Source organism: Heyndrickxia vini (assembly GCF_016772275.1).
Lineage (GTDB): Bacteria > Bacillota > Bacilli > Bacillales > Bacillaceae_C > Heyndrickxia > Heyndrickxia vini.
On sequence record NZ_CP065425.1, the window covers coordinates 115,343 to 230,685 of the forward strand.

Annotated in this window: 111 protein-coding genes, 8 tRNA genes, 3 rRNA genes, 4 pseudogenes and 1 other annotated feature (1 of these 127 cut by a window edge); of the genes and pseudogenes, 104 read left to right on the forward strand and 22 right to left on the reverse strand. The window is 36.0% G+C overall.

Annotated elements, in window-relative coordinates:
- The 47 genes and pseudogenes from rplA to rpsI all read left to right on the forward strand — a co-directional run.
- A protein-coding gene (gene rplA / locus I5776_RS00615) for a 50S ribosomal protein L1 (RefSeq protein ID WP_202778543.1) crosses the window boundary here: on the forward strand, positions 1-528 show its 3' portion. The gene continues 174 nt to the left of window position 1, outside the view; only the last 528 of its 702 coding nucleotides appear in the window; its start codon lies off the left edge, out of view; the stop codon is at positions 526-528.
- A gap of 44 nt (positions 529-572) precedes the next feature.
- Positions 573-719 (forward strand) — a sequence feature (ribosomal protein L10 leader region).
- A 62-nt stretch (positions 720-781) separates the two neighbouring features.
- Complete coding sequence (gene rplJ / locus I5776_RS00620; RefSeq protein WP_202778544.1) at positions 782-1,282, forward strand: 50S ribosomal protein L10; 501 nt, start codon at positions 782-784, stop codon at positions 1,280-1,282.
- Positions 1,283-1,365: 83 nt separating this feature from the next.
- Positions 1,366-1,728 carry a 50S ribosomal protein L7/L12 gene (gene rplL / locus I5776_RS00625; protein ID WP_202778545.1) on the forward strand — a complete coding sequence of 121 codons (363 nt, stop codon included), beginning with the start codon at positions 1,366-1,368 and terminating at the stop codon, positions 1,726-1,728.
- Positions 1,729-1,826: 98 nt separating this feature from the next.
- Entirely contained in the window at positions 1,827-2,435 is a 609-nt protein-coding gene (locus tag I5776_RS00630) for a class I SAM-dependent methyltransferase (RefSeq protein ID WP_202778546.1), read from the forward strand.
- A gap of 241 nt (positions 2,436-2,676) precedes the next feature.
- On the forward strand, positions 2,677-6,234 hold the full coding sequence (rpoB, locus tag I5776_RS00635; protein WP_202778547.1) for a DNA-directed RNA polymerase subunit beta: 3,558 nt from the start codon (positions 2,677-2,679) through the stop codon (positions 6,232-6,234).
- A 156-nt stretch (positions 6,235-6,390) separates the two neighbouring features.
- On the forward strand, positions 6,391-9,987 hold the full coding sequence (gene rpoC / locus I5776_RS00640; RefSeq protein WP_202778548.1) for a DNA-directed RNA polymerase subunit beta': 3,597 nt from the start codon (positions 6,391-6,393) through the stop codon (positions 9,985-9,987).
- A gap of 216 nt (positions 9,988-10,203) precedes the next feature.
- On the forward strand, positions 10,204-10,452 hold the full coding sequence (locus I5776_RS00645) for a 50S ribosomal protein L7ae-like protein (protein ID WP_202778549.1): 249 nt from the start codon (positions 10,204-10,206) through the stop codon (positions 10,450-10,452).
- A 100-nt stretch (positions 10,453-10,552) separates the two neighbouring features.
- Complete coding sequence (gene rpsL / locus I5776_RS00650) at positions 10,553-10,972, forward strand: 30S ribosomal protein S12 (protein ID WP_058005960.1); 420 nt, start codon at positions 10,553-10,555, stop codon at positions 10,970-10,972.
- A 40-nt stretch (positions 10,973-11,012) separates the two neighbouring features.
- The gene (gene rpsG / locus I5776_RS00655) at positions 11,013-11,483 is read left to right on the forward strand and encodes a 30S ribosomal protein S7 (protein WP_066226665.1); all 471 of its coding nucleotides are present in this window, start codon (positions 11,013-11,015) and stop codon (positions 11,481-11,483) included.
- A 53-nt stretch (positions 11,484-11,536) separates the two neighbouring features.
- Positions 11,537-13,615 (forward strand): elongation factor G, encoded by a 2,079-nt coding sequence (gene fusA / locus I5776_RS00660; protein ID WP_202778550.1) that lies wholly within the window; start codon positions 11,537-11,539, stop codon positions 13,613-13,615.
- 125 nt (positions 13,616-13,740) lie between these two features.
- Positions 13,741-14,928 carry an elongation factor Tu gene (gene tuf, locus I5776_RS00665; protein ID WP_202778551.1) on the forward strand — a complete coding sequence of 396 codons (1,188 nt, stop codon included), beginning with the start codon at positions 13,741-13,743 and terminating at the stop codon, positions 14,926-14,928.
- A 333-nt stretch (positions 14,929-15,261) separates the two neighbouring features.
- The gene (gene rpsJ, locus I5776_RS00670) at positions 15,262-15,570 is read left to right on the forward strand and encodes a 30S ribosomal protein S10 (protein WP_025729837.1); all 309 of its coding nucleotides are present in this window, start codon (positions 15,262-15,264) and stop codon (positions 15,568-15,570) included.
- A gap of 37 nt (positions 15,571-15,607) precedes the next feature.
- Entirely contained in the window at positions 15,608-16,237 is a 630-nt protein-coding gene (rplC, locus tag I5776_RS00675) for a 50S ribosomal protein L3 (RefSeq protein WP_202778552.1), read from the forward strand.
- Positions 16,238-16,266: 29 nt separating this feature from the next.
- Complete coding sequence (gene rplD / locus I5776_RS00680; protein WP_202778553.1) at positions 16,267-16,890, forward strand: 50S ribosomal protein L4; 624 nt, start codon at positions 16,267-16,269, stop codon at positions 16,888-16,890.
- Complete coding sequence (gene rplW / locus I5776_RS00685) at positions 16,890-17,174, forward strand: 50S ribosomal protein L23 (RefSeq protein WP_202778554.1); 285 nt, start codon at positions 16,890-16,892, stop codon at positions 17,172-17,174. The genes rplD and rplW overlap by 1 nt, the downstream gene beginning before the upstream one ends.
- Before the next feature lie 38 nt (positions 17,175-17,212).
- On the forward strand, positions 17,213-18,043 hold the full coding sequence (gene rplB / locus I5776_RS00690; RefSeq protein WP_202778555.1) for a 50S ribosomal protein L2: 831 nt from the start codon (positions 17,213-17,215) through the stop codon (positions 18,041-18,043).
- A gap of 60 nt (positions 18,044-18,103) precedes the next feature.
- Positions 18,104-18,382, forward strand: a complete 279-nt coding sequence (gene rpsS, locus I5776_RS00695; protein WP_202778556.1) for a 30S ribosomal protein S19 — start codon at positions 18,104-18,106, stop codon at positions 18,380-18,382.
- Between the two features lie 18 nt (positions 18,383-18,400).
- Positions 18,401-18,742 carry a 50S ribosomal protein L22 gene (gene rplV / locus I5776_RS00700; protein ID WP_066226682.1) on the forward strand — a complete coding sequence of 114 codons (342 nt, stop codon included), beginning with the start codon at positions 18,401-18,403 and terminating at the stop codon, positions 18,740-18,742.
- 3 nt (positions 18,743-18,745) lie between these two features.
- On the forward strand, positions 18,746-19,402 hold the full coding sequence (gene rpsC / locus I5776_RS00705; RefSeq protein WP_066226684.1) for a 30S ribosomal protein S3: 657 nt from the start codon (positions 18,746-18,748) through the stop codon (positions 19,400-19,402).
- A 2-nt stretch (positions 19,403-19,404) separates the two neighbouring features.
- On the forward strand, positions 19,405-19,839 hold the full coding sequence (gene rplP / locus I5776_RS00710; protein ID WP_066226686.1) for a 50S ribosomal protein L16: 435 nt from the start codon (positions 19,405-19,407) through the stop codon (positions 19,837-19,839).
- Positions 19,829-20,032: a 50S ribosomal protein L29 gene (gene rpmC / locus I5776_RS00715; RefSeq protein ID WP_003351417.1), complete on the forward strand. Its 204-nt coding sequence runs from the start codon at positions 19,829-19,831 to the stop codon at positions 20,030-20,032. Before rplP ends, rpmC begins: the two co-directional genes overlap by 11 nt.
- A gap of 20 nt (positions 20,033-20,052) precedes the next feature.
- Positions 20,053-20,316, forward strand: a complete 264-nt coding sequence (gene rpsQ, locus I5776_RS00720; protein WP_066226688.1) for a 30S ribosomal protein S17 — start codon at positions 20,053-20,055, stop codon at positions 20,314-20,316.
- Between the two features lie 43 nt (positions 20,317-20,359).
- Complete coding sequence (rplN, locus tag I5776_RS00725; RefSeq protein ID WP_066226690.1) at positions 20,360-20,728, forward strand: 50S ribosomal protein L14; 369 nt, start codon at positions 20,360-20,362, stop codon at positions 20,726-20,728.
- A gap of 37 nt (positions 20,729-20,765) precedes the next feature.
- On the forward strand, positions 20,766-21,077 hold the full coding sequence (rplX, locus tag I5776_RS00730) for a 50S ribosomal protein L24 (protein ID WP_202778557.1): 312 nt from the start codon (positions 20,766-20,768) through the stop codon (positions 21,075-21,077).
- Between the two features lie 26 nt (positions 21,078-21,103).
- Positions 21,104-21,643, forward strand: coding sequence for a 50S ribosomal protein L5 (gene rplE, locus I5776_RS00735; RefSeq protein WP_202778558.1), 540 nt, complete (start codon positions 21,104-21,106; stop codon positions 21,641-21,643).
- Positions 21,644-21,667: 24 nt separating this feature from the next.
- Positions 21,668-21,853, forward strand: a complete 186-nt coding sequence (locus tag I5776_RS00740) for a type Z 30S ribosomal protein S14 (RefSeq protein WP_055737812.1) — start codon at positions 21,668-21,670, stop codon at positions 21,851-21,853.
- Positions 21,854-21,882: 29 nt separating this feature from the next.
- Positions 21,883-22,281 (forward strand): 30S ribosomal protein S8, encoded by a 399-nt coding sequence (rpsH, locus tag I5776_RS00745; protein WP_066226694.1) that lies wholly within the window; start codon positions 21,883-21,885, stop codon positions 22,279-22,281.
- A gap of 29 nt (positions 22,282-22,310) precedes the next feature.
- Positions 22,311-22,847: a 50S ribosomal protein L6 gene (gene rplF, locus I5776_RS00750; RefSeq protein WP_202778559.1), complete on the forward strand. Its 537-nt coding sequence runs from the start codon at positions 22,311-22,313 to the stop codon at positions 22,845-22,847.
- Positions 22,848-22,882: 35 nt separating this feature from the next.
- The gene (gene rplR / locus I5776_RS00755) at positions 22,883-23,245 is read left to right on the forward strand and encodes a 50S ribosomal protein L18 (RefSeq protein ID WP_202778560.1); all 363 of its coding nucleotides are present in this window, start codon (positions 22,883-22,885) and stop codon (positions 23,243-23,245) included.
- 21 nt (positions 23,246-23,266) lie between these two features.
- A complete protein-coding gene (rpsE, locus tag I5776_RS00760; protein WP_066226700.1) occupies positions 23,267-23,767 on the forward strand; it encodes a 30S ribosomal protein S5 in 501 nt (166 codons plus the stop codon).
- Positions 23,768-23,780: 13 nt separating this feature from the next.
- Positions 23,781-23,963 carry a 50S ribosomal protein L30 gene (rpmD, locus tag I5776_RS00765; protein WP_066226703.1) on the forward strand — a complete coding sequence of 61 codons (183 nt, stop codon included), beginning with the start codon at positions 23,781-23,783 and terminating at the stop codon, positions 23,961-23,963.
- Between the two features lie 31 nt (positions 23,964-23,994).
- Positions 23,995-24,435, forward strand: coding sequence for a 50S ribosomal protein L15 (gene rplO, locus I5776_RS00770; RefSeq protein WP_202778561.1), 441 nt, complete (start codon positions 23,995-23,997; stop codon positions 24,433-24,435).
- The gene (gene secY / locus I5776_RS00775) at positions 24,435-25,727 is read left to right on the forward strand and encodes a preprotein translocase subunit SecY (RefSeq protein WP_202778562.1); all 1,293 of its coding nucleotides are present in this window, start codon (positions 24,435-24,437) and stop codon (positions 25,725-25,727) included. The genes rplO and secY overlap by 1 nt, the downstream gene beginning before the upstream one ends.
- A 65-nt stretch (positions 25,728-25,792) precedes the next feature.
- Entirely contained in the window at positions 25,793-26,446 is a 654-nt protein-coding gene (locus I5776_RS00780) for an adenylate kinase (RefSeq protein ID WP_202778563.1), read from the forward strand.
- A gap of 25 nt (positions 26,447-26,471) precedes the next feature.
- Positions 26,472-26,875 (forward strand): annotated as a pseudogene (locus tag I5776_RS21750) (M24 family metallopeptidase); the annotation flags it as partial.
- Positions 26,876-26,925: 50 nt separating this feature from the next.
- A complete protein-coding gene (gene infA / locus I5776_RS00790) occupies positions 26,926-27,144 on the forward strand; it encodes a translation initiation factor IF-1 (RefSeq protein ID WP_058005984.1) in 219 nt (72 codons plus the stop codon).
- Positions 27,145-27,178: 34 nt separating this feature from the next.
- Complete coding sequence (gene rpmJ, locus I5776_RS00795; RefSeq protein ID WP_058005985.1) at positions 27,179-27,292, forward strand: 50S ribosomal protein L36; 114 nt, start codon at positions 27,179-27,181, stop codon at positions 27,290-27,292.
- A gap of 25 nt (positions 27,293-27,317) precedes the next feature.
- Positions 27,318-27,683: a 30S ribosomal protein S13 gene (gene rpsM, locus I5776_RS00800; RefSeq protein ID WP_202778564.1), complete on the forward strand. Its 366-nt coding sequence runs from the start codon at positions 27,318-27,320 to the stop codon at positions 27,681-27,683.
- A 25-nt stretch (positions 27,684-27,708) separates the two neighbouring features.
- Positions 27,709-28,098, forward strand: a complete 390-nt coding sequence (gene rpsK / locus I5776_RS00805; RefSeq protein WP_066226714.1) for a 30S ribosomal protein S11 — start codon at positions 27,709-27,711, stop codon at positions 28,096-28,098.
- A 184-nt stretch (positions 28,099-28,282) separates the two neighbouring features.
- Positions 28,283-29,227: a DNA-directed RNA polymerase subunit alpha gene (locus I5776_RS00810; protein WP_066226716.1), complete on the forward strand. Its 945-nt coding sequence runs from the start codon at positions 28,283-28,285 to the stop codon at positions 29,225-29,227.
- A 47-nt stretch (positions 29,228-29,274) separates the two neighbouring features.
- Complete coding sequence (rplQ, locus tag I5776_RS00815) at positions 29,275-29,637, forward strand: 50S ribosomal protein L17 (protein ID WP_202778565.1); 363 nt, start codon at positions 29,275-29,277, stop codon at positions 29,635-29,637.
- A 357-nt stretch (positions 29,638-29,994) separates the two neighbouring features.
- The gene (locus I5776_RS00820; protein WP_202778566.1) at positions 29,995-30,834 is read left to right on the forward strand and encodes an energy-coupling factor ABC transporter ATP-binding protein; all 840 of its coding nucleotides are present in this window, start codon (positions 29,995-29,997) and stop codon (positions 30,832-30,834) included.
- Complete coding sequence (locus I5776_RS00825; RefSeq protein WP_202778567.1) at positions 30,810-31,679, forward strand: energy-coupling factor ABC transporter ATP-binding protein; 870 nt, start codon at positions 30,810-30,812, stop codon at positions 31,677-31,679. The genes I5776_RS00820 and I5776_RS00825 overlap by 25 nt, the downstream gene beginning before the upstream one ends.
- Positions 31,676-32,473 (forward strand): energy-coupling factor transporter transmembrane component T family protein, encoded by a 798-nt coding sequence (locus I5776_RS00830; protein WP_202778568.1) that lies wholly within the window; start codon positions 31,676-31,678, stop codon positions 32,471-32,473. The genes I5776_RS00825 and I5776_RS00830 overlap by 4 nt, the downstream gene beginning before the upstream one ends.
- A gap of 10 nt (positions 32,474-32,483) precedes the next feature.
- On the forward strand, positions 32,484-33,224 hold the full coding sequence (gene truA / locus I5776_RS00835) for a tRNA pseudouridine(38-40) synthase TruA (protein WP_202778569.1): 741 nt from the start codon (positions 32,484-32,486) through the stop codon (positions 33,222-33,224).
- Positions 33,225-33,431: 207 nt separating this feature from the next.
- Positions 33,432-33,869, forward strand: coding sequence for a 50S ribosomal protein L13 (rplM, locus tag I5776_RS00840; RefSeq protein ID WP_066226732.1), 438 nt, complete (start codon positions 33,432-33,434; stop codon positions 33,867-33,869).
- Positions 33,870-33,890: 21 nt separating this feature from the next.
- Positions 33,891-34,283: a 30S ribosomal protein S9 gene (gene rpsI / locus I5776_RS00845; RefSeq protein ID WP_202778570.1), complete on the forward strand. Its 393-nt coding sequence runs from the start codon at positions 33,891-33,893 to the stop codon at positions 34,281-34,283.
- A gap of 68 nt (positions 34,284-34,351) precedes the next feature.
- Here the strand turns inward: rpsI and I5776_RS00850 are convergent, their stop codons facing one another.
- From I5776_RS00850 to I5776_RS00875, 6 genes are all read right to left on the reverse strand, one after another.
- The gene (locus tag I5776_RS00850; RefSeq protein ID WP_246483866.1) at positions 34,352-35,266 is read right to left on the reverse strand and encodes a tyrosine-type recombinase/integrase; all 915 of its coding nucleotides are present in this window, start codon (positions 35,264-35,266) and stop codon (positions 34,352-34,354) included.
- Between the two features lie 134 nt (positions 35,267-35,400).
- Positions 35,401-36,737, reverse strand: a protein-coding gene (locus tag I5776_RS00855) for an IS3 family transposase (RefSeq protein WP_202778571.1) whose coding sequence is annotated in 2 segments (ribosomal slippage) — positions 35,401-36,350 and positions 36,350-36,737 — 1,338 coding nt in all. Because the reading frame shifts where the segments join, the coding sequence is not laid out codon by codon here.
- Between the two features lie 220 nt (positions 36,738-36,957).
- The gene (locus tag I5776_RS00860) at positions 36,958-37,155 is read right to left on the reverse strand and encodes a MerR family transcriptional regulator (protein WP_202778572.1); all 198 of its coding nucleotides are present in this window, start codon (positions 37,153-37,155) and stop codon (positions 36,958-36,960) included.
- A gap of 23 nt (positions 37,156-37,178) precedes the next feature.
- Positions 37,179-38,288, reverse strand: a complete 1,110-nt coding sequence (locus I5776_RS00865) for a replication initiation factor domain-containing protein (RefSeq protein ID WP_246483867.1) — start codon at positions 38,286-38,288, stop codon at positions 37,179-37,181.
- A 98-nt stretch (positions 38,289-38,386) separates the two neighbouring features.
- Complete coding sequence (locus I5776_RS00870; protein WP_202778573.1) at positions 38,387-39,298, reverse strand: FtsK/SpoIIIE domain-containing protein; 912 nt, start codon at positions 39,296-39,298, stop codon at positions 38,387-38,389.
- Between the two features lie 388 nt (positions 39,299-39,686).
- Complete coding sequence (locus I5776_RS00875; protein WP_202778574.1) at positions 39,687-40,073, reverse strand: hypothetical protein; 387 nt, start codon at positions 40,071-40,073, stop codon at positions 39,687-39,689.
- 213 nt (positions 40,074-40,286) lie between these two features.
- On the opposite strand from I5776_RS00875, the gene I5776_RS00880 reads away from it, so the two are divergent.
- From I5776_RS00880 to I5776_RS00895, 4 genes are all read left to right on the forward strand, one after another.
- On the forward strand, positions 40,287-41,324 hold the full coding sequence (locus I5776_RS00880) for a helix-turn-helix domain-containing protein (RefSeq protein ID WP_202778575.1): 1,038 nt from the start codon (positions 40,287-40,289) through the stop codon (positions 41,322-41,324).
- 378 nt (positions 41,325-41,702) lie between these two features.
- On the forward strand, positions 41,703-42,146 hold the full coding sequence (gene radC / locus I5776_RS00885) for a RadC family protein (protein WP_202778576.1): 444 nt from the start codon (positions 41,703-41,705) through the stop codon (positions 42,144-42,146).
- A gap of 144 nt (positions 42,147-42,290) precedes the next feature.
- Positions 42,291-44,171 (forward strand): site-specific DNA-methyltransferase, encoded by a 1,881-nt coding sequence (locus tag I5776_RS00890; RefSeq protein ID WP_202778577.1) that lies wholly within the window; start codon positions 42,291-42,293, stop codon positions 44,169-44,171.
- Positions 44,172-44,182: 11 nt separating this feature from the next.
- On the forward strand, positions 44,183-46,891 hold the full coding sequence (locus I5776_RS00895) for a DEAD/DEAH box helicase family protein (RefSeq protein ID WP_202778578.1): 2,709 nt from the start codon (positions 44,183-44,185) through the stop codon (positions 46,889-46,891).
- Positions 46,892-47,539: 648 nt separating this feature from the next.
- On the opposite strand, the gene I5776_RS00900 is transcribed toward I5776_RS00895, so the two are convergent.
- Positions 47,540-48,295, reverse strand: coding sequence for a polysaccharide deacetylase family protein (locus I5776_RS00900; RefSeq protein ID WP_202778579.1), 756 nt, complete (start codon positions 48,293-48,295; stop codon positions 47,540-47,542).
- Positions 48,296-48,465: 170 nt separating this feature from the next.
- Here I5776_RS00900 and I5776_RS00905 point away from each other — a divergent pair, with 170 nt between their 5' ends.
- The 3 genes from I5776_RS00905 (at position 48,466) to I5776_RS00915 (ending at position 50,880) form a co-directional block, all read left to right on the forward strand.
- A complete protein-coding gene (locus tag I5776_RS00905) occupies positions 48,466-48,909 on the forward strand; it encodes a YbaK family protein (RefSeq protein WP_202778580.1) in 444 nt (147 codons plus the stop codon).
- A gap of 81 nt (positions 48,910-48,990) precedes the next feature.
- Entirely contained in the window at positions 48,991-49,701 is a 711-nt protein-coding gene (cwlD, locus tag I5776_RS00910; protein WP_202778581.1) for an N-acetylmuramoyl-L-alanine amidase CwlD, read from the forward strand.
- 120 nt (positions 49,702-49,821) lie between these two features.
- Entirely contained in the window at positions 49,822-50,880 is a 1,059-nt protein-coding gene (locus I5776_RS00915; RefSeq protein WP_202778582.1) for an Mrp/NBP35 family ATP-binding protein, read from the forward strand.
- 71 nt (positions 50,881-50,951) lie between these two features.
- Here I5776_RS00915 and I5776_RS00920 read toward each other — a convergent pair.
- Together I5776_RS00920 and gerD are read right to left on the reverse strand one after the other, a co-directional pair.
- Positions 50,952-52,300, reverse strand: a protein-coding gene (locus I5776_RS00920; protein ID WP_202778511.1) for an IS3 family transposase whose coding sequence is annotated in 2 segments (ribosomal slippage) — positions 50,952-51,841 and positions 51,841-52,300 — 1,350 coding nt in all. Because the reading frame shifts where the segments join, the coding sequence is not laid out codon by codon here.
- 70 nt (positions 52,301-52,370) lie between these two features.
- On the reverse strand, positions 52,371-52,994 hold the full coding sequence (gerD, locus tag I5776_RS00925; protein WP_202778583.1) for a spore germination lipoprotein GerD: 624 nt from the start codon (positions 52,992-52,994) through the stop codon (positions 52,371-52,373).
- 166 nt (positions 52,995-53,160) lie between these two features.
- Here gerD and I5776_RS00930 point away from each other — a divergent pair, with 166 nt between their 5' ends.
- The gene (locus tag I5776_RS00930) at positions 53,161-53,829 is read left to right on the forward strand and encodes a KinB-signaling pathway activation protein (protein ID WP_202780623.1); all 669 of its coding nucleotides are present in this window, start codon (positions 53,161-53,163) and stop codon (positions 53,827-53,829) included.
- A gap of 55 nt (positions 53,830-53,884) precedes the next feature.
- On the opposite strand, the gene pdaB is transcribed toward I5776_RS00930, so the two are convergent.
- Positions 53,885-54,634 (reverse strand): polysaccharide deacetylase family sporulation protein PdaB, encoded by a 750-nt coding sequence (gene pdaB, locus I5776_RS00935; RefSeq protein WP_202778584.1) that lies wholly within the window; start codon positions 54,632-54,634, stop codon positions 53,885-53,887.
- Between the two features lie 218 nt (positions 54,635-54,852).
- Here pdaB and I5776_RS00940 point away from each other — a divergent pair, with 218 nt between their 5' ends.
- The 31 genes and pseudogenes from I5776_RS00940 (at position 54,853) to arsC (ending at position 84,088) form a co-directional block, all read left to right on the forward strand.
- Positions 54,853-55,080 carry a hypothetical protein gene (locus tag I5776_RS00940; RefSeq protein WP_202780624.1) on the forward strand — a complete coding sequence of 76 codons (228 nt, stop codon included), beginning with the start codon at positions 54,853-54,855 and terminating at the stop codon, positions 55,078-55,080.
- A gap of 240 nt (positions 55,081-55,320) precedes the next feature.
- A 16S ribosomal RNA gene (locus I5776_RS00945) occupies positions 55,321-56,868 on the forward strand.
- Positions 56,869-57,182: 314 nt separating this feature from the next.
- Positions 57,183-60,121, forward strand: a 23S ribosomal RNA gene (locus I5776_RS00950).
- Positions 60,122-60,266: 145 nt separating this feature from the next.
- Positions 60,267-60,383, forward strand: a 5S ribosomal RNA gene (gene rrf / locus I5776_RS00955).
- Together the 16S, 23S and 5S rRNA genes with 8 tRNA genes alongside form the textbook arrangement of a ribosomal RNA operon.
- Positions 60,384-60,392: 9 nt before the next feature.
- Positions 60,393-60,467: transfer RNA gene (locus I5776_RS00960), tRNA-Asn, on the forward strand.
- Between the two features lie 2 nt (positions 60,468-60,469).
- Positions 60,470-60,542 (forward strand) — tRNA-Thr (locus I5776_RS00965).
- Positions 60,543-60,572: 30 nt separating this feature from the next.
- Positions 60,573-60,647: transfer RNA gene (locus I5776_RS00970), tRNA-Glu, on the forward strand.
- A gap of 30 nt (positions 60,648-60,677) precedes the next feature.
- A tRNA-Val gene (locus I5776_RS00975) sits at positions 60,678-60,753 on the forward strand.
- A gap of 166 nt (positions 60,754-60,919) precedes the next feature.
- Positions 60,920-60,995, forward strand: a tRNA-Thr gene (locus I5776_RS00980).
- Between the two features lie 23 nt (positions 60,996-61,018).
- Positions 61,019-61,102, forward strand: a tRNA-Tyr gene (locus I5776_RS00985).
- Positions 61,103-61,161: 59 nt separating this feature from the next.
- Positions 61,162-61,236 (forward strand) — tRNA-Gln (locus tag I5776_RS00990).
- A 7-nt stretch (positions 61,237-61,243) separates the two neighbouring features.
- Positions 61,244-61,316: transfer RNA gene (locus tag I5776_RS00995), tRNA-Lys, on the forward strand.
- Between the two features lie 148 nt (positions 61,317-61,464).
- Positions 61,465-62,445, forward strand: a complete 981-nt coding sequence (locus I5776_RS01000) for a cation diffusion facilitator family transporter (RefSeq protein WP_202778585.1) — start codon at positions 61,465-61,467, stop codon at positions 62,443-62,445.
- A gap of 289 nt (positions 62,446-62,734) precedes the next feature.
- Positions 62,735-63,900 (forward strand): annotated as a pseudogene (locus I5776_RS01005) (IS256 family transposase).
- Positions 63,901-64,588: 688 nt separating this feature from the next.
- Entirely contained in the window at positions 64,589-65,488 is a 900-nt protein-coding gene (gene rocF, locus I5776_RS01010; RefSeq protein WP_202778586.1) for an arginase, read from the forward strand.
- Positions 65,489-65,704: 216 nt separating this feature from the next.
- Positions 65,705-66,268, forward strand: coding sequence for an RNA polymerase sigma factor SigW (sigW, locus tag I5776_RS01015; RefSeq protein ID WP_202778587.1), 564 nt, complete (start codon positions 65,705-65,707; stop codon positions 66,266-66,268).
- 5 nt (positions 66,269-66,273) lie between these two features.
- Positions 66,274-66,921 carry an anti-sigma factor family protein gene (locus I5776_RS01020; RefSeq protein ID WP_202778588.1) on the forward strand — a complete coding sequence of 216 codons (648 nt, stop codon included), beginning with the start codon at positions 66,274-66,276 and terminating at the stop codon, positions 66,919-66,921.
- Between the two features lie 130 nt (positions 66,922-67,051).
- Entirely contained in the window at positions 67,052-67,876 is an 825-nt protein-coding gene (cdaA, locus tag I5776_RS01025) for a diadenylate cyclase CdaA (RefSeq protein WP_202778589.1), read from the forward strand.
- On the forward strand, positions 67,869-69,107 hold the full coding sequence (locus I5776_RS01030) for a CdaR family protein (protein WP_202778590.1): 1,239 nt from the start codon (positions 67,869-67,871) through the stop codon (positions 69,105-69,107). The genes cdaA and I5776_RS01030 overlap by 8 nt, the downstream gene beginning before the upstream one ends.
- A 38-nt stretch (positions 69,108-69,145) precedes the next feature.
- Positions 69,146-70,498: a phosphoglucosamine mutase gene (glmM, locus tag I5776_RS01035; protein ID WP_202778591.1), complete on the forward strand. Its 1,353-nt coding sequence runs from the start codon at positions 69,146-69,148 to the stop codon at positions 70,496-70,498.
- A 459-nt stretch (positions 70,499-70,957) separates the two neighbouring features.
- Entirely contained in the window at positions 70,958-72,748 is a 1,791-nt protein-coding gene (glmS, locus tag I5776_RS01040) for a glutamine--fructose-6-phosphate transaminase (isomerizing) (protein ID WP_202778592.1), read from the forward strand.
- A 173-nt stretch (positions 72,749-72,921) separates the two neighbouring features.
- On the forward strand, positions 72,922-73,755 hold the full coding sequence (locus tag I5776_RS01045; RefSeq protein WP_202778593.1) for a TnsA endonuclease N-terminal domain-containing protein: 834 nt from the start codon (positions 72,922-72,924) through the stop codon (positions 73,753-73,755).
- The gene (locus I5776_RS01050; protein WP_202778594.1) at positions 73,736-75,883 is read left to right on the forward strand and encodes a Mu transposase C-terminal domain-containing protein; all 2,148 of its coding nucleotides are present in this window, start codon (positions 73,736-73,738) and stop codon (positions 75,881-75,883) included. The genes I5776_RS01045 and I5776_RS01050 overlap by 20 nt, the downstream gene beginning before the upstream one ends.
- Positions 75,880-77,517 carry an ATP-binding protein gene (locus tag I5776_RS01055; RefSeq protein ID WP_246483868.1) on the forward strand — a complete coding sequence of 546 codons (1,638 nt, stop codon included), beginning with the start codon at positions 75,880-75,882 and terminating at the stop codon, positions 77,515-77,517. Before I5776_RS01050 ends, I5776_RS01055 begins: the two co-directional genes overlap by 4 nt.
- Before the next feature lie 5 nt (positions 77,518-77,522).
- Positions 77,523-79,382, forward strand: coding sequence for a TnsD family Tn7-like transposition protein (locus I5776_RS01060; RefSeq protein WP_202778595.1), 1,860 nt, complete (start codon positions 77,523-77,525; stop codon positions 79,380-79,382).
- Between the two features lie 275 nt (positions 79,383-79,657).
- The gene (locus tag I5776_RS01065; protein WP_425490317.1) at positions 79,658-80,110 is read left to right on the forward strand and encodes a MarR family winged helix-turn-helix transcriptional regulator; all 453 of its coding nucleotides are present in this window, start codon (positions 79,658-79,660) and stop codon (positions 80,108-80,110) included.
- Between the two features lie 13 nt (positions 80,111-80,123).
- Entirely contained in the window at positions 80,124-80,621 is a 498-nt protein-coding gene (locus I5776_RS01070) for an arsinothricin resistance N-acetyltransferase ArsN1 family A (RefSeq protein ID WP_202778597.1), read from the forward strand.
- 11 nt (positions 80,622-80,632) lie between these two features.
- Positions 80,633-81,997 (forward strand): NAD(P)-binding domain-containing protein, encoded by a 1,365-nt coding sequence (locus tag I5776_RS01075; protein WP_202778598.1) that lies wholly within the window; start codon positions 80,633-80,635, stop codon positions 81,995-81,997.
- 216 nt (positions 81,998-82,213) lie between these two features.
- Positions 82,214-82,561: an ArsR/SmtB family transcription factor gene (locus I5776_RS01080; protein WP_202778599.1), complete on the forward strand. Its 348-nt coding sequence runs from the start codon at positions 82,214-82,216 to the stop codon at positions 82,559-82,561.
- Positions 82,562-82,582: 21 nt separating this feature from the next.
- Entirely contained in the window at positions 82,583-83,638 is a 1,056-nt protein-coding gene (arsB, locus tag I5776_RS01085; protein ID WP_202778600.1) for an ACR3 family arsenite efflux transporter, read from the forward strand.
- A gap of 27 nt (positions 83,639-83,665) precedes the next feature.
- A complete protein-coding gene (arsC, locus tag I5776_RS01090) occupies positions 83,666-84,088 on the forward strand; it encodes an arsenate reductase (thioredoxin) (RefSeq protein ID WP_202778601.1) in 423 nt (140 codons plus the stop codon).
- A 46-nt stretch (positions 84,089-84,134) separates the two neighbouring features.
- Here the strand turns inward: arsC and I5776_RS01095 are convergent, their stop codons facing one another.
- On the reverse strand, positions 84,135-85,745 hold the full coding sequence (locus I5776_RS01095) for a hypothetical protein (RefSeq protein ID WP_213085690.1): 1,611 nt from the start codon (positions 85,743-85,745) through the stop codon (positions 84,135-84,137).
- Between the two features lie 83 nt (positions 85,746-85,828).
- On the opposite strand from I5776_RS01095, the gene I5776_RS01100 reads away from it, so the two are divergent.
- The 6 genes from I5776_RS01100 (at position 85,829) to I5776_RS01120 (ending at position 91,795) form a co-directional block, all read left to right on the forward strand.
- On the forward strand, positions 85,829-86,521 hold the full coding sequence (locus I5776_RS01100) for a M28 family metallopeptidase (protein ID WP_202778603.1): 693 nt from the start codon (positions 85,829-85,831) through the stop codon (positions 86,519-86,521).
- A 217-nt stretch (positions 86,522-86,738) separates the two neighbouring features.
- Positions 86,739-87,497: an ABC-three component system protein gene (locus I5776_RS01105; RefSeq protein ID WP_202778604.1), complete on the forward strand. Its 759-nt coding sequence runs from the start codon at positions 86,739-86,741 to the stop codon at positions 87,495-87,497.
- The gene (locus I5776_RS01110; RefSeq protein ID WP_202778605.1) at positions 87,494-87,868 is read left to right on the forward strand and encodes an ABC-three component system middle component 6; all 375 of its coding nucleotides are present in this window, start codon (positions 87,494-87,496) and stop codon (positions 87,866-87,868) included. The genes I5776_RS01105 and I5776_RS01110 overlap by 4 nt, the downstream gene beginning before the upstream one ends.
- A gap of 28 nt (positions 87,869-87,896) precedes the next feature.
- Positions 87,897-88,088, forward strand: coding sequence for an ABC-three component system middle component 6 (locus I5776_RS21755; RefSeq protein ID WP_425490318.1), 192 nt, complete (start codon positions 87,897-87,899; stop codon positions 88,086-88,088).
- Positions 88,081-89,838, forward strand: a complete 1,758-nt coding sequence (locus tag I5776_RS01115) for a DUF2326 domain-containing protein (RefSeq protein WP_202778606.1) — start codon at positions 88,081-88,083, stop codon at positions 89,836-89,838. Before I5776_RS21755 ends, I5776_RS01115 begins: the two co-directional genes overlap by 8 nt.
- Before the next feature lie 49 nt (positions 89,839-89,887).
- On the forward strand, positions 89,888-91,795 hold the full coding sequence (locus I5776_RS01120; RefSeq protein WP_202778607.1) for a TnsD family Tn7-like transposition protein: 1,908 nt from the start codon (positions 89,888-89,890) through the stop codon (positions 91,793-91,795).
- Positions 91,796-92,201: 406 nt separating this feature from the next.
- Here I5776_RS01120 and tnpC read toward each other — a convergent pair.
- The 3 genes and pseudogenes from tnpC to I5776_RS01135 all read right to left on the reverse strand — a co-directional run bounded on the left by tnpC (position 92,202) and on the right by I5776_RS01135 (position 94,439).
- Positions 92,202-93,795: pseudogene (tnpC, locus tag I5776_RS01125) on the reverse strand (IS66 family transposase).
- Positions 93,796-93,894: 99 nt separating this feature from the next.
- Positions 93,895-94,248 (reverse strand): IS66 family insertion sequence element accessory protein TnpB, encoded by a 354-nt coding sequence (gene tnpB, locus I5776_RS01130; protein ID WP_202778608.1) that lies wholly within the window; start codon positions 94,246-94,248, stop codon positions 93,895-93,897.
- Positions 94,245-94,439: a hypothetical protein gene (locus tag I5776_RS01135; RefSeq protein ID WP_055740709.1), complete on the reverse strand. Its 195-nt coding sequence runs from the start codon at positions 94,437-94,439 to the stop codon at positions 94,245-94,247. The genes tnpB and I5776_RS01135 overlap by 4 nt, the downstream gene beginning before the upstream one ends.
- 240 nt (positions 94,440-94,679) lie before the next feature.
- Here I5776_RS01135 and I5776_RS01140 point away from each other — a divergent pair, with 240 nt between their 5' ends.
- The 9 genes from I5776_RS01140 (at position 94,680) to I5776_RS01180 (ending at position 105,932) form a co-directional block, all read left to right on the forward strand.
- On the forward strand, positions 94,680-95,264 hold the full coding sequence (locus I5776_RS01140; protein WP_055737866.1) for a hypothetical protein: 585 nt from the start codon (positions 94,680-94,682) through the stop codon (positions 95,262-95,264).
- Positions 95,265-95,572: 308 nt separating this feature from the next.
- Positions 95,573-96,625 (forward strand): endospore germination permease, encoded by a 1,053-nt coding sequence (locus I5776_RS01145; protein ID WP_108073209.1) that lies wholly within the window; start codon positions 95,573-95,575, stop codon positions 96,623-96,625.
- On the forward strand, positions 96,622-98,148 hold the full coding sequence (locus I5776_RS01150; protein ID WP_202778609.1) for a spore germination protein: 1,527 nt from the start codon (positions 96,622-96,624) through the stop codon (positions 98,146-98,148). The genes I5776_RS01145 and I5776_RS01150 overlap by 4 nt, the downstream gene beginning before the upstream one ends.
- Positions 98,126-99,313 (forward strand): Ger(x)C family spore germination protein, encoded by a 1,188-nt coding sequence (locus tag I5776_RS01155; RefSeq protein WP_055737869.1) that lies wholly within the window; start codon positions 98,126-98,128, stop codon positions 99,311-99,313. The genes I5776_RS01150 and I5776_RS01155 overlap by 23 nt, the downstream gene beginning before the upstream one ends.
- Positions 99,314-99,400: 87 nt before the next feature.
- Entirely contained in the window at positions 99,401-99,838 is a 438-nt protein-coding gene (locus I5776_RS01160; protein ID WP_202778610.1) for a hypothetical protein, read from the forward strand.
- Between the two features lie 699 nt (positions 99,839-100,537).
- The gene (locus I5776_RS01165; RefSeq protein WP_202778611.1) at positions 100,538-101,362 is read left to right on the forward strand and encodes an abortive infection family protein; all 825 of its coding nucleotides are present in this window, start codon (positions 100,538-100,540) and stop codon (positions 101,360-101,362) included.
- A gap of 147 nt (positions 101,363-101,509) precedes the next feature.
- Positions 101,510-103,519 (forward strand): STM2767 family DEAD/DEAH box helicase, encoded by a 2,010-nt coding sequence (locus tag I5776_RS01170; protein WP_202778612.1) that lies wholly within the window; start codon positions 101,510-101,512, stop codon positions 103,517-103,519.
- Between the two features lie 32 nt (positions 103,520-103,551).
- Positions 103,552-104,238: an STM2766 family helicase-associated protein gene (locus tag I5776_RS01175; RefSeq protein WP_202778613.1), complete on the forward strand. Its 687-nt coding sequence runs from the start codon at positions 103,552-103,554 to the stop codon at positions 104,236-104,238.
- A 455-nt stretch (positions 104,239-104,693) separates the two neighbouring features.
- Positions 104,694-105,932: an IS110 family RNA-guided transposase gene (locus tag I5776_RS01180; RefSeq protein WP_063441232.1), complete on the forward strand. Its 1,239-nt coding sequence runs from the start codon at positions 104,694-104,696 to the stop codon at positions 105,930-105,932.
- A 414-nt stretch (positions 105,933-106,346) separates the two neighbouring features.
- Here the strand turns inward: I5776_RS01180 and I5776_RS01185 are convergent, their stop codons facing one another.
- Positions 106,347-107,525 carry an AIPR family protein gene (locus I5776_RS01185; protein WP_202778614.1) on the reverse strand — a complete coding sequence of 393 codons (1,179 nt, stop codon included), beginning with the start codon at positions 107,523-107,525 and terminating at the stop codon, positions 106,347-106,349.
- Positions 107,526-107,651: 126 nt separating this feature from the next.
- Here I5776_RS01185 and I5776_RS01190 point away from each other — a divergent pair, with 126 nt between their 5' ends.
- Positions 107,652-107,954 (forward strand): helix-turn-helix domain-containing protein, encoded by a 303-nt coding sequence (locus I5776_RS01190; RefSeq protein WP_246483869.1) that lies wholly within the window; start codon positions 107,652-107,654, stop codon positions 107,952-107,954.
- A gap of 658 nt (positions 107,955-108,612) precedes the next feature.
- Here the strand turns inward: I5776_RS01190 and I5776_RS01195 are convergent.
- The 7 genes and pseudogenes from I5776_RS01195 to I5776_RS01225 form a co-directional block, all read right to left on the reverse strand.
- A complete protein-coding gene (locus I5776_RS01195) occupies positions 108,613-108,969 on the reverse strand; it encodes a VOC family protein (protein WP_202778615.1) in 357 nt (118 codons plus the stop codon).
- A 67-nt stretch (positions 108,970-109,036) separates the two neighbouring features.
- Positions 109,037-109,933, reverse strand: coding sequence for a DNA-3-methyladenine glycosylase family protein (locus I5776_RS01200; RefSeq protein ID WP_202778616.1), 897 nt, complete (start codon positions 109,931-109,933; stop codon positions 109,037-109,039).
- A gap of 75 nt (positions 109,934-110,008) precedes the next feature.
- Entirely contained in the window at positions 110,009-110,212 is a 204-nt protein-coding gene (locus I5776_RS01205) for a hypothetical protein (protein WP_202778617.1), read from the reverse strand.
- Between the two features lie 303 nt (positions 110,213-110,515).
- On the reverse strand, positions 110,516-111,463 hold the full coding sequence (locus I5776_RS01210) for a helix-turn-helix transcriptional regulator (RefSeq protein WP_202778618.1): 948 nt from the start codon (positions 111,461-111,463) through the stop codon (positions 110,516-110,518).
- A gap of 247 nt (positions 111,464-111,710) precedes the next feature.
- Positions 111,711-112,109, reverse strand: a pseudogene (locus tag I5776_RS01215) (arsenate reductase/protein-tyrosine-phosphatase family protein).
- A 28-nt stretch (positions 112,110-112,137) separates the two neighbouring features.
- Positions 112,138-113,124, reverse strand: coding sequence for an ACR3 family arsenite efflux transporter (arsB, locus tag I5776_RS01220; RefSeq protein WP_246483980.1), 987 nt, complete (start codon positions 113,122-113,124; stop codon positions 112,138-112,140).
- Positions 113,125-113,218: 94 nt separating this feature from the next.
- Positions 113,219-113,566, reverse strand: a complete 348-nt coding sequence (locus I5776_RS01225; RefSeq protein ID WP_202778620.1) for an ArsR/SmtB family transcription factor — start codon at positions 113,564-113,566, stop codon at positions 113,219-113,221.
- Between the two features lie 518 nt (positions 113,567-114,084).
- Here I5776_RS01225 and I5776_RS01230 point away from each other — a divergent pair.
- A complete protein-coding gene (locus tag I5776_RS01230; protein WP_202778621.1) occupies positions 114,085-114,603 on the forward strand; it encodes a YfiT family bacillithiol transferase in 519 nt (172 codons plus the stop codon).
- A 144-nt stretch (positions 114,604-114,747) separates the two neighbouring features.
- The gene (locus I5776_RS01235; RefSeq protein ID WP_202778622.1) at positions 114,748-115,317 is read left to right on the forward strand and encodes a dienelactone hydrolase family protein; all 570 of its coding nucleotides are present in this window, start codon (positions 114,748-114,750) and stop codon (positions 115,315-115,317) included.
- Positions 115,318-115,343 lie beyond the last annotated feature (26 nt).

A 115,343-nucleotide genomic window follows, 5' to 3' on the forward strand; every position in this document is an offset into this window, starting at 1 on the left:
ATTCGTGGTGCAGTTGTCCTTCCTAACGGAACTGGTAAAACACAACGCGTATTAGTATTTGCTAAAGGTGAAAAAGCGAAAGAAGCGGAAGCTGCTGGAGCGGACTATGTAGGCGATAGCGATTATATCAACAAAATCAACCAAGGTTGGTTCGAATTTGATGTTATTGTTGCAACACCTGATATGATGGGTGAAGTTGGTAAACTTGGTCGTGTTCTTGGACCTAAAGGTTTAATGCCAAACCCTAAAACTGGCACAGTTACATTTGATGTGACTAAAGCTATTAATGAAATCAAAGCTGGTAAAGTTGAATACCGTGTAGATAAATCTGGTAACGTTCATGTTCCAGTTGGTAAAGTATCATTTGATAACGAGAAACTAGTTGAAAACTTTACAACAATCTTTGATACATTATTAAAAGCAAAACCAGCAGCTGCAAAAGGAACTTACATGAAGAACATTTCTGTTACTTCAACAATGGGACCTGGTGTAAAGGTTGATGCTTCATCTTTCTCTGTAAAAAACTAAGTTGACATCAAGAAAAACCTTTGCTATAATTAGTGCTGTTGTTAAAAATAAATACATTTGTACCGTAGACAGTAGGTGCTATTAGTAGCTTAATTTCCTACCGAGGTAATGCGATATATATTATAGTTTAAAAGCTATATGCATTAAACCTCCATGTCTACTTTGAGATATGGAGGTTTTCATATTTCGGTATAAGTGGTTGTGATTTAAACCTTGATTTTAAATCATCTAGTAATTTTCAGGAGGTGTAAAGATGAGCAGTGCAGTTGATCAAAAGAAACTAATTGTAGACGAGATTGCTGATAAGTTAAAATCAAGCGTCTCTACAGTAATTGTAGATTATCGTGGGTTAAATGTTGCCCAAGTAACTGAATTACGTAAACAACTTCGTGATGCAGGCATTGAGTTCAAAGTTTATAAAAACACTTTAACTCGCCGTGCAGTAGAAGTGGCTGGATTAACTGGTTTAGAAGATTCTCTAACAGGCCCTAACGCAATTGCATTCAGTAATGAAGATGTAGTTGCACCAGCGAAAATTTTAAATGAATTTGCTAAAAAGAATGAAGCTCTAGAAATTAAAGCAGGTGTGATTGAAGGAAATACTGCATCAGTTGAAGAAATTAAAGCCCTTGCAGATCTACCATCTCGCGAAGGTTTACTTTCTATGTTGCTTAGCGTTCTTCAAGCACCAATCCGCAACTTGGCTCTTGCTACAAAAGCTGTTGCAGATCAAAAAGAAGAACAAGGCGCGTAAGTATATTAGTATTTTTGCGTAATGCCTATTGAAATTTAAAAAAGTAATGATAAATTTATATGAAAAATTAGGAGGATATTATAATGACTAAAGAACAAATCATTGAAGCTGTCAAAGAAATGACAGTTCTTGAACTAAATGACCTTGTTAAAGCTATTGAAGAAGAATTTGGTGTAACTGCTGCTGCTCCAGTTGCAGTTGTAGGTGCTGCTGGTGGCGAAGCTGCTGCAGAAAAAACTGAATTTGATGTAGTACTTGCTAGTGCAGGTTCACAAAAAATTAAAGTAATTAAAGTTGTTCGTGAAATCACAGGTCTTGGCCTTAAAGAAGCGAAAGAAGTTGTTGACAACGCTCCTAAGTCTCTTAAAGAAGGCGTTGCTAAAGAAGAAGCTGAAGAAATCAAAGCTAAACTTGAAGAAGTTGGAGCTAGCGTTGAAGTTAAGTAATCATTGTGATGAAAAAAAGCTCGCTGTATAAAGCGGGCTTTTTTTGTCTATTTTTGTAATATACCATAATTGAAGAATTTCTTTAGGGATGTGATGTGATGACTAATCATTATTATTCCCGTAATCCGGAAATAAAAAGTAATCCAGTATATTGGGAGTTTCGTCTTCGCGGACAAGTATTTCGATTTAAAACGGATCAAGGTGTTTTTTCGAAAAAGGAAGTAGATTTTGGTTCACGATTTTTAATTGATATGTTCAAAATGCCTGATATAAATGGTCCAATCCTTGATGTGGGATGTGGATACGGTCCAATTGGTTTAGCGATTGCGAAAATGTCAGTGGATCGCAGTGTTCATATGATTGATGTAAATCATCGTGCGCTTAACTTGGCAAAGGAAAATGCTGAGACTAATTCGATTACGAATGTAGCAATATACGAAAGTGATAGATATGAAAATGTGAAAGAAACTGAGTTTGCAGCAATTGTAACAAACCCGCCGATACGGACCGGGAAAAATGTGGTACATGATATTTTAACAAACAGCTTCAAACATCTAAAAGTAGGTGGAGAACTTTGGGTAGTCATCCAAAAGAAACAAGGTGCTCCATCAGCTAAAGCTAAATTAGAGGAAATCTTTGAAGAAGTTAAAGTTGTAGGTAAAAATAAAGGATATTATATATTAAAAGCGAAAAAGCTTGACGACTAGTTTGGCATGTGTTAGCATTAAAAAATGCCAATATGATATTTTCTATAATTATATCCAAATTCAATATGTCAAGTATATTTTTTGGCTATTATGGAAAATACTTATAAAATAATAGCTCGTCATGTGAAAATTGTGGTTTTTATAGAAAACCCTTTTTCTTTTTGTCTTATGTCAGTCTGGTTGTCCTGCCATTAGACATAATAGACGCAACCAAAACGCTTGATTTGAGGGGTGAATTTAGTTGACAGGTCAACTTGTTCAGTATGGACGACACCGCCAACGCAGAAGTTTTGCGCGTATTAGCGAAGTTCTAGAATTACCAAATCTTATTGAAATTCAAACCTCTTCGTATCAATGGTTTCTTGATGAGGGTTTGAGAGAAATGTTCCAAGACATTTCGCCTATTGAAGATTTCGCTGGAAATCTATCTTTAGAATTTATTGATTATAGTCTCGGGGAACCAAAATACTCTGTTGAAGAATGTAAAGAGCGTGATGTTACGTATTCTGCATCTCTTCGAGTAAAAGTTCGTCTTGTTAACAAAGAGACTGGTGAAGTAAAAGACCAAGATGTATTTATGGGTGATTTCCCGTTAATGACAGAAACAGGAACATTTATCATTAATGGAGCAGAACGGGTTATTGTATCACAACTTGTTCGTTCGCCAAGTGTGTATTTTAATGGAAAAATGGATAAAAACGGAAAGCAAGGGTTTGGTGCAACTGTTATTCCAAACCGTGGTGCTTGGCTCGAATACGAAACAGATGCAAAAGACGTAGTTTATGTACGTATTGATCGTACAAGAAAATTACCTGTAACTGTTCTTTTGCGTGCACTCGGGTTCGGCTCTGATCAAGAAATCATCGATCTATTAGGAGATAACGAGTACATTCGTAATACGCTTGAAAAGGATAATACGGAAAGTACAGAAAAGGCGTTATTAGAAATCTATGAACGTCTACGTCCGGGTGAACCTCCAACAGTAGAAAACGCAAAGAGTTTGTTAGTATCACGCTTTTTTGATCCAAAACGCTATGATTTAGCAAATGTTGGACGTTATAAAATTAATAAAAAGTTACATTTGAAAAACCGCCTATTTGGTCAGAGATTAGCAGAGACGCTAGCGGATCCTGAAACGGGTGAAATTATCGCAGAAGAGGGAACTACTCTTGACCGTCGTACATTAGATAAAATCTTACCGAATTTGGAAAACGGAACTGGTTTTAAAGTCTATCCACAAGTTGGTGGTGTGGTAGAGGATGATATCGTTCTTCAATCCATAAAAATCTATGCTCCGATTGACGACGGAGAAAAGATAATCAATGTAATCGGAAATGCTAACGTAGATGTGAGTGTAAAAAATATTACACCAGCAGATATTATTTCTTCCATTAGCTATTTCTTTAATTTATTGCATGGTGTTGGTATTACAGATGATATCGATCACTTAGGTAATCGTCGATTACGCTCTGTTGGTGAATTGTTGCAGAATCAATTCCGTATTGGGTTATCTCGTATGGAAAGAGTCGTACGTGAAAGAATGTCCATCCAGGATATTAACACAATCACACCGCAACAATTAATTAACATTCGTCCGGTTATCGCGGCTATTAAAGAATTCTTTGGTAGTTCACAGCTTTCGCAATTTATGGATCAAACCAATCCGTTAGCAGAATTAACACATAAACGTAGACTTTCCGCGTTAGGACCTGGTGGTTTAACTCGTGAACGTGCAGGCATGGAAGTACGTGACGTTCACTACTCCCATTATGGTCGTATGTGTCCAATTGAAACGCCTGAGGGACCAAACATTGGTTTGATTAACTCGCTTTCATCATATGCGAAAGTAAATCCATATGGATTTATCGAAACGCCTTACCGCCGCGTTGATCCTGAAACTGGAAAGTTAACAGATCACATTGATTATTTGACAGCGGATGAGGAAGACAATTACATTGTTGCACAGGCAAATTCCAGAATTGCGGATGATGGCTCATTTGTCGATGATGAAGTTATTGCTCGTTTTAGAGGTGAAAATACTGCTTTTAAACGTGACCGTATTGATTATATGGACGTATCACCTAAACAAGTAGTTTCTGCTGCGACTGCATGTATCCCATTCTTAGAAAATGACGATTCAAACCGTGCGTTAATGGGAGCGAACATGCAACGTCAAGCAGTGCCTCTAATGCAGCCAGAAGCTCCAATTGTTGGTACAGGTATGGAACATGTTTCTGCTAAAGACTCTGGTGCGGCTGTAATTTGTAAACATGATGGAATTGTTGAACATGTTGAAGCACGTGAAATTTGGGTACGTCAAGTTAAAGACGTTGATGGCCAAGAAGTTAAAGGTGATTTAAATAAATATCGCCTACAAAAATTTATTCGTTCAAACCAAGGAACATGCTACAACCAACGTCCAATTGTTAGTGTTGGAGATCGTGTTACAAAAGGCGAAGTACTTGGTGACGGACCTTCTATGGAAAAAGCAGAACTAGCACTAGGTCGAAATGTTCTAGTAGCATTTATGACTTGGGACGGCTACAACTATGAAGATGCCATTATCATGAGCGAAAGACTTGTTAAAGATGATGTTTACACATCTATCCATATAGAAGAATATGAATCTGAAGCCCGAGATACGAAACTAGGGCCAGAAGAAATGACACGTGATATTCCTAACGTTGGGGAAGACGCTTTACGTAACCTAGATGAACGTGGAATTATCCGTGTTGGAGCAGAAGTAAAAGACGGAGATCTGCTAGTCGGTAAAGTAACGCCAAAAGGTGTGACGGAACTTACAGCTGAAGAACGTTTATTACATGCAATTTTTGGTGAAAAAGCGCGTGAAGTGCGTGATACATCACTGCGTGTACCTCATGGTGGGGAAGGAATTGTCTTAGATGTTAAAGTCTTTAACCGTGAAGATGGAGACGAACTTCCACCGGGTGTTAATCAGCTAGTGCGTGTATACATTGTACAAAAACGTAAAATTCATCAAGGGGATAAAATGGCGGGACGCCACGGTAACAAAGGGGTAATTTCCCGTATTCTCCCTGAAGAAGATATGCCATTCTTACCTGATGGTACACCGGTAGATATTATGTTAAATCCGCTAGGGGTTCCTTCTCGTATGAATATCGGTCAGGTCCTTGAATTACATTTAGGTATGGCAGCGAGATATCTAGGTATTCATGTAGCAACCCCAGTTTTTGATGGTGCTACAGAAGAAGATGTTTGGGAAACAATTGAAGAAGCTGGAATGGCGAATGATGCGAAAACAATCCTCTATGATGGTCGAACTGGAGAACCGTTTGATAATCGTGTATCAGTTGGTATCATGTATATGATTAAATTGGCACACATGGTAGATGATAAGCTTCACGCACGTTCGACTGGACCGTATTCACTTGTTACTCAACAGCCACTTGGTGGTAAAGCACAATTCGGTGGACAACGTTTTGGTGAGATGGAGGTATGGGCGCTTGAAGCATATGGTGCAGCCTATACACTACAAGAAATCTTAACAGTTAAGTCTGATGACGTTGTAGGTCGTGTGAAAACTTATGAAGCTATTGTAAAAGGTGAAAATGTTCCTGAACCAGGTGTTCCAGAATCATTTAAAGTATTGATTAAGGAATTACAAAGTTTAGGTATGGATGTCAAGATTCTTTCTAGTGATGATCAAGAAATTGAAATGCGAGACTTAGAAGATGAAGATGATGTAAATCAAGCTGACACTTTAAACATTGCACCTGAGTCTAGAGAAGAATCAGAAATTGTTGCCTCGAAGGAATAACTCCTTTTAGACGATTTGAAATATATATTCAAAAATGATTAATGTTGCTCTAGCGCCAAGCCCCTTAGGTTTCGTCTCATGGAGGTAGGCCTAAGGTGGAAGGCGCTAGTTGTATTTCTTCGGGTAAAACTTGTAGACGAAAAGGGAGGTAGACCCTTGATAGATGTAAATAATTTTGAGTATATGAAAATTGGTCTTGCTTCACCAGATAAAATCCGCTCTTGGTCTTTTGGAGAAGTAAAAAAACCAGAAACAATTAATTATAGAACTTTGAAACCTGAAAAAGACGGTCTATTTTGTGAACGGATATTTGGTCCACAAAAGGACTGGGAATGTCATTGTGGAAAGTATAAGCGTGTACGTTATAAAGGTGTAGTATGTGACCGTTGTGGTGTTGAAGTTACTCGTTCAAAAGTCCGTCGTGAACGTATGGGCCATATTGAACTTGCTGCGCCAGTTTCACATATATGGTATTTCAAAGGAATTCCAAGTCGTATGGGCCTTGTATTAGATATGTCCCCGCGCGCATTAGAAGAAGTCATCTATTTTGCTTCCTATGTGGTAACTGAAACAGGAGATACCCCATTGGAAAAGAAACAACTTCTTTCTGAAAAAGAATATCGTGCATATCGCGAAAAATACGGTAATAAGTTCCAGGCATCAATGGGTGCAGAAGCTGTGAAAAAACTTCTTCAAGATATTGATGTAAACAAAGAAGTAGATATGTTAAAAGAGGAGCTTAAAACAGCTCAAGGACAACGTCGTACGAGGGCGATTAAACGATTAGAAGTTCTAGAAGCATTCCGTCACTCCGGAAACGAACCAGACTGGATGATTTTAGACGTTCTGCCTGTTATCCCACCTGAATTAAGACCAATGGTTCAATTAGAAGGTGGTCGTTTCGCTACTTCTGATTTAAACGACTTATATCGCCGAGTGATCAATCGTAATAATCGTTTAAAACGTCTATTAGATTTAGGTGCCCCTAGCATTATTGTGCAAAACGAAAAACGTATGCTTCAAGAAGCTGTAGATGCCTTAATTGATAATGGACGTCGTGGTCGTCCTGTAACAGGGCCGGGAAATCGTCCGCTTAAATCCCTTTCACATATGTTAAAAGGAAAACAAGGACGTTTCCGTCAAAACCTTCTTGGTAAACGTGTAGACTACTCCGGTCGTTCCGTAATCGTCGTTGGACCAAGTTTAAAAATGTATCAATGTGGTCTTCCGAAAGAAATGGCCCTTGAACTATTCAAACCTTTTGTGATGAAAGAGCTTGTTGAAAAAGGTTTGGCTCATAATATTAAAAGTGCAAAACGTAAAATTGAGCGTGTACAGCCAGAAGTTTGGGATGTTTTAGAGGAAGTAATCAGAGAACACCCAGTATTATTGAACCGTGCACCAACTTTGCACAGATTAGGTATTCAAGCATTTGAACCAACACTTGTTGAAGGACGTGCAATTCGTCTGCATCCACTTGTTTGTACGGCATATAATGCAGACTTCGATGGTGACCAAATGGCGGTTCACGTACCTCTTTCTGCTGAAGCACAAGCAGAGGCACGACTACTAATGCTAGCTGCCCAAAACATTCTTAATCCAAAGGATGGTAAACCAGTCGTAACACCTTCTCAAGATATGGTATTAGGTAACTACTACTTAACATTAGAGCGTGAAGGTGCGGTTGGAGAAGGTAAAATCTTTAAAGATATTAATGAAGCTTTACTTGCCTATCAAAATGGTTATGTTCATTTGCATACACGTATTGCGGTACATGCAAGTTCAGTTAATAATCAAACTTTTACCGAAGAACAAAAAACGAAACTTCTCATCACAACTGTGGGTAAATTAATTTTCAACGAAATTTTACCTGAATCATTCCCTTATATGAATGAGCCAACAAAAATGAATTTGGAAGAAAAAACTCCAGAGAAATACTTTGTGGATACAGATGTCGATGTGAAGGAACATATTAGCAAACAACCAGTTATCAAGCCGTTTATTAAAAAGTTTCTTGGAAATATCATTGCAGAAGTCTTTAAACGTTTCCAAATAACCGAAACATCAAAAATGCTTGACCGTATGAAAGATTTAGGATTTAAATACTCTACCAAAGCTGGAATCACGGTTGGTGTAGCTGATATCGTGGTATTAGGTGAAAAAGAGCATATTTTAACAGATGCTCAAAGTAAAGTTGATAATGTTATGAAGCAATTCAGACGTGGTTTAATTACTGAAGACGAACGATATGATCGAGTAATCTCTATCTGGAGTGCTGCAAAGGATACTATTCAAGGAAAACTAATGGAATCACTTGATAAACGAAATCCAATCTTCATGATGAGTGACTCTGGTGCCCGTGGTAACGCATCAAACTTTACACAGTTAGCAGGTATGCGTGGATTGATGGCCAACCCGGCAGGTCGTATCATCGAATTGCCAATTAAATCAAGTTTCCGTGAAGGATTAACTGTATTGGAATACTTTATCTCTACCCATGGTGCCCGTAAAGGTCTTGCCGATACAGCGTTAAAAACAGCCGATTCTGGTTACTTAACACGTCGTCTTGTGGATGTTGCACAGGATGTAATTGTTCGCGAGGATGATTGTGGTACTGATAGAGGCTTATTAGTTGGTTCGCTAAAAGAAGGTACAGAAATAATTGAAACATTAGAAGAGCGATTAATTGGCCGTTATGCACGAAAAGCAATAAAACATCCTGAAACTGGCGAAGTTCTTGTTGCTGAAAATGGGTTAATTACTGAAGATTTATCGAGGGAAATCGTGAATGCAGGAATTGAAGAGGTATGGATCCGTTCGGCATTTACATGTAATACACGTCACGGTGTTTGTAAAAAATGTTATGGACGTAACTTGGCAACTGGTCAGGAAGTTGAAGTGGGTGAAGCAGTTGGTATTATCGCTGCGCAATCTATCGGGGAACCAGGTACACAGTTAACGATGCGTACATTCCATACTGGTGGGGTTGCCGGAGACGATATTACACAAGGTTTACCTCGTATTCAAGAGTTGTTTGAAGCACGTAATCCAAAAGGACAGTCAACAATTTCAGAAATTGATGGTGTTGTCGTTTCAATTACTGAAGGTAGAGACCGTCAACAAGAAATTTCGGTTCAAGGCGATGTTGAAACTCGGACGTATAACGCACCTTATACATCACGCCTAAAAGTTGCCCTTAATAGCAGGGTAGAACGAGGACAAGAATTAACAGAGGGTTCAATTGATCCGAAAGAATTACTTAAAGTTCGTGATGTTAATTCTGTTCAAGAGTACCTACTTAAAGAGGTACAAAAGGTTTATCGTATGCAAGGGGTAGAAATTGGCGATAAGCATATCGAAGTAATGGTTCGCCAAATGCTTCGAAAAGTAAGAGTAATCAATGCTGGGGATACTGATGTATTACCAGGATCATTACTTGATATTCATCAATTTACAGATGCGAACGAGAAGGCCATTTTAGAAGGTAAATTACCAGCTACAGGTCGTCCTGTATTACTTGGTATTACAAAAGCGTCACTTGAAACGGATTCCTTCCTTTCAGCAGCATCATTCCAAGAAACAACACGTGTACTAACAGATGCGGCAATTAAAGGAAAACGTGATGAACTACTTGGATTAAAAGAAAATGTTATTATCGGAAAACTTGTTCCTGCTGGTACTGGTATGCAACGTTATCGTAAAGCTGAACCAGTTGTTCCAACAGTGGAAGATGAACACGTTATAGTAGAATAACAATAAGTGCAGCCAGGAAGGTGTTATTGCAAGTAATAATATATATTATCGATTGTTTGCAATGGCTCTTTCTCTGCTCTCTAATTGTGATGCCGGTAGAAATTACCGGCACACCTTTCATTTTTATTTTTTTACTATGTTGACATTAACATATGAAAATGATACTATATTCAAGGTGCTCCTATCATACACCTGTTGCTTTGGAGGATATGATAAATGTCTTATGAAAAAGTAAAGCAGGCTAAACAAATTGTTGTAGGAACAAAACAAACAGTAAAAGCTCTTAAAGACAACAACATGGATGAACTTATATTGGCTGAGGACGCTGATCCTGCGGTTATTAAAAATGTAATTCAGGTTGCAAATGATATGAACATACCAATTTCGATGGTTGATTCAATGAAGAAACTCGGAAAAGTATGTGGAATAGAAGTTGGGGCTGCTGCTGTTGCAGTTATTTATTAAAACTGTTTTTGCAGAACAAACTGCAAAAACTTTGTTTTTGCTTTAAAATGAACCACCTGGATGTGTGGGCTTAAACAAAATCGGAAGGGAGGATATAGTAATGCCTACTATTAATCAATTAGTACGTAAACCTCGTAAATCAAAAATTACAAAGTCTAAGTCTCCAGCACTTAATAAAGGTTACAATAGCTTTAAAAAAGTGAACACAGACTTATCTTCACCACAAAAACGTGGTGTTTGTACACGTGTTGGTACAATGACACCGAAGAAACCGAACTCAGCACTTCGTAAATATGCCCGTGTTCGTTTAACAAACGGTATTGAGGTAACTGCTTATATTCCTGGTATTGGCCATAACTTACAAGAACACAGCGTTGTATTAATTCGCGGTGGACGTGTAAAAGACTTACCGGGGGTACGTTATCATATCGTACGTGGTGCGCTTGATACTGCTGGAGTTGACAGCCGTAGACAAGGCCGTTCTAAATACGGTACTAAGCGTCCAAAAGAGAAAAAATAATAACATTTAACTATAAACCTTTCTGAAAGGAGGAAATACAATGCCACGTAAAGGCCCTGTTGCGAAAAGAGATGTATTACCAGATCCGATTTATAAATCAAAATTAGTTACTCGTTTAATTAACAAAATGATGGTAGATGGTAAGAGAGGTAAATCTCAAACTATTCTTTATTCTTCTTTTGATATTATTCGTGAACGTACTGGTAAAGACCCAATGGAAGTGTTTGATCAAGCACTTAAAAACATTATGCCTGTACTTGAAGTTAGAGCTCGTCGTGTAGGTGGTGCTAACTATCAAGTTCCTGTAGAAGTTCGTCCTGAACGTCGTACTACATTAGGTTTACGTTGGTTAGTAAACTATGCTCGTCTTCGTGGAGAAAAAACGATGGAAGAGCGTTTAGCTAACGAAATTCTAGATGCAGCTAACAACACTGGTGCTGCTGTTAAAAAGCGTGAAGATACTCATAAGATGGCAGAAGCAAACAAAGCGTTTGCTCACTATCGTTGGTAATCTAACCTTCAATCAAAAAATACTATTCTCATATTAGGAAGGAGAAAAAACCAATGGCAAGAGAGTTCTCCTTAGAAAATACTCGTAATATCGGTATCATGGCACACATCGATGCCGGTAAAACGACAACAACTGAGCGTGTCCTTTATTACACTGGTAAAATTCATAAAATCGGTGAAACACATGAAGGTGCATCTCAAATGGACTGGATGGAGCAAGAACAAGAACGTGGTATTACAATTACATCTGCAGCAACAACTGCACAATGGAAAGGTCACCGCGTAAACATCATCGATACACCAGGACACGTAGACTTCACAGTTGAAGTTGAACGTTCACTTCGTGTACTTGATGGTGCAGTAGCTGTTCTTGATGCGCAATCCGGGGTTGAACCTCAAACAGAAACTGTTTGGCGCCAAGCAACAACATATGGAGTACCACGTGTTGTATTCGTTAATAAAATGGATAAAATCGGTGCAGATTTCTTATATTCTGTAGGTACTTTACATGATCGCTTACAAGCAAATGCTCATGCAATTCAATTACCAATCGGTGCTGAAGATCAATTCGAAGGTATTATTGACCTTGTTGAAATGAAAGCAATTATGTATGGTAATGATTTAGGGACTGAAATTGAAGAAACAGAAATCCCTGCTGAATACAAAGATCAAGCTGAGGAATACCGTGAAAAATTAGTTGAAGCGGTAGCTGAACTTGATGAAGAATTAATGGAAAAATACCTTGGCGGTGAAGAAATCACTGTTGAAGAGCTAAAATCCGCTATTCGTAAAGGTACTGTTAATGTAGAATTCTACCCAGTTATCTGTGGATCTGCATTTAAAAACAAAGGTGTTCAATTAATGCTTGATGCTGTTATTGACTATCTTCCATCTCCATTAGATGTACCTGCAATTAAAGGTACTGCTCCTGATTCAGATGAAGTTATCGAAAAGCATTCAAGTGATGATGAACCATTTGCTGCGTTAGCATTTAAAGTAATGACTGACCCTTACGTTGGTAAGTTAACGTTCTTCCGTGTGTATTCTGGAACATTAAACTCTGGTTCTTATGTACAGAACTCTACTAAAGGAAAACGTGAACGTGTTGGCCGTATTCTTCAAATGCACGCAAATCACCGTGCTGAAATTACTGAAGTACATGCTGGGGATATCGCAGCTGCAGTTGGTCTTAAAGACACTACAACTGGGGACACTCTATGTGATGAAAAAGATCTAGTTATCTTAGAATCCATGGAATTCCCTGAACCAGTTATTCAATTGTCTGTAGAGCCAAAATCTAAAGCTGACCAAGATAAAATGACAACAGCATTACAAAAACTTCAAGAGGAAGATCCTACATTCCGTGCACATACTGACCAAGAAACTGGACAAGTTATCATTGCTGGTATGGGTGAACTTCACTTAGATATTCTTGTTGATCGTATGAAACGTGAATTTAAAGTAGAAGCAAATGTAGGTGCACCTCAAGTTGCTTACCGCGAAACTTTCCGTTCTAGCGCACAAGTACAAGGTAAGTTTGCTCGTCAATCTGGTGGACGCGGTCAATACGGTGACGTTTGGATCGAGTTCTCACCAAATGAAGAAGGTAAAGGTTTTGAATTTGAAAATGCTATCGTCGGTGGTGTTGTACCCCGTGAATACATCCCAGCAGTTGAAGCTGGTCTAGTAGATGCGTTAGATCGCGGTGTATTAGCAGGTTATCCATTAGTCGATGTAAAAGCTAAGTTATATGATGGTTCATACCATGATGTTGACTCAAGTGAAATGGCATTTAAAATCGCTGCATCTCTTGCACTTAAAAATGCAGCATCAAAATGTAACCCTGTAATCCTTGAACCGACTATGAGAGTTGAAGTAGTTATCCCTGAAGAATATCTAGGTGATATTATGGGTCAAATTACTGCTCGTCGTGGACGTGTTGAAGGTATGGAAGCACGCGGAAATGCGCAAGTAGTTCGTGCGATGGTTCCACTTTCAGAAATGTTTGGTTATGCAACAGCACTTCGTTCTAGTACACAAGGTCGTGGTGTGTTCACAATGCACTTCGATCACTATGAAGAAGTACCAAAAACAATTTCTGAAGAAATTATCAAAAAAAATAAAGGTGAATAATTGATTTCTGAGCCTTTATAAAGTATAACTACTATATATGATAAATGATTGCTTTAAAGATGAGCGCTCATCTTTAAAGCATCATATAAATACTTATTATTATAAATATTAAGGAGGATTTCCTAATGGCTAAAGCGAAATTTGATCGTTCTAAAACACATGCTAACATTGGTACAATTGGTCACGTTGACCATGGTAAAACTACTTTAACTGCAGCAATCACTACAGTTCTTGCAAAAACTGGTGGTGCGGAAGCTCGCGCTTACGACCAAATTGATGGTGCTCCAGAAGAACGTGAACGTGGTATTACTATCAATACTGCACACGTAGAATATGAAACTGCAACTCGTCACTATGCACACGTTGACTGCCCAGGACATGCTGACTATGTTAAAAACATGATCACTGGTGCTGCACAAATGGATGGCGGTATCTTAGTAGTATCTGCTGCTGATGGTCCAATGCCACAAACTCGTGAGCACATCCTACTTTCTCGTAACGTAGGTGTACCATACCTAGTTGTATTCTTAAACAAATGTGATATGGTAGATGACGAAGAATTATTAGAATTAGTAGAAATGGAAGTTCGTGACCTTCTTTCTGAATATGGTTTCCCTGGAGACGATGTTCCTGTAATCAAAGGTTCTGCTCTTAAAGCACTTGAAGGAGACCCAGCTTGGGAAGAAAAAATCACTGAGCTAATGGCTGCAGTTGATGAATTCATTCCAACTCCAGAACGTGACAATGAAAAACCATTCATGATGCCTGTTGAGGATGTATTCTCAATCACAGGTCGTGGTACTGTTGCTACAGGCCGTGTAGAACGTGGTCAAGTTAAAGTTGGGGATGTAGTTGAAATCATCGGTTTAGCTGAAGAAGCAAAATCTACTACTGTAACAGGTGTAGAAATGTTCCGTAAACTTCTTGATTATGCTGAAGCTGGAGATAACATCGGCGCACTTCTTCGTGGGGTTGCTCGTGAAGAAATCCAACGTGGTCAAGTTCTTGCTAAACCAGGAACAATTACTCCACACACTCAGTTCAAAGCTGAAGTTTATGTTTTATCTAAAGAAGAAGGTGGACGTCACACTCCATTCTTCTCTAACTATCGTCCACAATTCTATTTCCGTACTACAGATGTAACTGGTATCGTTCATCTTAACGAAGGTACTGAAATGGTAATGCCTGGCGATAACACAGAAATGAATGTTGAACTAATCTCACCAATCGCGATTGAAGAAGGAACTCGTTTCTCAATTCGTGAAGGTGGACGTACTGTTGGTTCAGGTGTTGTAACTACAATTTCTAAATAATAATTTTAGAACATAGATAAAGCAGGCGGTGACGATCGCCTGCTTTTTTATTTGCCTTTTTGAATCTAAACAATCATTATTTTGCAACAATTACAGAATTACTTGAACAACATTAGATAAGTATGTATAATGTAAAAAGTGTTAAAAACTAAACAAATATCTATTATAGTATTGCATAGTCTATATGTTTTATGTATAATAGAGAATGTTGGTCTTTGACTGCGATGATGTGGGAGGTTGCTGACACACCCGGCCGCTTTGCCATGGCGCGTGTGTGGGAAATTTCCACGGAGAATGTCTATTCTAAAAATAGGCGATAAAGGAGGGAAAATAATGGCAAAACAAAAAATTCGTATTCGTTTAAAGGCTTATGATCACAGAATCCTTGATCAATCTGCAGAGAAAATTGTTGAAACAGCGAAAAGATCTGGTGCTAGCGTGTCTGGTCCGATTCCGCTTCCAACTGAAAAATCTGTATACACAATCTTACGTGCGGTGCACAAATATAAAGATTCTCGTGAACAATTCGAAATGCGCACACATAAGCGTCTAATCGACATCGTAAATCCTACTCCACAAACAGTAGATTCATTGATGCGTTTGGACTTGCCGTCTGGTGTAGATATCGAAATTAAACTTTAATAAATAAAATGTTAATTAATATTAGGAGGTGTGACTCATGACCAAAGGAATCTTAGGAAGAAAAATCGGTATGACGCAAATATTTGCTGAAAATGGTGATCTTATCCCAGTAACTGTTGTTGAAGCAACTCCAAACGTTGTTCTACAAAAGAAAACTATTGAAAATGATGGCTACGAAGCGATCCAATTAGGTTTCGAAGACAAACGTGAAAAGTTATCAAACAAACCGGAAAAAGGTCATGTATCAAAAGCAAATACTGCTCCTAAGCGCTTCATTCGCGAATTCGACGCAGTAAACTCTAGTGAGTATGAAATTGGTCAAGAAGTCAAGGTTGATATTTTTACAGAAGGTGACATCATTGATGTAACTGGAATTTCTAAAGGTAAAGGTTTCCAAGGTGTTATTAAACGTCATGGACAATCTCGTGGTCCAATGGCTCACGGTTCCCGTTATCACCGTCGCCCAGGATCAATGGGTCCTGTTGCTCCAAACCGCGTATTCAAGCAAAAAGCATTGCCTGGACGTATGGGTGGAGAGCAAATTACTATTCAAAACCTAGAAGTTGTTAAAGTAGATGCAGAACGTAATCTTATCCTTGTTAAGGGTAATGTTCCTGGTCCTAAAAAAGCATTGCTTAAAATCAAAACAGCGATTAAAGCAAAGTAATTTAATTATAAAGAAAGGAGGAAACAGGAATGCCGAAAGTAGCTCTATATAACCAAAACGGATCTAAAGTTGGTGATATCGAACTTAATGATTCAGTATTTGGTATTGAACCAAATAATAATGTAATCTTTGACGCTGTAGTTATGCAAAGAGCATCATTACGTCAAGGAACAAGCAAAGTGAAAAACCGCTCTGAAGTACGCGGTGGTGGTCGTAAGCCATGGCGTCAAAAAGGTACTGGTCGTGCTCGTCAAGGTTCTATCCGTTCACCACAATGGCGTGGCGGTGGTACTGTGTTTGGTCCAGTTCCACGTAGCTATAGCTATAAATTACCTAAAAAAGTACGTCGTCTAGCAATTAAATCAGCATTATCTAGTAAAGTGCTTGAAGAGAAAATTCTAGTATTAGAAACTTTAACTTTCGATGCACCGAAAACAAAAGAATTTGCTGCTGTGTTAAAAAATCTTTCTGTAGGCAAGAAAGCTCTTGTAGTTACAGATGGTTCTGACGTAAACGTTGCTCTATCAGCTCGTAATATCCCTGGTATTACTGTTGTAGATGCAAACGGAGTAAATGTATTAGATGTGGTTTCACATGATCAATTGATCATTACAAAAGCCGCTGTTGAAAAAGTAGAGGAGGTGCTTGGTTAATGGATGTACGTGATATCATTAAGCGCCCTGTCATCACTGAACGTTCAACGGACGTAATGGCTGATAAAAAATACACTTTTGAAGTTGACGTAAGAGCAAACAAAACACAAGTTAAAGATGCTGTTGAAGAAATCTTTGGTGTAAAAGTTGCGAAAGTTAACGTAATGAACTACAAAGGTAAATTCAAACGCATGGGTCGTCATGCTGGTTATACTAACAAGCGCCGCAAAGCTATTGTTACGTTAACTACTGACAGTAAAGAAATCGAATTCTTCGAAGTTTAATTCACAAAACTAATGTAAATTGAAGAGGAGGGAAAAAAATGGCGATCAAAAAATACAAACCTACCTCTAACGGACGTCGTGGTATGACTGTATCTGATTTTGCGGAAATCACAACTGATCAACCGGAAAAATCATTACTTGCACCACTTAAAAGAAAAGGCGGCCGTAACAACCAAGGTAAGTTAACAGTTCGTCATCAAGGTGGCGGTCATAAGCGTCAATACCGCATTATCGACTTCAAACGCGATAAAGATGGTATACCAGGACGCGTTGCTACAATTGAGTATGATCCAAACCGTTCATCTAACATTGCTTTAATCAATTATGTAGATGGAGAAAAACGCTACATTCTAGCACCAAAAAACCTTAAAGTGGGCATGGAAGTAGTATCTGGTCCAGAATCAGATATTAAAGTAGGTAACGCTCTTCCATTAGCTAACATTCCAGTAGGTACAGTTATCCACAATATCGAATTAAAACCTGGTAAAGGTGGACAATTAGTTCGTTCTGCGGGTACATCTGCACAAGTTCTTGGTAAAGAAGGTAAATATGTACTTGTACGTTTGAACTCTGGTGAAGTTCGTATGATTCTTGCTACTTGCCGCGCTACTGTTGGTCAAGTTGGTAATGAACAACATGAATTAATCAACATTGGTAAAGCAGGTCGTTCTCGTTGGTTAGGTAAACGCCCAACTGTTCGTGGATCTGTAATGAACCCTAATGACCATCCACACGGTGGTGGTGAAGGTCGCGCTCCTATCGGACGTAAATCACCAATGACTCCATGGGGTAAACCAACACTTGGTTACAAAACTCGTAAGAAGAAAAATAAATCTGATAAATTTATTGTGCGTCGTCGCAAAAAATAACGCGGTTGAACTACGGTTCACGCTAAGGGCCGTAGCACAATCACGAAAGGAGGTTCGACCATGGGTCGCAGCTTAAAAAAAGGACCTTTTGTTGATGAACATTTAATGAAAAAGGTTGAAGTTCAAAACGAGTCAGAAAAAAAACAAGTAATTAAAACTTGGTCTCGTCGTTCTACAATCTTCCCAGCATTTATCGGAAATACGATTGCTGTTTATGATGGACGTAAACACGTGCCTGTATACGTTACTGAAGATATGGTAGGTCACAAGCTTGGTGAATTTGCACCAACTCGTACTTATAAAGGTCACGCAAGTGATGACAAGAAAACAAGACGTTAATGAGAGGAGGGCATCCTGATGCAAGCTAAAGCTGTTGCAAGAACAGTTCGTATTGCTCCTCGTAAAGTACGCCTAGTTGTCGATTTAATACGAGGTAAGCAAGCAGGAGAAGCAGTTGCAATTTTAAACTTAACACCTAAAGCTGCTTCACCAGTTGTAGAAAAAGTTTTGAAATCTGCTATTGCTAATGCAGAACATAATTATGATATGGATATTAACAACTTAGTTGTAACTGAGGCTTATGTGAACGAAGGACCAACACTTAAACGTTTCCGTCCTCGTGCGCAAGGACGTGCAAGCCAAATCCTTAAACGTACTAGCCACATTACAATCGTGGTATCAGAAAAGAAGGAGGGATAATTCGTGGGTCAAAAAGTACATCCAATAGGTTTACGTATCGGAGTTATTCGTGACTGGGAATCTAAATGGTACGCTGAAAAAGACTATGCAGATCTTTTACACGAAGACTTAAAAGTACGTGAATATATCGCAAAACGCCTTATTGATGCATCTGTATCTGGCGTAGAAATCGAACGTGCTGCGAATCGCATTAATATTACTATCCGTACTGCAAAACCAGGAATGGTTATCGGTAAAGGTGGTACTGAAGTAGAAGCACTTCGTAAAGCATTGAATTCTTTAACAGGCAAACGCGTACACATCAATATCGTTGAAATTAAAAAAGCTGATATCGATGCGAAGTTAGTAGCTGAAAATATTGCTCGTCAATTAGAAAATCGTGTATCTTTCCGTCGTGCACAAAAACAAGCCATTCAACGTGCTATGCGTGCCGGTGCAAAAGGTATTAAAACACAAGTTTCTGGACGTCTAGGCGGAGCAGATATTGCCCGTGCTGAACACTATAGTGAAGGAACAGTTCCGCTTCATACTTTGCGTGCAGATATCGATTATGCTCATGCAGAAGCAGATACAACTTACGGTAAACTTGGAGTAAAAGTATGGATTTACCGTGGAGAGGTTCTTCCAGCGAAGAAAAAATCTGAGGAAGGAGGAAAATAATCATGTTATTACCTAAACGCGTTAAATATCGCCGTGAACATCGTGGAAAAATGCGTGGACGTGCAAAAGGTGGCACTGAAGTTGCATTTGGTGAATACGGTTTACAAGCTGTTGAGGCATCTTGGATCACTAACCGTCAGATCGAAGCTGCACGTATCGCCATGACACGTTATATGAAACGTGGTGGTAAAGTGTGGATTAAAATCTTCCCTCACAAGCCATATACTGCTAAACCATTAGAAGTACGGATGGGTTCCGGTAAAGGGGCACCAGAAGGCTGGGTAGCAGTCGTAAAACCTGGTAAAATTATGTTTGAAATTGCTGGTGTTTCTGAAGAAGTTGCACGTGAAGCACTTCGTCTTGCAGCACATAAGCTTCCAATCAAATGTAAATTTGTAAAACGAGAAGAAATTGGTGGTGAAACAAATGAAGGCTAATGAAATTCGTGATTTAACCACTGCCGAAATTGAACAAAAAGTAAAGTCATTAAAAGAAGAATTATTTAACCTACGTTTCCAGTTAGCTACTGGACAACTTGAAAATACAGCTCGCATCCGTGAAGTACGTAAAGCGATAGCTCGTATGAAAACGGTGATCCGTGAAAGAGAGATCGGCGTAAATAATCGATAACGATAGGAGGTCTTGCGAAAATGAGTGAACGGAACCAACGTAAAGTTTATACAGGACGTGTTGTTTCAGACAAAATGGATAAAACAGTTACTGTTCTTGTAGAAACATATAAAAAACACTCACTTTACGGCAAACGCGTGAAATACTCTAAGAAGTTTAAAGCACACGATGAGCAGAATGAAGCAAAAATCGGCGATATCGTTCGCATTATGGAAACACGTCCATTATCAGCGACAAAACGTTTCCGTCTTGTTGAAGTCGTTGAAAAGGCCGTTATTATCTAATAGAATGTTTCGGATTAGTTTTTCCGAAGGGAGGTAAACCATAATGATTCAACAAGAATCTCGTTTAAAAGTTGCTGACAACTCTGGTGCAAGAGAAGTTTTAACAATTAAAGTTTTAGGTGGATCTGGTCGTAAAACAGCTAACATCGGTGATGTTATCGTTTGTACAGTGAAACAAGCAACACCAGGAGGCGTTGTTAAAAAAGGTGAAGTTGTTAAGGCTGTAGTTGTTCGTACTAAGAGTGGTGTCCGCCGTCCGGATGGATCATATATTCGTTTTGATGAGAATGCATGTGTAATTATCCGTGATGATAAGAGCCCTCGTGGAACTCGTATCTTCGGACCAGTTGCTCGTGAACTTCGTAATAACAATTTTATGAAAATCGTATCCTTAGCTCCGGAAGTTCTTTAATTATAATTGATTCGTAAACCAAGGAGGTGCGATTAAGATGCATGTTAAAAAAGGCGATAAAGTAATGGTTATCACTGGTAAAGATAAAGGAAAAACAGGTGTTATTTTAGCAGCTTTTCCTAAAAAAGACCGTGTAATCGTTGAAGGTGTTAACATCGTGAAAAAGCACTCAAAGCCATCACAAGCTAATCCACAAGGTGGAATTGTTAACTTTGAAGCAGCTATTCACGTATCTAATGTAATGTTAGTAGATCCTAAAACAAACGAACCAACACGTGTTGGTTATCAAGAAGTTAACGGTAAAAAAGTACGTGTAGCAAAAAAATCTGGTGAAGTTTTAGATAAATAGTTTTTAGAAGAAGGGAGGTACACGACATGAACCGCCTAAAGGAAAAATATGAAAAGGAATTAGCTCCAGCTTTAGTGAGCAAATTCAATTATAAATCTGTAATGCAAGTACCAAAAATTGAAAAAATCGTTATCAACATGGGTGTTGGTGATGCTGTTCAAAACGCAAAAGTTTTAGACAATGCGGTTGAAGAACTTGCAATTATCACTGGACAAAAACCAGTTGTAACAAAAGCGAAAAATTCTATTGCAGGATTCCGTCTTCGTGAAGGAATGCCTATCGGTGCGAAAGTTACACTTCGTGGCGAACGCATGTATCAATTCTTAGACAAACTAATTTCAGTTTCTCTTCCACGTGTACGTGACTTCCGCGGTATCTCAAAGAAAGCATTTGATGGTCGTGGAAACTATACACTTGGTGTAAAAGAACAGCTTATCTTCCCTGAAATTGATTACGATAAAGTGAGTAAAGTACGTGGTATGGATATCGTTATCGTAACAACTGCAAACACAGACGAAGAAGCTCGTGAATTATTAACTCAACTCGGAATGCCATTCCAAAAGTAATCGCTAAAAAAGGGAGGCGAAAACGTGGCTAAAAAATCTATGATCGTGAAACAAAAGCGCACACCAAAGTTTGAAGTGCAAGCTTACACACGTTGCGAACGTTGTGGCCGTCCACATTCAGTAATTCGCAAATTCAAACTTTGCCGTATTTGTTTCCGTGAACTTGCATATAAGGGTCAAATTCCTGGCGTTAAAAAAGCTAGCTGGTAAACCCCGAAATTGGGAAGGAGGTTAATATAATGGTAATGACAGATCCAATTGCAGATTTGCTTACTCGTATTCGTAATGCAAACATGGTGCGTCACGAAAAACTAGAAGTTCCTGCTTCTAAAATCAAAAAAGAAGTTGCTGAAATTCTTAAGCGCGAAGGTTTTATTCGTGATGTTGAATTCATCGAAGATAATAAACAAGGTATCATTCGGATCTTTTTGAAATATGGTGCGAACAATGAACGTGTAATCACTGGTATTAAACGTATTAGTAAGCCAGGTTTACGTGTATATGCAAAAGCAAACGAAGTTCCAAAAGTATTAAACGGTCTTGGAATCGCAATCGTTTCTACTTCTCAAGGCGTACTTACTGATAAAGACGCTCGTAACAAACAAGTTGGCGGAGAAGTATTAGCGTACGTTTGGTAATACTAAGGTATGAATGGAGGTGCAATAGAATGTCACGTGTAGGTAAAAAACCTATTGAAATTCCTTCTGGTGTAACAGTTACATTAGATGGAAGCAACGTTACTGTTAAGGGACCTAAAGGTGAACTTACTCGCAGTTTTAGCCCTGACATTACAATCAATATTGAAGAGAACGTAATTAACATCACTCGTCCATCTGATGCAAAAGAACACCGTGCGTTACATGGTACAACTCGTGCATTATTAGCTAACATGGTTGAAGGTGTATCTAAAGGATTTGAAAAATCCCTAGAATTAATCGGGGTTGGATATCGTGCTCAAAAACAAGGCAACAAACTTGTTCTTAACGTAGGTTATTCACATCCAGTTGAATTCGAAGCAGAAGACGGACTTGAAATTGAAGTTCCTGCGAACACAAAAGTTATTGTAAAAGGTACTAGCAAAGAGCGCGTTGGTGCATTAGCTGCCAATATTCGTGGTGTTCGTCCACCTGAACCTTATAAAGGTAAAGGGATTCGTTATGAAGGCGAATATGTACGTAGAAAAGAAGGTAAAACTGGTAAATAATGCGGCTTAAGGCTAAAAGAAAGGAGTGACCTCGGGTGATCACTAAGCCAGATAAAAATAAAGTACGTAAGAAAAGACATGCTCGTGTACGTGCTAAATTAAGTGGTACAACGACACGTCCTCGTTTAAACGTATATCGTTCTAATAAAAATATTTATGCTCAGTTGATCGATGATTTAAATGGTGTAACTTTAGCTAGTGCTTCTACATTAGATAAAGAACTTAACCTTGAATCTAACAGCAACATTGATGCAGCACAAAAAGTTGGCGAATTAATCGCAAAACGTGCGGTTGAAAAAGGCGTTAAAGCAGTAGTTTTTGACCGTGGTGGATACCTTTACCACGGACGTATTAAAGCACTAGCTGACGCTGCCCGTGAAAACGGCTTAGAATTTTAATAAAAAAGGAGGGACAAATACATGCGTCACATTGATCCTAACAAACTTGAATTAGAAGAACGCGTTGTTACTGTTAATCGTGTTGCGAAGGTTGTTAAAGGTGGACGTCGTTTCCGTTTCTCTGCACTTGTAGTTGTAGGTGATAGAAATGGTCATGTTGGCTTCGGTACTGGTAAAGCTCAAGAGGTACCTGATGCAATCCGCAAAGCAGTAGAAGATGCGAAGAAAAACCTAGTAGAAATAGCGATTGTTGGAACTACAATTCCACATGAAGTAATCGGTCGATTCGGAGCTGGCCAAATACTTATGAAGCCAGGTTCTCCAGGTACTGGAGTAATTGCCGGTGGTCCTGTACGTGCGGTACTAGAATTAGGTGGAGTAGCTGATATTACATCTAAATCACTTGGTTCTAATACACCAATTAATATGATTCGTGCAACTATCGATGGTATTAAGCAGTTAAAACGTGCGGAAGATGTTGCTAAATTACGTAATAAATCAGTAGAAGAACTGTTAGGATAAGGAGGGAATTTTAATGGCAAACAAATTAGCAATTACCCTCACTCGCAGTTTGATTGGTCGTCCAGAAAATCAACGTGAAACAGTTAAAGCTCTTGGTTTGCGTAAAGTGAATCAAACTGTTGAGCATGAAGATAATGCTGCAATCCGTGGTATGGTCAATAAAGTTGCTCATCTCGTAACAGTAAAAGAACAGTAATAGAACTTACTAATACAAGGAGGTGCCGACAATGAAACTTCATGAATTAAAACCTGCTGAAGGATCACGAAAAGAACGTAATCGTGTAGGTCGTGGTATTGGTTCTGGTAACGGTAAAACTGCTGGTAAAGGTCATAAAGGTCAAAACGCTCGTTCTGGCGGTGGCGTACGCCCTGGTTTTGAAGGTGGTCAAACACCTTTATTCCGTCGTCTACCAAAACGCGGTTTTACAAACATTAACCGTAAAGACTATGCGATCGTGAATCTTGATGCATTAAATCGTTTTGAAGATGGTACTGAAATTACTCCGGTCCTTCTTATTGAAACAGGAGTAGTTAGCAAAGAGAAAGCAGGAATTAAAATTCTTGCAAAAGGTAAGCTTGAGAAAAAATTATCTGTCAAAGCTCACAAATTCTCCTCTGCTGCTAAAGAAGCTATCGAAGCTGCTGGCGGATCTATTGAGGTGATTTAATGATTAAGACAATCTCCAATTTTATGCGTGTGGGTGATATAAGAAAGAAAATTATATTCACCCTATTAATGTTAGTTGTGTTTAGAATAGGAGCTTATATTCCAGTTCCTGGTGTTGATGCACGTGCATTAGAAGCAAATGACCAATCTGGTTTCTTTAGTATTCTAAATACATTTGGTGGTGGCGCGCTCTATCAATTCTCTATTTTTGCAATGGGAATTATGCCTTACATCACAGCATCAATTATTATCCAGTTATTGCAAATGGATGTAGTTCCTAAATTCACGGAGTGGTCGAAACAAGGTGAAGTGGGTCGACGTAAGTTAGCACAATTTACTCGATACTTCACAATCGTTCTTGGTTTTATTGAAGCAATTGGTATGTCGTATGGTTTCAATACCATGACACAAGGTCAGTTGATTCAAAATCCAGGAATCGGTACTTATTTGACCATTGCAATTGTGTTGACAGCAGGTACCGCATTTTTAATGTGGGTTGGTGAAGAAATTACCGCTAAAGGTGTGGGTAATGGAATTTCAATTCTTATCATGGCTGGGATTGTTGCTCGTATTCCAACGATCGTTGGACAAATTTTTGAACAACAATTAAAAAATGCTGGTCAACAATTATTTATTAAAATTGTTATCTTATTACTAATTGTATTAGTGGTAATTGCAATTGTTGTTGCTGTCGTATTCGTTCAGCAAGCATTAAGAAAAATTCCTATTCAATATGCACAACGTTTAGCAGGGAAAAACCCTGTTGGCGGCCAATCAACACACTTACCATTAAAAGTAAATGCAGCAGGTGTTATTCCGGTTATCTTTGCTGTTTCGTTTATTATCGCTCCAAGAACAATAGCATCCTTCTTTGGATCAAATAATGTCACAGACACTATTACTTGGATCTTTGATTATACGAAACCAGTTGGAATGATCATTTATGTTGCGTTAATTATAGCTTTCACATATTTCTATGCGTTTGTACAAGTAAATCCCGAACAAATGGCGGATAACCTCAAGAAACAAGGAGGGTATATTCCGGGAATTCGACCTGGTAAAAATACTAAGGAGTACTTAACATCTGTTCTGTATCGATTAACATTTGTGGGTTCTATTTTCTTAGCAGTTATTTCTATACTTCCAGTGTTGTTTACGAATTTAGCTGGATTACCACCATCAGCTCAAATTGGTGGAACTAGTTTACTAGTTGTTGTGGGTGTTGCACTTGATACGATGAAACAATTAGAATCACAACTTGTGAAACGTCATTATAAAGGTTTTATCAAATAATTGTTAGTTTTAGGGACAGTCAATTTGTTCCTAAAACTAAAATGAGTCTTGAGGGGGAAGTACTAATGAATTTAGTGTTAATGGGCCTTCCCGGTGCCGGTAAAGGAACACAAGCCGAACGAATCGTAGATAAGTATGCAATCCCTCATATCTCAACTGGAGATATGTTCCGTGCTGCTATGAAAGAAGGAACAGAACTCGGCTTAAAGGCAAAATCGTTTATGGATAAAGGTGAACTTGTCCCTGATGAAGTGACAATTGGCATTGTTCGTGAACGTTTAAGCAAAGATGATTGTCAGAAAGGTTTCTTATTGGACGGTTTCCCAAGAACTGTTCCACAAGCAGAAGCACTTGAAGCAATTCTTAGCGATCTTAATAAAAAGATTGATTACTGTATAAATATTAATGTGGATAAAGATATCTTGATGGGAAGACTTACTGGTCGACGCATTTGTAAAAATTGCGGAGCAACGTACCATCTTGAATTCAACCCACCTAAAGAAGCAGGAACTTGTGACCGATGTGGCGGAGAGCTATATCAACGTGCTGATGATAATGAAGAAACGGTTCAAAACCGTTTGGATGTTAACATCAAACAAACAAAACCCCTTCTTGATTTTTATGCAGGAAAAGGCTATTTACAAACGATTGATGGCGAACAAGATATTAACAAAGTATTTGCTGATATCGACAAATTGCTTGCTGTAATCAAGAACTAATAAAAATTACTTCTGATGTTCGTAAGAATTGGATGTAATTACTGAAAAATTTATTCGCAAGTTTGATGCAATTCCTTCATATAAAGGGTATAATGGATTTCGTGGCTTTTGTCATTAAAGTAATTCTCGAAATTCTACCATGAGATGAAGGTAACATTTTAACAATAGATATTTATATCCTGTTGATAAAATAGATGAAGAGGCGCGAAAAGGCTCGCGGATGTGAAAGAGATCTCTCTCTATCATGGCTGAAATGAGTGAAAGCCTGGTGTGCGTCTTTCGAACATCTCTCATGCGATTCAAAACTTTGTAAAAAATCATGGCTTTTCTATCGTTCGCGAGTATGCTGGACATGGGATTGGTCAAGAATTACATGAAGACCCACTATTACCTCATTATGGACCGCCTACCATAGGCACTCGCGTAAAAGTGGTAAAAGTTTGTAGTCCATAAATGTAAGAAGAAGGGAGACGGGTTCGATGGCGAAAGACGATGTTATCGAGGTTGAAGGTACTGTTAGTGAAACTTTGCCTAATGCAATGTTTAAGGTAGAATTAGAGAATGGTCATACTGTTCTTGCACATGTTTCTGGAAAAATTAGAATGCATTTCATTCGTATTTTACCAGGGGATAAAGTAACAGTTGAACTTTCTCCATATGATTTAACTCGCGGAAGAATTACGTATCGTTTCAAATAATAATGCACTCCGTACTATTAAGGAGGTAAAAGAGATGAAAGTCAGACCATCAGTAAAACCAATTTGTGAGAAATGTAAAATCATTCGCAGAAATGGTAAAGTAATGGTTATTTGTGAAAACCCAAAACATAAACAAAAACAAGGATAATTTTTAAAGGAGGTGCGCTCTTAATATGGCACGTATTGCAGGTGTAGACATCCCACGTGATAAACGTGTAGTGATCTCTTTAACATATGTCTTTGGGATTGGAAAACCAACAGCCCAAAAGATTTTAGCTGAAGCAGGCGTATCTGAAGATACTCGTGTTCGCGACTTAACTGAGGAAGAATTAAATAAAATCCGTGATATCATTGACAAATTAAAAGTTGAAGGTGACCTTCGTCGTGAAGTTTCTTTAAACATTAAACGTTTAATGGAAATTGGATCATTCCGTGGTCTTCGTCATCGTCGTGGTTTACCAGTTCGCGGTCAAAATACAAAGAACAACGCTCGTACACGCAAAGGTCCTCGTAAGACTGTAGCAGGTAAAAAGAAATAATTAGTAAAGGAGGTTTCATAGTAGTATGGCACGTAAAACAAACACTCGTAAACGTCGTGTGAAAAAGAATATAGAAACAGGTATTGCACACATTCGTTCTACATTCAACAATACAATCGTAACGATTACTGATTCTCATGGTAATGCTCTTGCATGGTCTAGTGCCGGTGCTCTTGGTTTCAAAGGTTCACGTAAATCTACTCCGTTTGCAGCGCAAATGGCAGCAGAAACTGCAGCTAAAGCATCTATGGAACATGGAATGAAAACTCTTGAAGTAACTGTTAAAGGACCTGGTGCAGGTCGTGAAGCTGCTATTCGTGCACTTCAAGCTGCTGGTCTAGAAGTAACAGCTATTAAAGATGTTACACCGGTACCACATAATGGTTGCCGCCCACCTAAACGCCGTCGTGTTTAATTTTTTCTGTATAGAATTTGTATCCATGTCAATAATGGGATATGATATGACAAAAAATACAAAACAGAAATGATTAATCCAGTTGTTGTGCACAAATGGGAATGTAAACATGGGGAATTTCGGTTAGGTCGATTAAATTCTATCTCTGCCGGGGTTTCGACGTTTTGAAGGAGGGTAAATTTGAATGATTGAAATCGAAAAGCCAAAAATTGAAACGGTTGAGGTTAACGATGATGCAAGTTTCGGGAAGTTCGTCGTAGAACCACTAGAGCGTGGATATGGTACAACTTTGGGTAACTCCTTACGTCGTATCCTATTATCCTCACTTCCAGGTGCAGCTGTCACTTCTATACAAATAGATGGGGTCATGCATGAGTTCTCAACAATTGAAGGCGTCGTAGAAGATGTAACATCAATTATTCTTAATATTAAAAAGCTAGCATTGAAAATCTACTCTGACGAAGAAAAAACGTTAGAAATTGATGTGCAAGGAGAAGGAGTTGTCACTGCTGCTGACATCACACATGACAGCGACGTGGAAATTCTTAATCCAGATCTTTACATCGCAACATTAGGGAAAAATGCTCACTTCCGTATGCGTATGTCAGCTGTAACAGGTCGTGGTTATACACCTGCTGAACAGAATAAACGTGAAGATCTTCCGATTGGAGTAATTCCAATTGATTCTATCTATACACCGGTTCAACGTGTAAACTATCAAGTGGAAAATACCCGTGTTGGTCAAGTATCAAACTTTGATAAGTTATCATTAGATGTGTGGACTGATGGAAGCATTGGACCAAAGGAAGCAATTTCTCTAGGTGCAAAGATTCTTACAGAGCACTTAAATATTTTCGTAGGTTTAACCGATGAAGCACAAAATGCTGAAATCATGGTTGAAAAAGAAGAAGATCAGAAGGAAAAGGTTCTTGAAATGACGATTGAAGAACTTGATCTCTCCGTTCGTTCTTATAATTGCCTAAAACGTGCCGGAATCAACACTGTTCAGGAGTTAGCAAATAAAACTGAAGAAGATATGATGAAAGTTCGTAATTTAGGTCGTAAGTCTTTAGAAGAAGTAAAAGCGAAGTTAGAAGAACTTGGTTTAGGCTTAAGAAAAGACGATTGATATAAAAAACTTGATAATATTAATTTTCAACAAGGGAGGGAAACTTCATGGGATACAGAAAACTAGGACGTACTAGTGCCCAACGTAAAGCGTTGCTTCGTGACTTAGCAACTGACCTTATCATCAATGAGCGCATTGAAACTACTGAAGCTCGTGCGAAAGAGTTACGTTCAGTTGTTGAAAAAATGATCACTCTTGGTAAACGTGGTGATTTACACGCACGTCGTCAAGCAGCTGCATTCATCCGTCATGAAATTGCTAATGCTGAAACGAAACAAGATGCTGTTCAAAAATTATTCTCTGACATCGCTACACGTTATCAGGAACGCCAAGGCGGATATACTCGTATCATGAAACTTGGACCTCGTCGTGGTGACGGTGCACCGGTAGTAATTATTGAATTAGTTTAATAGGTATTTACAATGAGGGCAGGACAGTTAGTTATAACTGCTTCTATGCCCTTTTTTTGTAAATATGGGCCTTGCATTCTATTACCATGTTGGCCTTTTGCGCTTAACGCGTCGAAACTTTTATATATGTGATGTATTGAAGCTAATAGAGTGTTACGATGGGTAGTATACATTTATATCTATCCCGTCTAGCTCCTTGCATCCCTCTCCATCTCTAATTATTAGAGGATTTTGTGACCAGGGAACGTACTTACTTCCCCAGGAGAGGGGTGCAGGCTTTTTTGTTTTATAAAGATATAGTTACAAGATAGTTGGAAAATAACACGATTACTCGCTTTGCATAGAGGAGGCTTGAAGATGCCGGAGGAAATTATTTCTATTGAACATGTATATTTTCGTTATCCGGGACAAGATCCGTATGTCTTAAATGATATTTCTTTATCCGTTCAAAAAGGGGAGTGGCTTGCTATTGTTGGCCACAATGGTTCAGGGAAATCCACTTTAGCAAAAATGTTAAATGGCCTTCATTATCCGGAAAAGGGGAGTGTAACGGTTGACCAACTTGCATTATCAGAAGAAACTGTTTGGGAAATAAGAAAAAGAATAGGAATGGTCTTTCAAAATCCCGATAATCAGTTTGTAGGTACAACTGTACAAGATGATGTGGCTTTTGGTTTAGAAAATAATGGTATCCCACAAGAAATAATGGTTGAGCGTGTGAATGATGCTTTGGAAAGAGTGAATATGCTCTCGTTTCTCGATCAAGAGCCACACCATTTATCCGGAGGTCAAAAACAAAGAGTTGCCATCGCAGGTATTATTGCGATCATGCCTAAGGTAATTATTTTGGATGAGGCAACTTCTATGTTAGATCCTAAAGGCCGTCAAGAGGTTTTGGAGACAATAAGGGAATTAAAGGACAAACTTGGTTTGACCGTTATTTCTATCACTCATGACCTAGAAGAGGCATCAAAGGCTGATCGGATGATTGTATTAAATAGAGGCGAAGTTTTCAAAGAAGGCAGGCCAATCGAGATTTTTCAATTAGAAGAAGAACTAGTTCAATTAGGTCTAGATATTCCGTTTACGATAAAAATGGCGAAAAAACTAACAGAATTAGGGATTAATTTTCCAAATACGTACATAACAGAAGAAGAATTGGTGGATGCAATATGGACATTACACTTAAACAAGTAGAATATCGATATCAGGCAAATACCCCTTTTGAAAGATTAGCTATACAAAATATTGATTTAACCATTCCTTCAGGGAGATTTATAGCTATTATAGGTCATACGGGATCAGGGAAATCTACCTTGCTTCAACACTTAAATGCCTTACTTCAGCCTACGAAAGGGCAGGTTCAGATAGGCGATTTTACAATCAATTCGGATAAAAAGGAAAAGAATTTACGAAAGATTCGTCAAAAGGTTGGTATTGTTTTTCAATTTCCGGAGCATCAGCTCTTTGAAGAAACTGTGGAGAAGGATATAAGCTTTGGGCCGATGAACTTTGGAGTCAATAAGGAAGAAGCGAAGAAGCGTGCAAAGGAGCTCGTTCTTCAAGTAGGTTTATCTGAAGAGGTATTGGACAAATCACCTTTTGATTTATCTGGTGGACAGATGAGACGGGTAGCCATTGCTGGAGTACTGGCAATGGAACCAGAAGTGCTCGTTTTAGACGAACCGACTGCTGGATTGGATCCGAGAGGACGAAGAGAAGTGATGGATATGTTTTATCGTCTTCATAAAGATAAACGCTTAACAACAATTCTTGTCACGCATAGTATGGAAGATGCTGCGATATATGCAGATGAAATTATTATTATGCATAAAGGTGAGGTTAAGAGGAAGGGAACGCCAAGAGAAATATTCTCAGAGCCAAAAGAGCTACTTGAACTAGGATTAAATGTTCCTGATGTCGTGAATTTTCAATATCTATTGGAAGAAAAGATGGGTAGTACACTTGGTAAAACATGTTTAACGATTGAAGAACTTTCAGAAGCCATCATGGAACTTCAGACAGTGGGTGAACGGACATGATGGAAAAAATGATTTTTGGTCGTTATGTTCCGACTGATTCTGCAATACATCGGCTAGACCCGCGTTCAAAGTTAATATTCGTCTTTGCATTTATTTGTATTGTCTTTTTGGCTAATAATACGATTACTTATAGTATATTAGCAATTTTTACGCTATCATTGGTGTTTATTTCGAAAATTCCTTTTCGCTTTTTTATAAATGGTTTAAAACCAATTTTATGGTTAATCTTATTTACATTAGTTTTACATTTGTTTTTTACGAAACAAGGGAGTTTAATATTTCATTTAGGTTTTGTGAAAATATATGAAGAGGGATTAAGACAGGGGATTTTTATATCTTTAAGATTTCTCTTGCTTATATTTGTGACATCACTTATGACATTAACGACCACACCTATTTCGTTAACGGATGGTTTAGAAACGTTATTAAATCCATTAAAGAAACTTAAGTTTCCAGTCCATGAATTAGCCTTGATGATGTCAATTTCCTTGCGGTTCATTCCTACCCTAATGGATGAGACGGATAAAATTATGAAGGCTCAGATGGCACGAGGTGTAGATTTTTCTGGAGGTCCAATTAAAGATCGGGTCAAAGCGATTATCCCTTTACTTATTCCTCTGTTTATAAGCTCATTTAAACGGGCTGAAGAATTGGCTATTGCGATGGAAGCAAGGGGCTACCGCGGAGGAGAAGGAAGGACGAAATATCGCCTTTTGGATTGGAAAACAGCTGATTCAATTGCACTCATTTTTTTATTATTTATAACTATTCTTTTAATACTTTTTAGAGCGTGAGGGACTAAACATGTTTCGATATAAATGCGTAATCGCATACGATGGCTCAAACTTTTCCGGTTACCAAGTTCAACCTAATGGGCGAACAGTACAAGGGGAGCTCGAAGCTGCTCTTAGAAGGATCCATAAAGGTGAGGAAGTAAAAGTCGTAGGTTCAGGAAGAACTGACGCAGGTGTACACGCAACAGGACAGGTCATTCATTTCGATACACCGCTAAATATTCCTATTGAGCGTTGGCCAATTGTTTTAAATAGTATGCTGCCTAATGATATATCCATTAAGCAAACTGAATTGGTTGATCCGGACTTTCATGCGAGATTTTCAGTTTTGAAAAAAGAGTATCATTATAAGGTATATACGAGTGCATATCGAGATCCATTTAAACATGTCTATGCTTATCATTATCCATATTCATTGAAAATAGACGAGATGGAGAAAGCGAGCAAACATTTTATCGGTACACATGACTTTACCAGTTTTTGTTCAGCAAAGACTGAAGTGGTGGACAAGGTTCGTACAATTGAGGCTATTCGTTTTGTGAAGAAGAAAGACGAAATAGAAGTTCATTTTATTGGAAACGGCTTTTTGTATAATATGGTTCGCATTTTAATGGGTACATTATTAGAGGTAGGTATTGGAAAAAGAAGTGCGGAAGAGATTCCTTCGATTTTGGAACAAAAAGATCGTGTAAATGCTGGAAAAACAGCTCCTGCTGAAGGACTGTATTTATGGAAGGTATATTATGATTAGTGTATTTTTTATTGTCAGGGTAAACTTGTCACCATTATTTTTATCATAACAACTAATCCAGGTGTAACATTGTCTTGACATTGACGTCATAAAAAGATATTATTACCTATGGTATGTTATTTAACCCCACAAATAAGCCCCGGAAACTTATTCGTGATAATAATAAATACGTAACAATTGAATTTTTTATTTATAGGAGGGTAACTAATGCGTACTACGTATATGGCTAATGCAAATAATATAGAACGTAAATGGTACGTTGTGGATGCTGAAGGTAAAACTTTAGGTCGTTTATCAAGTGAAGTAGCATCTATTTTGCGCGGTAAACACAAACCAACATTCACACCACATGTTGATACAGGTGACTATGTCATCATCATTAATGCATCAAAGATTGAATTAACTGGTAAGAAATTAACTGACAAAATTTACTACCGTCATACACAATATGCAGGTGGTTTAAAAACTCGTACAGCAAACGAAATGCGTACAAAATATCCTGAAAGAATGTTAGAACTTGCTATCAAAGGCATGCTTCCAAAAGGTTCTTTAGGACGTCAAATGTTTAAAAAGTTACATGTTTATGCTGGAGCAGAACATAAACATGAAGCACAAAAACCAGAAGTGTATGAACTTCGCGGATAATCATTAAGGGAGGGTATTATTTTGACACAAGTTCAATATTACGGAACAGGACGTCGTAAAAGCTCTGTAGCTCGTGTACGCTTAGTTCCTGGTAACGGTCGTATCGTTATTAATGGTCGTGAAGTAGAAGACTATATTCCATTTGCGGCTTTAATCGAAGTAATTAAACAACCATTAAACGCTACTGAAACTCTTGGTAACTACGATGTTTTAGTAAACGTTAATGGTGGTGGTTTCACAGGTCAAGCTGGAGCAATCCGTCATGGTATCGCTCGTGCATTATTGCTAGCTGACCCTGAATACCGTTCAACTTTAAAACGTGCAGGACTATTAACTCGTGACGCTCGTATGAAAGAACGTAAAAAATACGGTCTTAAAGGTGCGCGTAGAGCTCCTCAGTTCTCAAAACGTTAATAGGATTGTTGATATACCAACGTTTGCAAAGGTTTTTTGGTGCAAGTTGGTGCAAATTAACGTTAATCTTATAAAGTATTTAACAGATTTAAAGCATCGGCATCTTGCTGGTGCTTTTTTTCTGGCATTAATTCCAGATAATAATTTTGTGTCGTTTGTATATTTATATGTCCTAGTCGTTTGGATACATAAGCAATATCTATATCTTGAGCAAATAGAAATGACGCATGTGTATCTCTCAATCCATGAAATGTTGTTTTACTAATGTTTAATTTCCCCAACAGTTCGGCTAATAGTTCGGATTGTTTAAAACCACCAAAACTAAAAATATAACCATTTTCTTTCACTGGAATTTGGCGAATAAGTTCATACACCACTTTATTAATTGAAACATCACGTTTTGCATTTTGTGTCTTTAATGAAGTGTCATCAGAAGTAGGACTGATTGAATGTCTAACTTCTATTCCATATTCATAAAGACTCTCTGGTCTAATTGCTAGTAGTTCTCCACGTCGCATACCTGTTTCTAAAGCAAGTAAAACAAGCAAGTTAAACTCGTCCTCTGGATGCTGTATAACGTAATTGCGAAGCTTTTTAAAGTTCGTTATTGATAATGCTTTGTTTCGCTTTGGTGGATTTACACCACGTGTTTTTACTAATGGTGCAAAGTCATTTGCAATATAACCACGAGCATATGCATCACGTAAGGATGTTTTAATTTTAAGCAGCACTTCATGTGTTGTCTTGCGAGAGTGTGTTTTTGCATACTCATCAATTTTCTTCTGAACAACAATATCATTCAAATCTTTTAATTGGATATCCTGAAATAAATTTCTAATAATGCCTAACGTACGAACGTAATTCTGAAATGTAGTTTCTTTAACGTCATTAACCTTTACAAGATAAATCCAATTTTCGAAGAAGTCCGCAAATGTTGTCGTTCTGTAAGCAAGCTCTTTACCTTCTCCTTTCGCTAATTCCATCTCCAAAGCCCAAAGTTTCGCTTCCTTTTTTGTAATAAAAGTTTTAGATAGTCTCTTATGTTCTCCAAATCTGTATAAAGAAACTTGTGCTCGGTATAAAATGTACCCTTTGTAAAGGACATTTTTAAAAAAGGTTAGGCAGTTCTAAGAAGATGATCTCTGTATTGAACAGGGGTCATCTTTTTTAGATTCCATTGATATCTGTAATGATTATAATAGGCCATGTACTGCTTAATTTCTCTTTTCAATTCATCTAGTGTTGTACATGCTTTAATAGAGGCTTCATCTTTAAGATGGCCAAAGAATGACTCCTGAGGAGCGTTATCCCAACAGTTTCCTCTTCTTGACATAGATTGTCGCAATCCTAGTTTCTTAACTGATTTTTGAAAATTTGGATGTGTATAATGTACTCCCTGATCTGAGTGGATTAAGGCATCTTTTGCTTTCTTAAAATGTTTATTTTTTTGTAGTCTTTTAAGGGTGTCTGTAGCTAAATTAATAGTCATCCGATCGGATACATGATAGGCTAATATCTCTCCTGTGGATCCATCTTTTATCGCAGATAAGTAAGCTTTCTGACCTTTACTGAAAAATAAATAAGTGATATCTGTTAGAAGAACTTTGTATGGGATATCCTGTTTAAATTCACGATTTAAAAGGTTGGGTACTACTCTATGTTCCTGTGTAGCCTTCATAATTCGTCTATATGGATTTGCTTTTCTAATAGGGCAAATAATATTGTATTTCTTCATTATTCGTCTAATACGCTTTAAATTGTAGACAACATTAAATTGACCCTCCAATGTCATCTTGATTTGACGAGCCCCTTTTTTGCGTTTTTTAAAATTAAAAGCCTTTAAAACAATTTCCTTGACCTTTTGATCTTTCACTTCTCTTTGATTTCTTTTTTCCACTGAGGCCATAGTAAAGTATTTATAATATCCGCTTCTAGATACGCCAGCTAAATCGCATAAATAACTAGTCATTCTGTAAAGTTTGTATTTCTCTATAACAGAACGAATGAGTAAATACTTCTGGTATGGCTGTAAAGCTATTTGTTTTTCTTTAACCCCCTTTCTGCAAATCTGATCTTTTTTAGCAATTCATTTTCTGCCTTTAATAAGTTGTTTTGAGCCTCTAAACGAGCATATTTCTCCTCAAGTGTAAGTTCTCTTTCCGAAGGTCTACCCGAGTTTGTTTTCCTAGTATCAGTTAAACCACTTACTCCATTCTCTCGATAAGCTATACGCCATCTATCCGCTGCTGACTGCATTCTTTTCTTACCAATAACATTAATATCAAATCCACATTCCTCAAATATTTCCCTTGGCAACTTGCCTTTACTATTCTCAGTAACTAATAGTTCCTTAAATTCATCTGTATAAGTAATTCCCTTTGAACTAACAGATTTTACATAAGGATTTCCTGATAGTAGTTTTATCTCTCTTTCTGTAAAAAACTTTTTACTCATAATTTTCCCCAGTCTATTTTTTTCTTAATTATACAAAAAGAACCCTATAGAAAGACACTTTTTTTAAGTGTCCACTCTATAGGGTACATTTTAGTATGACTTTCCTCTTTTTACAATACTAGCCATACTATCAATCCCTTTCATAAAAATAGTTGATAGATGCTAGTTGAATACATCTGTATTGTATTCTGAAACTAGCATATTATCAACTTATAAAAAATTAAACGTATTTACTTTCTATAAATTCTGTTAAGGATTTAATTGTATATCGTTCTTGTCGGCCTATCATAAAACGTTCAAGATTGTTGTAAGAACGTATATATTTATCGAATGATTTGGGATCAATACCTAGAAATTGAGCTGCTTGTTCTCTCGTTAAAAGATATGGGTAATCTTTTGTAGTCATATTAATACTCATAATAAAATTGCCTCCTTTAAAATCTATACTTTGAATGGATATCCTTGTTTTCTATATAATGCAGTGAACTTTTTTAGCCATAATAAAACATCATCATTTGGTTCGTATTTTTCAAATTCCTCATAGAGAAATGCTACACACTTCATTAGTCCTTCATCTCCCCAGATATCCCGCACTTTGAATAAGTATGGAAACAGACCTGACCCATTTAATATGTGTAATTGCGATTTCTCTAGCAGATTCATACGAGGCGATGGGGAACTGAACATGAAATCCTTTTTATTAAGTAAATCTAGCATCTTTTTACTGTGGGTTGTAAGTCTGTCAGACTTAGCATAATAAAATTGATAGCGATCAGTTAAAGCGGATACGAGTAAATTTTTCAATTCAGTATCAGTATTGATGTTTACTATCTCATCAGTTAGGTCGTGCGCATAGGTTCCTTTAAATGATGCCTCAAAACGTACCCAGTCATCGTACTGTAAAGCCTCATCATAGCGAATACCCATAGTATCTAATTGTTCCTTTTTCTTATCATAGACCCTTAATAAGGCCTTTATATTTTTCCCTCTTGTTCCGAGGTAAAAAGTAGATGTTACATTATTATGTGTTAATCCTGATAAATTCGAGTTGTTTTTTCTACCGTAGGCAGTTCTAACAATCTGATTCTTCTTAGAAAGTTGATTATAAATCGTATTTACTGAAATCTTCTCATTAATAAAATCGATTGCTATATCAATCCTTGAAAGTCTAGAAGTGTATAATAAGCTGTTATTTATATTTGCAAAGAATTGGTGTAACTGTATTGACTGACCATACAGTAATTCGTATTGCTTTCTATATTCCATCCAAGCATGTGCAGAAAACTTTATGCAAACACCCATCTGAATGAAATCAATATGATAGGCAATTGCAAAATAAAAAGTGGCTCCCTCGCAACTATACCCAACTGAATAACCTTGTGGTAAGCTCTCTTTGGCATCTTGTAGTTTTCCAAATACTGTTTCAATCTTTGCCAATCGAACAAAGTCATTAATTATTATGTTTGCCATACTCTGCCATCCTTCAATAGAGCTAGGTCTTTTTGTTGTCTGGAGAACAAGTGTAAATTCGTCGACTTGAACATCTAACATGATTTCACTCCTTTCAAGTCAATAAACATTGATAAATCAGCACTGAACACGATTTACCTGTTTTGTGGAGCGGGGGTTTTTACAAAACCCCCGCTCGTTTAATCAATAAACTCATTTACTGCTTCTAGTATGTCGAAATCTAGATAACTAAAGTGACAAAGCTTAGGTTGATTTGCTACCAAAGGACAGACGAATAGTCCTTCACCTAATTGAAAATCTTTCTCTTTGGTTTCAACTCCTGAACCAAAAGCTGTTATATTAGTTTGTTTTTCTGCATTTCCGATTACAAATTTAACGGGAAGATTTTCACGTATATATGTCGGTATTAAGCTAGAATCGGATTTCTGCATGACAAACCAGATAAAGAAACCTAGTTGTCTTCCTTCTAAAACTACTTGTGTAATTAATGACATTATTTCATCACGTTTTTTCTTCTCCATTGATTGTAATTGGGATTGAAAACTAGCAAATTCATCAAAGATTAATACATGTGATGGATACCCAAAATCAGCGTACGTAGCTTCAAGCTTTGTTCCAAGTTTCTCTTTCAAATCGAATTTAGATTGCTTCATTAAATCAATAAAATCTTTTAATAAACTAACAATATCATCGAAGTTTGAAGCTGTATTTTGAGCGGTTATTTTTTCTCCCATAACAGATAGACTCGAGTTTTTAGGATCTACAAAGTAGAGATTATACATTTCTTTCTTGAGCAGCATTTGAAGAACCAAGGAATACAGTGCATATGTTTTTCCAGACCCTGTCTGTCCAACAAATAATGAACTATGCAGTGGTATTTTAGTAAATTTGTCTATGAATAGATGCTGGTCAGCTATATTCAATGTAAAATCTCGAAACTCATCTGAACTTTGAAAAGTAAGTTGACGGTTAATGTTGCTATCAAAAATTTCAAATATATAATATTTTTCATCCCTAGATAAATAACTTCTTTCTACAACATATCTATTTAAAGCAATCGATATATTGCTTGAGCTAAGATCTTTTTCCATATGAATGTTTTCAATATACAGTTTGCCAATCGATAATCCTTTTTCAAATTCAATTTTAATTCTTGGTAGTTCTGCTATTTTTTTATTAAGGTGAAATCTGGTGTTATAGTATCTTGAATCTATAAAAGCCTTTCTTAAATTCAGTACAGTAAAATAGTGGATAAAAGCGTACTTCACTCCTTTATAAGCTTTATTTCTTATCATCCAAATTAGAGATTGAATTGTAACTATCGAAGCGATGATAGTTATTAAATAGGGGTTACTGTATTGTGTAACCCCTATTTTCAATAGACTATCAGCAATCGAGATAATTAATGTAATTATTGTAAGGAAGATAAGTGTTGTGTGTACGTAAAAACCTCTTTGGATTCTACTTGTACTGATTTGCCTATTTCTTACTGACATTTACTTTCTCCACGTCTTCAAATCTTAGAATTAAATCAAACTCTATTACAAAAGATTTTTCTGGGATAAACCCAATAAGTTTAACGTATTCCCCTTTTTGTACGTCGATTGAAACTTTGTTATTTAACACAGTGACATCAAAAGTATTTAAAACATTGTTGTCACGTTCCAAGCCACTTTTTTTGTCTATTCCGTATTCTGTTTCATCTTGAGTGATTAATAATGTTAGGGTCACTCCACTTTCGTTAGGATCTTTTTTACTTGTGTACGGTCGTTGTGATACTAATCGGTAAAGATTGTGAGTATTCCTTAAAAATTCGTCTGCTTTAAAGTGAGTTTCCGTAAAGACCCAGGCATTTGCAATTGGCATGTTTGTTTCCCTCTTTCTATAAGTTATAGTTTGTGATAAAAGAATATTTCATTATTCTGACGGTAATTAACACCTCCATTGAGGATTATTAGCAATAATCTCCTCTACTTATTAGGCCTATCATTATCTTAGCTTTTATCTCGCACAAAAAGATGGTATATTATTGGTGATATAATAATTAAATTTCTACCAATTTTGAAAGAGGTGAAATAATTGTTAGACTTCGAGCAATTTTTATATAAGGAAATTGGGCTAAAGATAAGAAATTATAGAAAACAAGAATTAAAATTGACTCAAGATGAACTTTCAGCCATGTTGCAGACACAAAAGTTTACAAACATTGATAAGTTTAGAATTTCAGCTATTGAGAATGGCAAAAGTCATAAAGGTAAAAATCCTTATCTATTAACGGATCAGCAAATTGAAACATTCTCTAGTATGATGGGCTATGACAGAAAAGAATTTATATTTGGAGACTATAATACAAGGAAAGTGAATGTAAAAATATTTTTATTAGCTTTAATTATGAATAGCGAGAAGAACAAAGAAAATAATTATATTATTCCTTTTATGTCTTTTTTATTTATATACAAAAATAAAAAAGACATAATGAACGTTCTTTATAAAAATGAAGTGACAGGGGGCAATGAAACAGTAGACAAGTATTTCTCTGGGATAGTAAACGCTAAAACTAAACTTGAAGAGATATATCCTTTCTTTGCAAATGAAAAAGTATATGAAAAATTTCAGAATTTTTTAAATGAACCTTTTTCTAAAATAGAGTTGTTGTCTAATTTATTAATAAAGTTGATGTTTGGAGATTATGAATTTGTAAAGTACTATCTTGTAAGAATTCAAGAGATTTGCGAAGAAGATAATTCCAATGAAGTAGCATACTCTTTTCTGGAAAACAAAGGAATGATAGCAGGAAGATTAATTGGTAATAAAAATGGATTATATATATTTGTAAACGCATTTGAAAAGCTGTGGAAAAGACATGAAGAAACTTTTGTAGAATATTTTAATGAGCATTTATTTAATAACGTTAATAAAACTAATTTCAAATTTAAACACTTAAATAATGATTTATTTAATAATGTTGCAACAAGCGAACACTTTTCAAGCTTACTCTTTTCATTGTTAGAAAAGGATAGATTTTCTATAGAAACATCGGATGGACATTATCTTTTCTACCAACATATGCTCAATAAATATGAGGACAAGGAAGTTGAGGATTCTATTGAATTTTAAATTAGGTAAGAAATCATATTTATGCATTATATCATCAAGAAAAAAATCAAAAATAAATAATTGAAATGGTGGTATAATAGTTGTTTTTTCCTTTTCAGCCCCCCTAATTGTAATCTCCTAATGCATCCGTAATTCATGGATGCATTATCGATTATGTAAAGGGTCTTCGTTCTTCGGATGTTATGAGTCAGCCAAGTAGGATAAGGGTGCGTAAGAAAGCAATTAACGCTTTTAACGCACCCTAATTCATTGGGCTTCCCCAAGACATATACGAATCACTTGATAGCTTTGCTACTTACGCCACTTGACATTAATCGATGCGAAGATTCTCTCTGTGGTGACCAAAAAGGTCAAAAAATAATAGAGAGGTTGATCTAGATGGAAACCATTTTAGAGATTGTACGCATTGAACAAGTAATTCGAGAGGCAGAAGAAGGAGTTAATTACATTATTCGCAGTCCAGAAGATGGAGCAAAAATAGCATCTCGCTTTATTGGTCGTGATGATCGTGAAGTGTTTTTTGTTATGTGTTTAAATACGAAAAACAATGTTGTCGCAGTACATCGTTGTCATGTTGGTTCATTGAATGCCTCACTCGTTCATCCGCGCGAGGTGTTTAAATCGGCAATACTTAATAATGCAGCAAGCGTTATTCTAGCTCATCAACATCCTAGTGGTGACATAACACCTTCGTTGGAAGACATTAACGTTACAAAGAGATTAGTCGAAGCTGGTAAGTTACTAGGTATTGAAGTGCTTGATCACTTAGTAGTAAATAGTGATAACAGTTTTACTAGCCTGAAAGAAAGAGGCTACATATAGAAGGGAGAATTAACTCCCTTTTTTCTTCAAGGTATATATTACTATGATAGAATAAAGCAGAGAGAGATGATATTCGATTTATTAAAGTGTGTTGCAAATATGAATGAAACTAATATTATTTATATATTTAGGGAGTGAGCGCCAATGGAAACAAAAATCAATAAAGAAATAAGGAGTACATTAGAAAAATTTGGTGAAAAATATTTAATCGAAGATAGTGTCAATAAAAATAAAGTCATCCAGGATTTAGATGCGTATGATAACGAGCTATTGGGAGAGTTTATAGAAAATGAAACAATAAAAGAAAACTTCACAATTAATATTAACGGAAATATTGTTCTTCAGACAAATAAATTAATCGAATTATTTGAAGCAGATGAATACTGGCAAGACTCATATACAAAATACTCAAAAAAAATAGGTTTAACTGTAAACGGAAAATTCATTGATGAATCGACAGATGTAGTTTTAGATTTTCCTTATAAAGATACCGTTTTAAAAGCAAGTATGTCTAAAGAAGATACAGATAAAGATGATTTAAGACCAGATGAGCCATTTTTAAATGAAGTTATTGCAAAAGAGGAAATTGATGTTTTGTTAGATAAAAAAATATTAGTTAATGCAAAGAAATATGATAAAAATGGAGCAAATGAAGTTAGTGAATTCAGTGATGATGATAATTTAATTATTAAAGGAAATAACTTGTTAGCACTACATACATTAAAAGAAAAGTATGCTGGAAAAGTGAAACTAATATATATTGATCCCCCATATAATACTGGTAATGATAGTTTTAATTATAACGACAAATTCAACCATGCATCTTGGTTAACATTTATGAAAAATAGAATAGAAGTAGCGAAGGAAATACTATCTGATGAAGGGTCAATATGGGTTACCCTTGATGATGTAGAAGTCCATTATTTTAAAGTACTATGTGATGAAATATTTGGACGGGAATGTTTTATTAATACTATTGCTTGGAGACATTCTGATAATAGCAATAATAATGCATTAGTTTTTTCAGAGGATTACAATTTTATTCTTGTGTATTCAAAGAAATCTGGTTGGAGACCTAATTTTATAAATGATCCAGAAAAAAGGAAACACTTCAAAAACCCTGATAATGACCCTAAAGGTCCTTGGTTTGATGGTAATCCAGTCAACAACCCAGGATTAAGGAAAAATTTACAGTTTAATATTACAACTCCTAGTGGAAAAATCATAAAACACCCTGCAAATGGATGGCGTTGGTCTAAAGAAACAATGAAGGAAAAATTTGAAACTGGTGAACTTAGATTTTCCAATGATGAAACAAGGGTCATAAGAAGAACATATTTAAAAGATATGGCAGGACTTCCACCATCAACATTATGGACCAACTTAGAAAATACAGGGCATACCAGAAAAGCTAAATATGAATTAAAGAAACTTTTCCCTGATGTACCAGTAACAAGTTTATTTTCTACACCAAAACCAGAGTTATTAATTAAGTATATTTTAGAAATTGCAACAAGTGAAAATGACTTAATAATGGATTTCTTCATGGGTTCAGCTACTACTCAAGCAGTGGCTCATAAAATGGGGCGCCAATATATAGGTATTGAACAAATGGATTATATTAATTCAGTTTCTATACCACGCTTACAAAAAGTAATTGAAGGTGAACAAGGTGGTATATCGAACGAAGTAGATTGGCAAAGTGGAGGAAGCTTTGTTTACGTAGAATTAATGGAAAAAAATCGTGGTTTTCTAAAATCTATTAAAAATGCAGAAAGTCAAAATGAATTGCGTAAAGTTCTTAATTTCTTGATAGAAGAAGCAGAAATTGATTTTAGAATTGACTTAGGAAAAGTAATAGAGACGTTACATGAATTATCATTAGATGAACAAAAACGAATATTAATTAAAATTATTGATAAAAACCAACTTTATTATAATTATTCGGAAATAAACGATAAAAATGTTCGTGATTTAATTACCGAGAATGATTACAAGTTTAATAAAAGTTTTTACAAAGATTGAGGTGAATAGAATTGTCAAAGAAAAAGAAACTAAAGCACTTGTCATTACCTTTATATGATGAATTGAAAGAATTGGATGATAGTTTATTTAACGAACAAGCTGCTTGGAGTACGCCGGGTTACATAACGGATAATATGGTTCATACTTTTAGATATTATCAAAATACAGCGTTGCGTTTTTTTCATTATTCGCAATCTAATAGTGCATTTCAATTTAGAAATGTTAATCACGTCTTGTTTAATATGGCGACAGGTAGTGGGAAGACCGATCTAATGGCTGGTCTAATTCTTTATCTTTATCAAGAATACGGCTACCAAAACTTCTTATTTCTAGTAAATACGAATGGAGTACTTAATAAGACGATTGATAATTTAACGAACAAAGTTTCAAATAAATATTTATACTCAAATCAAATTGAGATAGACGGGAATCGAGTAGACATCCAAAGGGTAAATTCTTTTCCATATAATCAAAGTAAGAATACGATTTATCTAAAATTAGCTACCGTTCAAAGTGTTGCATCTGATATTTACACACAAAAAGAAAATTCTATGGGTGAAGAAGATTATGCTAAAAACAAAGTTGTTATTTTAGGTGATGAAGCACATCATTATTCTGCATCAACAAAAACTGAAAAAGAAAAGGAGCAGTCATGGGAAAAGGCAATTTCTACAATCTTAAATGCTAGAAAAGATAATCGTTTATTAGAATTTACAGCAACGATTGACCTTGAAAATAAGAATATTTATGAAAAATATAAAGATAAAGTATTATACCGTTATGCACTAGATAGGTTTATTCAAGATAAATATTCTAAAAACGTAAAAAGAATTCAGTCTAGTAATACTGATATAGATAATATGCTTAATGTAATTTTATTAAGTGAATACCGAAGAAGGTATGCTTTGGAACAACATGAAACATATATAAAGCCTGTTGTCATGTTTAAATCACAACGAATCGAAGCATCTAATGAAGCGAACGAGAAATTTAATGATTTAATAAATACATTATCCGCAGTTTCACTTAGGGAATTCTTAAATAGACAAGAGCGGATTGTTACAGAAGAAGATAGTGAAACGTTAGCTTTAGCTTACAGATATTATAGAGAAAATATTGAAAGTCTAAATGAGATTGTGCATGATATAAAAAGAGAGTTTGCCTCTAATCGAATAATCAATGCAAATGATACAAGCCAATCAGGAATCTTAGAAAAAGGGCATTATGAAGCATTAAATAGTTTAGAAAGCCCTACTAACTTATATCGTGTTGTTTTTGCGGTTGCTAAACTAACCGAAGGATGGGATGTTCTAAACTTATACGATATCGTTCGTTTGAGTGATGATCCAAAAGTTTCAGGTACAAAGGCAACAACAATGTCAGAAGCTCAATTAATCGGTAGAGGTGCGAGATATAATCCCTTTTTATTAAATGGAGAGCGTTCGTATCAGAGAAGATTTGAAGATGATAGTGTAGATAGTTTAATCTTAGAGACAATACACTATCATACAATTAATGAACCGCAATATTTAAAGAACCTAGTAAATTCATTGAATGAAATGAATTTACCAACGGGTGAAGATAAAAAGAATCCTTTACTAGACGTTAAGGTTAAAAGTGAATTTAAAAAAACAGAAGTTTGGAAATACGGAAAAATTTACTATAATGAGACGGTTAAAGTTAGCGATGACTATTATAATTCATTAGATAAATATGGAGTTGATAATAAAAGTGATATTGTAATTCCGTATATTTCCTCTATGCAAGAATTAGGATATCGAGATGGAGAAATTAGGGAAGATTATTCAAATGCTTATAATCTCACTGTTGAATTTGACCAGCGTTATCTAAATAAAGTGATGAATCGTATTTCATTTTATCACTTTAATAATTTAAAAAAATATATTCCTCTATTGGGAACAAGAGACGAGTTCTTAGGGGAAAGATGGCTTAATATTTTCAATCGGACAGTTTATGTTACAGTACCTCGTACAATGGGAAGTAATGCGTTAACCCCGAATGAAAAGATTCATATATTGGAAAAGTACTTTCTAGAAGTTGCCAAACAAATTAAATCGGGATATAGCAAGCGACGTGGTACGGGGAAATTTATTGGTTATCCTATCAACGAATATATTTCAAATTACCGTAAACGTGTCCCTAATTATGACACGTCTAAAATGGTTTTGGACGGGAATCCACAGAATGTACAACGTTACGAAATTAAAGAGAATTACTTTGTGTATGATTCGGCAATTATAAACTTAACTGAAAGACAGTTAATTGATAAGATAGCTGAGCGTGTATCGGAATTAAAGGAAAAATATAAAGATGTGTATTTAATTCGAATGGATGAAAATATGCATAGAGAATCTGCAAAAAATCATAAGTTAAAACTCCACCAATTTGGAAATGGTCATGATGGAATACATTTAGAAGGATTCCAACCTGATTTTATTTTATATCTAAAAAATGCAGACTACATAGTTCAGATTTTCATTGAACCAAAAGGAAGAAATATTGAAGAAGAACAATGGAAGGAAGATTTACTCATGTATATAAATGAACATGAAGCTGAAATAATGTTTGAAGATGAGACTGAAAATGTAAAAATTAAAGGTGTCAAATTCTATACAATGAACGATGGAAGATATACAATAAAACAAATTGGTGAAATTGCATTAGGTAAGGAATTTAAAGGTTTAAGTATACAAAGCTAAAAATTGTATTCAACTAACATCTATCATTTTGGTTCAAATTGGTTCAAGTAAAGTCATTTTTAATCCTTTTTCATACATTTTTATCCGTATAACAATTCCCGAAACGTTGATATAAATGGATTACAATGGAATCAATATACATAAATTTTATATGTATATTTCTCAAAACGTTAATATTATTTATATATCAACGTTTAACCCCCTTCTCGAGAAATCGGGAAAGGGGGTTTTTTAATGTGTAACGGGTGGTTGCTCCCTACCCAAAATAAGCGGAGAAATTCCCCTTAATTAGGAAGTAGTACGAAAAATAGCTTAAATAGACGGAAGATTTCCGACTATTGACTTAAAAAATGTGAAAATGGGTGATTTTTCTTTACTTAATCGGAAAATTTCCGCTTAATTCCCCCAAACCGATCTCTATTCTGCAGTATAACCGGAGAATCTCCGCTTATTAAATGTCACTAGTTACTACTCAATTAAGGATAAGACTTCTTTTGTGTCAAAATAACCAGGAAAACCTCTAAAGCCTTTGAGGAGTGTTATGTGCTTTTATGTTTGCACCTCCAAAATAAACCCGTTAGAAATTTTTTACTTATATTTGCTTTTACAATTTTCAAAGCCCCGTGCCAGATTGGACTCGAGGCTTTTTTACATTGTCGGAAAAAGATATAAAGGATGCGGTAAAATCCCTTTTGAACGATATAACAGCTCTGAAACAGTAACACATTCATATCCTTCTTTTTTTAACGTAGCTAATATTTTATCTAAGGCTTGAACAGTTTGAGTGCGATCCCCACCAGAGTCATGTAATAAAACGATGTCCCCCGGCTGAGTGTCAGAAGTAACGCTGTGGACAATTTTGTTTACCCCAGGTCGACTCCAATCTTTTGTATCTTGATGCCAGGACCACATAATGATTTGATACCCGTTCTTAACGGCGGTGTTTATAATTGTTTCATCATAATACCCTCCAACAGGTCGAAAAAGTGAAGGATAATAACCAGTAATACCGAAAATAGTATTTGCCGTCTGTTTTAATTCCCTTTTTAGATTTATGGGGTCAACGGTTAAATCATAGTGATGATTATATGTGTGGTTAGCCACTTCATGGCCTTCCTCCACTTGTCTTTTAATTATGTCAGGATGTTTTTCGGCATGTTCTCCAATCACAAAAAACGTTGCTTTTGCTTGATACTTCGCTAATGTATCTAAAATTTGTGGGGTATAGGTTGGGCTTGGACCATCGTCAAACGTTAAAGCAATTATTTTTTCATTTGTTTTTACGTCCCAGAATACTTTTCCTGTTTTTTCATAATACATTCGCCCTTTCGGTGAGGCGATGGATTCATTTGTATAAAGGAAAAAGATAGATGTGACTAATAGTAGATAAAATGAAAGCCTCATAAATAATGAACTCCTATAAATGAATTTAGCATTAGTTTATGTTATTTCTTCATATTTATAATGAATGTTGCTTAGGGATGGGTTTTCTTGAATTGGTAATGTTTTATCAATGGTCTGCTGAATTAGAAAGGCGGGTTCGTTGAAAAATATTGCTAGGAGGAGTGGGTATTATGAATGTGATTACAACTTTTAACGCGAAAAGACGCGAAAGACAGATAAAATATGAACGGAAACTTCTTAAAGAGTTATCCATTCAAAGTTTAAAGAAAAGTGTACAGGAGCATTTCGGCTCCGAGCGAATAGAGGGTGGAATATGGATTCAACAAGGGGTAGAAGAGGGTTGCTATGATGTAGCAATTGAAGCGTTTTTACTCGGTGGACAATTTAGCCGTTTTAGTCATTTTGGAGAATCAACCGAGGAAATTAAAAAACGTTGTCAAAATGAAATTAGACATTTAACTGATACACTTTATAATTTTTGGTTATATTGGAAGTTTGGAGATGAAGGATTTATTCAAGAGTCCATTTATTATTCATGTGAGCAGTTCGTTGATAAATGGTGGATGGAGGGTTTTATTAAGGGTGAACAGAGAAGGAAATTAAGACTGCACTAAGCATTTTCGAACATATTAAGTTCTAAAACTGAACCTTGTCCCATATGTATGGAATAGAAGATTGGGAAGGGAAGGTTTTGGATGAGCCGGAAGGTCAAACTCATTAGCTTTATATTAGGTGCACTTCTTTTATTTTTGCTCTTTCAATTTCAATTTTTTCAAAAAGATACGTGGGATTCCTGGAATCTACCTTTATCAGGGAAAGTGATTATTTTAGATCCCGGTCATGGAGGACCCGATGGGGGGGCTGGTGATGCTGATGCCCTTGAGAAGGAGATTGCTCTCAAAGTATCCCTTAATATTAGGGATTATCTTCAAGAGCAAGGGGCACTCGTCATGCTGACAAGGGAGGATGATTCTGATCTGGCGGATCCTAACACAAAAGGAATAGGCCGAAGAAAGGTAGAAGATTTAAAAAATAGGCTCAATATGATTAATGAGTCTGATGCAGATCTCTATTTAAGTATCCACCTGAATGCAATTCCGTCTCCACGATGGAGCGGGGCACAAACATTCTACTCTCCGCACTTAATTGAAAATAAACGAATTGCAAAGTTCATTCAAAGTGAGCTTATCAGAAATCTTGAAAATACGGATAGAGAAGCAAAAATCTTGAAAAATATATATGTTGTTAAAAATGCTAACAAACCAGGTGCACTAGTTGAAATAGGGTTTTTATCTAATCCAACTGAAAGACAAAATTTAAAGAGCGAGAAATATCAAAAGAAAATTTCGGCTTCAATTTACAATGGAATTATGAGATATTTTACAAATGAAAAGGATTTAAAGTAAAAGGTAATCGAGACCCCGCGATTGCCTTTTTTTGCACCCTAAAGCAGTTTCCCTTCTTGAAAGGAGAAATTATGTTATACTTGTGGTGTAACCGAATTCACATCAAGGATGGTGTATGAAGTGCTAACTGAACAGGAAATAGTCAATATACTAAAAGGAATAAAAGATCCTTTCCTACATAAAACGTTAGAAGAAACAAATGGAATTTTAGAAGTAAAAGTGAAAGAAGAAAAAGAGCATGTCAGTGTGAAGCTCGCTATTGCAAAAACAGGGACAAGTGAACAACTTCAACTTCAAACACAAGTAGTAAATACATTGAAAGAAGCGGGAGCCAATACGGTTGGTATTCGCTTTGCTGAACTTCCGGAAGAGATTTTGCAAAAATTTAGAGGTTCAGAACCTGCAGATCAAGGAAATAATCTTTTATCACCTACCAGCAAAACGACTTTTATTGCCATTGCTAGTGGAAAAGGTGGGGTAGGAAAATCAACAGTTTCAGTTAATTTGGCCGTATCATTAGCTCGTCAAGGGAAAAAGGTTGGCTTAATTGATGCGGATATTTACGGATTTAGTGTTCCAGATATGATGGGCGTTACGAATCGTCCTGTCGTACGTGGTGAACGAATCATTCCTGTCGAAAGACTGGGCGTTAAAATTATCTCTATGGGCTTTTTCGTTGAAGATAATGCTCCTGTTATTTGGCGCGGTCCTATGTTAGGAAAAATGTTAAATAATTTCTTTACTGAGGTAGAGTGGGGAGAATTAGATTATTTATTATTAGATTTACCTCCTGGTACTGGTGATGTCGCATTAGATTTACATACGATGCTACCACACTGTAAAGAAATTATCGTTACCACTCCACATCCAACAGCTGCCTTTGTTGCTGCTCGTGCCGGTGCAATGGCATTAAGAACAGAACATGAGCTGTTAGGAGTTATCGAAAACATGTCTTACTTCGAAAGTAAAGTAACGGGAGAAAAGGAATATGTCTTTGGACGTGGCGGTGGAGAAAAGCTTGCTGATGAGCTGAGAACAGAACTTCTAGGTCAACTTCCTTTACAACAGCCTGATTGGGATGAGAATGATTTTGCTCCTTCTATCTATGCTGAAGATCATACGCTAGGGAAAATATATGGGGACATAGCTAAGAAGGTAGTAGAACTTTTAAATAAATAAGTGTCATTGAACACATAAACAATAAAAAAAGGCCGCTTTTTGATCTGAACCCCAAAAGTTAGACACGGGATTTAGGCAGCTACTGGGGCATGAGTTCGGTATTGAACCGGACTCATGCCTTTTAATTTTGCCTTAATCCGTTTGTGGTTATAGTAGTGAATGTAATTCACTAACTCTACTTTAAAATGTTCCATACTCTCAAATTCTTTTAGATAAAGCAATTCAGACTTTAATAAGCCAAAGAAGTTCTCCATGACTGCGTTATCCAAGCAGTTCCCTTTACGGGACATACTCTGAATGATTCCTCGTTCTTTTAATGCAGATCGATACTGATTCATCTGATAATGCCATCCTTGGTCAGAATGGAGGATAGGAGTGTCTTCCTCATTTAATCGGTCAAAGGCTTCGTCCAACATTTTTGAAACAAGTGAGAATACAGGGCGATGTTCTATATTATAAGCTATAATCTCACCATTATATAAATCCATAATTGGCGACAAATATAGCTTTTCCCCATGTAGGTGGAATTCTGTCACATCCGTCACCCACTTTTCGTTAGGTTTAGATGCATGGAAATCTCGTTCTAATATATTAGGTGCAGTTTTGCCCACTTGTCCTCGGTATGACCGATATTTTTTCATTCGTACGAGACACTTTAAACCCAGCTCAATCATTAAACGGCGGACCGTTTTATGATTAATTGTATACCCTTTATTACGTAATTCTAATGTAATTCGACGGTAACCATAACGTCCCTGATGTTCTTCAAAAATCTGCTTAATTAACTCCTTCATTTCCTTATATTTATCCGGTCGATCCATTTGTTTTACCCAATAATAATAAGTGCTACGTGGAATTCCAGCGATCTTTACTAACTCAATCACCTTAAATTCGTGCCTTAACTCATATATTATTTGCGCTTTGTCTTGTTCGGTGATTTTTCTTTTTCTTGAATTAAGGCTCGTAACTTTTTTAAATAGGCAATCTCCATGCGTAAACGCTCATTTTCAGCTTGTAATGCTTCATATGAACCCTCTACAGGAACTGATTTCTTAATTTCCTTTTTCATGGATGGACGCCCCTTTTTCTTTGGTAATAGAGCGTCCACACCTAATCTTTCAACCTGCCTCTGCCATTGAAGAATCGTAGAAGGGGAAGAAATATTATAAACAGCCGCAGCTTGTGTTAAGGACGCTCCAAATTCACTCATATAATTTAGTACGTCCATTTTAAATTGAATATCATAATTTGTATAGTTGGAAATTAAACCAGCTTCACCATTTTTTCTATAATGTGCCACCCAATTCTTTAAAGGAGTCAGGCTGACATTAAAACGGCTAGCGACTATTTGAAAGGAATCTTTGCCCTCTAAATAATCTAATACTGCCCTTAATTTTAATTCAAACGAATATTTAGACATAGAAAAACTGCACCTCCAATTGTTAGTTGTGTCTAACAATTGGGGTGCAGTTCATTTTGCAGCCTTTTTTTTATCCGCCTTGACCACTACCTGCGCCCTGTTGAGGGCCACCACCACCACTACTAGTTTGACCTCCCTGTTTTTGGGAACCTTGGTTGTTGCTTATTTCTTGAGCGGCTTTCATTAAGGTATCTTGGATTTTCGCCTTAAAGATTGGACTATCAAAGGTCTCTACAATAATGGTTTGAATATGTTTTCTAAAATCCTTACTTTTAAGTAAATCTTGCATTTCCTTTTGATATTCCGGATCTTTTAATATGTCGAGCATCATTTTTTGATAATCGGGGTCTTTCATTAATCTTTTTAATAACTCTTCATTTTCCTTCTTCATCCCTGTTGCATAGGATTTGGCAAATTCGGGGTCTTTAAAAGCCTTCTTCCAAAATTCAGTGCTTTTTTTGGATACAAGTGTTTTTTGAATCGTTTCAGAGACAGTGGCTTGATCCATGATAAGCTCTTGCTTCATTTGCTTATCTGTCATAATATCCTGAATGGCCTTTTTTCCTTCGTCTGTTTTTAGAATATCAACGATCATTTTCTTCGTCTGGTCATAATCCATTTTTTCAGTACTTGGATTACTTGAACATGCGGAAAGGAAAATGCTAAATAGGAGCAACACAACTATTTTTTTCATTTGAATAGCTCACCCCTATACGGATGTTTTTATAGAGTTAATATGCTGTATTTGTGAAAGTTTTATGCACCAATAGAGTAATTTCTAGATTTTTCATACGGTGCTTGGTAAAATCAGAAAAGATGAGTTTTTGTGTATAATTTATCAAACGATGGAGGATATCATATTGACAAGCCGAAATTGGGTTCGATTATTTTTTACTACTTTATTAATTGGTGGTATTACAACAGGTGTATTGGGCTTTATTATCCGCTGGGGTGAATTTCAATCCTATTTTTTAGATTTTAAAATCGGTTCCATATTATCTACATTTATTTGGCTTATAGGTGTTGGGTTAATATTTAGTGTAATTAGCCAGGTCGGCTACTTTGCTTATTTAACTATCCACCAATTTGGATTAGGGATTTTTCGTTCCTCGAGATTATGGAATGGGGTTCAATTGGTATTAACAATCTTTGCTTTATTTGACTTAATTTATTTTCGGTTCGAAAAGTTTGCGAAGCCGAATGAAAGTCTTACCCCATACATAGCACTGGCAATTTTTATTTTAATAGCGGGGTTAATCGTAGCCTATTTTAAAACAAAGCAAGGGAAGAAAAGCACGTTTATTCCCGCATTGTTTTTTATGGTGGTAGTAACAATATTAGAATGGATTCCAGTATTAAGGGTAAATGAGAAAAGTTGGGTTTACTTAATGCTATTCCCTCTTGTTATCTGTAACGCTTATCAAATCTTAATGCTGCCAAAATATTTAAAGCGGTCGGAAGAAGAAAGAGCGAAATTACAAGCAAAAAAGGAAAACCAAACACCAACAGCTAATAAAAAGAAAAAATAAACAGTAAAAAACACTTCTTTAGTATAAAAAGGAGTGTTTTTTAGTTGTATGGGATCTATTTTATTAAGGTTGACTTAACTTTTCCGTTTGCAATCATATCGGAAACATTTGTAAAAGACCCTCTACTTTTCAATTTAGAAACTATTAAAGGTAGTGCACGATTCGTTTGTTTAGCTGCATCAGAGGCGTGCAACAATATAATATCTCCATTTTTAGCTTTGTCAATATTTTTAATTATTTGCTTAACTCCAGGATTCGTCCAATCCTCTGAATTGATGCTCCAATGAACAACGGTCAAACCAAGATCTTCGGCAACTTTTAATGTTTTTTTATCAAAATGGCCGGTAGGAGCACGGAGCAGTTTAATGTTTTTAACATTCAGCTTTTTAAAAACATCTTGTGCTTTCACCACATCTTTCCTTATTTCTCCAGACTCCAGATCTGTATAATCTTCATATGCGTAACCAAGGTTACCAATTTCATATCCATTTTTAACGATTTTCTCTACAATATCTGGGTGGCGTTCAGCCCAAGAACCTGATAAGAAGAAGGTTGCAGACTTTACCTCGTTCTTAACTAAAGTATTTACGATTGGTTCTGCCTTTTGATCACCCCAGCCAATATTAAAAGTCAGCGCGATTCCTTTCTCTCCTTTGTATATTGCTTTAGGGCCTGCCTTCGTCGAAAAAACAGCGACTTGAGCAGTTGTTTGGGAATAGATAAAAAGTGCAGTAAATAACGAAAGTACTACAATAAACAAAAAGTGTTTCAGTTTCGTCCCACTTAAAATCATAAAAAAATTCATTGTATTCCTCCTTACAACCCAGCGATAGAAAATTAAAAGTAATAGACAAGTCCTTATTTCATTGTATGCTTGACTGTAAAATTTATATGTCTAAAATTTTCTCGTAATATTTTCTGTTTTATTGGAAAAAACTAGATTTACCAAGTCGTTCTTCGTCTTCCTAGAAGAAGAAATTCAGCAATTATTTTACTAATATTATGTAAAAAAGGGTGAATCAATTGTTAGGAATCTTAATTCATGAAAAAGAAAAACTGGAAATTCAATATTTATTAAAGAGGGAAATGGATGAAATATTATATGATTTACAGGATGTAAGAATTGATCAGGTAGTTAAAAGGGCAATGAAAGAGCGTTATAAAATATTGTTTTCGCTATTAACTCGTGTGGCTCCACACAATGAATGTGTGAACTACATCATATCTTCTAAAAAGAAAGAAGGGATATAAAATAAAAATTGGGGAGAGTGAGAAAAAAGGTGTTGACTTTATTGCCTATACTTGATATATTAATACATGTCGCTGCGAGAGATTGAAAAAAGTAGTTGACAGATTCGGATGTAAAATGTTATAATTAAAAAGTTGTTTTTGAAAAATTGATCTTTGAAAACTGAACAAAACGAAACGTCAATTAATTTATTTTTAAACTAGAGCTAGTCGTATTCTAACGAATTCGATAAATCAAACATCTTTTTGGAGAGTTTGATCCTGGCTCAGGACGAACGCTGGCGGCGTGCCTAATACATGCAAGTCGAGCGAATCTGATGGGAGCTTGCTCCTTGATGATTAGCGGCGGACGGGTGAGTAACACGTGGGTAACCTGCCTGTAAGACTGGGATAACTCCGGGAAACCGGGGCTAATACCGGATAACTTTTTCCTTCGCATGAAGGAGAATTGAAAGATGGCTTTGGCTATCACTTACAGATGGACCCGCGGCGCATTAGCTAGTTGGTGAGGTAACGGCTCACCAAGGCGACGATGCGTAGCCGACTTGAGAGGGTGATCGGCCACACTGGGACTGAGACACGGCCCAGACTCCTACGGGAGGCAGCAGTAGGGAATCTTCCGCAATGGACGAAAGTCTGACGGAGCAACGCCGCGTGAGTGATGAAGGTTTTCGGATCGTAAAACTCTGTTGTTAGGGAAGAACAAGTATCGTTCGAATAGGGCGGTACCTTGACGGTACCTAACCAGAAAGCCACGGCTAACTACGTGCCAGCAGCCGCGGTAATACGTAGGTGGCAAGCGTTGTCCGGAATTATTGGGCGTAAAGCGCGCGCAGGCGGTTTCTTAAGTCTGATGTGAAAGCCCACGGCTCAACCGTGGAGGGTCATTGAAACTGGGAGACTTGAGTGCAGAAGAGAAGAGCGGAATTCCACGTGTAGCGGTGAAATGCGTAGAGATGTGGAGGAACACCAGTGGCGAAGGCGGCTCTTTGGTCTGTAACTGACGCTGAGGCGCGAAAGCGTGGGGAGCGAACAGGATTAGATACCCTGGTAGTCCACGCCGTAAACGATGAGTGCTAAGTGTTAGAGGGTTTCCGCCCTTTAGTGCTGCAGCTAACGCATTAAGCACTCCGCCTGGGGAGTACTTACCGCAAGGCTGAAACTCAAAGGAATTGACGGCCGCACAAGCGGTGGAGCATGTGGTTTAATTCGAAGCAACGCGAAGAACCTTACCAGGTCTTGACATCCTCTTGCCCTCCCTAGAGATAGGATTTCCCTTCGGGGACAAGAGTGACAGGTGGTGCATGGTTGTCGTCAGCTCGTGTCGTGAGATGTTGGGTTAAGTCCCGCAACGAGCGCAACCCTTGACCTTAGTTGCCAGCATTTAGTTGGGCACTCTAAGGTGACTGCCGGTGACAAACCGGAGGAAGGTGGGGATGACGTCAAATCATCATGCCCCTTATGACCTGGGCTACACACGTGCTACAATGGATGGTACAAAGGGTTGCTAGACCGCGAGGTTACGCCAATCCCATAAAACCATTCTCAGTTCGGATTGTAGGCTGCAACTCGCCTACATGAAGCCGGAATCGCTAGTAATCGCGGATCAGCATGCCGCGGTGAATACGTTCCCGGGCCTTGTACACACCGCCCGTCACACCACGAGAGTTTGTAACACCCGAAGTCGGTGAGGTAACCTTTTGGAGCCAGCCGCCGAAGGTGGGACAGATGATTGGGGTGAAGTCGTAACAAGGTAGCCGTATCGGAAGGTGCGGCTGGATCACCTCCTTTCTAAGGATATGGAAGACCACTGACGTGGTTACAAAAAAGACGTTTTCGTTTTGTTCAGTTTTGAGAGGTTAATTCCTTTCAAACTAATAGAGGTGAATTAGAAGCGAGAAGGTCGAGGAAGCAAACGAACGAGCACCGGAACGTATTAAACATACGTGAGGATGTGAGTGAGTGCAGCTGACAAAGAGATTCGAAGCTTATCATTCGCCGAATTGTTCCTTGAAAACTAGATAAAATGAGAAATAACCAAGTAATAACCGAGAATCGCCACTTTATGGATGAATCCATTAAGTAAGTAATAAACAACCTTTTTAGGTTAAGTTAGTAAGGGCGCACGGTGAATGCCTTGGCACTAGGAGCCGATGAAGGACGGGACTAACACCGATATGCTTCGGGGAGCTGTAAGCAAGCTTTGATCCGGAGATTTCCGAATGGGGGAACCCACTGCCCGTAATGGGGTAGTATCCTTACTTGAATACATAGAGTATGGAAGGCAGACCCGGGGAACTGAAACATCTAAGTACCCGGAGGAAGAGAAAGCAAACGCGATTTCCTGAGTAGCGGCGAGCGAAACGGAAGAAGCCCAAACCAAGAGGCTTGCCTCTTGGGGTTGTAGGACACTCTATACGGAGTTACAAAGGAACGGAGTAAATGAAGAGGTCTGAAAATACCGTCAAAGAAGGTAACAACCCTGTAGTTGAAACTTCGTTCCCTCCAGAGTGGATCCTGAGTACGGCGGGACACGTGAAATCCCGTCGGAAGCAGGGAGGACCATCTCCCAAGGCTAAATACTCCCTAGTGACCGATAGTGAACCAGTACCGTGAGGGAAAGGTGAAAAGCACCCCGGGAGGGGAGTGAAAGAGAACCTGAAACCGTGTGCCTACAAGTAGTTAGAGCTCTATGCATTTATGCAGAGTGATAGCGTGCCTTTTGTAGAATGAACCGGCGAGTTACGATTTCAAGCAAGGTTAAGCTGAAGAGGCGGAGCCGCAGCGAAAGCGAGTCTTAATAGGGCGAATGAGTTTGAGGTCGTAGACCCGAAACCAGGTGATCTACCCATGTCCAGGGTGAAGGTAAGGTAACACTTACTGGATACTTCGAACCCACGCACGTTGAAAAGTGCGGGGATGAGGTGTGGGTAGCGGAGAAATTCCAATCGAACTTGGAGATAGCTGGTTCTCTCCGAAATAGCTTTAGGGCTAGCCTTAAGGTAAGAGTCTTGGAGGTAGAGCACTGTTTGGACTAGGGCCTCATCGGGTTACCGAATTCAGACAAACTCCGAATGCCAATGACTTATCCTTAGGAGTCAGACTGCGAGTGATAAGATCCGTAGTCAAAAGGGAAACAGCCCAGACCACCAGCTAAGGTCCCAAAGTATACGTTAAGTGGAAAAGGATGTGGAGTTGCTTAGACAACCAGGATGTTGGCTTAGAAGCAGCCACCATTTAAAGAGTGCGTAATAGCTCACTGGTCGAGTGACTCTGCGCCGAAAATGTACCGGGGCTAAACGTATCACCGAAGCTGTGGATGGACACCGTCTGGTGTCCGTGGTAGGAGAGCGTTCTAAGGGCTGAGAAGCTAGACCGTAAGGACTGGTGGAGCGCTTAGAAGTGAGAATGCCGGTATGAGTAGCGAAAGAAGGGTGAGAATCCCTTCCACCGAATGCCTAAGGTTTCCTGAGGAAGGCTCGTCCGCTCAGGGTTAGTCGGGACCTAAGCCGGTACCGAAAGGCGTAGGCGATGGACAACAGGTTGATATTCCTGTACCACCTCTTCACCGTTTGAACGATGGGGGACGCAGGAGGATAGGGTAAGCACGCTGCTGGAATAGCGCGTCCAAGCAGTTAGAGGGGTGACGAGGCAAATCCCGTCACCATGTACCTTGAGCTGTGATGGCGAGGGAAATATAGTACCGAAGTTCCTGATTCCACACTGCCTAGAAAATCCTCTAGTGAGGTGAAAGGTGCCCGTACCGCAAACCGACACAGGTAGGCGAGGAGAGAATCCTAAGGTGAGCGAGAGAACTCTCGTTAAGGAACTCGGCAAAATGACCCCGTAACTTCGGGAGAAGGGGTGCTCTGTTAGGGTGCAAGCCCGAGAGAGCCGCAGTGAATAGGCCCAGGCGACTGTTTAGCAAAAACACAGGTCTCTGCGAAGCCGCAAGGCGAAGTATAGGGGCTGACGCCTGCCCGGTGCTGGAAGGTTAAGAGGAGAGGTTAGCTAAAAGCGAAGCTTTGAATTGAAGCCCCAGTAAACGGCGGCCGTAACTATAACGGTCCTAAGGTAGCGAAATTCCTTGTCAGGTAAGTTCTGACCCGCACGAAAGGCGCAACGATCTGGGCACTGTCTCAACGAGAGACTCGGTGAAATTATAGTACCTGTGAAGATGCAGGTTACCCGCGACAGGACGGAAAGACCCCGTGGAGCTTTACTGCAGCCTGATATTGAATTTTGGTACAGCTTGTACAGGATAGGTAGGAGCCTTTGAAGCCGGAGCGCCAGCTTCGGTGGAGGCGTCGGTGGGATACTACCCTGGCTGTATTGAAATTCTAACCCGCACCCTGATCGGGGTGGGAGACAGTGTCAGGCGGGCAGTTTGACTGGGGCGGTCGCCTCCTAAAAGGTAACGGAGGCGCCCAAAGGTTCCCTCAGAATGGTTGGAAATCATTCGCAGAGTGTAAAGGCACAAGGGAGCTTGACTGCGAGACCTACAAGTCGAGCAGGGACGAAAGTCGGGCTTAGTGATCCGGTGGTTCCGCATGGGAAGTACCATCGCTCAACGGATAAAAGCTACCCCGGGGATAACAGGCTTATCTCCCCCAAGAGTCCACATCGACGGGGAGGTTTGGCACCTCGATGTCGGCTCATCGCATCCTGGGGCTGTAGTCGGTCCCAAGGGTTGGGCTGTTCGCCCATTAAAGCGGTACGCGAGCTGGGTTCAGAACGTCGTGAGACAGTTCGGTCCCTATCCGTCGTGGGCGTAGGAAATTTGAGAGGAGCTGTCCTTAGTACGAGAGGACCGGGATGGACGCACCGCTGGTGTACCAGTTGTCTTGCCAAAGGCATCGCTGGGTAGCTATGTGCGGAAGGGATAAGTGCTGAAAGCATCTAAGCATGAAGCCCCCCTCAAGATGAGATTTCCCTTAGTTTATCTAAATAAGACCCCTGAAAGATGATCAGGTTGATAGGTTCGAGGTGGAAGTGTGGCGACACATGGAGCTGACGAATACTAATCGGTCGAAGACTTATCCTAATTTGATTCAATGTTATTACGAAGTATTTCTCATCTATCTAGTTTTGAGGGAATAATTTTTTAAAAAACCCCTTGAAATTTGGTTAAAAATCATTATAATAAATAATGTCTTAATCAAATGCTGCAATGCAGTGAAGCAAAAATATCCGGTAATTATTGCGAGAAGGTCACACCCGTTCCCATCCCGAACACGGAAGTTAAGCTTCTCAGCGCCGATGGTAGTTGGAGGCTCTCCTCCTGCAAGAGTAGGACGTTGCCGGGTTTATAGTATTCCGCAGTAGCTCAGTGGTAGAGCTATCGGCTGTTAACCGATCGGTCGTAGGTTCGAATCCTACCTGCGGAGCCATTGCTTCCATAGCTCAGCAGGTAGAGCACTTCCATGGTAAGGAAGAGGTCACCGGTTCGAGCCCGGTTGGAAGCTTATAATATGAGAATAAAACATACATAGATTGGCCCGTTGGTCAAGCGGTTAAGACACCGCCCTTTCACGGCGGTAACACGGGTTCGAATCCCGTACGGGTCACCAACTTAGATTAGATACAATATAAAATGCAACGGAGGATTAGCTCAGCTGGGAGAGCACCTGCCTTACAAGCAGGGGGTCGGCGGTTCGATCCCGTCATCCTCCACCATATTAACAAAATAATAATATGCCGGCCTAGCTCAATTGGTAGAGAACGACCGAATACGCTTCGTAGGAATAACTTCAGCGTACAGCTTGAGCCGCTACTTGAATAATCAGTCTGAAAGCTGGACGACCTTCTTAAGTGGTTCAATATAAGGAAAATAATTTAATATGCCGGCCTAGCTCAATTGGTAGAGCAACTGACTTGTAATCAGTAGGTTGGGGGTTCAAGTCCTCTGGCCGGCACCATTCATTACAATTAGTAATGATATGGAGGGGTAGCGAAGTGGCTAAACGCGGCGGACTGTAAATCCGCTCCTTCGGGTTCGGCGGTTCGAATCCGTCCCCCTCCACCATTTTTATTAATATAATTTGATTAAAATGGACATAATAAGAATGTCCTTTTTTATTTCAATGGGCTATAGCCAAGTGGTAAGGCAACGGACTTTGACTCCGTCACTCGTTGGTTCGAATCCAGCTAGCCCAGCCATTGCTTAGAGCCATTAGCTCAGTCGGTAGAGCATCTGACTTTTAATCAGAGGGTCGAAGGTTCGAGTCCTTCATGGCTCATCAAATTTGCAAAAGTTTCCTTAAACCTTATAGGTTTAAGGATTTTTTTTTGTGAAAAATAATATTTATAGGGAAACTTTTAAGGGTTACAAACGTATAAACAATCGGTAAATTAATCATAAATTCGACTGAGAGTAGAGGTTGTTGGATGAAAGACATAATAAAACTTTTAAGACAGGGAAATAAATCCGCAATGTTAGCGGCAATAGTCAATGCAGTTATTTCAATCATTAAAGGAATCGCTTTCCTTTTAACAGGTAATATTGCAATGTTTGCAGAAACGATGCATAGTTTGGGAGATGCAGCTAATCAATTTTTTGTATTTATTGGTTCAGCCTTGAGTAAAAAAGCTCCTACGGATCGTTTTCCAAATGGTTTTGGTAGGGTTGTAAACTTAGTCCTTTTAGGAGCCGTTCTAATTGTAGGGATTATGTCTTATGAAACAATTAAGGAAGGATTTCATCATATTTTAAAACCCACGCAGTCAGAAGGTTTTTTCATAAATATCATTGTTCTAGGTGCAGCAGTAGTCCTAGAGAGTTTTGTTTTATTTAAGGCAATGAAAGAAATTCTTCATGAAGTGGGGGATGATACAAAAGGTCCCGCTATTTTCCTTCAGAGTGTAAAATACTTAGGTAAGGCTAAGCCAGCAACAAAGCTAGTGTTTATGGAAGATACAGTCGCTACCGCTGGTGGACTCTTAGCCATTATTGCGGTAATAATTTCTCATTTTTCATCATTTCATCAAGCTGAAGGAATTGCCTCCGTATTAATTGGAATCATGATGTTTATTGTTGTCGGAAAGGTATTTTTAGACAATGCGGCGGGAGCCATCGGTGAAGCGGATGAAGAGATGGAGTTAAAAATTGGTAATATCGTAATGGAGGATCCAAATGTTAAGGATATCCAAGATATCACCGTTATTAAAGAAGGAGAGGAACTACATGTCGAGGTAGAGATCGAAGTCGATCCAAGCTTAACTGTAGCGCAGGCCGATGATATCAAAGATCGCTTGGAAGAAAGAATTATGGCTGAAAAAGGAATAGCTGATGTGACCATTGAGTTTGACGAAGATGACGGAGTGAATAATTGGGAGGAAGAGAAAAAAGAGGTTATAGACGAAAAGTAGAAATAAACTGCCATTGGAAATTAGTAATGCGTTTCACTAGAGGTGCAAAACGGTAAATCACATAATCTTAACAGCATAATTAACAGTATATTTCACAGCCAAAAAGACTTAGAGATAAATTTCTCTAAGTCTTTTTTTCTAAGGAACCACAAGTGCATTAGATGCTAAAGAAAGTTTTGATAAATAAGCGATTAAGTCCATATAATTGTGTAAAAAGAAAAGAGTCATTTTAATCCCTCTTGGAAACAATGTTTTCAACGACGATAAACAATGAAAAGAGGAATATAAAATGACCCAATTACAGTTTAACCTAGATATGGATCTTTTAAAAGAATCTGTTTTGAATTCCAATATTGACGCAGTTATTAAATCAGCGATTGTTTTAGTTTTAAATGAGTACATGGAAAAGGAAAGAGATGATTATTTACATGCGGACGCTTATGAACGCTCTCCTGAACGTCTAGATTACCGCAATGGCTACTATGAAAGAGAACTAACCATGAGTATCGGTAAAATAAAACTAAGAGTGCCTAGAACTCGAAATGGGGAGTTTTCATCTTCCGTTTTTGAAAAATATTCTCGGTGCGACCAGGCTTTAGTTCTCTCTATGCTGGAGATGGTTATCAACGGGGTTTCTACCCGTAAGGTTACGCACATAGTAGAACAACTTTGTGGCGAAAATATCTCGAAGTCATTCGTTTCTTCCCTTACTCAGAAGCTTGATCCTATCGTCAATGATTGATTAAAACTACTTTTAAATATAACATACTATCCATTTGTTTTTTTGGATGCAATGTATATAAAAGTAAGAGAACATAACCGTGTAGTCTCTAAAGCTGTTTATATTGCCACAGCTATTACGGATCACAAAAAGCGTGAAATACTTGGTCTAAGTGTAGATCACGCTGAAAGTTTTGAGAGTTGGAGCCATTTTTTAAACAACTTAAATCACGAGGTCTTCAATCTCCAAAGTTAGTGATTTCAGATGCTCATCAAGGACTACAAAAAGCCATTCAACGAGAATTCATTGGAACTAGCTGGCAAAGGTGTAACGTACATTTTAAACGAAATATCATTGAAAGACTACCTAAAAAAGACTCCGCCGATATTCGAATGATGATAAAGCGTATTTTTGAAGCGGTCACTATCGAAGACACCCGGAAATGTAAAGAGGAGCTGATGGATCAGTTTGGTGAAAATTCTAAGTATAAACAGGCACTCTCTATTTTAGATGAAGGGTTCGAAGATACCATTCAATACATGGAGTACCCGGAAGATATACGATGCCACATTCGTAGTACAAATTCTCTTGAACGTTTAAACCAAGAAGTACGTCGAAGAGAAAGAGTTATCCGTATCTTTCCAAATACACAGTCTGCTTTTCGTTTAGTTGGAGCTGTTTTAATGCATTATCAAGAGACCGTATATTCAAAACAAAAATCTATTAAGAGATAGCTATGTTTCATTTTTAAGGTAACTTCCATTCTTGGATTATTCCATATCCAGTCAAGGCTATCAAAGGAAAACCACCTTTGACACCCTTGACTGGATATGGAGTAAAAGACGCATGGAAGTTTCGCTCAAAAAATGTAAAGGGGAAGGATTAACCCCAAATATCATAACAGGTTGAAAACATTGTATAAGGATTTTACACAATATTAAGGACTTGACTAAATAAGCGGAGGAATTCCTCTTAATGAGGAAATAGCACTGAAATTAGGCTTAAATAGACGGAATTTTTCCGCCTATTGACTAGAAAAACGTGAAAAAGAGTAATTTTGCTTTGCTTAATCGGAAAAACTCCGCTTATATCCCCAAAACCGAGCTCTATTCTGCAGTATAACCGGAAAATCTTCGCTTATTTTAACTATCACTGCTTACTCAATTAGTAATAAGACTTCTTATGTTTCAATAAAACCAAGTAAATTTCATTTAGACGTGTTGAGGGGCTTATCCTAACTAATCCCAAAGATGTCGCCCGTGAAAGTAACCCCATTAGGAATCTAGATGGTAGTTTTCTCTGCAACCGACCCTATAGTTCTACTTTGCAAAGTGCATATATATACATAAAATTGTCGAGTTGAGTCAGAAGATTGTGAAGTATTAAAATAGAGATAGATAGGGATTGAGGAGGTTATAAAAAATGAAAAAAAAAATTACTATACTTGGAGTTCCGATGGATTTAGGACAATCTCGTAGAGGGGTTAATATGGGACCTAGTGCGATCAGATATGCCGGTGTTGTGGAACGGCTAGAAAAGCTTGGTTATGTAGTGACCGATCAGGGCGATATTGAAATTGGTGCAGCTGAGCGTATACACGATCCGGAAACGAATATGAAGAATTTGAAAGCGGTTGCGGAGGCTAATGCTTTATTAGGTGAGAAGGTCGATGGAATTGTAGAGAAAGGGGAGTTTCCACTAATATTTGGCGGAGATCACAGTATTGCCATAGGAACATTAGCAGGTGTCTCTAAACACTATAATAACCTAGGTGTCATTTGGTATGATGCCCATGGAGATTTAAATATTGCTGATACTTCCCCATCAGGAAATATCCACGGTATGCCGCTCGCAGCCAGTTTAGGGCATGGACATCGGACACTAACTGAAATTGGCGGCTATGCTCCTAAAGTAAAACACGAAAATATCGTAATAATTGGTGCGAGAGATCTTGATGAAGGAGAAAAAGAGCTAATCAAGGACAAAAATATCAAAGTGTTTACTATGCATGAAATTGATAAACTAGGTATGACTAAAGTAATTGAAGAATCAATTAACTATTTAAAGGACAAAACGGATGGGGTACATTTATCCCTTGATTTGGATGCGTTGGATCCAAGTGATTGTCCGGGTGTGGGCACTCCTGTACTCGGAGGCATCAGCTACCGTGAAAGTCATTTAGCTATGGAAATGCTAGCAGAGTCAGGAATTATCACTTCTGCCGAATTTGTGGAAGTCAATCCAATATTAGATGAAAGAAACCGTACCGCAACCGTCGCAGTAGCATTAATGGGCTCGTTATTCGGAGAAAAACTTTTATAATATTCACAAAAGCAGTAGAAGTAGTTTCTACTGCTCTTTATTTAAAACCCAACTACCACCTTCAGCCACCTTCTAATCCAATTTACATACCCATTTTTGTAAAAAAATAAACAACTATTGGTAATTATTTGTTAAGATAAAAATAAATAATATTTTTTGAAACCTTTATGCTATTCATTCGTAACAATGTATAGCCGCTAGGGCGGGGGAATCTGAATGGAACTATTGGTTAAAAAAAGAATAAAACAAGTGTTAAAAGGTGACCAAAATGCTTACGGAGAGATAGTGGAAATATATAAAGATAAAGTTCTTCAAATTTGCTATCGAATGTTAGGTAACTTGCATGAGGCCGAAGATATTGCGCAAGAGGCTTTTATTCGTGCATTTATAAATATTCATAGCTTTAAACAGGAAAGGAAATTTTCCACTTGGTTATACCGAATTGCCACTAATTTATGTATTGATCGTTTAAGAAAGAAAAAGCCTGATTACTACCTGGACGCGGAGGTAGCAGGAACGGATGGTTTAACAATGTATTCGCAAATTGCTGCAACAGGTAAAGCACCAGATGTAGAAGTAATGGATTATGAATTACAGGAAACAATTCAATTGGCAATCCAGTCACTTCCCGAAAAATACCGATCAGTTATTGTGTTGAAATATCTTGAAGAGCTTTCGTTAAATGAAATTAGCCAAATCCTAGAATTACCCTTAGGAACAGTAAAGACGAGGATTCATAGGGGACGCGAGGCTTTGAGAAAGCAACTTCGAAATTTATAGAGAGGATGAGAACGCAATTGAATACTTGTTCTGAAGAAATTATTCTCTTTATGCATGAATATATGGATGGCGATATATCCCCTAAGCATGAAACATTATTAAAAGAACATCTTCAAACATGTGCTGACTGCAGAAGGCATTTTCAGGAACTAAAGAAAACAACAGCATTAATAAAAAGTACACCATTCATATCCACTTCAAGTGATTTTACGTCGAAAGTAATGGCAAGATTACCAAAAGAGAAACGAAAAGTTGGCATAAAACGTTGGGTAACCCATCATCCGTTAATTGCTGCTGCTTCCTTGTTTATTATTCTAATGGGGGGAAGTATTCTCTCTATGTGGAATAACAATCAAGAATTTTCATTTACGAAAAAGCCGAACTTACAAGTGGAAAATCACACCGTTATTGTTCCGAAAGGAGAGACGGTTAAAGGTGATATTTTAGTTAAAAATGGTGACTTACGTATAGAGGGAAAAGTAGACGGTAGTGTAACAGTTATTAATGGCGATATTAATGGTGAGAAATATATGGCCTCAGCAGGTCATGTAACAGGAGACATTAAAGAAATTAATGAAATGTTTGATTGGCTATGGTTCCAAATAAAAAATGGTGGCAAAGAAATAGTAAGCTTTTTCAACGGTGATAAGTAAGCAAAAAAGAGAAGCAAATGAAGACGTTTGTTTCTCTTTTTTGTTGGTTTGTACTAATATGATATAATATACTTTAGTAAATAATTTAAAAGCGGCTTTTTTACGATATAAAATTAATGGAGGATCGAACATGCCGTTTGCAGACTTCAATTTTTTTGACTATATCTCTAATATTATTGACATTTTACTCGTATGGTACGTGATCTATAAGATATTAATGATCATACGTGGTACGAAGGCAGTACAAGTTTTAAAAGGGATCATCGTTATCCTAATTGTAAGGAATTTAAGTATTTTTCTGGGCCTAAGTACCTTAAATTGGATTATGGAACAAGCCATTGATTGGGGATTTCTTGCCTTAATTATTATTTTCCAGCCAGAAATAAGGCGGGCGTTAGAACAATTGGGAAGAGGAAAGTTATTTTCCCGAGGAACCATGCAAGAAGAAGAGGAACAATCGAGAATTATTGATGCTATCGTTACGGCTACAAGTTATATGGCGAAGCGAAGAATTGGCGCACTAATTTCGATTGAAAGGGAAACAGGTCTTAGTGATTACATAGAAACAGGAATAGCTTTGGATTCCAAAATCTCATCCGAATTACTAATAAACATTTTTATCCCTAATACACCTCTACATGATGGAGCTGTTATTTTACAGAAAAATCAAGTGGCGGCAGCAGCTTGCTACTTACCTTTGTCAGAAAGCCCATTCATTTCTAAGGAATTGGGAACTAGACATCGGGCAGCCCTAGGGATAAGTGAAGTAACAGATAGTTTAACGATCATTGTATCTGAAGAAACAGGTGCAATATCATTAACGAAAAATAGTGAACTTCACCGTGATTTAAAGATAGACCAATTCAAGGGGATGCTTGAAAAGGAATTTATGATTTCAATGAATAAGCAGGCTTCCTCATCAATTTGGAATTGGAGGGTGAAGAAGCGTGGATAAATTTATGGATAATAAATGGTTTATTCGTATCGTAGCTTTGTTCTTAGCATTATTGCTATATATATCGGTAAGTATTGAAAGTAATGATAAAGCCAAAGATACAAAGCAAAAAAATGAAAATGACGTTGTGCAAAATATGCCTGTTGATATTATTTATGACCAACAGAATTATGTAGTTTCAGGTGCTCCGGAAACGGTTGATGTAACCATTGATGGGCCAAAGGGTTTAGTACGGTCAACAAGAAACCTTAAGAATTTTACCGTTTATATCGATTTAAGTGATGCTGAAATTGGAAAACAGCGAGTGAAAATAAAATATAAAGATTTATCGGATAAATTAACGGCCAAAATATCTCCAGCATATGCTACGGTCACTGTTCAAGAGAAAGTGACAAAGGAATTTAGGGTAGATGCAGAGTTCAATTCGAATTTATTAGCAAGCGGTTTTGAAGCCGAAACCCCTTCCGTTGATCCAAAGACGGTAAAAATAACAGGGGCAAAAGATGTGATTGACCAAATTACGTATGTAAAAGCGACAATTGATTCGAAACGAGAAATTAGTACGACAATTACAAGAGATGCTAAAGTGCAAGTGTTAGACAAATCATTAAATAAATTAGACGTAGATGTTGATCCGGAAACGGTAGAAGTGACCGTCCCGGTTAAAAATCCAAGTAAAACTGTTCCGATTACCGTAAATCCGATTGGGGATGAAAAGGATGGAATTGTTATTAATAGTATTACGACAGTACCAAAACATGTGAAAATTTATGGTAGAAGTGATGTATTAAAATCTATTGATGCATTAAGCGTGGATGTAGATATTAGCAAATATGATAAAGATACAGAACTTGATGTTCCGATTAAAGTACCAAAAGGGATTAATAAATTGGAACCGGAAATTGTAAAAGTCCGATTAAATATTAGTGAGAAAACCGAAGAAAAGACGTTCAGTAATATTAAAGTAAGCAGTACAGGTTTAGCTGATGACTATACGATGGAATTTTTATCCCCCTTAGATGGTGCTGTGGATTTAACAATAAATGGTACAACCAAATTATTAAAAAACATTAGTGCTTCAAGTTTTGATATTCTTATGGATTTATCGGGTTTATCTCCTGGAGTACATGAAGTAAATCTAGAAGTCGATGGACCGAAAGATATAACATGGGAGCTGTCGAAAAAGAAAGCGAAGATTCGCTTGACGGAGAAAGATAGTGGAGATATTTAATTGTAATTATTGTATTTTTAGAAGGAGCGAATATTCAAATGGGTAAATATTTCGGTACAGATGGAGTAAGAGGAGTAGCCAATTCTGAACTAACACCAGAATTAGCATTTAAATTAGGTCGTTATGGTGGATACGTGTTAACCAAAAATACGGAGCGTCCAAAAGTACTCATCGGTCGTGATACTCGTATATCGGGGCATATGCTTGAGGGAGCTTTGGTGGCAGGACTTTTATCAATTGGTGCGGAAGTTATGCGCCTAGGTGTCATTTCTACTCCAGGAGTCGCTTACCTTACAAAAGCTTTAGGTGCACAAGCTGGCGTAATGATTTCGGCCTCACACAACCCAGTAGCCGATAATGGTATCAAGTTTTTTGGATCCGATGGGTATAAGCTTTCAGATGAACAAGAAGCGGAGATTGAACAAATTCTTGATATGGAAGAAGATCAATTACCAAGACCTGTTGGCGGGGATCTTGGTGTTGTTAATGATTATTTTGAAGGCGGGCAAAAATATTTACAGTTCCTTAAACAAACTGTAGACGAAGATTTTTCCGGTATTCATCTAGCCTTAGATTGTGCGAACGGTGCTACTTCCTCATTAGCAACTCATCTATTTGCTGATTTAGAGGCGGATATTTCAACGATGGGTGCATCTCCAGATGGCTTGAATATCAATGACGGTGTAGGTTCTACTCATCCGGAAAGCCTAGCAGCATTTGTGAAAGAAAAAGAAGCGGATGTCGGACTTGCTTTTGATGGAGATGGAGACCGTATCATTGCTGTTGATGAGAATGGTGGCATTGTAGACGGTGATCAAATTATGTTCATCTGTGCTAAATACATGAAAAGTGAAGCTCGACTCAAACAATCAACAGTTGTATCAACAGTAATGAGCAACCTAGGGTTTCATAAAGGGTTAGAAGCGTTAGGAATCAAGAGCATTCAAACGGCAGTCGGGGACCGCTACGTTGTTGAAGAAATGAAAACGAATAACTATAATCTTGGTGGCGAACAGTCCGGCCATATTATCTTCCTAGATTATAATTCAACCGGTGATGGGTTATTAACCGGATTACAGCTTCTTAATATTATGAAAGCAACGAAAAAACCATTATCAGAACTTGCTGGAGAAATGAAAAAGTATCCACAAAAGCTTGTGAATATTCGTGTACAAGATAAGTATCATGTAACTGACAATGAAAAAGTAAAAGTGATTATTGAGCAGATAGAAAAAGAAATGGCCGGAAACGGGAGAATTCTTGTCCGTCCTTCTGGTACTGAGCCGTTAGTACGGGTTATGGCAGAAGCTGCTACAGAAGAAGCTTGTGAATCCTATGTTAATAGAATTGCAGAAGTCGTTAATGAAGAAATGGGTCTTTCCGAGGAATAAGTGGAATTGTATGCATAAGGGGAACGAATACGCGCCCTTATGCATATTTTTATTTTATAAAGTTCTTTGATAAACTTTTTTATTGACCTATGAATTAATGTAGGATATGATTATCATGTTTTTACTTGCCAAAGGAGAAAAGGAGGATAGAAGGATAAAACGTTTCAAAAAGCGCCAGAACTAAACAACGAGCGGATACAATTGTTTAGTTGACGAGGAGAAGGTTTATCGAGAATTCGGCGGATACCTTCCGGCTGACACACACAGTCGACGTCTTTTTCTTAAAACATCAGAGGTGACTCGGTGCACAAAGGGAAAAGAAATGTGAGAATTAGATAAGCTATTGGCTGTAGAAACGATTGTTTTGTCTAAAATCTTAACATTTTAAAATAATACAGAAATAAGGGGGCAAGTCTGCCCTCTGGCATCTTGCCCCCTTTATTTGGGAGGAAGATACAAATGTGTGGTATCGTTGGATATATTGGAAATCAAGATGCGAAGGAACTTTTATTAAAAGGCTTAGAAAAGCTTGAATATAGAGGGTATGATTCTGCTGGAATAGCAGTGAAAAATGAATCAGGGATTCACGTATTTAAAGAAAAGGGACGTATTGCAGATCTTCGTGAAGTGGTTGATGGAGATGTAATGGGTCATATCGGAATCGGACATACACGCTGGGCAACACATGGAGTGCCGAGTAAAGAAAATGCACATCCACATCAAAGTTCAAGTACAAGATTTACTCTTGTTCATAATGGAGTTATTGAAAACTATTCACTTTTGCAGCAAGAGTATTTACAAGACATAACACTTAAAAGCGAAACGGATACAGAAATTATCGTACAATTAGTAGAAAAGTTTGTTTCTGACGGCATGAGTGTTGAGGAAGCTTTCCGAAAAACGTTAACCTTATTACACGGTTCATATGCACTTGCATTACTGGATGCGGAAAACGAAGATACGATTTTCGTTGCGAAAAACAAAAGCCCATTATTAGTTGGTGTTGGAGAAGGGTTTAATGTTGTCGCAAGTGACGCGATGGCGATGATTCAAGTAACCGATCAATTTATTGAGTTAATGGATAAAGAAATGGTCATTGTGAAAAAGGATGAAATGATTATCCAAAACTTAATAGGTGAAAAGATTGCTAGGGAACCTTATAAAGCACTCATTGATGCGAGCGATATCGAAAAGGGCACATACCCTCACTATATGTTGAAGGAAATCGATGAACAGCCGCTTGTCATGAGAAAAATTATTCAAGCGTATCAGGACATTAATGGTGATCTAACCATCGATTCTGATATCGTGAAAGCATTGAACGATGCTGATCGTATCTATATTGTTGCTTGCGGCACAAGCTATCACGCAGGACTTGTTGGAAAACAGATGATCGAACATCTAGCAGAAATTCCTGTGGAAGTTCATGTAGCTAGTGAAATGGGCTATAATATGCCTTTATTATCGAAGAAGCCATTATTTATTTTCATCTCTCAAAGTGGTGAAACAGCAGATAGCCGTGCAGTCCTTGTGAAGGTGAAAGAGCTGGGATATAAAGCAATTACAATTACAAATGTTCCAGGTTCTACTTTATCTCGTGAAGCGGATTACACATTGTTGTTACACGCCGGCCCTGAAATTGCGGTTGCCTCAACAAAAGCTTACACTGCCCAAATCGCGGTATTATCTATTCTTGCAAGTGTAGCAGGCAAAAAAGCTGATCTTGATCTTGTTCACGAACTAGGGATTGTTGCTAATGCGATGGAAGTTCTTTGCGATTCTAAAGAAGAATTTGAAAAAATGGCCTTTGAATATTTCACTGTGACACGTAATGCTTTCTTTATTGGCCGTGCCCTTGATTACTATGTATGTCTTGAAGGTGCACTAAAGCTTAAAGAAATTTCCTATATTCAAGCAGAAGGTTTTGCAGGCGGTGAATTAAAGCATGGTACCATCGCTTTAATCGAAGATGGTACACCAATCGTCGCCCTTGCAACTCAAGAAAATGTAAACTGGAGCATACGCGGAAACGTTAAAGAAGTCGTCGCTCGTGGAGCAAACCCATGCATCATTTCCATGAAAGGACTCGAAACAGACGAAGACCGATTTGTCATTCCAGAAGTACATGAATTATTAACACCTCTTGTCTCTGTAGTACCACTGCAACTTCTCGCTTATTACGCTGCTTTGCATCGTGATTGTGACGTAGATAAGCCACGTAACTTGGCGAAGAGTGTGACGGTGGAGTAAGGGGAAGTAATTGCTTTTTTAATGTTGTTTAGTTTTAATAAAGTTGTATACTGAACAATAAAGTTCTTTACTTTACAATAATTTGGTTAACAGAACAAAAAAGATATATACTAACCGTAGTCAGGAATTATTTTCCTGATTACGGTTTTTTACTTTTTAAGAGGGTGGTTATGATGGCTAAAAGGAAAAATAGATGGGACGAAGCTAAAATACTAAGATATATTAAAGAGGGGAGGGGCCAAGGAGAGCTTGCAAATTATATACCGTGGTTAAAGATTCAGGATTTCCCTTCTAGCGGAAATGTTACTCGATTAAAGGGTTGGAAAACAACTAGACAACATGAATTCCTTTCGAATTTAGAGAGAGATTACTTTTTTCTTTTAGAGTGGAATGATTATGTTCATGACATACGTGAACAATTTCCCCTTGATAGAGAATATACATATCAAATTGCATCAGAAAAGGGTATACCTCATCCAGTAGACCACAACACAAATACCCCTATAGTCTTTACTACAGATTTTTTCATCACTATAAAAACTAATAAAGGACATAAATATCTTGCCAGAACTATTAAACCAAGTGAACACCTTGAGAACAAGAGAGTAATTGAGAAATTTGAAATTGAAAGGGAATATTGGAACAGAAAAAATATTGATTGGGGTATTGTTACTGAAAAAGAGATACCAATGGAAATTTCAAAAAACATTCAATGGTTTCATAAATCCTACTACATTGATGAACATGAATCACATTCAGCGAAAGATTTCCTGAAATTCTTGAATTCAAAAAGGCTTCACAATTTAAATGTGTTAGAAGTATGTAATTCATTTGATGAAATGTATCATTTAGAACAAGGTTCTAGCCTATTATATTTAAAACATCTTATCGCTCGAAAATACATTTTTATTGATATAAATACAAAGGTCAATATTAGAAGGTTAACTACTAGTGAAGTGATTTTAAATGTGAAGGGAGATCTAAATTTTGATTACGTTAGCAGTTAATGAACTTTTAAAAGACAAAAGCAACGGACAATGCTTTCGTATACTCTGGATTGATGAAGGAAATTTATTAACTTTTCTAATTGAGGTAACTGAAAAGAAAGCATTGCCCTTTTCTTTAACAATAAAAGAGGTAAGTCAAAATATGATGGACGGCTTATTTATAAAAATAGATTCCTTAGAAGAATCATTTTATGTAGAAAGTAGTAACATTCCTGAAAAACAACTAATGCAGAGAGATAAAGCTTGGAGCTTAATCAAAGATTTAGTTGTTAATGAGCCTGATATATATCAAAAAGATATAAGGGGAAAACTTATTACTGATTTTGTAAGTAGAGGAACTGGAACCAAATTAACGATCTATAAGTATTTAAGGAGATATTGGCAAAGGGGGAAAACAATAAATAGCTTGTTACCAGATTACTACAAATCGGGCGGCAAAGGGAAAGAAAGAATGAGTTCTGAAAAAAAACGAGGAAGACCTAGGATAACAAATAGTGTTGGCATCAATGTCACTGATGAAACTAAAACAATTTTTAGAAAAGCAATAAAAAAGTATTATCAATCAAGTAAAAAGAATACTTTGGTGTATACCTATAAAATGATGATTAAAGAATTTTATAGTGAAGATACCCGTTATGAAAACGGTGTGAAACACATTATTATCAAAGATGAAAACAGTATTCCAACATTAAGACAACTTAGATATTGGTTTAAAAAGGAATTTGATTTGGAAAATAATATTATAAAGAGAGAAGGAAGGAAAAAATTTGAGAGAGATTATAGAGCAATTTTAGGAAATTCGACATTTGAATCACTTGGTCCAGGATCAAGATATCAAATTGACGCAACAATCGGTGATGTTTATTTAGTTTCTCGTTATAATTCAAACTGGATTATTGGAAGACCAGTTATATATTTAGTAGTAGACGTATTTAGTCATTTGATTACGGGTTTATATATAGGTTTAGAAGGACCTTCTTGGGCGGGAATGATGATGGCTATAGAAAACTCAACAGCAGATAAACAAAGTTATTGTAAACAATATGGTATTAATATTTCTAATGAATTATGGCCATCTTCTCACCTTCCCGAAGTAATTATTGGAGATAGAGGAGAATTAGAAGGTTATAACGTAAACCATCTTATTGAAGGGCTAAATATTCAAATAGAAAACAATCCATCATTTAGGCCCGATTGGAAAGGAATAGTTGAGAAATTATTTGATACTTCTCAAAAAGCAGTGAGACCCTTTTTACCTGGTTATGTACAAAAGGATTCAGGAGAAAGAGGCGTAAAAGATTATCGCTTAGACGCTAAGTTAAATATTGAGGAATATACAAAAATAATTATCAACTTTGTCCTACATTACAATAAAAATTTTTATATGAATGATTATCTTAGAGATAATGAAATGATTGAAGATAATGTTAAACCGACACCACTTTCGTTATGGAACTGGGGTATAAAAAACAAAGCAGGTAAATTGAGAAAAGTTCCTGATTATTTGGTTAAATTCTATCTGTTACCTAGGGATAAGGCTACAGTAACTGCTAAAGGAATAAAATTTAAATCACTTTTATACAGTTGTGAACAAGCAATTAAAGAAAATTGGTTTATTAAAGCGAGAAATAATGGGAGTTGGAAAGTTGAAGTCTCATACGATCCAAGAAATATGAATAATATATACCTTCATTCCCATGGAGATAAAATGTTCCATGCTTGTTCTTTATTAAACCATCAAGAACGATATATCGACAAGGGTATTGAGGAAATAAATCAGCTATTATCCAATGAAAATTTAAATTTCAAAGAGGCAGAACATGCTTTATTACAGCAGGATATTAACTTTTTTTCAAACATTCAAGAGATTACAAGAAATGCTACAAGGAGAACCCAAGAACAGTTTAAAAAAACTACGAAAAGAGAAAGAATAAAAGATATAAAAGTAAAAAGAGAAAATGAAAAAGAGGCACAAAGAAAAACAGAAGCTTTTCAATTAGGGTTAAAAGATAATGTGGTAGACATGGAAATTACTGAATTGAATGATAATTATAGTGAAACCACTTTGGATTATAGGAGACGTTCGGTAAAGGAGCTATTTGATAAAAGAAGGGGAAAAAAAGATTGACTAAAAATACAATCAAATTAGAAAATGGCATAGAAGTATCTTTAGCGAATTATAAAGAACAAGTATTAGCTGATTATAGAGGTAACCCCCTAATAGAGGCCCTACCTCCAATATTATCCTTTGAGGAAGCTTTTGAGCAGTTGAGCTTTTTGCCACAATTTCACCCTGATGAAAGGAATTTATCTAATCATCATCGTTACCACGCTATTTTACGCTTAACTCGTTTTTTTCAGCCTATTGGACAAACATTAAATTTGGAACAAAGATTCTCAAGATTTATTAGGTATGGATATATTGGTAGAAATCCTCGTAAAAAAGAACATGTTCAGGTTTTAAACGAATTGCATAAAAAATTAATACATAATGACGATATAGGACTTCCCCCAGATATACGAGCTACTGCTTCTAGCTTTACTTTGATGGGATTCTCAGGTATTGGAAAAACATCAGCGGTTGAACGAATTATATCTTTGTATCCACAAGTAATATTACATAAAGAACCTGTGAATTGTTTTCAAATAGTTTGGTTAAAACTTAATTGCCCATATGATGGTTCGCTTAAATCTCTCTGTATGGATTTTTTTCAAAGTATTGATAAACTAATCGGAACCAATTATTTTAATAAATATGGCAAACCCTCATATTCAATAAGCTCAATGGTAACTAGGATGGGGCAATTAGCCAGACTACATTGCATTGGAGCATTAATTATTGATGAAATTCAACATTTACTTTCAACAAAAGGCGAAGCATCTGAAAAAATGATGAATTTCTTTGTAACATTAATAAATGAAATTGGTATACCCATTTTGACAATTGGAACTATGAAGGCAAAAACATTATTACAGAAAGATTTTAGACAAGCGAGAAGAAGTAGTGGTCAGGGTGATATGGTTTGGCAACAAATGAAAAATGATGATGATTGGGAAGTTTTAATAACAAGCATGTGGGATTATCAATGGACTAGGAATTATACGGAACTTGATAGGCATTTGCTGGATGTTATTTATGAAGAAAGCCAAGGTATTGTTGACATTGCTGTTAAGTTATTTATCCTTGCTCAAACAAGGGCGATTGAGACTGAGACGGAAAAGGTTACAGCCAACCTTATAATCCAAGTAGCTAAGGAAGACCTTAAACTTGTTCAACCAATGCTTAATGCTTTAAAGTCTGGAAATCTATCGGAGATAGGAAAATTTGAGGACATAGTACCTATGGATATTGATGAATATGTATTAAATCGGTTACCGATTCTTGATTTAAAAGCCAAAATACAAGAGAAAAAAGATAAGATCGCAACAGAACGGCAAATGAAAGATCTTTCAATGGAAGAACGGCTCGTATTAGCACTCATAAACTTAGATATAGAAACAGAGATTGCGGAAAGAATATCCAAAAATATTATTAAAAAGAATCCAACACTTTCAATTTCGGAGTTAATGCAAAAATCATTAGAGCTTGTCGAGGAAGACAGGAAAAAACTAAAAAACAATTTAACAAAGGGGGAACGTTCTAAAAACCAGTTACAATTGGTTATTGATAAAGGAAAAAAGGATAAAAAAGCCGCATATGAGGCATTATACGAAGAAGGCTTTATAAAAGGCTTAATAACGATTAATTCAAAAGGAGATTAAGTTTAATGTTATCCTTTTTTCCGTCATTATACAAAAACGAATTGATTTATAGCGTGTTAGCAAGGTATCATAATCATTCTGGAAACCTAACAATTAATGAGACAACAAAAGATATTTTCGGTAAAGCAAAATCGTATATAATACCAGACTTTACAACTGACTTGGAGTACTTACACAAAAAAATAAAGTACTTTTTATCAATTGAGTTAGAAGAAATGATTAATAAGCACACGCTGTTCAACTATTATACAAATTTTTGTAGTCAGAAAATTAAAGATTCTATTAAATCAAAAATGATAATAAACAATGGATCAGTAAATTTTTATTATTTAACAGGGCAAATGGCAAGTACTGTAAAGGAACCACAGTACTTTCGCTATTGTCCTTTTTGTTTAACTGAAGATATTAAATTAAGAGGAGAGACATACTGGAGAGGTTACCATCAGCTTCCTAGTGTGATGCTCTGTCTTGAACATAGAGCTTGGTTAGAAAATAGTTCTGTTCTATTTAGACAAGTTGATTCATCAATAATAAGTGCAACAGAAGGAATTTGTCTTAATGGTATTAGCTCACAGCCTTTAGAAAATAAATTAACTAATTCTGAAATAGAAATATTGTACCGATTGGGGAAAACAAGTTATGAACTACTAATTAATGATTTCCGATTTGATTATGATAGCTTTTCAAGAAATTATCGTTTTTTGTTATCAATAAAGGGTTATATAACTGCTCGAGGGGTAGTAAATCAAAAGAAATTGGAAACTGATTTCAATGATTTTTATAGCAAAGATATATTAATTTTAATGCAATCTATAATCAATTACGACGATGAAAACAGTTGGTTGAGGTCAATAACTCGTAAACATAGAAAGGTTTTTCATCCAGTTAGACATATTTTAGTTCTTAATTTCTTAGGTATATCTCTTAATGATTTCAATAACATTAATGATAAAACATATACCCCTTTTGGGAAGGGTCCTTATCTATGCTTAAATGCAGCTTCGGATCACTATCTAAAACCTGTAATTACTGATTTAAAAGTTTCAAGATGTTCTAGGACGAAAAGACCTGTAGGTACTTTCTCTTGTTCATGTGGATTTATCTATTCAAGGCAAGGTCCCGATAAGACGAACGAAGACAAAAAGAAAATAGGGCGAATTAAAGCATTTGGGGACGTATGGTTAAAGAAATTGCATCATCTTATTCATGTTGAAAAAATAAGTTATCGTTCTTGTGCTAAGATTTTAAATGTAGATACAAATACAGTTATTAAATATTCTAAAATAAATAATTTAAAGAGCAAAGAGGAAATAAACTGTAGCTCTTTATTACAAAACAATAAAAATCAGTGGATAAAACTAAGGGAAGACAATCCTAATGCATCGAGGACTGAATTGAGGAAAATTAATCCAGTATTATTTGCGCGGTTATACAGGAGAGATAAAGAATGGTTGAATCTAAATTCACCTAACCAAAAGGTTTTAAAAAAAACAATTGAAAGAATTGATTGGGAAAAAAGAGATAAAGAAATATTAGGTAAAATATATGATATAATTTCTGACTTGAAATCAAGAAGTAAGCCAATAAGATTAACGCTTGGAAGTATAGGAAAAGAACTAAATATTTTAGCCTTATTAGAAAAGAACAAACAAAAAATGCCATTAACAGAAGAGTATATTGGCAATAATCTGGAGAGTGTAAAAGATTTTCAAATAAGACGAATTCATTGGGCCATTGGCCAATTGCAAAAACACAATGTTGATCCAGTAAAATGGAAAGTAGGACGGATTGCAGGGCTTAATGCAAAGTTCTACAAGATCATGGAAAACCAAATTGAAGAGTGCATTAATAAAAGTAGCAAATAATTATTGCCAGTATTATTTAATTGGTAAATCTGCAACATATTCAATTTTTTGGATTTAACTATATGTTATTGAATAAGAGGCAATTTATGATGAGATGTTTCTTAGGGTGAGACATCTTTTTTTATGGAGACGGAATGTGAAAAAAATAAATCAAAAAGAATTGATGAATATACTTGCATAAATCAACTAAAAGTTATATAAATAAATTAATGAAATAATAAATAAATAAATAAATAAATAAGTTGATTTTTGCAACCAAATGGGAGGTGCCGACTTTGAGGAGATCGTTTCAAGCGATTACTCGTAGTTTTGGAGTGTTGAATAAAATATGCTGCTCCGTTGATGGGGTCGATGTATCTGCAGTACAAAGTCATATTCTTTATGAAATTGATTCAAACCACCAACCTTCCATGCAACAGGTAGCAGATTTGCTTGCGATTGACATCGCAACATTTAGTAGGCAAATTCAGACACTCGTCAAAATGGAACTGGTTGAAAAAGTTCCTTCAAAAGAAGATAAAAGAGCAAGTAACCTAATTTTGACTGAAAAAGGGGAAAAAGTAGCAAGAGAAATCGACACTCAAGTTAATGCATTTCTAGAGAATATATTCAGCTCCATGACTGAATTTGAGAGACAAACGGTGCAAGGAGCAGTAAAACTTCTTGCCGATGTAATGACAAAATCACCATTATGCTGCGGTAGCAAGAAGGAATCGGGGAGTTGTTAAAGGGGGGATAAGGATGAAAGAAGTAAAGATTCGTTTGGCAACGATTAATGATCTGGAAGACGTCCTTTCAATTTATAACGAAGGAATTGAGGATCGAATTGCAACACTCGAAATGGAAACAAAGGATTTAAACTATATGTTTGATTGGTTCCATAAACACCAGGAGCGCTATAAAACAATTGTGGCAGAACTATATGGCGATATTATTGGATGGGCTAGTCTAAATCAATACAATAGCCGAAAGGCATATGACGGAGTTGCAGACCTATCTGTGTACATCAAAAGATCATACAGAGGTAAGGGGATAGGGGGGAAACTTTTATCCGCAATTGAAATACATGCAAGAGAAAACGAGTTTAACAAAATCGTCCTTTCCACCTTTCCTTTTAATCAATTAGGGCAAGGATTATATAGGAAAAAAGGCTTTCGTGAAGTGGGAGTTTTTGAGAAACAAGGGAAGTTAGATGGTGAATTTGTAGATGTTATGGTCATGGAAAAACTATTATTTTAGGGGGAATAAAAATGGGTCAATTACAAAATAATGCTCTTCCGGTTGCAATCATTGGAGGAGGTCCAGTGGGACTAGCAGCTGCTGCTCAATTAGTGAAAAAAGGTGAGGAATTTATACTGTTCGAAGCAGGAGAAACAGTTGGTTCAAGTATGCTCGAATGGGGACACGTGAGAATGTTTTCTCCTTGGGAATATAACGTGGATAAAGCAGCGAAAGAATTGCTTGAAAAAACGGGATGGACTTCACCAAATAAAGACTTGTTACCGACAGGTCGTGAATTGGTGGAAGAGTATTTGTTGCCACTGAGCAATCTTCCAGAATTAAAAGACCATATTACCTTGAATGCTGAAGTCATTAGTGTAGCGAGAAAAGGAATCGACAAGTTAAAATCAGCCAATCGAGAAAACGTTCCGTTTCAGCTTTATGTTGAGGTAAAGGGAGAAATAAAAATATTTCAAGCAAAAGCAGTCATAGATTCATCTGGTACATGGAAAACACCTAATCCTGCTTTATCTAATGGTATCTGGACAAAAGCAGAACGAAGTTTAAGAGATCGTATTTATTACGGAATTCCGAACGTACATGAATTAGAAAACCGTTATCAAAACAAAAATGTGCTGGTCGTAGGAAGTGGACACTCAGCGATTAATGCTCTGCTTGAATTAGCGGAACTGAAAGATAAGTATACGGATACGACGATTACCTGGGTCCTTCGAAAGAAAAATCTTCACGAAGTTTATGGCGGTCAAGAAAATGACGCTTTACAGGCAAGAGGGGAACTAGGCATCCTACTTCAGAAATTAGTAGAATCAGAGCAATTAAAAATTGTCACTCCTTATTATATAAATGTTTTACGTGAAAAAAATGGAAAAATCAGTGTAATAGGGGATCTGAACGGTGAAGAATTCATCATTCGTGGAATCGATGAAGTAATTGTCAGCACAGGATTTAGACCAGATACATCGTTTTTAAGCGAGATTAGATTAAGTATGGATTCTGCGGTCGAAAGTGTTGAAGCACTTGCACCACTTATTGATCCCAATATTCATAGCTGCGGAACGGTAAGACCCCACGGAGAACAAGAATTAAGACAGCCAGAGAAGAACTTTTATATTGTGGGGATTAAAAGCTATGGAAGAGCGCCAACGTTCTTACTTGCCACAGGTTATGAACAAGTACGCTCGATTATAGCGTATTTAACAGGAGATTATGAGGAAGCAAAAGAAGTGCATTTAGAGTTACCTAAAACAGGAGTATGTAAAACGAATTTTACAACCAGTACAAGTTGTTGTGATGAGGATACAAATGTGAATTCTTGCTGCTCTAGTCCAGTGCCTATAAAATTAGAAGTCAAAAATAATTCTTGTTGTGGTTAAATTATGAAAAACCAGTCTGATATAGGACTGGTTTTTGATTATGTGGAACTTACAAAGAAATAAAAGCACGTAATGAAGACAATTGGGGAGTGTATTAATGAATTGTAAAGGTTACATTAATTTAATGAATTTTGCTTGTGATACATAAGCATATGCTTATATAATTATAGTTGTATTAAGCACATATAATATAATTTCAAATTAAAGGAGGATAAAATGGAGAAAACAAGTGTCGAGATAGAAAAAACAGCACAAGTTTTTAAATTACTTGGTGATAAAACTAGACTAACCATTATTGCGTTATTAATGAAAAAAGAGTTATGTGTATGTGAATTACAAGTAGTCTTTGATATGAGTCAACCTTCTATTAGTCAGCATCTACGAAAGTTAAAGGATGCAGAATTAGTAAAAGAAACAAGAAAAGGACAATGGATTTATTATTCACTTAATAAAAATAATGATTTTTACTCTCTGATTAATTTCATATCAGAAATGATCCCAGGCCAGGATGAAAAAATACAACAAATTGAAAAAGTTAATCCAACTTATACTTGTGACTGCTAAGAAATAAAAGGGGGAAAAAGAATGAACAACACAGAAAAAAAACGTCTTTCGTTTTTAGATAGATATTTGACCTTTTGGATATTTTTGGCGATGGCAATTGGTATTGGACTAGGATTTATCTTTCCAAGTGTAGTTACAGGGTTAAATAAATTCCAGGTAGGAACAACATCGATTCCAATAGCTATCGGCTTAATACTAATGATGTACCCTCCATTAGCAAAAGTTCGCTACGAGGAAATTGGTAGAGTATTTAAAGATGTCAAAGTACTAATTCTATCACTTGTACAAAACTGGATTATCGGTCCCATTTTAATGTTTTTATTAGCAATTATTTTTTTACCAGATAAACCAGAATACATGGTTGGCTTAATTATGATTGGTTTAGCACGCTGTATCGCAATGGTTATTGTTTGGAATGACCTTGCTAAAGGAGATGCCGAATATGCTGCAGGATTAGTTGCGTTTAACTCTATTTTTCAAGTATTGTTCTTTTCGATATATGCTTATGTTTTTGTAACCGTAATTCCTGAGTGGTTCGGAATTCATGGAGTTGCGATAAATATCACCATTGGTGAAGTTGCAAAATCTGTACTTATCTATCTGGGAATACCTTTTATTTCTGGAATGATTACGCGTTTTGTTTTAGTTAAGACTAAGGGGCGAAATTGGTATGAGAAAGTCTTTATACCTAAAATTAGTCCGATTACGTTGATTGCACTGTTGTTTACAATCATTGTAATGTTCTCCTTAAAAGGAGATATGATTGTATCTTTACCATTGGATGTTGTAAGAATCGCAATCCCACTATTAGTTTATTTCGTAGTTATGTTTTTTGTATCTTTCTTCCTTGGAAGGAAAATGGGAACGAGTTATCCGGTAACTACGACACTTGCCTTTACAGCAGGAAGTAATAATTTTGAATTAGCTATCGCTGTTGCAGTTGGAGTTTTTGGAATTCATTCAGGTGCTGCTTTTGCTGCAGTCATAGGTCCATTGGTGGAAGTTCCTGTAATGATAGCACTGGTAAACGTAGCGCTATGGTTTAAAAAGAAATTTTTCAGTAATCAAATAGCATAAATTCAAAATATAAAGGTAGGAATGGATATGGAAAATAAAAAAAACATTTACTTTTTATGTACTGGAAATTCATGCAGAAGCCAAATGGCGGAGGGATGGGCTAAAGAATATTTAGGGGATGAATGGGCTGTTAAAAGTGCTGGTATTGAGGCACATGGATTAAACCAACATGCCGTAAAAGTAATGAAAGAAGTAGGAATTGATATATCGGGTCAAACTTCTGATATTATTGATCCAGAAATTTTAAATAATGCTGACTTAGTTGTCACTCTTTGTGGTGATGCAGCAGATAAATGTCCTATTACACCATCGAAAGTAAAGCGAGTTCATTGGGGATTTAATGATCCGGCCAAAGCCCAAGGGACGGAAGAAGAAAAATGGGCGACCTTCAGACGTGTTCGTGATGAAATAGGCCAACGTATTAAACGTTTTGCGGAAACGGGGGAATAAAAGTAAGTAAGCCAGGAGGTTATCTCTTGGCTTTTTCAGTAAATCTTTAGAAAAAGAAATTCTTAAAAGTGTCTACTAACTTAGTTACAGTATCATGTGTATCCTGATTTAATTGTAAGTATAATGAAATGCCTGCAAATGAAGTTGCAATTAATGATAAAATTACCGTGATAATTGTTAGCCAAAATGTTCGTTTACGTAAAGAGTTATTTGTTTTAATCTCAAGTAATTTTACAGTGTCATCTATAATTTTAGAAAAGTTTTGAGAGTATGAATAAGTTCTATCTATAAGATATCTTGTATTATCGACAATAATCTCCGCCCAACGTTTTTCATTGAATTTTGGATTTGCCGGTTCAAAATTATTTAAACAATGCATAATATCCCTTTTTACTCTTTCAAATTCTCTTTCCCCTTTTTCATTTTTGAATCTTTTAAGTAAGTGTAAGTTTTGTTCTAACTCATATCTAATATTTATCAACTTTTTATATTTAGGATTTTCTTTTTTTATTGAGGAAAAGGTTTTCTTCTGACTAATTCCAATTTGTTTACTTAAGGCTAGTGCATAATCTCTCATGACCAATATTGGAAGTAAGTTCATGGATAATTCCCGAACGTGATAAATGATTTGAAAATCTAAAGATTGATACCCCGATTTTCTTGGTATTTCAGAATTACAAAGTATTTTAATAGAACTATCTAAATTAGAGTCTCCCCTATTTGCAACCAATTGCCAAAATCCATCTTTTGATATTTCACGGATATTAGATCTACCCATTCCTATTGAGTCCCAAAACTCATTTATATTTTCATTTTCCCCATACTTATATTTACAAGAAGTTTGAGTTACCCTATATACTTCAATACTTGGCGGTACTAATTTATTTTTAAAAAAGTACATATCAAAATATTTGCTTATTTCTTGTAAGGTTCTCCATTTTAACTCTAACAATAAGTCCTCTATTAGTCCTTTTTTTATATTTGAACCTAGTTTTGATGATGACCCCCAGAATGAGAAAAATTTTTTAAAAGTGGGGGTTAAAACTGTTTCAGAAACTATATTTTTTTCCACAAGTTTTTTAATTTCATTAATATAATTTTGAGAAGGTGTTATTATAAACTCTAAGATTATCGTAGAAGCAACGTGAGTAGCATGAACTTCAATATACTTTACAAATTCGGATAAATCTGAACCCTTATCTACTTCAAGAAGACCAAAGTTACTCCACCGTTCCCCATGAATACTTTGACTAACTTTATTACAAAAATCATCAATACGTGAAATATCATTCATGTTAAAACGCTTTGGCTTAAAAGTTTTAAAAACCATTTTTAGCCCTTTATTTAATTTATTAATATCCTCAATAGGTACATATTCGGAAACATATAGTGACAATAAATTCACTTCAACGCCTTTTGGATTATTATTTGTCCAGCTTTCATCATCCCAATATTCTAACATTTGTCTTAGTTGAATTATAAACTGTGGGACAAACTTGGGTCTATTTTCTAAATCCTCCATTAATGGAATTTTCTTTAATAACGGAACAACTATTCGAGTGAAATTTTTATAAAATATCTGCTTTAATGTATATCGTTTTCGGCTAAATGGATTTTTTATTTCAAACATGTAAATACCCCTTTTTTCATCATCCATGTATTGAGTTCGACAAATTTTTCTCTTTCCCTTTATTAATATTTAAAAATACTTTTAAATCAGTTATGGGGAATTATGAGATATTGAATAGTTTTATACCTGTTTTGAGAATCTGTTCATCCTTATTACCAGAATTAATAAGGCTAAGTGGGTCTATTGTTACGTTTAATTTACCAATCGAAACTTCGAGTAAAGAATGTCAAAATGTTATGGGGTATTATCCAGGAGAAGGTCAAAGTACGGAAACAATTGCTTTGGTTTCACATTATGACTTTTTAGGTGATGATCCTGGAGGACATCGTTTTGAGGGGGCAGGAGACAATGCCGCAGGAGTTGCAACCATTTTAGAGGTATCAAGACAAATTGCCTCTTTACCACATAAACTGCCCTTCAATCTTTTAACAGTTTTTACAACAGGCGAAGAATCCGATTTATGGGGGGAAAAACATTTAATTTCGAACCCGCCTTTTCCTCTTTCAAAAACGATATATCTTGATGGACTTGGTAGGACGCCATATTTTAGTCTAAACGTAAGTTACCATTGGGAAGATAAGAATATTATTAATAGTTTGATGTCAATAAGCAGGGATATGGGAGTCTCCATCAAAGTAAATGAATCAAAAGCAAAGGGATTATTTAACTTCTTAATTACTGGAACAAGTACGGTGAAATTTAGACCCTATCATACTCCTGACGATACATACGAATTAACCCATGTAAACGTGCTTCAAGAGGTTACTAATTTGTTAGTTGAATTATTAAACGTCATTAAATAATTCTTTTAAGAAAGTTACAATTTGTAAAATTGTATACTCTAACTAAGGGTGCTTAGGGAATTAAGCCGAAATAAAAAAACAAACTTTTTTAAAATAATTTCATTCTAAATAACTCCATTTTGATTAATCTTTTTTCCTGATATTTGGCAATTTTATATCGACAAACGTATATTATTGAGTGATAATTGTAGTATCAAAATATCGGAGTTGTACTAAAATGGCTAGGAAGTATCCTCAAAAAGATGTGAAGCTTTTATTTATGCTTTCCGCAGGAATGTGTGCATTTCCTGGGTGTACTACACGATGTGTTGCAAAAGAAACCGACTTTGATGAACCAGCGGTTTTAGGTTTAATTGCTCACATAGAAGCTCATAGTAATGATGGACCAAGACCCAATCTAAAGCTAACAGAAAAAGAAAGGGATAGCTACAAAAATTGGGTATTATTGTGCGGAGTTCATCACGATCTAATTGATGCTCAAAGTAATACGTATACGGTAGAGCAAATTCGACAATGGAAAAAAGATTTAGAGGCAAAGGTAGATTTACAGCTTAGGGAAGCAATGATACAAGTTACATTTACCGAACTTGAACAAGTTACCGAAGCTATTGTAGGTAATGATTTTAAGCCAACCAATACAAATGACTATAAAGTTATTCCACCAAAGGAAAAGATGGAAAAAAATAATCTTGGTGATATAACACATCAATTTTTATTAATGGGAATGGTTCAATTCGCTGCAGTAAGTACTTACGTTGAAAGAATTAACCAAATTATCCCGAGCTTTGCTGATAAGCTATCAAGTGGTTTTAAGAATGAATATTTAAAATTAAAGAATGAAAATTTAAACGGTGATGACCTATTTTTAGCACTAATTAATTTTGCATGTCCAAAAAGGGTAGATTTAAAAAGACATGCTGCAGGAATAGCGGTCCTAACTTATCTTTTTCATATTTGTGAGGTATTTGAAAAATGATATTTCCTAATAAGTATATTAAATTGAATAATACGTTATTAGGTATTGCAGCACTCACATTAAGCTTACTAATTGAACCAATGAATATGAACCTGTTGTGGGGGAAAATAAGCAATAAAAGAAAAGATTTAACTTTTGACCAATTTGTTTTAGCACTAGACTTATTATTTGTTCTAGGGCTTATCCATTTTAGTGAAAATAGGATTGAGAAACTGATTTTAATAAAAGAAAAAGAACAAAACGATAAAAAAAAGGTATCTGTCATCATTGATTTTATTAATTATTGTGAGATAAGAAAACTGAATAAAAAAGATGCTCTTATACCGTACATATTGGAAATATGTGAGGTTTTAAAAAATGATACGGCCTAACAAATATATAAAACCAAACGATTCACTAATGGGAATTAGTGCACAAATTATCTCTTGTTTAGATAAGCCTATAACTGTTAGTTACCTTTGGGATAAGGTGAGAAAACAAAGAATAGTAAATACATTTAACAACTTTATATTATCTCTAGATTTATTATTTATATTGGGTTCTATAAAGATTGAGGATGGTTTAATAAAGAGGTGTAACAGATATGATTAAGGCTATTTATGCAAATAAGGAGTGCTTTAAAAGAGTAGAACTAGAGCAAGGGTTTAATATAATTCTTGCTGACAAAACAGATGAATCGACAGAAAAGGATTCAAGGAATGGTGCTGGTAAATCTACTTTGATTGAAATTATCCACTTCTGCCTTGGGTCAACTCCAAAAAAAGGAGAAACACTCAAGCATGACAGTCTTACAGACTGGATTTTTTTTATAGATATGATTTTAGGCAAGACTGAAATAACTGTGAGTAGAAAAGTTAACGATCCTGGCAAGATTTATCTCCAAGGGGAACTAGATAAATTAAATTTATCTTTTAAAAAAGATAAACAAAATAAGAATTATATTACTGTAAAAGATTGGACAACTGTATTAGGTCACCTGATGTTTGGCATAAATCTGGAAGAACGACAATTAAAATACAGCCCGAGTTTCCGCGGCCTTATTTCTTACTTTATTAGAAGAAAAAAAGGGGCATTTTTAAACCCATTTACTCATTTTCCACAACAAAAAGAATGGGATATACAGGTTAGTAATGCTTATTTGTTGAATTTAAATTGGGAATACGCAAGTAAGTGGCAATTAATAAAGGATCAAGAAAAAATTCTTGATCAGCTAAAACAAGCCTCTAATGCTGGGTTAGTTAAAGGAATTATAGGGGGAACAATAGGGGAATTAGAAGGTCAAAAAGTGACGCTTAGTTTTCAAGCCGAAGAGTTTAAAAAACAATTGGACAGTTTTAAAGTTCACCCCCATTATAAGAAGATTGAAGAAAGAGCTGACAAACTTACTTCATTAATTCATCAAGATACTAATGATAATATTTCCGATCGAAAACTAATAACGTTTTATGAAAAAAATCTTGAAGAAGAAGAAAATCAAAAAAATATGATAATCAGTATTTTTGAAGAGGCGGAAATACATTTCCCAGAGCTAATAAAAAAACAGCTGAATGAAGTAGAGGAATTCCACGATCAGGTGGTTAAAAATAGAAGGGAATTTCTTAAATTAGAAATAGAAAGATTAACTAGTGCAATTCACGAACGGGATGAGAGAATAAAGAAATACTCGGAAGAAAGAGCGAATAACTTGTTATTATTAAATGACTTTGGTGCATTAGAAGAATATACTAAGTTACAACAAAAATATTTAGAGCAAATTTCAAAAATAAATGAAATAGAAAATGCTATTGATAATATAAAACGATTTGAAAAGGGAAAGAGTTCTTTGAAGATTGAGAAAGAATTACTTCAACAAGATGCAAGAAATGATTACTTTGAAAGGTTAGATCAAAGAACAAAGGCTATTCAACTTTTTAATGAGAACTCTCAAGCTTTATATTCAGAGCCTGGAGTACTATTAATTGACATAACGGAAACAGGATTTAAGTTCAATGTTCATATAAATAAGGCTGGTAGTGAAGGCATTGAACATATGAAGGTATTCTGCTATGATTTAATGCTTTCTCAATTATGGAGTGTATCACTTTGTACTCCGGGAATATTGATTCATGATAGTGGCATTTTTGACCCTGTAGATGAAAGACAAGTTCGTTCTGCTCTTGAACTTGCTAAAAAGGAGTCTATAGGTCATGGTTTCCAATATATTTGCCTTCTAAATTCAGATAAGATTGTTATGAATGAAGAACTTACCCCGTATGTTAGATTACGGCTGACTGATAACTCCGAAGACGGAGGAATATTAGGGTTTAGAATTTCACCCCAAAAAAACGATATCGATGAATAGGGCTATTCGAGAGACTAGCCTTTTTCTAACGATTGAAGGAGGTTAGAGGATGATTACTTACTTTCCAACTCCTTACAACGATGAATCATTGTACAGTATCGTAGCTAGGTATCATATCCACAATGGCCATAAATGGCCAGGTGCTACTTTAGAAGAATTATTTAATAGTAATAAAATTAGAAAAGTAGAGGAAGTTTATATAAGATATCTACCTAGTCTTGTGAAAAAGATTAGCGTTTTTTCTAATAAGTTTACATCGAAGTACTTCATTGATAACCATACCGAAATACCAATTGTGAGACCCTTCAAGGAAAATAGTTGGTACAATGACTTCACTTTGAATTTAGATAGAAATGCAAGAAGAGGGAGTAAGGTATTATATTCTAGTTACTTACCTAAACAATATTCATCTAATGCGCAAAATATTAGTTCTAAAGAGTATTTTTATTACTGCCCTGAGTGTTTAATGAATCAATATAATGAATTTGGTGAGTGCTTTTGGAATCGATTACATCAAATTCCAGGGATTTTTGTTTGTAATATACATAAAATTCCTTTACTTGAGCATTACATGAATTTTAAGAATTTCAAAAAGGTAAACTTCATAACACCAAAATTAGAGGATGCCTATCGAAAAGGACACAAATTTAAAGAAAATATAATGGATTTATTAATAAATATATCTGAGGATTTAGAGTACTTGATGAGAAGAAATTTCTCATCATTATCCGAACAATATCTTTTTGAAAAGTATATGGTTTTAATGAAGATAAAGGGAATAGGATTCCCTTTTAACAAGAGACAAAGGCTTTTGGGAGAAATGGTGCTAGATTTTTATCCGGAAGAAATCCTCAATTTGTTCAACTCGAATTTTGATTTATTAGATAAGCGTAATTGGCTTGAGACAATAACAACCCAAAGTAGAATGGTATATTGTCATCCCTTGAGACATGTTTTAGTAATGAGGGTGCTAAGTGGCTCGGTTAAAAATTTCTTTGAAAAGGAATATATATATGAACCCTTTGGACAAAAACCCTGGATTTGTATGAACCCCTTGTCTGAACATTATTTGAAACCTAAAGTAAATAGACTCGATTTATCTGTGAATGAAAATACAAGAAATATACAAGGTGATTTTGTATGTGATTGTGGTTATGTTTATAGGTTGAGGGAAGGAGAAATAGATCCAACCCAAGTCAAGAATTTTAATAATAGAGTAATAAAAAGAGGAGCCTTATGGGAAAAATCTTTACTAAAGTTAGTAGAAGATAAAATGATGAAGAAAGACATAGCAGATATTACGATGCTAAACAGAAATGCGTTGGCAAAAATAATTAATCAACTTATTAATATGAGACAACTAGATGAACAAAATCAACACGTGGAACATAAGAAAAAGAAGACTTTAGAGTATAGAGAAGAATGGATAAAGTTAAGAAAAAGTCATCCCTCTCTTCCACGTAAGGAATTAAGTTCTATAAATAGGAAAGTATACGTTTGGCTTAATAAACATGATAAAGATTGGTTAATTAAAAATTCACCTGCACGTAGAAACACTGTTTCTAAAAAGTTAAACTACGCTGAAAGGGATTTATTCTTATTAAAGAAAGCTAAACAGATAAATCAAAAATGGTCTAGGTTAGAGGAAGCAAATAATAGGATTATAAGAAAGTCCTTAAACCAAATGTACGAGTTACTTGGCAATAATCTATATAGAAAAACAGAACAATATCCTTTGACGGTCGAGTATTTACAGTCTATTCAAGAGTCATTAGTGGAGTTTCAAAAACGAAGAATTATCTATGTGCTGAATAATAGATACTGTAATTCAACTGTTTCTTTTACCCAAGTTAAATTTCACGTGGGGCTATCTAAAAATTCAAATGAAACCTTAACAAATTATCTTTTAAAAATGATTAAACACCATAATGAGAAGTTCAAACCTCCAAGTAATTAATTCAGTTTACATCTTTATTGTATTTTTAAAAATGGTGTACTATAAAATGAGTAAAGAACTTTATTGTTAGGATTTTATAAAGCTTCTCGATTTCAATACTATATGTAAACAATTTTGTATATAACTTTTTTGTTAGTATACAAATGTTGTTATCGGAAAACTCAATCGTTCCGTAGCAAAACATTATGTATTCTCAGCCAAATGAGTTGTTCCCTAAAACGAGTGAAAATCGGAGTCTTTCCTCCTGTTTTCCTCGTTTTTTTGTGTCCAAAAGCAAGTGCAAAGGTATGAGCAAAGCCTGAAAAAAAGCGTGAAAAAAGGTAAGCCCGAAATATAAAAAAATAGCGCACCTTTACGGTACGCACAACGAATAGCCAGCCATCTGATATTTTTTTCGGATAGTTGGCTATTTTGCACATGTGGCTTGGATATTTTCTGACCAAGGCATGTAGTTATGTAAAAGATCCGACTGCTGGTGAATTGGTAAAGTTGGCAGCTCTGTTAGTAGCTTGACTAAATATTGATAAAAATCGATACCATTTGCTTTTACTGTTTCAGCTAAACTTAGACAAATAGCGTTCGCTTTTGCACCTGCTTCGCTTACAGAGAACAGCCAATTTTTGCGACCGATTACGTTGGGACGAATCGCATTTTCAGCAAGATTATTATCGATTTCTAAATGGCCATCATCAAGAAATGCTTTTAATCCTTCTGCTCGGCTCAACGTATATTCAGCTGCTTTCGCCAACGCATTTTTACCGAAGAACGGTGAGCGATCAATCCAAGCGAAAAATTCATCTACGATGGGCTTCGATTTTTCTTGTCTTATTTGTTGGCGCTCTTCTGGCGAAAGGTGTTTAATTTTACGCTCAATCTGATACAACCGGTCGCAGTAATCGACGCCTATTCGCCCGTTTTTACTATCAGCTTTTAACCAATAACGCCTCGTGTGCGCCCAGCAGTTGGCGAACTGCACGTCAGGTAAATGACCGTAAGCTGAATAGCCATCGCAAATCACCGTTCCTTTGAACCCGGCTATCAAATCTTCTAATACAGCTCGACTTCTAGATAAGGCGCTTTTGAAAAGGACAATGATAGGACCTTGACTTGGTACGCTACGACATACCCAGTTATAAGCGTTCGATTGACCGGATTTTCCGTCGGAACGATTAATGATTTGCGCATAGGTTTCGTCCACATGGAGCACTGACTTGGCTGTTAGTACTTGCTTCATCAAATCATAAATTGGTTGAAGCCAATCTTCGGCAGCGCGAATAACCCAGTTAGATAGGTTCTTATCATTTGTAAGTAGACCATATCGTTCCCATTCTTTCACCTGGCGGTAAAGAGGCAAGTACTGAATAAACTTATCGTAGATAAGTTTAGCCAAAACAGTTGGTCCTGCAATGCTACGTTGAATGGCAGTTTGCGGTGCTTTCCCACGCTTGATTTGTGCTTTTTGAGTGGTATCTTTTTTGCACACCGTGCACTCATAGGCATGCTCGATATGTTGCACACGCTTCATTGTAGCTGGAATGAATTTTGCTTCTTCACGTGCTATTGTTGTACCTACTTCTGTCATTTGATGAAGACAACAATCACATAGCGTATTAGCTGGATGATGGTGAATTTCTTCTATCTCAATATTGTTGCTAAATGAATCGTTTCTCTTTTTCTTTGATACTTTACGGACAACGGTATAGCTAACTGTTTCTGTGCTTTGTTCTTCTGTCTGCTCAGAATCGTTAAAAGACGGATCGTCTTCAAATAAAGAGCCTTGACCGTCTGGTACTTGATACTTTGATTTTTCTGATTTAGAACCATATAAAGCTTTGGTTAATTGACGAATTTGTTCGGTTAATGCCTCGTTCTGTTTAAAGCCTTTTATCGAGTTTTTCCGAAAGCCTATTGTTTTGTTGATTGGAATTGGTCAATTGCGTTTCAAGAAGCTGAATTAATTTTTCATATTGTGCCCCATTATTTGAAGAAACATTAACCATTCGTCTCACCACTTTTCGCCCGTTTTCGTTACTTATAGTATACCATTTGGGACAAAAAAATGAAGCTAAAAACGGCTGTAAATCAATGTTTTGATAGATTTAGAACGCCCCTTTCAGTGATGATTTTATTGCTTTTGGCTGCTGAATGGATAATCCTTCTAGAAGCCAGCGAACCTCCTTTTGTGAAAGATTGCGTACTTCGTTTTCATCCTTGGACCATTGTAGTTTGCCGTTATCCAAACGCTTATAAAGCATGGCGAAGCCATCACCATCAAAGTATAAACATTTGTAACGATCTTTACTCCATCCAGAGAATAAGAAAATGGAATCGCCGTATGGATCCAGTTTGAATGTATCTTGAATCAGTGTGGCAAGGCCATCAATTCCTTTACGCATATCGGTTTTTCCACAAATAATGTAAATGTTTTTGACATTTGTATAATCGTGCTTCACGTATGTTTCAACTCCCTCATAATGGTTCGAATTACGTACTCATCTACGCCGCTATGAAGGGAGATTTCAACGTTTGCCATTTTGATTGTGCAAATGCTAGTTAAAGATTCTTTTGGAGAAGTGGGTGGTAAATCCTTTTTACTTTCGGTATGAAGTGTGACGGGGACGATGGTTAATTTTTGTTGTGGCATAGAAAAAGCACCTCCTTTGATTGATATAAGTATCATACCAAGTGGTGCCATATGTTTGAAATGCGTGGTTTGAATGGGGGCTTACCTTTAATAGTACATAAAGCTGTGATTTCCTGAACAATTATATTGAGAGGATATCGGTAATTTTCACCTTATTCCATGTGAAAAAAGATGTTTTTCCGAATCTATTAACATGTTATCTTAAAAGAAAGAATATTTTAGGGAGGGAGTTCGTGCTTTATGCCAAATTGTGATTGGGGTAGACCATGTGATTGTAAGGATTGTAGAACAGACCAATTCAGTATAATATGCCCTCATTGTGGATTTAACAATGTCTTAAATGTTTTGGGTAGTGCTGAACTTAAGTCGGATAAGAAAGGCAGTTCGGGTTATGAATTTACCTATCCATCTGGAACAAAGGAATTAAACTGCTATTGTTGTTCAAAGATTATTCCAGATGTTCGTTACTATGATGGTTATAATGAATACATATGTAAAATTAATATTAAACTTTATCAGAACAAATTAAATGGACTTGTTTGTAGTTCTTGTGGTGTGATAGACGGGGAACTGAAAGGAATTAAGTTTGTAAAACTAATTAAATTTGATAATAAACTTTATTGTCAGAAATGCATTATTGATGCAGGAGTAAAAAAAATCCCTAATCCTTCAAACGAAAATGAAAAGTACGTTTTTAACGGGGAAAAGTTGAAATGGGAATTACATAAGATAAGAATTCCTTGTCCCTCATGTCATAAAAAAAGATGGTTAAATGCTGAAAATAGATGGAAAACATTATGTAAAAAATGCTACCTAACTTCATAAGTATTTAAGATAGATAAAGCTTGGAATACTGGGCTTTATTTTTTTATTCTACCACGCAAAATAAATAAGATAACTAACATTTGATTTAATGGAACAATGAAAAAAGCTGTGGTTCTCAAAAATATTGTGAAAAATTATGCCTATTAAAATTAATATTGAAATGTTCCAAAGAATTAAGTTTATGTATTTTCCTGAGTCTACCTATGATTTTATATAAAAAAACGAATAAATTTCTCCTTTTTTTAAAATAATATTCAAAAAAAGGAGGTGCTAGTATTAATACACTTGATTCCATTACAAATAAGCAAATGATGCTTATTCTAATAACAGTGATAGGTCTAAACAATCATGTATTTGTAATATCCCCTCTTGTGCAACATGCAGGAAAAGATTCATGGATCAGTGTAATTCTATCATTTTTATTATCCTTAGTCTGGATTATACTTCTTTTAGTTTTGCAAAAGTCAATTAATAATGAGGGAATTTTTGAGTGGCTACGATTTAAAGTAAACAAAAAAATTATTATTATTTTGGGAATAATCTTTATTCTCTTTTTAATAAATTTAAGTGCTATCACATTAAGAGAAACTATTGCGTTAATTAATGTTGGATATCTTCCTGAAACCCCAAAATGGATAGTAGCATGTATTTTCAGTATTGTTTGCCTATATTTTGGAGGATCAAAACTAGGAACGATAAGTATCATTAATATCTTATTACTCATTTTCGTTGTCTGTCTTGGGTTTTTCGTTGCTTTTACAAATATGGAACACAAAGATTATTCACTATTACTTCCTATTTTTGAAAATGGATATAGGCCCATATTAAAAAGTATTATTTTTCCCTATTCCGGAATGACTGAACTTATGCTTTTTTTATTTTTAAAAAAGAGAATTAATACTCCAGTTAAATTTCGACATCTCTTTATAACGTCTTTCATATTAATGGGGCTTACATTAGGACCATTAATAGGAGCAATAACGGAATTTGATGAGGTTGAAGCATCCTATCAACGTTTCCCAGCATTTGAAGAATGGGGATTAGTTTCTATAGGGGATTTTATTGAACATGTGAGTTTTTTAGCTTTGTATCAATGGTTAGCAGGTGCATTTATTCGCATTTCCTTATTCTTTTATACGATAAAAGAAGTTTTATTAGAAATTAATTTATATTCAAAATGGTGTCTATTTGTAATTTTATTTATCGTAATTGGATATGCCGTTTATCCCATCAGTGATATTCATTATTCGAATGTTTTATGGAATATCCTACTACCTTTTACGACTTACTTTTTAATCAGTTTTTTACTTCTATTATCCTTATTTATTTTAGTACTACATAAAAGGAGAATAAATGTATGAAGTTTTTCAAAAAAAAATCCCTACAAAAAAATTTATCAATAAGTAATGATAATAATAAAAAGAGCACCGTAATTAGTGAACGAGTATTAAGAAATGTTCTAAAAAAATGTCCGGATATACAATTTTCCTCAACTACTTATATACATCATCAAATTACATATATATATTGTTCGGGACTAGTCAATACTGAAATATTATACAATACTGTTCCTCAGTCAATTGATCATTTTTTTTTCGTACATAAAGGCGAAATCACTGAGGAACAGATACGCAACTATCTACATATCCCAACCTTGGATGTAATTGATAATTTAGAGGTTGCAATAACGGATATATTCGCCGGAAAATTATTAATCGATTTTGGAATCAATGGAAAACTTTTTACGATTGATATATCAGAACGTCCTCAAAGAAAGCCTGAAGAGACTGCCACTGAAGCAACTGTAAAAGGTCCTAGAGATAACTTTATTGAGGATATCAATGTTAACATTTCTTTAATCAGGAAAAGATTACGCACATCTTCACTTGCATTTGAACAAACAACGATAGGTAAACGTTCCCAAACGAAAGTTGCTATTCTTTATATGGATGATATCGCAAATATGAATGTACTTAAAGAAATAAAAAATAGACTTTCTACCATTGATATCGACGGACTTGTAACTACCCAACAATTAGAAGAAACGTTCAATAACACTCCTTATGCAGTATTTCCAAGACACCAGTATACTGGTAAGCCAGATTTCGCTGTGCAAACATTATTAAATGGAAGGTTTGTTATCCTAATTGATGGTGTCACTATTGCCTTAATTACTCCTATTAACCTTTTTTTGCTACTTAAAGGAAGTGAAGATAAAGAAGTATCATACATCTTCAGTTCATTTCAACGATTGATAAGAATATCTGGACTTTTCTTGTCAGCTATACTACCAGGCATATGGGTCTCTTTAACCTCATTTCATCAAGATCAACTCCCAATCTCATTATTAGCAACCGTTGTCGAATCAAGAAAAGGAGTTCCATTACCATTATCCATTGAAGTTATTCTTATGTTACTTTTATTTGAACTTTTTAAAGAGGCGGGATTACGATTACCTATGTCCATTGGTCAAATTCTTAGTGTAGTTGGTGGATTAATAATTGGAGATGCTGCAATAAGTGCTGGATTGGCTAGTCCGGTTACCGTCGTTGTAATAGCTCTTTCCACATTATCCACGTTTAATCTAAATGACCAATCTTTAATTGGAACATTCTCTCTTACACGTCTTTTTATTATTATATTCTCTTCTTTATTCGGTTTTTTTGGCATGTTTACAGCAATATTTGTTATTTGTGCATATATCGGCAGAATAAATACATTTGGTGTTTCTTATTTGGAGGGAATTAGCCTACTAAATATATCTGATTTTATTAAAACAATTATTAAAATTCCTAGCACAAAATACACAAAAAGGCCAAAAGCGCTCGAATTAAATGACATTACTAGAACAGGTGAAGAAAATGAAAATAAAAAGAAAAGCTAATCAATTTTTTCTTTTATTGAGCATTTTAACTACAGTATTTCTTTCTGGATGCTGGGATGTGAAACAAACGGAAAGAATGGTTTACATACATTCTATAGGTCTTGACTATAAAGACGGTAAATATATAGCATATTTACAAATCATTAATTTAGGACTACTTGCAAAAAGCGAGGCAGGAGGTAGCAATAACCAAGTTACAGCAGAACTTGGTCATGCATCAGGAAATACCGTGGAAGAAGCCATCTTTAATATCTATCAGACAACTCAAAGAAGACTTTTCTGGGGGCATATTGCATACATTGTTTTCACAGAAAATGTTTTGAAACAAGGAGGCTTACAAGCCATTACAGATATATTAGATCGGTATGTTGAAACTTATTATCAAATATGGATATATCTAACGGAAGATTCCATTCCTAATATACTTCATGCCATGCCGAATATTGGAATGTCTACAGATCTTTCACGCCTTAGTGATCCAGAACCTAGTTTTAAACAATTTTCCTATATCCGACCTATTGATTTAAGAAGATTAATTATTTTAAATAACCGTCCACCAAATGAAATAGTATTACCAATTATTTCAGGAAATCACCAATCATGGGAAGCTGATTCTAAACACATGGATGCAGCAATATTAAACGGATTAGGTATTATCACTAATGACAATTTGAAAGGGTATCTTAGTAACAGTAAAGCTAAAGGATATAGATGGATGAATAAGGATTTTCAAAGATCAGAAATAACTATAAAAGGCAAGGAAGGTATGGGTCTTTTATTAAGGAACTTACATGTAAAGGTAACTCCGGTCATAAAACATAATGAGGTTAAATTTGATGTTAAAATTAAAGCTAAAGTACATATAAATAAAGTAAGACGAACTAATTCATTAGAGGAAATAAGTTCTGAGGCTAAAAGGAAAATTAAAAAAGAAATAATGGATACTTATTTAGAAGGTCTGAAACTGGATTCTGATATATATCGTCTTTCAAACGTACTTTACATAAAGAATTATTCCACTTGGAAAAGAATACAACATGATGGAAAAATACCGTTGAATAATCACTCAATTAATAATATTGACATTAATTTAAAAATAATAGATGCTGGAAAACAAAGGAACAAGCCCACCTTAATTAAGAGAAAATATCCGAGCCATCCATAATTGGATGGCTTTAAGTCGATGTTTAACATCATGTTTTAAACCATTATAGAGGGTCCATATAAATTTCAAGAGGTAAAATGCTTAGGCGTGGATGTTGCTTTATTTGGGTTCTCCATTATTTTTTGTTGGGAGAATGAACAAGCAAAATTAAATGAAGAAATTAGACAAGGTTTAATAGATAGGTTGGAAGAAAAACTACTTCAAGATTTTTATAGAGAATTAGAAGGTATTAGTTTGAATTTAACTTTAAATATTACTGTGGGAAGTGTGATAGAGAAAGCATACATTGCTACAAAACATTATTCAGAATCTGAATGGGATATTCTAGCGAAGTCAATGAAAGAATTCGAGGCTAACTTGGATATTAATAATAAGGGTGTAACTCCAAGGATATCTCTTGAAATAGATGTTCTAAGAGGATTAGAAGACCATCAATCTGAATTCAGGAAATTAAACGCCTACGCTGAAGCAAAAAGGGCAGTGAATTTGAGTTATGTAATTAAATTAGTTGTATATGCTTACTAGATTAACACCACTACGAAATGATCAAACTTTTTTATAAAAACGACACTTGAATCTGCTGATAAAGAATCCATTTTAATCAATCTTTTTTCAAAATGGATTCTTTATATTCGTTGTAAAATTAGGGTTTGTGTGATATTTTTGATCAAACTTTATTTCAAAGCAACAAATGTTGTACAAGTGAATTAAAGATTTACTCTGAGCATTAAAGTTGTATTATGTGAATTAAAGTTGTATTTTAGTTTTTATAGTTTTTACAAATATGGATTGAAAAAAAATGGCCAGTAATAATTTAATTACTTGGCCATTTTATATAATTGGTAAAAATCGATCCTTCCCCACTTTCAAACACCTTCTTGTCTAAAGAAGATATCTATATTTAATCATCAAATGTTTCTCCCCTATATTTTATATAAGGTTTGAATAAAAGCTCACTTTAATTCTAAATCCAAGAAAAATAAAAACGATAGTTAAAAGGTTAATCAAAATGACAATTTTGACGATATTCTATTAGATTTAAATAACGGTATTTTTAATAAATGTAATTGTTTATTTTGGGACTAAAACTCACCTTTATATAATGGAATAGACCGATATCTTTTAAGTAAATTTAGTTAAAGATATCTTCAGGAGAAAGATTCCGAAATGTTATAATATTTATATACGAAACTAATATTTCTAAATAAAGGAAGATATAAATACATGAAGAAAATACCCTTAAATGATGAAATTGCCGTTGCTATTTCACAAGTAGTGGATGATGCTTTAGTTGTAACTCGTAAACCTAGTCATGCAGATCTTGATAATATTATTCTTCGTCACGAATTGGATAAAGGTGATCCGAAGTTAAATGGCCAAAATACTAATGTAGGTAAAGCCAAAAGAGTAAATGCTGTATTGAATTGGGCATTGGAATTCGATCAAGAAACGGGAGAAAAATTTCTTAGTTCCCTTCTTTCGTTAATAAGAGGACATGGTGGATTTCGTGAAAGTTCCCCAAACTTTGTTGGTTATGAATCCATACGAAATCTTCAAAACTCATTAAAGATCGAAGGGATCATGTTAGCAACTGATGGAATGGTAACCCCAGTTGTATTGGATAATCTATCCGATATAGAAATGGAAGAAGCATTGGAGGGTTATATTCGACGTGCAAAAAAAGGCGCGTCAGATGCAGCATTGTTAACAGGGACAAGTAAGGACCTATTAGAGGCTGTTGCTGCATATGTTATCACAAGGTTGTTAGGAAAGTATCAGCAAAGTAACTTTCCAACTTTATTGGGGCTAGCCTTTCATCTTTTAGGGTTGTCCACTCCCAATTCTAAAGGAGCAAGTGAAGTAACGTCTCGCTTGGAAATAAGCCTGTACGAGTTAGGGTGTGCAGTGAACAATTTGCGAAATAAACAGGGGACCGGTCACGGGCGTCCTTTTTTGCCTACAGTTACCGACATTGAGGCTAAGTCTGCAATTGAGAGTATGGGGTTAATCTCCGAGTTTTTATTAAGTAAGTTAAAAGAAAGAATATAAATATTAAGATAGGATTTCACTGTGAAAATCAAGCTATAATATTTGTGGTTTCTGGCTTTTAACATAATACAATGGGTATTAATAATAATACTTTTTTATTAAAGTTAGGTCTATAAGGATGGAAACATTTTTATTAAATATAACTAAATGGAAGTGAAATGGTTTATGCAAAATACACATTTTTTCTCTAATATTGAGTCAGATAATAATTGTATAAAGAATTTTATAGACAGATTAGATAATTATTCAAATGAAAACGCTACACAGGTTTATTTACTTAGCGGTCCTCTAGGTGAAAAGAAATATAGTTATAACTTTGAAAATCCTATAGTATTGTTAATTCCCGGGTATCAGATAATGGTTATAGATAGTCAAGAAATTAAAGACGAATTTGAAAATTTTTATGATGACTTCGTAGAAGATTTAGGACATCTATCTGACAGGTTTGAATATAAAAAAATCTTAGGAAGGCCTAGAATTTGGAAACAAGATTTGATAGCAGCAAAGCATCTCGATGACTTCAATAACAATGTTGAGAGTTTCTTAATGGAAAACCAATTAGATGATCTTAATAAAAAAAGACAAATTGAGTTACTAATTTCACTATTAATCGGAAGTATTAACTCAATAGAAAAAATTGGTCAGGGGCTTCCAGAAACTATTTTAGAAAAGGTAAAAAGAAATATTGTATTATTTGACGGAGATCAAACACGATTTATATTTAAAAAGATTAATCACAGGAGAGTCACAATTCAAGGTTTAGCAGGGACAGGCAAGACAGAACTACTTCTTCATAAAATAAAGGAGCTCTATACAGAAAATAATACAAACAGAATTGCTTTTACATGTTTTAATAAGGCACTTGCTAATTCGTTGAAAAATAGAGTTCCAAATTTCTTTGATTTTATGAAGGTAGAAGAACAGATTAAATGGGGAGAACGACTATGGATCATGCATAGTTGGGGCTCTAAATTAGATAATAATAATATTGGACTTTATAGTTACATTTGTAAACAATATGGAATACCATTTATTGGCTTGAAGGAAGGCTCGTTTGATTCTGCTTGTAAAAAGGCAATCGAATACCTTAAGCAAGGAGAAATTGAATCAATTTTTGATTATGTTCTAATTGATGAGAGTCAAGATTTTAGTGAGAGCTTCTTTGAACTATGTGAGATGATTACAAAAAATACAGTTTATGTAGCAGGAGATATATTTCAAAATATATTTCAACCAAACACTACAGAGTCGTCTCCAGACTTCTTGCTTAATAAATGTTATCGTACTGATCCTAGAACATTAATGTTTGCGCACGCTATAGGATTTGGGTTATTTGAAAATAAGGGGATTAGAAGACTGAATGATGATCAATGGAATGCATGTGGTTATGAAATTGAGGGAAAAGGCAACAGACATGTATTAACTAGGACTCCTCTTAGAAAATTTAATGATCTGGAAGAAGCGAATATTGAAAGTGTAAAAATGGTCACTACTGAAAAGTTTGACTGCTCTGATAATGTTATAGATATTATTAGACAAATAAAAGAACAACACACTACAGTATCTCCTGAAGATATCGCTATAATATTTACTGATAATGTAAATGGAAGTTATGATTTAATGAATTTAATAGCATTAAAAATCTCACACGCATTTCAATGGAAGACAAACAAGCTTTATGATACCAAGGAAATGAAAAAGGATTTTGTTTCAATTAGTAATATAAACAATATTAAAGGATTAGAGTTTCCCTTTGTAATTTGTGTGTCATCTAGTCCAATAGGACATCATGTAAGGAAAAGAAATGCACTATATATGACTTTGACAAGATCATTCATTACTTCTTATTTAATTATAAATCAGCAAAATAATAAAGAGCTAATAAAGAAGCTCCAAAGTGGATTAGAAAGTATTAATAATTACAATAAATTAATTTTCGAAGAGCCAGTGGAATATATCGATCAAGCAGAATTAGCTCTTGATGTAAATGATTTGACTCTTTCACAAAGAGATATAGTTGATCAAATCTTTGAAAAGCATAACATCCCTATGCAAAAACAAGACCAACTTAGACAAATTGTACAAACCATTGCTCCTGATTCGGTTGACAGAAATCAAATTGAAAAAATCATTAATACTAATAAAGGATTAATATGAAGAAAAGAATAAGTTTTTTTATATCGTATAATTTGTTTTCTTTAGCTAATAAAGCTATTAGGGAGAAGTCTGATATTATCAACATTCTCCTTGCTACATTACCTGAAATTATGTTAGAGGGTAAAAGTAAGGATAATAATTTAGGATATTGTGAAATTTTGATTGGTAAAAGTAGCCGGATTATTTTTACTTTACAAAATAAAGATTCTGGTCAAATCTATAAAAAATTCTCTTTCTCATTCCCTTTTCAAATTGAGAGACAGACAGACTCTACTCTACTGACAAGTTGGATTATTAAAGACAAAAACGGCTTGGAAATTAGTAGTCGATTAATTAGCATTTTGCAAAGTCTTTCTAAAGATCAGTGGTTCGCAGAAGATATAGATACTTCTGATGAAGCATTAGTATTTTATGATCACCTTTTAGAGGCAATTAAAAATGTAGACTTAGATTTATCAATTGATGATACAATGGTATGGCACCTAATTAGGAGGTTGTTCCTTTTTGAGCCTGGCTACTTAAGATATGATTTGGATGACGATGAAGAAAGATTGGATCCTATTTATCATCCGTTACATCATTTAGATATTTTCTTTTCAAACAAGGCCACATTTAAAATCGGTCTAATAAAAGAAGAAATAGAAAAAAGTGAATGGTATTCATCAGGATTTGAAAATCTACTTGATTTAGAATCCCCTTGCTATTTTCTAAAAGTATAACGTAAGATCGAGTTGTAGAGACGGATCTTGTCTCTATTCAACTCGGTCAACCTTAAAAATCTCTGGAAATATATTTTTTAAAAGCTTATAATACTTTATCTTCAGCTTCTAAAAAGTGAACGGTTGATTTTAAAGGGATCACGCATATTAGATATATCTAATATGCGTGGTCCAATTTTTTTATCTTGTTAAACAAAAGCACCCGTTCGTAATATAAGGTTAGCCAGATTTTTCTGGTTGACCTATTTTTATATGGTCTTATGATAACGGTAGTCGGGGTAGAACGTCGCACCCGTGGGACTAGACCCCGTCAGCTAAACTGTTCACCCCCTACTTGTATAAACATGTTTCAGGCTGGTTGGGACAATGAGATCCCGTTTAACAAGCGAACCTATGACATTACAAGAAGCCTTAGGGGTTACCGACTAATTCAATATTCTAGGAGGAGATAGTGTATGAATCCAGTCATTGGTCTGGATGTTTCAAAAGGGGAAAGTCAGATTCAAGCCTTTTTAGATAAAGGTAAACCTTATCGAATGAGCTTTAGCATTAAGCATGATCTTAAAGGGTTGGGGAATTTTCTAGAATTCCTTCATGAAGTTGAACAAGCGGCTAATGGCAACCGACCTACGGTCGTATTGGAATCAACTGGTCACTATCATTATCCAGTTATTCAATTTTTGGAGGAACAAAAGTACGTTTATATTATTGTTAATCCTCTAATCTCACACCGTGCAAAAAGTTCAAGTCTGCGTAAAGTTAAAACAGATGCAGTAGATGCCTATCACCTTTGTGAGCTGTTTTATAAAGAAGATTTAGAACCCTATAAAAAGCGAGGTGTTCAACTTTTAAACCTTCGTAACCTTACTAGACAGCAAGAAAGTATTGCAGAAATATCAGCCAAAACTAAGATACAGTTGCACTCCTTGTTAGACCAGGTATTCCCTGAATATAGAGGTGTGTTTGGGGATTTATATTCAAAGGTATCTTTACTCACTTTACTAGCATTCCCAACATCTGAGGCAGTATTAAGTGCGAGTGAGAGAGATTTATCAGAAAGGATACGTTCATTATGTAAAAGTCGTTCCGATCTTTGGGCTCAAGAAAGGGCAAAAAAGTTAAAAGAAGCAGCCCTTCGTAATCCGTTCCAGAACAACCTGTATCAGAGTAATATTTTTAATCTTGAAATGTTAGTTAATCTTGTTCTTCAATACCAAGAGCATCTATCTAAGATTGCGACTGAAATAGATGCCCTCGCTAAAGAAATTGAAGAATATCATATTCTCCAATCTATTCCTGGTATCGGTGAGAAAATCGCGGCAACAATTATCTCTGAAATTGGAGAAATAGATCGGTTTAATGATGCCAAGAAACTAGTTGCATTCGCTGGAGTCGATCCTAGCGTTTACTCTTCAGGAAAGTTTACCGCATCAGTTAATCGAATTACAAAACGAGGTTCTTGTAGACTCCGCCACGCACTGTATATGGCTGTTCAAAGTGGTATTCGTGATTCTCGTAAGAAGAAAACGACTGATGAGATAATCGCACGCAATAAGAGATTACGAGAATTTTATGATAAAAAACGTGAAGAAGGCAAACCCTTTAGAGTAGCAGTTATCGCATGTGTTAATAAGCTCTTACACTGGATTTACGCACTACTAAAAAGTAGAACCCCTTTCCAAGATATAGGTTAGAAACTATATCTAACTAAATAAAGCAAAACCTTCCAAAAAGAGAAAAGTGGAAGGTTATTTGGCATGCACATTTTTAGTATATCATGACAAATTTAAATTTTTTATTGAAAAATATTGACAAACTATTAGCTGGTTTACTTTAAGTGTAATCTTCACATACTATATTCTATTTGTTCAAACCACCAAAACACCAATCTTACTAGTAATCCAACTTTCAATAAAAAATTTATGAAGGCGCTCCCCAGGTCCGACTATCTCAAACATTAATATCGCTTTTTTTAATAGTCCCGTTTTTTAATCACTAGTCTGTGATAGTCTTTTAAGACATAAAAAAAAGCCGATTTCCAAATTGGTGAATCGACTTTGAAGTGTCTTATTTCGCTAACGCCAATTAGTTTAATAATAAAATCATTATTACTGCTGTTGTTGCTTCATTAGTTTTTCTAGCAATAAATCTTTTCGTTCACTATCTACAATCCGATAATTAGATTGCCATAATGTTTTGCTTTTACCTACCTGTTGGGGATTAGTATCTGTATCAAAAGTATTTTGAACTAGACGAGTGCCTACTTTATCCCATACTTTCATCGGATCGAATTCCCAAATTAGTTCATCACCTTTGGATTTCAATAAAGCTCTAAACGCTCCAAATATAGGTAATAAGAAACCTATTGAAATTTCATATGAAATTGGTTTTTGTGTAAATAAGGCTTCGTATGCACCTGCTCCTTCAATACCACGTACACCCCCAAATCTGGGCTTTTTACCATCTTCCTTTTTAAATTCTGAGTATTTTAAAGGAAGTTCTTCTTGAATTTTTTCGTAAAGTTCTACCAATTTAGGTAGATGAGCTGATAGTTTTTTATAAATATTATTTTCTTCACCATACTCATTTTTATAATCTTTAAAAACAGCAGCTTTTCCTGAATAAGCAGATACGGGAGCACTACTATCATCAGGATATCTTTTAATGTTGAAAGCAAACATTAATTTAATTAATTCTACAACAGGGATTCTTTTATTGTCATTGTCTTTAAAAGCAATGTCTTCTGAATAACTTTCCGCGGCAACTGCATCTTTAACAATATCGAATTTGTCATCCAATTCGAATAATGCAATGTCACTTACTTGAGCCGAGGTATTTCGTGCATCTGCTAAAGCTGATACATCTAGGTTTTTACCAACTAAAACTTCTAATTTAACATATTTTTTGGTGTTTTCAGGTAATTTGTCGCGGTTTTCAATGATGGCGGTGTAAGTATGACCTCCATCAAGAATGCCGTATTTGGTTATATCATCACCTAAATCTAAATCAACCGTACTCGTATTCGTGTTAAATTTGAAACTTTTCGCTGTAATAACTATACCTCTATTGTTAATATCAAAGTCTGAGTCGGGATTTTTAACGGCATTAATTAATTGCTTAGCCACCGAAGTGTTCATTTTAGGTTTTCTTGGATTTACTTCTAATGGAATTTCTGCTGGTAGATCTTGAAACTCCACCCAAGTGTAATAAGTTGTAACTTCTTCATTTGATGGAGAAGTAACTGTTCTAACAGTTTTTGCCTTAAATCTTTCTGTGCTTGTATTCATTATGAATACCTCCTTTTTTTGGTTTAAGCATTTGTGCTAAGCTCTAATATAAATTTAACATTAAAAAGTCAATTTAAAAAGGAACCAAGGTTCCCTTTTAAATCTTTTTTTGTTATAATTTGATTCATGACAAAGAAAAAACAGGAAAATCAAAAAAATAACATTTCCAAAATTGGACAAATCATTAAAAATCACCGTATACAACTTTCTTTAGAAAAAGCTTCTCGAGCTTTTTTTATAGATGACAGGGTAGATAAAGGCCTATTGGATCCCGAATGGATCTCAGAAAAAACTTTATCAAATATAGAAAACGGTTATAATATGCCTAGTTTGTCCACATTGAAACTGTTATCAGTGGCATTAGAAGTTGATTTTTTAGAATTGATTAAGGAGATAGAAGATTTTATACTCGATAATGAAAGTGAGTAATTTTTTATCAATATGTGATGAGTTTGTTTAGGCTACTCATCTTTTTTTTGTGCATTTAAAATGACTTTAAATACAAAACTCTTTAAGGATAGAAAAAGGAACATTAAAAATCTACCCAAAACGTTTTGTAAATTTTATTCAACTAAACTCCCCTTTAGTCGAACAAAAAAAGGCCACCAAATTGGCAGCTGATCTTTAACTCAGGCATCCGTTAGTTTAAGTGAAATGTTTCACAATATATTTTCGTGGATTTACACTTGAAATTTTAACGTTTCTGCTGAATCGTAACCTGCCCCTTTTGTTCAATAAGAAAAGCCGCCGAAATGGCAGCTGATCTTAAACTATTGCCCCCTTTAGTTGAATAAGAAAGGAGACGCTTATTCCATCATAGCGCCCTTTAGCTGAATAACCTAATTGCTTTTTAAAACAATAGTTTCAGTGCTACCATTCCATTTTACCGTCACTTTAACTTTAGAATCCTAGATTATTTTATTCACCAAAACCACCTGCATTAGTTTCAACCTTATAGGTAATTTCTCCAACTTGCTTTACATCAATTGTGTGGCCACATTTCATTTGAGCCAGAAACGTTTCGCACCCAGAAAAGTGCCCTTTTAACGGCAAAACATTTTATATCTTTGTACAGACTAAGGGGGATTTATCCGTGGAAAGTAATATAATATCCATCAGGATCCTCTATTGTAAACACCTTACCAAAGGGACTGTCTGCTAAATCCTTAACAATCTTCACTTCTTTGCCACGCACATCATCATATCTTTTTTCCACGTCAGGAACGGAAAACCAAAGTGCGACTCCCCATCCAAGCTTGCCTGCTCTGTCCAAATCAACCAAAGGTTTTCTAATAGCAAAAGAAGCACCCTTTTCATTTTTAAAGACATAGGCTCCTGGATTTTCATTTTCAATTTCAAAACCAAAGATATTTTGATAAAATTCACGTGATTTTTCAAGATCCCTTACCTGAATAGATGAAAAGTCGAGTTGCGGTGTAGACATGTACTTCATCTCCTTTAATATTGTGGTATATATTAGTTTTTTGTTTTTTGAACGATTTTATATTACTCTATTTTGTAAATGCACCCAAAGCACGAAGATAATGGGCCCAATATCCTTTCCAATTTCCATAATGATTAGCAATCACCTTAATATCCTGATTACCTTTATAAGTTTCCGAAAACACCTTTAATAGCATTTTTTCGCTAACAGGTAATCGTTCCATTCTCCCAATCCCTCTGATAAGAATAAACGAGGCAGACCATTCACCGATTCCTTTAATGTCTTTTAACCAGTTTTCGACTTCATCATAATCTCCGTCGGTGAGGAACTGTTCATCAACATCGGAAAATGCTTCGCAGACTGACATCAAATATTGGGTCTTTCGCTTATCTTTGACCGTTTCTGCTACTTCTTCTTCGGAAGCCCTAAGGATACTTACCGGCTCGGGAAATGCAGAATAACATTGATGGTATATTTTTAGTGATTGACCAAAATTTTCACAGAATCTCATCTTGATTTCCTTGGCGATATTCGTGGGCGTCTTTTGAGTAAAAATCGCCCAGCAGGCATTTTCAAAAGGAGTAAGAAATTTAACCTGATGATAGCCATATAGTTTTTTATTAATGTGTTGGAACCACGGATCTTCCGATGCCAAAGTATAAAATTCCTTGAGATCATCAGATAAACTTAAAAAATGATCGATTTTCTTCTCAAGCATTTTTAAGCTCTTATCCGAGATATCCTTGTCTGAAAATATGGTGTATATCAATTTTGGGTTTTCAATATCACCCTCTGATTGTAAATCAAAGACAAATATTTGATCATTCATTAAAATGGCTTTGGTTAGATGATTTCTATTCAGTGTTTGTTCTTTTTTAGTTGGGGGAAATCCACCTAAAAACCTTATTGTTTTTTCAAAATCAAAAGGGGCTTTAGGGAATAATTCACCAATTTTCTTGTACAACATTAAAAATCACCTTTTTCCATGGGTTCCAAACCCATTAACAGTCACAACGGGATTTTCCTCCAATTTGATTCATTATTTTTCCTTCTTCGATATGGTTGTCCAAACTCTTAACAAAATCGATTTGAGTTCCTTTTGCTCCTTGACTGAAATCCCTGAAAGAACATCCAATTCAATAGTTTCGAGATAACGCTCCACTAACCTTAACTTTTCCTTGACTTGTTGACCTTCAACACAAAATATCTCCCACCTTTTGGATTCATCACTAGTTTCACACACTGGATTTCCTCCAAATAATCAATATGAGATACCATTGTTGTAGGATCAATTTGGAGGGCTTCCGCTTGTTTTTGTGAGGCATTTGTTTGTTCTTCTATTATTAAAGAACCCCAAATTGCCCACGTCGCCGGTGATGATGCGTACAGAAGCAAAATTCACGAAATACCATCCTTCTATAATAAACGATACAATTCAGTATCCTATAATCCCTCCAATCGATGTAAGATATACTACTTCGCATTTCTCTCACTCCTTTATGCTTACTTACTCCGATTATAAAATAACGCTACTGACAACAGTATGTCAGTAGCGTTTTAACATTTTTTTAGCTTCCTCACGAATCCAATTTCGAAACGATTCAGGCTCTAATACTATCACACCCGCTCCCCAGCCAAGCACCCATTGCAACACTTCGTCCAGTTGACGAACGCGTATGACCACATCCAATCCATCTTGATGCTCTTCCATATCTTCTATGTAATAATAGTTAGATTCCTTCACTTTATCTGCGATGTCAAGGTTAAATCGAAGACGAACCAGCAAGTGCCGATCATCCGCAGGAGTATAATCCCTAAAGTTAAAGTGCGCCGGTATTTTAAATCGTTCATCCAAATCGATAAGTTCCGTCATTCTGGATAATCGGAAATGGCGAATATCTCGGCGCAAATCACAATGGGCCACAAGCATCCACGATCCTTGAACAAGCACCAATCCATAGGGAGCAACGGTACGAACACTATGGCGATTCCCCTCGGAATCTGAAAGTCTTTTTACATAATGAAAGCTAATCTTTCGCTTGTCTAATATCGCCCGACGGATTTTTTCTAGATATTCCTTTTCTTTTGACGGCATGACCTGTTTATCGGAATTGAGCAAACGCATAGCGTTGCGTACACGAGATGTTTCATTGCGAACGCTTTCCGGTAGAATGGTCTCGATTTTGCCGCGAGCGGCTTGCGCCTTGACACGATAATCATCATCAAATCTTTGTTCGATAAAGTCTGTTCCAATCAGCAAGCTCACGGCTTCCGGTACCGTGAAACTGATCGGCGGCAGGAAATAGCCTTCCATCAGGGAATATCCTGTACCGGGGGCTCCTATGATCGGCACGCCCGCTTCACTCAGCGCCTCAATGTCGCGGTAAATGGTCCGCACGCTAGTTTCGAATAGGGTCGACAAATCTTCGGCCCGTACAACTTCTTTACGTTGCAGCTCCAGCACGATGGCAAACAATCGGTCTGTTTTGTTCATGGGTTGCCTCCCTTGTTGTTTATTGCAAAATAATAGTATCACATTTTAACGGAGAAGATGATTTGGTGGATCCGGAGTTCCTGGACATAGATGTGTATCGGCATCTATATGGTAATCCAAAATAAGGACAAGGTTTCTGTTGGATTTATTCCGTTAACGCGCCCGTTTGTAGAAGATCATTAATTAAATTTCATAAATACACTTTAGTGTTGAGTGAAATATTCACAATAAAAAGTTCCCGTTTGACTTATTCACTATTTTGCTTAACACCCTCCTTATTTAATTTCGTTTCCTTCAAAAAGAACGATAGGGTCATTCCAAATAGTGATAGAAAAACAGCAAATACCGACCATTTCTCTGCTGCATTACCCTCAGCTTTTGCAGGATCATCAAATCCCCAATGTACCCTAAGAACTTTAGGAAGAGTGACAGGACATTGTCTGCAGCATCACCACAAAGTGTTACTACGAGGTCTGTATTGTTTAAAAGTTGGGGATCGATAATATCTGAGGTTTGGTTTGAACTATCAATCCCTGCACTAAATATTCCAATCTTGACTTAAATATTTTTTTGCCCATCCTTCTGCCATTTGGCTTCGGCAAGAGTTCCCCGTGCATAAGAAATAGATTGTTTTCTTAGTATCCATATTAATTTCCGCCTTTTGAAAGTCGATGTTATGCTACGTTCTCACTGAAATATTTCTTCTTAAACCATAATGCAACGTTTACTAATGCAATCATTACTGGAACTTCAACTAGTGGTCCAATTACCGCTGCAAATGCCACTCCCGAATGGATTCCAAACACTCCAACAGCTACTGCAATGGCTAATTCAAAGTTATTACTTCCGGCTGTAAATGCCAAGGTAGTTGTGACTGGATAATTGGTTCCCAATCTCTTTCCTAAGAAGAAAGAAACAAAGAACATAATGACAAAATAAACAAGTAGAGGAATGGCTATTCTCACTACATCTAATGGTAGAGAAACAATCATATCTCCTTTTAGGGAGAACATCACAATAATCGTAAATAACAATGCGATTAACGTAATCGGACTAATTTTAGGGATGAACACTTTTTCATACCACTGTCTTCCTTTTATTTTTACCAGTGTAAAACGGGTAATCATCCCGGCTATAAATGGAATACCAAGATAGATAAAGACTGATTTTGCAACCTCACCAATAGTAATATCGATAACTTCTCCTTGTAATCCAAACCATTCTGGAATGACTGTTACAAAGATATAGGCATAAATTGAAAAAAAGATGACTTGGAAAATTGAGTTAAATGCAACGAGGCCTGCTGCATAATCAGTATCACCTTTCGCTAGATCATTCCAAACGATAACCATTGCAATACAGCGTGCCAGACCAATCATGATAAGACCTACCATATATTCTGGTTTGTCGGGTAAAAAAATAATCGCTAGGAAAAACATAAGGATTGGTCCTATTACCCAGTTTTGTACAAGGGATAAAGCGAGTAATTTTACATCTTTAAATACTCGACCGATTTCTTCATAGCGTACCTTTGCTAATGGAGGATACATCATTAGTATAAGTCCAATTGCTAATAGAATAGATGTGGTCCCAACTTGAAATTTATTTAAGCTATCAATCATTCCAGGAAATACATAACTTAAACCAATTCCTATAGCCATGGCAAAAAAAATCCATATTGTTAAATAACGATCTAGGAACGATAATCGTTTTTTATCTGTTTTGTTCACTTTAAATACCTCCTCATTTTTATTCTTAACAACCGCAACGAAGAGTTGGATTACTTTTATCAATTTGTTTAATTGCTTCCTCTTGGTCTGGAACAAGTTTTGTCACATATTCGATTAGTGGAAAGAATTCATTATTTTTATTTAATGCATAATAAATCCATTGCCCTTTACGAGCCTCTTTAACTAGTCCAAAGTCTTTTAATTTCCGTAAATGTTGACTTATGGAAGGTTGGCTCATATCAAAAACTTCCTGAAACTCACATACACATAATTCTCGTTTCATCAATAATGCCATCATAGTTAATCTTGTTTTATCACCAAGTAATTTAAGTACTTTTGATGTAGGCTCTATCTCAGTTATTGTTTTCTCCATATAATCACCCCGTTCATAACCATTTATTTAATTATATAAATGGAAATATAAATATATAACTATTTACTTATATATTAAAGAAAAAAACGTATACGATATTTATTTATTTTTCCACTAATGTCTTTTGAAGAAAAAATAAAGAGTAATTTTATATTAATTTCAAACGTGATATTTATCGAGTGAGGGTCAAATACTACGTACAATCTGTTTAATCTCCTATTTAGTATCATCCTTTATTAATTAAGATAAGTAAATATTTACGCTCAAAGGATGAGAATTAGCAATTGTACCGGAAACTGGATAACCGTTTTTTTTAACTAAATCAGACAAAAGATTGTGATTAAAGTAACGGGACAGGTTTTTTGAAGAAGGAGATTTTCTGTTTTAAGCGAATTAGTTTAGTTGAAAAAAATATAGGTGTAAAGGATTTAAAGGAAAAGATGGAGAATTACATATTTTTAGACCTTAAATCTAGTTAGCCCAAAAAATTATAAGTGACTCTATAGGAGGAATAGTGGATGGATTTGAAATATCCAATTGGAAAATTTCAATTTAATGGTGAAGTTACCACCAGCGTTACAAAGGAATGGATAAATGAGATTGAAGATTTTCCAAGATTATTACAAGATGCTGTAAAAGACTTAAATAATGAACAGCTTGATACACCTTATCGTTCAGGAGGGTGGACTGTTCGACAAGTCATACATCACCTTGCGGATAGCCATATGAATGCATACGTTCGCTTCAAATTGGCTCTAACAGAAGAAAAACCTGTAATAAAGCCATATGACGAAACGGAATGGGCGGAGCTTTCCGATTATAAATTACCAATTGATATTTCACTATCCCTGCTCGAATCATTGCACAAACGCTGGACAAATCTTTTACGTAGTCTAAGCGGGGCTGATTTGGAAAAAACATTTATCCACCCAGTTTCAGGTGATGTTTCAGTAGGTGAAAATATAGGGATTTACGCTTGGCACGGGCGGCATCATCTTGCACATATTACTTCTTTGTGTAAGCGTAACGGCTGGTAATGTACTTAGTTTGTATAGCGGTTTAGTTTTTGTAAATAAAATGGCTAGTATAGATATTTTAAAATCGTAAAGTTCTGGCAGGTCAATCAGGTATTTTTGTCGAACCTTAGACATATGAAATTCATTAAATAGGAGGAAAAACTGATGGCAGAAGTTTTATTGTTACATCATGTTTTAGGCCGAACGAAGGGGATTGAAGCAATCGCCAATCAATTGAGAGATGCAGGGCATACTGTGCACGTGCCAGATTTATTTGACGGCCGCATGTTTTCCTCGCTCGAGGAAGGCTTGGTATTTGTTAAGGAAATCGGATTTGAAGAAGTGACGGCGCGCGGCATTCGGGCATCAAGCGAGCTTCCGCGCGATGTCGTCTATGCTGGTTTTTCACTCGGTGTCCCGGCAGCACAGCAGCTCGCTCAAACTCGTGAAGGAGCCAGAGGCGCACTGTTTTTTCATGCCTGCCTCCCGACTTCGGCGTTCGAATCTCAGTGGCCGGTCGACTTGCCTGTGCAAATTCACGCCATGAGTGCGGATCCTTTTTTCGTTGAAGACGGCGACATCGACGCGGCCCGTGAGCTTGTGGCGTCGGCCAATCACGCAGAGCTTTTTCTGTATGAAGGCAAGGAACATCTCTTCACCGACAGTAGTTTACCGTCTTACGATGCTGAAGCGACGAAACTTGTGATCAAGAGAGTTCTCGACTTTCTCGCATAGCGTATAGAATAGTAAATAGCAGACCA

What these genes read in the sequence shown, in the direction of transcription:
- rplC (WP_202778552.1), top strand. Translation starts at nt 15,608, where the DNA reads ATGACCAAAGGAATCTTAGGAAGAAAAATCGGTATGACGCAAATATTT.
- I5776_RS01225 (WP_202778620.1), bottom strand. Translation starts at nt 113,566, where the DNA reads ATGGAGAAAACAATAACTGAGATAGAGCCTACATCAAAAGTACTTAAA.
- rplQ (WP_202778565.1), top strand. Translation starts at nt 29,275, where the DNA reads ATGGGATACAGAAAACTAGGACGTACTAGTGCCCAACGTAAAGCGTTG.
- I5776_RS00900 (WP_202778579.1), bottom strand. Translation starts at nt 48,295, where the DNA reads ATGAGGCTTTCATTTTATCTACTATTAGTCACATCTATCTTTTTCCTT.
- rplJ (WP_202778544.1), top strand. Translation starts at nt 782, where the DNA reads ATGAGCAGTGCAGTTGATCAAAAGAAACTAATTGTAGACGAGATTGCT.
- rplW (WP_202778554.1), top strand. Translation starts at nt 16,890, where the DNA reads ATGGATGTACGTGATATCATTAAGCGCCCTGTCATCACTGAACGTTCA.
- I5776_RS00870 (WP_202778573.1), bottom strand. Translation starts at nt 39,298, where the DNA reads ATGGAAAAAGATCTTAGCTCAAGCAATATATCGATTGCTTTAAATAGA.
- rpmJ (WP_058005985.1), top strand. Translation starts at nt 27,179, where the DNA reads ATGAAAGTCAGACCATCAGTAAAACCAATTTGTGAGAAATGTAAAATC.
- gerD (WP_202778583.1), bottom strand. Translation starts at nt 52,994, where the DNA reads ATGAAAAAAATAGTTGTGTTGCTCCTATTTAGCATTTTCCTTTCCGCA.
- I5776_RS01195 (WP_202778615.1), bottom strand. Translation starts at nt 108,969, where the DNA reads ATGTCTACACCGCAACTCGACTTTTCATCTATTCAGGTAAGGGATCTT.
- arsB (WP_202778600.1), top strand. Translation starts at nt 82,583, where the DNA reads ATGAACAACACAGAAAAAAAACGTCTTTCGTTTTTAGATAGATATTTG.
- arsB (WP_246483980.1), bottom strand. Translation starts at nt 113,124, where the DNA reads ATGGCTATAGGAATTGGTTTAAGTTATGTATTTCCTGGAATGATTGAT.
- I5776_RS00850 (WP_246483866.1), bottom strand. Translation starts at nt 35,266, where the DNA reads ATGGAATTAGCGAAAGGAGAAGGTAAAGAGCTTGCTTACAGAACGACA.
- rplB (WP_202778555.1), top strand. Translation starts at nt 17,213, where the DNA reads ATGGCGATCAAAAAATACAAACCTACCTCTAACGGACGTCGTGGTATG.
- glmM (WP_202778591.1), top strand. Translation starts at nt 69,146, where the DNA reads ATGGGTAAATATTTCGGTACAGATGGAGTAAGAGGAGTAGCCAATTCT.
- I5776_RS00810 (WP_066226716.1), top strand. Translation starts at nt 28,283, where the DNA reads ATGATTGAAATCGAAAAGCCAAAAATTGAAACGGTTGAGGTTAACGAT.
- I5776_RS01080 (WP_202778599.1), top strand. Translation starts at nt 82,214, where the DNA reads ATGGAGAAAACAAGTGTCGAGATAGAAAAAACAGCACAAGTTTTTAAA.
- rpsL (WP_058005960.1), top strand. Translation starts at nt 10,553, where the DNA reads ATGCCTACTATTAATCAATTAGTACGTAAACCTCGTAAATCAAAAATT.
- rocF (WP_202778586.1), top strand. Translation starts at nt 64,589, where the DNA reads ATGAAAAAAAAAATTACTATACTTGGAGTTCCGATGGATTTAGGACAA.
- secY (WP_202778562.1), top strand. Translation starts at nt 24,435, where the DNA reads ATGATTAAGACAATCTCCAATTTTATGCGTGTGGGTGATATAAGAAAG.
- I5776_RS01105 (WP_202778604.1), top strand. Translation starts at nt 86,739, where the DNA reads ATGGCTAGGAAGTATCCTCAAAAAGATGTGAAGCTTTTATTTATGCTT.
- rplF (WP_202778559.1), top strand. Translation starts at nt 22,311, where the DNA reads ATGTCACGTGTAGGTAAAAAACCTATTGAAATTCCTTCTGGTGTAACA.
- I5776_RS00890 (WP_202778577.1), top strand. Translation starts at nt 42,291, where the DNA reads ATGGAAACAAAAATCAATAAAGAAATAAGGAGTACATTAGAAAAATTT.
- I5776_RS00905 (WP_202778580.1), top strand. Translation starts at nt 48,466, where the DNA reads ATGAATGTGATTACAACTTTTAACGCGAAAAGACGCGAAAGACAGATA.
- I5776_RS00875 (WP_202778574.1), bottom strand. Translation starts at nt 40,073, where the DNA reads ATGCCAATTGCAAATGCCTGGGTCTTTACGGAAACTCACTTTAAAGCA.
- I5776_RS01045 (WP_202778593.1), top strand. Translation starts at nt 72,922, where the DNA reads ATGGCTAAAAGGAAAAATAGATGGGACGAAGCTAAAATACTAAGATAT.
- glmS (WP_202778592.1), top strand. Translation starts at nt 70,958, where the DNA reads ATGTGTGGTATCGTTGGATATATTGGAAATCAAGATGCGAAGGAACTT.
- I5776_RS01230 (WP_202778621.1), top strand. Translation starts at nt 114,085, where the DNA reads ATGGATTTGAAATATCCAATTGGAAAATTTCAATTTAATGGTGAAGTT.
- I5776_RS01110 (WP_202778605.1), top strand. Translation starts at nt 87,494, where the DNA reads ATGATATTTCCTAATAAGTATATTAAATTGAATAATACGTTATTAGGT.
- I5776_RS01145 (WP_108073209.1), top strand. Translation starts at nt 95,573, where the DNA reads ATGATGCTTATTCTAATAACAGTGATAGGTCTAAACAATCATGTATTT.
- I5776_RS01210 (WP_202778618.1), bottom strand. Translation starts at nt 111,463, where the DNA reads ATGAACAAAACAGACCGATTGTTTGCCATCGTGCTGGAGCTGCAACGT.
- I5776_RS00645 (WP_202778549.1), top strand. Translation starts at nt 10,204, where the DNA reads ATGTCTTATGAAAAAGTAAAGCAGGCTAAACAAATTGTTGTAGGAACA.
- I5776_RS01115 (WP_202778606.1), top strand. Translation starts at nt 88,081, where the DNA reads ATGATTAAGGCTATTTATGCAAATAAGGAGTGCTTTAAAAGAGTAGAA.
- I5776_RS01020 (WP_202778588.1), top strand. Translation starts at nt 66,274, where the DNA reads ATGAGAACGCAATTGAATACTTGTTCTGAAGAAATTATTCTCTTTATG.
- cwlD (WP_202778581.1), top strand. Translation starts at nt 48,991, where the DNA reads ATGAGCCGGAAGGTCAAACTCATTAGCTTTATATTAGGTGCACTTCTT.
- I5776_RS00780 (WP_202778563.1), top strand. Translation starts at nt 25,793, where the DNA reads ATGAATTTAGTGTTAATGGGCCTTCCCGGTGCCGGTAAAGGAACACAA.
- rpsH (WP_066226694.1), top strand. Translation starts at nt 21,883, where the DNA reads ATGGTAATGACAGATCCAATTGCAGATTTGCTTACTCGTATTCGTAAT.
- rpmC (WP_003351417.1), top strand. Translation starts at nt 19,829, where the DNA reads ATGAAGGCTAATGAAATTCGTGATTTAACCACTGCCGAAATTGAACAA.
- I5776_RS21755 (WP_425490318.1), top strand. Translation starts at nt 87,897, where the DNA reads ATGGGAATTAGTGCACAAATTATCTCTTGTTTAGATAAGCCTATAACT.
- I5776_RS01150 (WP_202778609.1), top strand. Translation starts at nt 96,622, where the DNA reads ATGAAGTTTTTCAAAAAAAAATCCCTACAAAAAAATTTATCAATAAGT.
- I5776_RS00630 (WP_202778546.1), top strand. Translation starts at nt 1,827, where the DNA reads ATGACTAATCATTATTATTCCCGTAATCCGGAAATAAAAAGTAATCCA.
- radC (WP_202778576.1), top strand. Translation starts at nt 41,703, where the DNA reads ATGGAAACCATTTTAGAGATTGTACGCATTGAACAAGTAATTCGAGAG.
- I5776_RS01185 (WP_202778614.1), bottom strand. Translation starts at nt 107,525, where the DNA reads ATGAATACAAGCACAGAAAGATTTAAGGCAAAAACTGTTAGAACAGTT.
- I5776_RS01190 (WP_246483869.1), top strand. Translation starts at nt 107,652, where the DNA reads ATGACAAAGAAAAAACAGGAAAATCAAAAAAATAACATTTCCAAAATT.
- arsC (WP_202778601.1), top strand. Translation starts at nt 83,666, where the DNA reads ATGGAAAATAAAAAAAACATTTACTTTTTATGTACTGGAAATTCATGC.
- I5776_RS01000 (WP_202778585.1), top strand. Translation starts at nt 61,465, where the DNA reads ATGAAAGACATAATAAAACTTTTAAGACAGGGAAATAAATCCGCAATG.
- rpsK (WP_066226714.1), top strand. Translation starts at nt 27,709, where the DNA reads ATGGCACGTAAAACAAACACTCGTAAACGTCGTGTGAAAAAGAATATA.
- tuf (WP_202778551.1), top strand. Translation starts at nt 13,741, where the DNA reads ATGGCTAAAGCGAAATTTGATCGTTCTAAAACACATGCTAACATTGGT.
- rplM (WP_066226732.1), top strand. Translation starts at nt 33,432, where the DNA reads ATGCGTACTACGTATATGGCTAATGCAAATAATATAGAACGTAAATGG.
- I5776_RS01170 (WP_202778612.1), top strand. Translation starts at nt 101,510, where the DNA reads ATGGAAGTGAAATGGTTTATGCAAAATACACATTTTTTCTCTAATATT.
- rpsJ (WP_025729837.1), top strand. Translation starts at nt 15,262, where the DNA reads ATGGCAAAACAAAAAATTCGTATTCGTTTAAAGGCTTATGATCACAGA.
- I5776_RS01140 (WP_055737866.1), top strand. Translation starts at nt 94,680, where the DNA reads ATGCCAAATTGTGATTGGGGTAGACCATGTGATTGTAAGGATTGTAGA.
- rplE (WP_202778558.1), top strand. Translation starts at nt 21,104, where the DNA reads ATGAACCGCCTAAAGGAAAAATATGAAAAGGAATTAGCTCCAGCTTTA.
- I5776_RS01070 (WP_202778597.1), top strand. Translation starts at nt 80,124, where the DNA reads ATGAAAGAAGTAAAGATTCGTTTGGCAACGATTAATGATCTGGAAGAC.
- I5776_RS01155 (WP_055737869.1), top strand. Translation starts at nt 98,126, where the DNA reads ATGAAAATAAAAAGAAAAGCTAATCAATTTTTTCTTTTATTGAGCATT.
- rpsE (WP_066226700.1), top strand. Translation starts at nt 23,267, where the DNA reads ATGCGTCACATTGATCCTAACAAACTTGAATTAGAAGAACGCGTTGTT.
- I5776_RS01075 (WP_202778598.1), top strand. Translation starts at nt 80,633, where the DNA reads ATGGGTCAATTACAAAATAATGCTCTTCCGGTTGCAATCATTGGAGGA.
- I5776_RS01235 (WP_202778622.1), top strand. Translation starts at nt 114,748, where the DNA reads ATGGCAGAAGTTTTATTGTTACATCATGTTTTAGGCCGAACGAAGGGG.
- I5776_RS01060 (WP_202778595.1), top strand. Translation starts at nt 77,523, where the DNA reads ATGTTATCCTTTTTTCCGTCATTATACAAAAACGAATTGATTTATAGC.
- fusA (WP_202778550.1), top strand. Translation starts at nt 11,537, where the DNA reads ATGGCAAGAGAGTTCTCCTTAGAAAATACTCGTAATATCGGTATCATG.
- rplX (WP_202778557.1), top strand. Translation starts at nt 20,766, where the DNA reads ATGCATGTTAAAAAAGGCGATAAAGTAATGGTTATCACTGGTAAAGAT.
- rplL (WP_202778545.1), top strand. Translation starts at nt 1,366, where the DNA reads ATGACTAAAGAACAAATCATTGAAGCTGTCAAAGAAATGACAGTTCTT.
- I5776_RS00825 (WP_202778567.1), top strand. Translation starts at nt 30,810, where the DNA reads ATGGACATTACACTTAAACAAGTAGAATATCGATATCAGGCAAATACC.
- rpsS (WP_202778556.1), top strand. Translation starts at nt 18,104, where the DNA reads ATGGGTCGCAGCTTAAAAAAAGGACCTTTTGTTGATGAACATTTAATG.
- truA (WP_202778569.1), top strand. Translation starts at nt 32,484, where the DNA reads ATGTTTCGATATAAATGCGTAATCGCATACGATGGCTCAAACTTTTCC.
- rplP (WP_066226686.1), top strand. Translation starts at nt 19,405, where the DNA reads ATGTTATTACCTAAACGCGTTAAATATCGCCGTGAACATCGTGGAAAA.
- rpsM (WP_202778564.1), top strand. Translation starts at nt 27,318, where the DNA reads ATGGCACGTATTGCAGGTGTAGACATCCCACGTGATAAACGTGTAGTG.
- pdaB (WP_202778584.1), bottom strand. Translation starts at nt 54,634, where the DNA reads ATGAATTTTTTTATGATTTTAAGTGGGACGAAACTGAAACACTTTTTG.
- rpsG (WP_066226665.1), top strand. Translation starts at nt 11,013, where the DNA reads ATGCCACGTAAAGGCCCTGTTGCGAAAAGAGATGTATTACCAGATCCG.
- I5776_RS00865 (WP_246483867.1), bottom strand. Translation starts at nt 38,288, where the DNA reads ATGTTAGATGTTCAAGTCGACGAATTTACACTTGTTCTCCAGACAACA.
- I5776_RS00830 (WP_202778568.1), top strand. Translation starts at nt 31,676, where the DNA reads ATGATGGAAAAAATGATTTTTGGTCGTTATGTTCCGACTGATTCTGCA.
- I5776_RS00820 (WP_202778566.1), top strand. Translation starts at nt 29,995, where the DNA reads ATGCCGGAGGAAATTATTTCTATTGAACATGTATATTTTCGTTATCCG.
- rplO (WP_202778561.1), top strand. Translation starts at nt 23,995, where the DNA reads ATGAAACTTCATGAATTAAAACCTGCTGAAGGATCACGAAAAGAACGT.
- rplV (WP_066226682.1), top strand. Translation starts at nt 18,401, where the DNA reads ATGCAAGCTAAAGCTGTTGCAAGAACAGTTCGTATTGCTCCTCGTAAA.
- infA (WP_058005984.1), top strand. Translation starts at nt 26,926, where the DNA reads ATGGCGAAAGACGATGTTATCGAGGTTGAAGGTACTGTTAGTGAAACT.
- I5776_RS01180 (WP_063441232.1), top strand. Translation starts at nt 104,694, where the DNA reads ATGAATCCAGTCATTGGTCTGGATGTTTCAAAAGGGGAAAGTCAGATT.
- I5776_RS01135 (WP_055740709.1), bottom strand. Translation starts at nt 94,439, where the DNA reads ATGCCACAACAAAAATTAACCATCGTCCCCGTCACACTTCATACCGAA.
- rplN (WP_066226690.1), top strand. Translation starts at nt 20,360, where the DNA reads ATGATTCAACAAGAATCTCGTTTAAAAGTTGCTGACAACTCTGGTGCA.
- rpsQ (WP_066226688.1), top strand. Translation starts at nt 20,053, where the DNA reads ATGAGTGAACGGAACCAACGTAAAGTTTATACAGGACGTGTTGTTTCA.
- cdaA (WP_202778589.1), top strand. Translation starts at nt 67,052, where the DNA reads ATGCCGTTTGCAGACTTCAATTTTTTTGACTATATCTCTAATATTATT.
- I5776_RS00860 (WP_202778572.1), bottom strand. Translation starts at nt 37,155, where the DNA reads ATGAGTATTAATATGACTACAAAAGATTACCCATATCTTTTAACGAGA.
- I5776_RS01165 (WP_202778611.1), top strand. Translation starts at nt 100,538, where the DNA reads ATGAAGAAAATACCCTTAAATGATGAAATTGCCGTTGCTATTTCACAA.
- I5776_RS01095 (WP_213085690.1), bottom strand. Translation starts at nt 85,745, where the DNA reads ATGGATGATGAAAAAAGGGGTATTTACATGTTTGAAATAAAAAATCCA.
- I5776_RS01120 (WP_202778607.1), top strand. Translation starts at nt 89,888, where the DNA reads ATGATTACTTACTTTCCAACTCCTTACAACGATGAATCATTGTACAGT.
- rpmD (WP_066226703.1), top strand. Translation starts at nt 23,781, where the DNA reads ATGGCAAACAAATTAGCAATTACCCTCACTCGCAGTTTGATTGGTCGT.
- rplD (WP_202778553.1), top strand. Translation starts at nt 16,267, where the DNA reads ATGCCGAAAGTAGCTCTATATAACCAAAACGGATCTAAAGTTGGTGAT.
- sigW (WP_202778587.1), top strand. Translation starts at nt 65,705, where the DNA reads ATGGAACTATTGGTTAAAAAAAGAATAAAACAAGTGTTAAAAGGTGAC.